General features: G+C 64.0%; 107 protein-coding genes, 2 pseudogenes and 1 riboswitch (1 of these 110 cut by a window edge). Of the genes and pseudogenes, 57 read left to right on the plus strand and 52 right to left on the minus strand.

The window, feature by feature from the left end; genetic code table 11:
- The 3 genes from NR193_RS20945 to NR193_RS20955 form a co-directional block, all read left to right on the plus strand.
- Positions 1 to 367: the 3' portion of a MaoC family dehydratase gene (locus NR193_RS20945; RefSeq protein ID WP_256752667.1), read on the plus strand. It extends 86 nt beyond the left edge of the window; 367 of the gene's 453 nt are visible here — the last part of the coding sequence; the start codon falls outside the window, past its left edge; its stop codon occupies positions 365 to 367.
- Between the two features lie 10 nt (positions 368 to 377).
- Positions 378 to 1634: a nitrate/nitrite transporter gene (locus NR193_RS20950; RefSeq protein ID WP_256752668.1), complete on the plus strand. Its 1257-nt coding sequence runs from the start codon at positions 378 to 380 to the stop codon at positions 1632 to 1634.
- A 217-nt stretch (positions 1635 to 1851) separates the two neighbouring features.
- Positions 1852 to 4191, plus strand: coding sequence for a response regulator (locus NR193_RS20955; RefSeq protein ID WP_256752669.1), 2340 nt, complete (start codon positions 1852 to 1854; stop codon positions 4189 to 4191).
- Between the two features lie 109 nt (positions 4192 to 4300).
- Here the strand turns inward: NR193_RS20955 and NR193_RS20960 are convergent, their stop codons facing one another.
- The 4 genes from NR193_RS20960 to NR193_RS20975 all read right to left on the minus strand — a co-directional run bounded on the left by NR193_RS20960 (position 4301) and on the right by NR193_RS20975 (position 7853).
- Positions 4301 to 5038, minus strand: a complete 738-nt coding sequence (locus NR193_RS20960; RefSeq protein ID WP_256752670.1) for a trans-aconitate 2-methyltransferase — start codon at positions 5036 to 5038, stop codon at positions 4301 to 4303.
- 59 nt (positions 5039 to 5097) lie between these two features.
- The gene (locus NR193_RS20965; protein WP_256752671.1) at positions 5098 to 5952 is read right to left on the minus strand and encodes a lytic transglycosylase domain-containing protein; all 855 of its coding nucleotides are present in this window, start codon (positions 5950 to 5952) and stop codon (positions 5098 to 5100) included.
- A gap of 148 nt (positions 5953 to 6100) precedes the next feature.
- Positions 6101 to 7351, minus strand: coding sequence for a flavodoxin-dependent (E)-4-hydroxy-3-methylbut-2-enyl-diphosphate synthase (gene ispG, locus NR193_RS20970; RefSeq protein ID WP_091578931.1), 1251 nt, complete (start codon positions 7349 to 7351; stop codon positions 6101 to 6103).
- Positions 7352 to 7673: 322 nt separating this feature from the next.
- Positions 7674 to 7853, minus strand: a complete 180-nt coding sequence (locus tag NR193_RS20975; protein ID WP_027023510.1) for a YdcH family protein — start codon at positions 7851 to 7853, stop codon at positions 7674 to 7676.
- Positions 7854 to 8094: 241 nt separating this feature from the next.
- On the opposite strand from NR193_RS20975, the gene NR193_RS20980 reads away from it, so the two are divergent.
- Positions 8095 to 8298: a YdcH family protein gene (locus NR193_RS20980; RefSeq protein WP_091578683.1), complete on the plus strand. Its 204-nt coding sequence runs from the start codon at positions 8095 to 8097 to the stop codon at positions 8296 to 8298.
- A 32-nt stretch (positions 8299 to 8330) separates the two neighbouring features.
- On the opposite strand, the gene NR193_RS20985 is transcribed toward NR193_RS20980, so the two are convergent.
- Positions 8331 to 9119, minus strand: coding sequence for an IclR family transcriptional regulator (locus NR193_RS20985; protein WP_256752672.1), 789 nt, complete (start codon positions 9117 to 9119; stop codon positions 8331 to 8333).
- Between the two features lie 172 nt (positions 9120 to 9291).
- Here NR193_RS20985 and NR193_RS20990 point away from each other — a divergent pair, with 172 nt between their 5' ends.
- From NR193_RS20990 to NR193_RS21055, 14 genes are all read left to right on the plus strand, one after another.
- Positions 9292 to 10122 (plus strand): transporter substrate-binding domain-containing protein, encoded by an 831-nt coding sequence (locus NR193_RS20990; RefSeq protein ID WP_256752673.1) that lies wholly within the window; start codon positions 9292 to 9294, stop codon positions 10120 to 10122.
- Between the two features lie 71 nt (positions 10123 to 10193).
- Positions 10194 to 10859: an amino acid ABC transporter permease gene (locus NR193_RS20995; protein ID WP_091578687.1), complete on the plus strand. Its 666-nt coding sequence runs from the start codon at positions 10194 to 10196 to the stop codon at positions 10857 to 10859.
- Positions 10860 to 11510, plus strand: coding sequence for an amino acid ABC transporter permease (locus tag NR193_RS21000; protein ID WP_256752674.1), 651 nt, complete (start codon positions 10860 to 10862; stop codon positions 11508 to 11510).
- 4 nt (positions 11511 to 11514) lie between these two features.
- Positions 11515 to 12312, plus strand: coding sequence for an amino acid ABC transporter ATP-binding protein (locus tag NR193_RS21005; RefSeq protein WP_256752675.1), 798 nt, complete (start codon positions 11515 to 11517; stop codon positions 12310 to 12312).
- 36 nt (positions 12313 to 12348) lie between these two features.
- Positions 12349 to 12810, plus strand: coding sequence for a RidA family protein (locus NR193_RS21010; protein ID WP_256752676.1), 462 nt, complete (start codon positions 12349 to 12351; stop codon positions 12808 to 12810).
- Between the two features lie 25 nt (positions 12811 to 12835).
- On the plus strand, positions 12836 to 14041 hold the full coding sequence (locus NR193_RS21015) for an aminotransferase class V-fold PLP-dependent enzyme (RefSeq protein ID WP_256752677.1): 1206 nt from the start codon (positions 12836 to 12838) through the stop codon (positions 14039 to 14041).
- A gap of 134 nt (positions 14042 to 14175) precedes the next feature.
- Positions 14176 to 14436 carry a hypothetical protein gene (locus NR193_RS21020; RefSeq protein WP_256752678.1) on the plus strand — a complete coding sequence of 87 codons (261 nt, stop codon included), beginning with the start codon at positions 14176 to 14178 and terminating at the stop codon, positions 14434 to 14436.
- A gap of 46 nt (positions 14437 to 14482) precedes the next feature.
- A complete protein-coding gene (locus NR193_RS21025; protein WP_256752679.1) occupies positions 14483 to 15022 on the plus strand; it encodes a sigma-70 family RNA polymerase sigma factor in 540 nt (179 codons plus the stop codon).
- The gene (locus NR193_RS21030) at positions 15019 to 15921 is read left to right on the plus strand and encodes an anti-sigma factor (protein ID WP_256752680.1); all 903 of its coding nucleotides are present in this window, start codon (positions 15019 to 15021) and stop codon (positions 15919 to 15921) included. Before NR193_RS21025 ends, NR193_RS21030 begins: the two co-directional genes overlap by 4 nt.
- Positions 15922 to 16111: 190 nt before the next feature.
- Positions 16112 to 17101, plus strand: a complete 990-nt coding sequence (locus NR193_RS21035; RefSeq protein WP_256752681.1) for a sugar phosphate isomerase/epimerase — start codon at positions 16112 to 16114, stop codon at positions 17099 to 17101.
- Between the two features lie 13 nt (positions 17102 to 17114).
- Positions 17115 to 17990 carry a MurR/RpiR family transcriptional regulator gene (locus NR193_RS21040; protein ID WP_256752682.1) on the plus strand — a complete coding sequence of 292 codons (876 nt, stop codon included), beginning with the start codon at positions 17115 to 17117 and terminating at the stop codon, positions 17988 to 17990.
- Positions 17987 to 18886 (plus strand): ribokinase, encoded by a 900-nt coding sequence (locus NR193_RS21045; protein WP_256752683.1) that lies wholly within the window; start codon positions 17987 to 17989, stop codon positions 18884 to 18886. Before NR193_RS21040 ends, NR193_RS21045 begins: the two co-directional genes overlap by 4 nt.
- 101 nt (positions 18887 to 18987) lie before the next feature.
- The gene (gene purE / locus NR193_RS21050; RefSeq protein ID WP_256752684.1) at positions 18988 to 19485 is read left to right on the plus strand and encodes a 5-(carboxyamino)imidazole ribonucleotide mutase; all 498 of its coding nucleotides are present in this window, start codon (positions 18988 to 18990) and stop codon (positions 19483 to 19485) included.
- Positions 19482 to 20558 carry a 5-(carboxyamino)imidazole ribonucleotide synthase gene (locus tag NR193_RS21055; protein ID WP_256752685.1) on the plus strand — a complete coding sequence of 359 codons (1077 nt, stop codon included), beginning with the start codon at positions 19482 to 19484 and terminating at the stop codon, positions 20556 to 20558. The genes purE and NR193_RS21055 overlap by 4 nt, the downstream gene beginning before the upstream one ends.
- Before the next feature lie 70 nt (positions 20559 to 20628).
- Here NR193_RS21055 and NR193_RS21060 read toward each other — a convergent pair whose 3' ends face one another.
- On the minus strand, positions 20629 to 21042 hold the full coding sequence (locus NR193_RS21060) for a lysozyme inhibitor LprI family protein (RefSeq protein ID WP_256752686.1): 414 nt from the start codon (positions 21040 to 21042) through the stop codon (positions 20629 to 20631).
- A 241-nt stretch (positions 21043 to 21283) separates the two neighbouring features.
- Here NR193_RS21060 and ykgO point away from each other — a divergent pair, with 241 nt between their 5' ends.
- The 3 genes from ykgO to NR193_RS21075 all read left to right on the plus strand — a co-directional run bounded on the left by ykgO (position 21284) and on the right by NR193_RS21075 (position 23321).
- Positions 21284 to 21409: a type B 50S ribosomal protein L36 gene (ykgO, locus tag NR193_RS21065; RefSeq protein ID WP_006327841.1), complete on the plus strand. Its 126-nt coding sequence runs from the start codon at positions 21284 to 21286 to the stop codon at positions 21407 to 21409.
- Positions 21410 to 21522: 113 nt separating this feature from the next.
- Positions 21523 to 22128: a hypothetical protein gene (locus tag NR193_RS21070; protein WP_256752687.1), complete on the plus strand. Its 606-nt coding sequence runs from the start codon at positions 21523 to 21525 to the stop codon at positions 22126 to 22128.
- A gap of 125 nt (positions 22129 to 22253) precedes the next feature.
- Positions 22254 to 23321, plus strand: a complete 1068-nt coding sequence (locus NR193_RS21075; protein ID WP_256752688.1) for an alpha/beta fold hydrolase — start codon at positions 22254 to 22256, stop codon at positions 23319 to 23321.
- Between the two features lie 24 nt (positions 23322 to 23345).
- On the opposite strand, the gene pyk is transcribed toward NR193_RS21075, so the two are convergent.
- Both pyk and NR193_RS21085 read right to left on the minus strand, forming a co-directional pair.
- A complete protein-coding gene (pyk, locus tag NR193_RS21080) occupies positions 23346 to 24782 on the minus strand; it encodes a pyruvate kinase (RefSeq protein ID WP_256752689.1) in 1437 nt (478 codons plus the stop codon).
- A complete protein-coding gene (locus NR193_RS21085; RefSeq protein WP_375162724.1) occupies positions 24779 to 25267 on the minus strand; it encodes a DUF1036 domain-containing protein in 489 nt (162 codons plus the stop codon). Before NR193_RS21085 ends, pyk begins: the two co-directional genes overlap by 4 nt.
- 245 nt (positions 25268 to 25512) lie before the next feature.
- Between NR193_RS21085 and NR193_RS21090 the strand changes: the two genes are divergently transcribed.
- From NR193_RS21090 to NR193_RS21100, 3 genes are all read left to right on the plus strand, one after another.
- Entirely contained in the window at positions 25513 to 26310 is a 798-nt protein-coding gene (locus NR193_RS21090; RefSeq protein ID WP_091578712.1) for an N-formylglutamate amidohydrolase, read from the plus strand.
- An 11-nt stretch (positions 26311 to 26321) separates the two neighbouring features.
- Positions 26322 to 26630 (plus strand): DUF1244 domain-containing protein, encoded by a 309-nt coding sequence (locus tag NR193_RS21095; RefSeq protein WP_256752690.1) that lies wholly within the window; start codon positions 26322 to 26324, stop codon positions 26628 to 26630.
- A gap of 130 nt (positions 26631 to 26760) precedes the next feature.
- Entirely contained in the window at positions 26761 to 27936 is a 1176-nt protein-coding gene (locus tag NR193_RS21100) for an MFS transporter (RefSeq protein WP_256752691.1), read from the plus strand.
- Here NR193_RS21100 and NR193_RS21105 read toward each other — a convergent pair.
- Entirely contained in the window at positions 27900 to 28808 is a 909-nt protein-coding gene (locus NR193_RS21105; protein WP_256752692.1) for a LysR family transcriptional regulator, read from the minus strand. The two genes, NR193_RS21100 and NR193_RS21105, sit on opposite strands and share 37 nt — an antisense overlap.
- A gap of 95 nt (positions 28809 to 28903) precedes the next feature.
- Between NR193_RS21105 and NR193_RS21110 the strand changes: the two genes are divergently transcribed.
- Entirely contained in the window at positions 28904 to 29863 is a 960-nt protein-coding gene (locus NR193_RS21110; protein ID WP_256752693.1) for an SDR family oxidoreductase, read from the plus strand.
- 22 nt (positions 29864 to 29885) lie between these two features.
- Here NR193_RS21110 and NR193_RS21115 read toward each other — a convergent pair whose 3' ends face one another.
- From NR193_RS21115 to NR193_RS21130, 5 genes and pseudogenes are all read right to left on the minus strand, one after another.
- Entirely contained in the window at positions 29886 to 30044 is a 159-nt protein-coding gene (locus NR193_RS21115; RefSeq protein WP_256752694.1) for a DUF3309 family protein, read from the minus strand.
- A 121-nt stretch (positions 30045 to 30165) separates the two neighbouring features.
- The gene (locus NR193_RS21120; protein ID WP_256752695.1) at positions 30166 to 33339 is read right to left on the minus strand and encodes an efflux RND transporter permease subunit; all 3174 of its coding nucleotides are present in this window, start codon (positions 33337 to 33339) and stop codon (positions 30166 to 30168) included.
- Positions 33340 to 33419: 80 nt separating this feature from the next.
- On the minus strand, positions 33420 to 34595 hold the full coding sequence (locus NR193_RS21125; RefSeq protein WP_256752696.1) for an efflux RND transporter periplasmic adaptor subunit: 1176 nt from the start codon (positions 34593 to 34595) through the stop codon (positions 33420 to 33422).
- Positions 34596 to 35454: 859 nt separating this feature from the next.
- Positions 35455 to 35566 (minus strand): annotated as a pseudogene (locus NR193_RS33625) (patatin-like phospholipase family protein); the annotation flags it as partial.
- Entirely contained in the window at positions 35559 to 36446 is an 888-nt protein-coding gene (locus NR193_RS21130) for a LysR family transcriptional regulator (protein ID WP_256752697.1), read from the minus strand. The gene NR193_RS21130 and the pseudogene NR193_RS33625, both read right to left, overlap by 8 nt.
- A 107-nt stretch (positions 36447 to 36553) precedes the next feature.
- On the opposite strand from NR193_RS21130, the gene NR193_RS21135 reads away from it, so the two are divergent.
- Together NR193_RS21135 and NR193_RS21140 are read left to right on the plus strand one after the other, a co-directional pair.
- Positions 36554 to 37219 carry a peroxiredoxin-like family protein gene (locus tag NR193_RS21135; protein WP_256752698.1) on the plus strand — a complete coding sequence of 222 codons (666 nt, stop codon included), beginning with the start codon at positions 36554 to 36556 and terminating at the stop codon, positions 37217 to 37219.
- 88 nt (positions 37220 to 37307) lie between these two features.
- Complete coding sequence (locus tag NR193_RS21140; protein WP_256752699.1) at positions 37308 to 38540, plus strand: MFS transporter; 1233 nt, start codon at positions 37308 to 37310, stop codon at positions 38538 to 38540.
- A 29-nt stretch (positions 38541 to 38569) separates the two neighbouring features.
- Here NR193_RS21140 and NR193_RS21145 read toward each other — a convergent pair whose 3' ends face one another.
- The 3 genes from NR193_RS21145 to NR193_RS21155 all read right to left on the minus strand — a co-directional run bounded on the left by NR193_RS21145 (position 38570) and on the right by NR193_RS21155 (position 41874).
- On the minus strand, positions 38570 to 39700 hold the full coding sequence (locus tag NR193_RS21145) for a patatin-like phospholipase family protein (RefSeq protein WP_256752700.1): 1131 nt from the start codon (positions 39698 to 39700) through the stop codon (positions 38570 to 38572).
- Between the two features lie 90 nt (positions 39701 to 39790).
- Positions 39791 to 40573 (minus strand): 3-hydroxybutyrate dehydrogenase, encoded by a 783-nt coding sequence (locus NR193_RS21150; RefSeq protein WP_306280342.1) that lies wholly within the window; start codon positions 40571 to 40573, stop codon positions 39791 to 39793.
- Between the two features lie 212 nt (positions 40574 to 40785).
- Positions 40786 to 41874 (minus strand): citrate synthase/methylcitrate synthase, encoded by a 1089-nt coding sequence (locus NR193_RS21155; protein WP_256752701.1) that lies wholly within the window; start codon positions 41872 to 41874, stop codon positions 40786 to 40788.
- Between the two features lie 97 nt (positions 41875 to 41971).
- On the opposite strand from NR193_RS21155, the gene NR193_RS21160 reads away from it, so the two are divergent.
- Positions 41972 to 43111: a citrate synthase gene (locus NR193_RS21160; RefSeq protein ID WP_256752771.1), complete on the plus strand. Its 1140-nt coding sequence runs from the start codon at positions 41972 to 41974 to the stop codon at positions 43109 to 43111.
- Positions 43112 to 43258: 147 nt separating this feature from the next.
- Here the strand turns inward: NR193_RS21160 and phaR are convergent, their stop codons facing one another.
- A complete protein-coding gene (gene phaR / locus NR193_RS21165; RefSeq protein WP_256752702.1) occupies positions 43259 to 43870 on the minus strand; it encodes a polyhydroxyalkanoate synthesis repressor PhaR in 612 nt (203 codons plus the stop codon).
- 304 nt (positions 43871 to 44174) lie between these two features.
- On the opposite strand from phaR, the gene NR193_RS21170 reads away from it, so the two are divergent.
- The 6 genes from NR193_RS21170 to NR193_RS21195 all read left to right on the plus strand — a co-directional run bounded on the left by NR193_RS21170 (position 44175) and on the right by NR193_RS21195 (position 52375).
- Complete coding sequence (locus tag NR193_RS21170; protein ID WP_256752703.1) at positions 44175 to 45359, plus strand: acetyl-CoA C-acetyltransferase; 1185 nt, start codon at positions 44175 to 44177, stop codon at positions 45357 to 45359.
- A gap of 192 nt (positions 45360 to 45551) precedes the next feature.
- Positions 45552 to 46277, plus strand: coding sequence for an acetoacetyl-CoA reductase (phbB, locus tag NR193_RS21175; RefSeq protein ID WP_256752704.1), 726 nt, complete (start codon positions 45552 to 45554; stop codon positions 46275 to 46277).
- A 725-nt stretch (positions 46278 to 47002) separates the two neighbouring features.
- A complete protein-coding gene (locus tag NR193_RS21180; protein WP_256752705.1) occupies positions 47003 to 50434 on the plus strand; it encodes a helicase-related protein in 3432 nt (1143 codons plus the stop codon).
- Positions 50435 to 50449: 15 nt separating this feature from the next.
- Positions 50450 to 50848 carry an RNA-binding S4 domain-containing protein gene (locus NR193_RS21185; RefSeq protein WP_256752706.1) on the plus strand — a complete coding sequence of 133 codons (399 nt, stop codon included), beginning with the start codon at positions 50450 to 50452 and terminating at the stop codon, positions 50846 to 50848.
- A gap of 236 nt (positions 50849 to 51084) precedes the next feature.
- Positions 51085 to 51423, plus strand: a complete 339-nt coding sequence (gene fdxA / locus NR193_RS21190) for a ferredoxin FdxA (RefSeq protein WP_091578737.1) — start codon at positions 51085 to 51087, stop codon at positions 51421 to 51423.
- A gap of 370 nt (positions 51424 to 51793) precedes the next feature.
- Positions 51794 to 52375, plus strand: a complete 582-nt coding sequence (locus tag NR193_RS21195) for a CarD family transcriptional regulator (protein ID WP_006327799.1) — start codon at positions 51794 to 51796, stop codon at positions 52373 to 52375.
- An 87-nt stretch (positions 52376 to 52462) separates the two neighbouring features.
- Here the strand turns inward: NR193_RS21195 and NR193_RS21200 are convergent, their stop codons facing one another.
- The 3 genes from NR193_RS21200 to NR193_RS21210 all read right to left on the minus strand — a co-directional run bounded on the left by NR193_RS21200 (position 52463) and on the right by NR193_RS21210 (position 54838).
- The gene (locus NR193_RS21200; RefSeq protein WP_256752707.1) at positions 52463 to 53236 is read right to left on the minus strand and encodes an amino acid ABC transporter ATP-binding protein; all 774 of its coding nucleotides are present in this window, start codon (positions 53234 to 53236) and stop codon (positions 52463 to 52465) included.
- Positions 53233 to 53913 (minus strand): amino acid ABC transporter permease, encoded by a 681-nt coding sequence (locus NR193_RS21205; RefSeq protein WP_091578741.1) that lies wholly within the window; start codon positions 53911 to 53913, stop codon positions 53233 to 53235. Before NR193_RS21205 ends, NR193_RS21200 begins: the two co-directional genes overlap by 4 nt.
- A gap of 151 nt (positions 53914 to 54064) precedes the next feature.
- Positions 54065 to 54838 carry an amino acid ABC transporter substrate-binding protein gene (locus tag NR193_RS21210; protein WP_256752708.1) on the minus strand — a complete coding sequence of 258 codons (774 nt, stop codon included), beginning with the start codon at positions 54836 to 54838 and terminating at the stop codon, positions 54065 to 54067.
- 327 nt (positions 54839 to 55165) lie between these two features.
- Here NR193_RS21210 and NR193_RS21215 point away from each other — a divergent pair, with 327 nt between their 5' ends.
- On the plus strand, positions 55166 to 56029 hold the full coding sequence (locus NR193_RS21215) for an RNA polymerase factor sigma-32 (RefSeq protein WP_256752709.1): 864 nt from the start codon (positions 55166 to 55168) through the stop codon (positions 56027 to 56029).
- Positions 56030 to 56072: 43 nt separating this feature from the next.
- Here the strand turns inward: NR193_RS21215 and NR193_RS21220 are convergent, their stop codons facing one another.
- From NR193_RS21220 to thiB, 4 genes are all read right to left on the minus strand, one after another.
- Complete coding sequence (locus NR193_RS21220) at positions 56073 to 57542, minus strand: M48 family metalloprotease (RefSeq protein WP_256752710.1); 1470 nt, start codon at positions 57540 to 57542, stop codon at positions 56073 to 56075.
- Positions 57543 to 57801: 259 nt separating this feature from the next.
- Positions 57802 to 58584, minus strand: coding sequence for a thiamine ABC transporter ATP-binding protein (thiQ, locus tag NR193_RS21225; RefSeq protein WP_256752711.1), 783 nt, complete (start codon positions 58582 to 58584; stop codon positions 57802 to 57804).
- Entirely contained in the window at positions 58577 to 60202 is a 1626-nt protein-coding gene (gene thiP, locus NR193_RS21230) for a thiamine/thiamine pyrophosphate ABC transporter permease (protein ID WP_256752712.1), read from the minus strand. The genes thiQ and thiP overlap by 8 nt, the downstream gene beginning before the upstream one ends.
- Before the next feature lie 257 nt (positions 60203 to 60459).
- The gene (thiB, locus tag NR193_RS21235) at positions 60460 to 61458 is read right to left on the minus strand and encodes a thiamine ABC transporter substrate binding subunit (protein ID WP_256752713.1); all 999 of its coding nucleotides are present in this window, start codon (positions 61456 to 61458) and stop codon (positions 60460 to 60462) included.
- A gap of 43 nt (positions 61459 to 61501) precedes the next feature.
- A riboswitch (TPP riboswitch) is annotated at positions 61502 to 61616 on the minus strand.
- Between the two features lie 88 nt (positions 61617 to 61704).
- Here thiB and NR193_RS21240 point away from each other — a divergent pair.
- From NR193_RS21240 to NR193_RS21255, 4 genes are all read left to right on the plus strand, one after another.
- Positions 61705 to 62349, plus strand: coding sequence for a thiamine diphosphokinase (locus NR193_RS21240; RefSeq protein WP_256752714.1), 645 nt, complete (start codon positions 61705 to 61707; stop codon positions 62347 to 62349).
- A 1-nt stretch (position 62350) separates the two neighbouring features.
- A complete protein-coding gene (locus NR193_RS21245; protein ID WP_256752715.1) occupies positions 62351 to 64171 on the plus strand; it encodes an ABC-F family ATP-binding cassette domain-containing protein in 1821 nt (606 codons plus the stop codon).
- Between the two features lie 176 nt (positions 64172 to 64347).
- Positions 64348 to 64590, plus strand: coding sequence for a type II toxin-antitoxin system CcdA family antitoxin (locus NR193_RS21250; protein ID WP_256752716.1), 243 nt, complete (start codon positions 64348 to 64350; stop codon positions 64588 to 64590).
- Complete coding sequence (locus tag NR193_RS21255) at positions 64590 to 64889, plus strand: CcdB family protein (RefSeq protein WP_256752717.1); 300 nt, start codon at positions 64590 to 64592, stop codon at positions 64887 to 64889. The genes NR193_RS21250 and NR193_RS21255 overlap by 1 nt, the downstream gene beginning before the upstream one ends.
- Before the next feature lie 32 nt (positions 64890 to 64921).
- Here the strand turns inward: NR193_RS21255 and NR193_RS21260 are convergent, their stop codons facing one another.
- Positions 64922 to 66592 (minus strand): hypothetical protein, encoded by a 1671-nt coding sequence (locus tag NR193_RS21260; protein WP_256752718.1) that lies wholly within the window; start codon positions 66590 to 66592, stop codon positions 64922 to 64924.
- Between the two features lie 76 nt (positions 66593 to 66668).
- Positions 66669 to 67967: an adenylosuccinate synthase gene (locus NR193_RS21265; RefSeq protein ID WP_256752719.1), complete on the minus strand. Its 1299-nt coding sequence runs from the start codon at positions 67965 to 67967 to the stop codon at positions 66669 to 66671.
- Between the two features lie 213 nt (positions 67968 to 68180).
- On the opposite strand from NR193_RS21265, the gene NR193_RS21270 reads away from it, so the two are divergent.
- Positions 68181 to 69092, plus strand: a complete 912-nt coding sequence (locus NR193_RS21270) for a DMT family transporter (protein WP_256752720.1) — start codon at positions 68181 to 68183, stop codon at positions 69090 to 69092.
- A 53-nt stretch (positions 69093 to 69145) separates the two neighbouring features.
- Here the strand turns inward: NR193_RS21270 and serA are convergent, their stop codons facing one another.
- The 5 genes from serA to glmM form a co-directional block, all read right to left on the minus strand.
- Complete coding sequence (gene serA, locus NR193_RS21275) at positions 69146 to 70747, minus strand: phosphoglycerate dehydrogenase (RefSeq protein ID WP_256752721.1); 1602 nt, start codon at positions 70745 to 70747, stop codon at positions 69146 to 69148.
- A gap of 70 nt (positions 70748 to 70817) precedes the next feature.
- Entirely contained in the window at positions 70818 to 71993 is a 1176-nt protein-coding gene (locus tag NR193_RS21280) for a phosphoserine transaminase (protein WP_256752722.1), read from the minus strand.
- Between the two features lie 200 nt (positions 71994 to 72193).
- The gene (locus NR193_RS21285) at positions 72194 to 72967 is read right to left on the minus strand and encodes an outer membrane protein (RefSeq protein ID WP_256752723.1); all 774 of its coding nucleotides are present in this window, start codon (positions 72965 to 72967) and stop codon (positions 72194 to 72196) included.
- Positions 72968 to 73176: 209 nt separating this feature from the next.
- Positions 73177 to 74022: an outer membrane protein gene (locus NR193_RS21290; RefSeq protein ID WP_256752724.1), complete on the minus strand. Its 846-nt coding sequence runs from the start codon at positions 74020 to 74022 to the stop codon at positions 73177 to 73179.
- Between the two features lie 246 nt (positions 74023 to 74268).
- The gene (glmM, locus tag NR193_RS21295) at positions 74269 to 75621 is read right to left on the minus strand and encodes a phosphoglucosamine mutase (protein WP_256752725.1); all 1353 of its coding nucleotides are present in this window, start codon (positions 75619 to 75621) and stop codon (positions 74269 to 74271) included.
- Positions 75622 to 75989: 368 nt separating this feature from the next.
- Here glmM and NR193_RS21300 point away from each other — a divergent pair, with 368 nt between their 5' ends.
- Both NR193_RS21300 and NR193_RS21305 read left to right on the plus strand, forming a co-directional pair.
- Positions 75990 to 76853, plus strand: coding sequence for a hypothetical protein (locus NR193_RS21300; RefSeq protein ID WP_256752726.1), 864 nt, complete (start codon positions 75990 to 75992; stop codon positions 76851 to 76853).
- Positions 76854 to 77159: 306 nt separating this feature from the next.
- A complete protein-coding gene (locus NR193_RS21305; RefSeq protein WP_256752727.1) occupies positions 77160 to 77618 on the plus strand; it encodes a hypothetical protein in 459 nt (152 codons plus the stop codon).
- Positions 77619 to 77714: 96 nt separating this feature from the next.
- Here the strand turns inward: NR193_RS21305 and ftsH are convergent, their stop codons facing one another.
- The 9 genes from ftsH to ybgC all read right to left on the minus strand — a co-directional run bounded on the left by ftsH (position 77715) and on the right by ybgC (position 87772).
- A complete protein-coding gene (gene ftsH / locus NR193_RS21310) occupies positions 77715 to 79643 on the minus strand; it encodes an ATP-dependent zinc metalloprotease FtsH (protein ID WP_256752728.1) in 1929 nt (642 codons plus the stop codon).
- Positions 79644 to 79767: 124 nt separating this feature from the next.
- Positions 79768 to 81162, minus strand: coding sequence for a tRNA lysidine(34) synthetase TilS (gene tilS, locus NR193_RS21315; protein WP_256752729.1), 1395 nt, complete (start codon positions 81160 to 81162; stop codon positions 79768 to 79770).
- A 58-nt stretch (positions 81163 to 81220) separates the two neighbouring features.
- Complete coding sequence (ybgF, locus tag NR193_RS21320) at positions 81221 to 82324, minus strand: tol-pal system protein YbgF (protein WP_256752730.1); 1104 nt, start codon at positions 82322 to 82324, stop codon at positions 81221 to 81223.
- A 224-nt stretch (positions 82325 to 82548) separates the two neighbouring features.
- Entirely contained in the window at positions 82549 to 83055 is a 507-nt protein-coding gene (gene pal, locus NR193_RS21325; protein WP_256752731.1) for a peptidoglycan-associated lipoprotein Pal, read from the minus strand.
- A 245-nt stretch (positions 83056 to 83300) separates the two neighbouring features.
- Positions 83301 to 84611: a Tol-Pal system beta propeller repeat protein TolB gene (gene tolB, locus NR193_RS21330; protein WP_256752732.1), complete on the minus strand. Its 1311-nt coding sequence runs from the start codon at positions 84609 to 84611 to the stop codon at positions 83301 to 83303.
- Between the two features lie 40 nt (positions 84612 to 84651).
- Positions 84652 to 85806 carry a TonB family protein gene (locus NR193_RS21335; protein WP_256752733.1) on the minus strand — a complete coding sequence of 385 codons (1155 nt, stop codon included), beginning with the start codon at positions 85804 to 85806 and terminating at the stop codon, positions 84652 to 84654.
- A 7-nt stretch (positions 85807 to 85813) separates the two neighbouring features.
- Complete coding sequence (gene tolR, locus NR193_RS21340; protein WP_256752734.1) at positions 85814 to 86266, minus strand: protein TolR; 453 nt, start codon at positions 86264 to 86266, stop codon at positions 85814 to 85816.
- 12 nt (positions 86267 to 86278) lie between these two features.
- Entirely contained in the window at positions 86279 to 86989 is a 711-nt protein-coding gene (gene tolQ / locus NR193_RS21345) for a protein TolQ (RefSeq protein ID WP_091578781.1), read from the minus strand.
- Positions 86990 to 87301: 312 nt separating this feature from the next.
- Entirely contained in the window at positions 87302 to 87772 is a 471-nt protein-coding gene (ybgC, locus tag NR193_RS21350; RefSeq protein WP_256752735.1) for a tol-pal system-associated acyl-CoA thioesterase, read from the minus strand.
- Between the two features lie 56 nt (positions 87773 to 87828).
- Here ybgC and NR193_RS21355 point away from each other — a divergent pair, with 56 nt between their 5' ends.
- On the plus strand, positions 87829 to 89079 hold the full coding sequence (locus NR193_RS21355; protein WP_256752736.1) for a glycoside hydrolase family 5 protein: 1251 nt from the start codon (positions 87829 to 87831) through the stop codon (positions 89077 to 89079).
- Positions 89080 to 89082: 3 nt separating this feature from the next.
- Here the strand turns inward: NR193_RS21355 and NR193_RS21360 are convergent, their stop codons facing one another.
- The 6 genes from NR193_RS21360 to NR193_RS21385 all read right to left on the minus strand — a co-directional run bounded on the left by NR193_RS21360 (position 89083) and on the right by NR193_RS21385 (position 94080).
- The gene (locus NR193_RS21360) at positions 89083 to 89985 is read right to left on the minus strand and encodes a metallophosphoesterase (protein ID WP_256752737.1); all 903 of its coding nucleotides are present in this window, start codon (positions 89983 to 89985) and stop codon (positions 89083 to 89085) included.
- A gap of 222 nt (positions 89986 to 90207) precedes the next feature.
- Positions 90208 to 91245 carry a Holliday junction branch migration DNA helicase RuvB gene (gene ruvB / locus NR193_RS21365; RefSeq protein WP_256752738.1) on the minus strand — a complete coding sequence of 346 codons (1038 nt, stop codon included), beginning with the start codon at positions 91243 to 91245 and terminating at the stop codon, positions 90208 to 90210.
- A gap of 43 nt (positions 91246 to 91288) precedes the next feature.
- Positions 91289 to 91909, minus strand: a complete 621-nt coding sequence (gene ruvA / locus NR193_RS21370) for a Holliday junction branch migration protein RuvA (RefSeq protein WP_256752739.1) — start codon at positions 91907 to 91909, stop codon at positions 91289 to 91291.
- Between the two features lie 13 nt (positions 91910 to 91922).
- A complete protein-coding gene (gene ruvC / locus NR193_RS21375) occupies positions 91923 to 92432 on the minus strand; it encodes a crossover junction endodeoxyribonuclease RuvC (protein ID WP_256752740.1) in 510 nt (169 codons plus the stop codon).
- Between the two features lie 209 nt (positions 92433 to 92641).
- On the minus strand, positions 92642 to 93175 hold the full coding sequence (locus NR193_RS21380) for a DUF1465 family protein (RefSeq protein ID WP_256752741.1): 534 nt from the start codon (positions 93173 to 93175) through the stop codon (positions 92642 to 92644).
- A gap of 524 nt (positions 93176 to 93699) precedes the next feature.
- Positions 93700 to 94080, minus strand: a complete 381-nt coding sequence (locus NR193_RS21385) for a hypothetical protein (RefSeq protein WP_256752742.1) — start codon at positions 94078 to 94080, stop codon at positions 93700 to 93702.
- Between the two features lie 334 nt (positions 94081 to 94414).
- Between NR193_RS21385 and NR193_RS21390 the strand changes: the two genes are divergently transcribed.
- Positions 94415 to 94966 (plus strand): DUF2269 family protein, encoded by a 552-nt coding sequence (locus NR193_RS21390; RefSeq protein WP_256752743.1) that lies wholly within the window; start codon positions 94415 to 94417, stop codon positions 94964 to 94966.
- Positions 94967 to 95009: 43 nt separating this feature from the next.
- Here NR193_RS21390 and NR193_RS21395 read toward each other — a convergent pair whose 3' ends face one another.
- Positions 95010 to 95780 carry a sulfite exporter TauE/SafE family protein gene (locus NR193_RS21395; protein WP_256752744.1) on the minus strand — a complete coding sequence of 257 codons (771 nt, stop codon included), beginning with the start codon at positions 95778 to 95780 and terminating at the stop codon, positions 95010 to 95012.
- 140 nt (positions 95781 to 95920) lie between these two features.
- Positions 95921 to 96400, minus strand: a complete 480-nt coding sequence (locus NR193_RS21400) for an Lrp/AsnC family transcriptional regulator (RefSeq protein WP_256752745.1) — start codon at positions 96398 to 96400, stop codon at positions 95921 to 95923.
- A 132-nt stretch (positions 96401 to 96532) separates the two neighbouring features.
- Between NR193_RS21400 and NR193_RS21405 the strand changes: the two are divergent.
- From NR193_RS21405 to NR193_RS21450, 10 genes and pseudogenes are all read left to right on the plus strand, one after another.
- Positions 96533 to 97433: pseudogene (locus NR193_RS21405) on the plus strand (DMT family transporter).
- 37 nt (positions 97434 to 97470) lie between these two features.
- Positions 97471 to 98112, plus strand: coding sequence for a PH domain-containing protein (locus NR193_RS21410; RefSeq protein WP_256752746.1), 642 nt, complete (start codon positions 97471 to 97473; stop codon positions 98110 to 98112).
- Positions 98113 to 98196: 84 nt separating this feature from the next.
- On the plus strand, positions 98197 to 98844 hold the full coding sequence (locus NR193_RS21415; RefSeq protein WP_256752747.1) for a thiamine phosphate synthase: 648 nt from the start codon (positions 98197 to 98199) through the stop codon (positions 98842 to 98844).
- 46 nt (positions 98845 to 98890) lie between these two features.
- Positions 98891 to 99886 carry a tetratricopeptide repeat protein gene (locus tag NR193_RS21420; RefSeq protein WP_306280375.1) on the plus strand — a complete coding sequence of 332 codons (996 nt, stop codon included), beginning with the start codon at positions 98891 to 98893 and terminating at the stop codon, positions 99884 to 99886.
- Between the two features lie 210 nt (positions 99887 to 100096).
- On the plus strand, positions 100097 to 100663 hold the full coding sequence (efp, locus tag NR193_RS21425) for an elongation factor P (protein WP_091578946.1): 567 nt from the start codon (positions 100097 to 100099) through the stop codon (positions 100661 to 100663).
- 86 nt (positions 100664 to 100749) lie between these two features.
- Positions 100750 to 101550: an inositol monophosphatase family protein gene (locus tag NR193_RS21430; protein WP_256752749.1), complete on the plus strand. Its 801-nt coding sequence runs from the start codon at positions 100750 to 100752 to the stop codon at positions 101548 to 101550.
- Positions 101551 to 101637: 87 nt separating this feature from the next.
- Complete coding sequence (locus NR193_RS21435; RefSeq protein WP_256752750.1) at positions 101638 to 102324, plus strand: hemolysin III family protein; 687 nt, start codon at positions 101638 to 101640, stop codon at positions 102322 to 102324.
- 99 nt (positions 102325 to 102423) lie between these two features.
- Positions 102424 to 103449 (plus strand): MotA/TolQ/ExbB proton channel family protein, encoded by a 1026-nt coding sequence (locus NR193_RS21440; protein WP_256752751.1) that lies wholly within the window; start codon positions 102424 to 102426, stop codon positions 103447 to 103449.
- Position 103450: 1 nt separating this feature from the next.
- A complete protein-coding gene (locus tag NR193_RS21445) occupies positions 103451 to 104482 on the plus strand; it encodes a peptidoglycan -binding protein (protein ID WP_256752752.1) in 1032 nt (343 codons plus the stop codon).
- A 239-nt stretch (positions 104483 to 104721) separates the two neighbouring features.
- Complete coding sequence (locus NR193_RS21450; protein WP_256752753.1) at positions 104722 to 105156, plus strand: hypothetical protein; 435 nt, start codon at positions 104722 to 104724, stop codon at positions 105154 to 105156.
- 159 nt (positions 105157 to 105315) lie between these two features.
- Here the strand turns inward: NR193_RS21450 and NR193_RS21455 are convergent, their stop codons facing one another.
- Positions 105316 to 105669, minus strand: coding sequence for a DUF1304 domain-containing protein (locus tag NR193_RS21455; protein WP_256752754.1), 354 nt, complete (start codon positions 105667 to 105669; stop codon positions 105316 to 105318).
- Between the two features lie 142 nt (positions 105670 to 105811).
- Here NR193_RS21455 and NR193_RS21460 point away from each other — a divergent pair, with 142 nt between their 5' ends.
- The gene (locus NR193_RS21460) at positions 105812 to 107299 is read left to right on the plus strand and encodes a carboxypeptidase M32 (protein WP_256752755.1); all 1488 of its coding nucleotides are present in this window, start codon (positions 105812 to 105814) and stop codon (positions 107297 to 107299) included.
- 35 nt (positions 107300 to 107334) lie between these two features.
- Here NR193_RS21460 and NR193_RS21465 read toward each other — a convergent pair whose 3' ends face one another.
- A complete protein-coding gene (locus tag NR193_RS21465) occupies positions 107335 to 109137 on the minus strand; it encodes an ABC transporter transmembrane domain-containing protein (RefSeq protein WP_256752756.1) in 1803 nt (600 codons plus the stop codon).
- A gap of 204 nt (positions 109138 to 109341) precedes the next feature.
- Between NR193_RS21465 and rpmE the strand changes: the two genes are divergently transcribed.
- Entirely contained in the window at positions 109342 to 109563 is a 222-nt protein-coding gene (gene rpmE, locus NR193_RS21470; RefSeq protein ID WP_006327661.1) for a 50S ribosomal protein L31, read from the plus strand.
- Between the two features lie 141 nt (positions 109564 to 109704).
- Here rpmE and NR193_RS21475 read toward each other — a convergent pair whose 3' ends face one another.
- Positions 109705 to 110334 (minus strand): TetR/AcrR family transcriptional regulator, encoded by a 630-nt coding sequence (locus NR193_RS21475; RefSeq protein WP_256752757.1) that lies wholly within the window; start codon positions 110332 to 110334, stop codon positions 109705 to 109707.
- A gap of 133 nt (positions 110335 to 110467) precedes the next feature.
- Between NR193_RS21475 and NR193_RS21480 the strand changes: the two genes are divergently transcribed.
- Positions 110468 to 110947: a DUF1772 domain-containing protein gene (locus tag NR193_RS21480; RefSeq protein WP_256752758.1), complete on the plus strand. Its 480-nt coding sequence runs from the start codon at positions 110468 to 110470 to the stop codon at positions 110945 to 110947.
- Positions 110948 to 111091 lie beyond the last annotated feature (144 nt).

Here is a 111091-nt window from a genome sequence, read left to right on the forward strand (position 1 = left end):
GCGCCTCGAGGACATCGAGGCCTTCACCGAAATCACCGGCGACCGCAACCCGCTGCACTACGACAAGGCGCTGGCCGAGGCGTCCGTGTTCGGCAAGCTGATCGTCCAGGGCGGCGTCACTTCCGGCATCCTCAATGCAGTGGTGGCCGAGGATCTACCCGGCCCCGGAACCGTGTTTCTCGAAGTCGCCTGGAAATTCGTCAAGGCGGTCGGCGTCGACGAAATGATCACGGGCCGCGTCGAGATCAAGGAGGTGCGGCCCGACAAGCCGATCTGCAAGATCGAGACCTCCGTGCGCAACGAGGCCGGCGATGTCTGCCTGGCCGGCACCGCGACGGTGTTCACCGTGCCGCTGGCTCGCGGCTAAGTCGTTGGTCATGGCGCTCCAGCTGAGTTCTGATATCGCGCCCGAGGCCGTCGTCGTCGAGGATACGCATCGCTGGAGCGTGCTCGGCCTACTCTGCCTCGCCGTGATGCTGTCGCTGACCACCTGGTTTTCAGCGACCGCGATTACGCCCGAGCTGAAGGCGGCGTGGCAGCTCTCGGGCACGATCGAGGCCTGGCTGACCAATGGCGTGCAGATCGGCTTCGTTGTCGGCGCGCTTGTCTCGAGCCTCGTCAACCTGCCTGACGTGGTCCGGCTGAACCGGCTGATGGCGGTCTCCGCCCTGCTTGCCGCCGCCGCCAACGCCTGCCTGCTGTTGCAGCCCGGGCCGATCGGCCTCGTCGCCGCCCGCATTCTCACCGGCGTAGCACTGGCCGGCGTTTATCCGCCGGCGCTAAAGCTGGTCTCGACCTGGTTCATAAGAGGCAGGGGAGCGGCGCTCGGCGCCGTTATAGGTGCGCTGACGCTGGGCTCTTCGCTGCCGCATCTGTTCCGGGCACTCGCCGGTACGCTCGACTGGCAACTGGTGGTCGCAACCGCGAGCGTGACGACCCTCATCGGGGCCGGGATCTTCTGGTTTTTTGCCAGCGAAGGACCGCATCCGTTCGGCAAGGCGGTCTTCGATCCTCGCCAGATCGGCGCGATCGTCCGCGACAGGCCGCTGGTGCTGGTCAACATCGGCTATCTCGGCCACATGTGGGAACTCTATGCCATGTGGGCGTGGCTGCTGGCCTATACCCGCGCGGCCCTCGAGACACAGCAACAGGCCTCCCCTTTCCTGGCGTCGCTGCTCACGTTCTGCGCCATCGCCGCCGGCGTCGGCGGCTGCCTGCTCGGCGGCGTGCTGTCCGACCGCTTCGGCCGCAGTCTGACCACGGCCGCGATGATGATCGTGTCCGGCCTCTGTGCACTGACGATCGGCTTTGTCTTCGACGGACCGCTCTGGCTGTTCGCACTGATCGCGGTCATCTGGGGCATTTCCGTCATCGGTGATTCCGCGCAGTTCTCGGCGGCGGTGACGGAACTTGGCGACCGGCGTTTTGTCGGCACGGCGCTGTCGGTCCAGCTGGGGCTTGGCTTTGCCTTGACCGTTCTGGCGATCTGGCTGCTGCCGCATGTCGCGACCCTTCTTGGCGGCTGGCGCTGGGCGTTCCTGATGCTAGTGCCCGGGCCGCTCGTCGGTGCCACCGCCATGCTCGCCTTGCGGCGCTTGCCCAGTGCAGCGAAGTTGGCTAGCGGCAAGCGGTGACCCCAATCCGCCCTGCCTCGATCAGACAAAGTTTACGGCCAGATTTACGGGCCGCGCGTTAGGGTCCGCTTTTGACGCCCAGGCAATTCAGAGCATCTTGCGTAAGCATCAGCTTCGGCTATCCACCATTGATATGCCGGTTCGCACGAACGAAATTTTAATGTAAATGAAGCGTAATCCCGGCCATTAAAATGTTGCGTATGTGTTGGGGTTGCGCATGCCGGAATATTCGTCCTTCATCCGGTCGGTCCGGATGCGCTATATTTCAGGATTGCTGATCTTCGCGCTGGCCTCGGCCGTCATCATGATTGCGCTCGATCGCGTCAATTCCTTTCGCCATGACATCGACGCGCTGAGCAGCAATCTCGTCGCCTTCACCCGTGATCTGCGCAACGCGACCAGCTTTGCCGAAACGACCGGTACCGCCTGGCGGGCCGAGACACGCGATGCCCTGACCTCATCGGCGCGCGGCCATTCGGAGCGGCTGACCGGCGAAATCGAGACGCTGACCGCGCAGCTTGCAGCGATAAAGCCGCGCCTTTCACGCAAGACCATCAACGAGCTCGAATCCGCTTCCGTCAACGGTGATCTGTTCTGGTCGCCGCGCGACATGGTGCGCAACTTCAACCTGATGTCGATGGCGCAGAAGGTCGATGAATGGAGCTATCGCGAAATCCGCAACCAGAACGACCTGTTTGCCCAGCCCATGCTGGTGCGCGTCCGCACCGCCATGGACGATGAGCGTCATTTGGCTGATGCCTCCAGCGACAGGCTGCTGCTTTGGGCGAGCGGCATCCTGTTCGCAGCCCTTGCCATCGTCGCCTTCTGGATTTTCCGCCCCATGGAATCGGCAATCCGCCGTGCCTTTGCCGAATCCGCCGAATCCCTGTTCAAGGCCGAGGCCGCCGACCGTGCCAAGTCGGAATTCCTCGCCAATATGAGCCACGAAATCCGCACGCCGATGAACGGAGTGCTCGGCATGGCCGAATTGCTGGCCAAGACCGACCTGACCCCGCGCCAGAAGACTTTCACCGAAGTCATCGTCAAATCCGGCAATGCGTTGCTCACCATCATCAACGACATCCTCGATTTCTCGAAGATCAATGCCGGCCAGCTTACCCTCGACCCCGCTCCCTTCCGTCTCGCCGAGGCGGTCGAGGATGTGGCGACGCTGGTATCGGCGCGCGTCGCCGAAAAGAACCTCGAACTGATCGTGCGTGTCGACCCGCGCCTGCCGGCCTATGTCGTCGGCGACGCCGGACGGTTCCGGCAGATCGTCACCAACCTGCTCGGCAATGCGGTGAAGTTCACCGAAAAGGGTCATGTGCTGATCGATGTCGGCGGCGAGATCGTCAAAGATGTCGTCCAGCTCAAGGTCCGCGTCGAGGACACCGGCATCGGCATACCGGCCGAGAAACTGCAGAACGTTTTCGAGAAATTCGCCCAGGTCGACGGTTCATCAACCCGCCGCCACGAAGGCACCGGCCTCGGCCTCGCCATCGCCGCCCGCCTCGTCGATCTGATGGCCGGAAAGATCGGCGTCGAGAGCGAGATTGGTCGCGGCTCCGTGTTCTGGTTCGCCGTGCCGCTGCCCGCGCATCATGCCGCCGCGCGCGATGAAATCGTGCCGGTCGACGTCACCGGCGCGCGCGTGCTGGTCATCGACGACAATCCGGTCAACCGCGAAATCCTGCTCGAACAGCTCCGGAGCTGGAGCTTCGATTGTGCCGCCGCCGAAAGCGGCGCCGTGGGCCTGGCCTTCCTCGATCGCGCCTGCCAGCTGGGAGCCGCTGTCGACTGCGTCATCCTCGACTACCAGATGCCGGGCATGAACGGCGCCGATGTCGCCAGGGCCATTGCCGCCGACAGCCGGCTGTCCTCGATTCCGGTGGTGCTGCTGACCTCGGTCGACCAGGTCGATTTCGGCAAGATGATCCTCGACTTCGGCATTGCCGCGCACCTGACCAAGCCGGCGCGCTCCGCCGTCCTGCTCGGCACCGTCATTTCGGTCGTCCAGAAGGCCCGTTCGCAGGTTGGCAAGGCGCAGTTCGTCCGCGAACCGGTCCCGCCGCTTCCACAGGCGCCACCGCCCGCCTTCACCGTGATCCGCGGCCCTGCAATACGGGCCGCGACGGCACCGGCATCGACAGCCACGCCGAACGGCCCGATCGATATCCTCATTGCCGAGGACAATGACGTGAACCAGCTGGTGTTCGGCCAGATCCTCAATGGACTGGGCCTCAGCTATCGCATCGCCGGCAACGGCCGCACGGCGGTCGAGATGTACCGGGCGCTTCGCCCCAAGTTGATCCTGATGGACATCTCGATGCCGGAGATGAACGGTTACGAGGCGACCCGCGCCATCCGGGCGATCGAAGCCTCGACGGGCACGCACATACCGATCATCGGCGTCACCGCGCATGCGCTGAAGGGTGATCGCGACAAGTGCATCGAGGCTGGCATGGACGACTACCTGCCGAAACCAGTTTCGCCCGACCGCCTCGGCACCAAGATCGGCACCTGGCTCAGCGAGACGGTGGAGGCCAAGACGGCGTAGCGCATGTCGCCCAAAAGTGCGCAACAGGTTTGGGACAACGACTTGCGTAAGAACAGACTTAAAGCGGTCTCTCGATGCGCCTTAAGGTGGTTCCCGCCCGGCCGGTGGATCAGCGCAGCCGGCCGATCGGGATGATTTCCGGCGAGTTGGCGACATAAGGTTCGCCCTGCCAGCCGCCGAGCCATTGCTCCGCGAGCAGACCGGCTTCATCCAGCATTACGGCAAGATCCTCCTTTGTCGGGAAAGCGATCTTCGATTCAGCGCCCAGAACCGATCCGCCGCCTGGAATTTCATAAAAGGTCGAATAGGCGACGACGCCAGTGGCGGCATCGTGTTCCACATCATTCCAGGCCTTGACGGTGCCGAGACGGGGATGCGCCACTTTCCGTTCGGAGCGCTGTGGCGTCCATTCGCGCCATTCCGCGACGGCGGGATTTCGGGTGTCGAAAATGAAGCGTCCGCCCGGAGCAAGATGAATAGCGATGGTGCGCAGCACCGACGCTTGATCGTTCGCTGTCAGGAAAACCTGGAAGGCATGCCCGGTCAGCAGCACCAGATCGAAGCGTCGCCCGAGCCGTACGGTTCGCGCGTCGCCCTCGACCCAATCGACCTTGTCTCCACCAGGCCTGCCGCGCCCGACATCGAGCATCGGCGATGCCGGATCGACGCCGGTGACGCTGCGCCCGTCGCCGAGCGCCGCGGCCAGCTGACCGGTGCCGCAGCCGAGGTCAAGGACCGAGCGGGCGTTGCCGGCGAATCCAAGACAATAATTGAAATCGTCGCCGCCTTCGTTCTCGATATCGTAGAACTGGACGAGATCGGGGTCGCTGTAGAGTCTGTCGGTCATGGCGGGCGCCTATAACCGAAATTCTTGCTGGATGCGACTGCGGGCTTGTTGGTTTGGCCTCACCGGTTGCGCACCACCACGCACGCCCCGCCGACGCTTTGCAGTTTCTGGCAGATGACATTGGCGGCGGCGCGGTCGTCGACACCGATCCTGACCGCGTAGATGCCGCGCCGGCCGATCGGCGTGCGCACCCGGCTGACCACCGGATCATGCCCGCCAAGCAGAGCCGGAAACCGGCCTCTCACCCGCAGCCACTGGCTGATCGCGGCACTGCGGCGGAAGTTGCCGGCCACCTGGATGCCCCACGGTTTTATGTTGATCGAAGCCATCGCCACGGTTTGCGACATGATCACCGGCAGCTTGCGGCAAGCCACGGCAAAATCCGCCTTTGCGTCGAGCGGCTCGACCTTTCCGGCATGGGCCCGGTCGGTGAAGTTGTCGACCGGCTCGCCCATGACGTCGAAAACATAGCTCTCGGTCTCCATCGGCAGGAAGCCGCCGGAGCCCAGCCAGCGCGACACTCGGCTTTCGCCAGCATTGTAGGCGGCGGCCGCCAGGCCGAGATTGCCGTAGCTGGTTTTCATTTCGGCGAGGTATTTCGCCGACGCCGGGATCGCCTGGTTGATGTCGAAGGAATTGGCGAGGCCGCGCATCTTGGCGGTCCCCGGCATGAACTGGGCGATGCCCTCGGCGCCAACCGGACTGACGGCGTCGGGATCGAAACGGCTTTCCTTCCAGATCAGGCGGGCAAAAAAATCCCGCGGCAGGCCGTTCTGGTCGGCATGAGCCTGAATCAGGTTGCAGATCCTGTCGATGAGCCTCTGCCTGGCCGATTGCGGCGGATCGGCCTGGACAGCTGTGGAGCACACCAGCGCGCAAAGCAGAACCGGCGTCGCCCTGAGGAAACGCTGCATCGCGCGCTGAGCCCGTGCCGAAAGTCGCTCCGGCGCGCCACATGATGGTGGCTTCGAGAACCGGAGCGCAGCGGACATTTGGTCCGTGAGCACCGGAAGCGCAGAAGACGCCTTCAGGTGGCCGCCGGAGTAGAGTTTCCGCATGGGCTCATTCGGCCGCGGCCTTGCCGCGACCAAACCGTTGCTCGATATAGTCGGTGACCATTTTCTCGAAATCCGCCGCGATCGATGGCCCGCGCAGCGTCGCCGCCTTCTTGCCGTCGACGAAGACGGGCGCCGTCGGCGTCTCGCCGGTGCCGGGCAACGAAATGCCGATGTCGGCATGCTTGGACTCGCCCGGACCGTTGACGATGCAACCCATCACCGCGACCTTGAGGTTCTCGACGCCGGGATATTTCTCGCGCCACACCGGCATGTTCTTCCTGAGATCGGCCTGGATGTTCTGGGCGAGTTCCTGGAACACGGTGGAGGTCGTGCGGCCGCAACCTGGACAAGCGGCGACGATCGGCACGAACTGCCTGAACCCCATGGTCTGCAGCAGCTCCTGCGACACCTGCACCTCGCGCGTGCGGTCGCCATTCGGCTCCGGCGTCAGCGAGATGCGGATGGTGTCGCCGATGCCTTGCTGCAGCAGAATGCCCATCGCGGCGGACGAAGCCACGATGCCTTTCGACCCCATGCCGGCTTCGGTGAGGCCGAGATGCAGCGCATGGTCGGAGCGGGTGGCGAGCTCGGTATAGACGGCGATCAGGTCCTGCACGCCACTGACCTTGGCCGACAGGATGATTTTCTCGCGGCCAAGGCCGATCTCTTCCGCCATCTCCGCCGACAGGATCGCCGATTGCACGATCGCCTCGCGGGTCACTTCCTGCGCGGTCAGCGGAAAACCCTGCGCCTGGTTGTCGTCCATCAGCCGGGTCAGCAGCTCCTGGTCGAGCGAGCCCCAGTTGACGCCGATGCGCACCGGCTTGTCGTATTTGATCGCCATCTCGACGATCGCCGCGAACTGCCGGTCCTTCTTGTCCTTGAAGCCGACATTGCCGGGGTTGATGCGATATTTGGCCAGCGCCTCGGCGCAGGCCGGATGGTCGGCCAAGAGCTTGTGGCCGATATAATGGAAATCGCCGACCAGCGGCACGTTGATGCCGAGCCGCGCCAGCCTTTCGTGGATGCGCGGCACGGCGGCCGCGCTCTCGTCGCGATCGACGGTGATGCGCACGATCTCGGACCCGGCGCGGTGCAGCGCCGCGACTTGCGCGACCGTCTGGTCGACATCGGCGGTGTCGGTGTTGGTCATCGACTGCACGACGACAGGCGCGCCGCCGCCGACGACCACGCCGCCGACATCGACGCCGACCGACGTGCGGCGAGGGAAGGGAAAGGAAAAATATCCGGTCATGCCGGCAGCCTTTTGTCTCTGGAGCGCTGTGCGCCCACCTGGACGCACAAAATGCGCCCCGGGCCGATGCGCTAAAGTTCGGCATGAGGTGGATGAGCAAAGATGGCTTGTCAATGGCGACAGGTCGCCACTGGCCGCAATTGGCCTGTCGCCGGGGATCAGAAACAATCCGTGGACCTTGCGAGGGCCGAAACGCAAATGGAGCTGAACGGAGGTCCAACTCGGATCGTGGCCAGTGCTGAAAATCAAAAACCACCACACCGGCGGCAGTCGCCGCCGGCAAGAGAGGCCGCGGATGGTGAGCGGCTATGTCAGAAGGGCATCAATGCGTGGTTGGTTGCGCCCTCAGTTTTTCAATCTCGTCCTTGAGTGCCAGCTTGCGTCGCTTGAGATTCACGATTTCGAGGTCGTCCACCGACGGGTGGTTCATCGCGTCATCGATTTCACGTTCGATGTCGCCGTGTTTCCGCTGCAACTCATCAAGATGGGAAGCAAGAGACATGATTGGTTCTCCCTTTCATGGTTTCCTCGATTGCAACCGCCAAAGGCGCGTCCACCGCAGGCTCGCTTCTGTGACGGCACCATGACACTGTGCCACCATCCGACATCGATGTCGAATGCTGCGTGGTAGCATTCCACGACAATGTGAAATGTGATATGGGCTGCGCGCCGGTGGCAGAAGTTGCCGGCCCCGCCCAAATCAGGCCCATTTTTGGGCGCCGCAGACGTGCAGACGGTAGAGAATGTCCGATCAGGAACAGGCCGATATTCGCCTCGAATTTTCCCGGCTGAAGCAGGAACACGCCGATTTCGACGCGGCGATCAACGCGATGATCGCCACGAATTGCGACCCGCTCCAGATCCAGCGCATGAAGAAGAAGAAGCTGGTCCTCAAGGACCGGCTGATGGCGCTGGAAGATAAGATCATTCCCGACATCATCGCGTGAGCGGCAACGCCCGGTCGCTTCTCGCCACTGACCTATCCGCCGATCGAAAGTCTGGCCGCGCGGTCGCGCAGCAGGCCCAGGAGATTGCCGGTCCGTTCCTCTGACGTGTCGATGGGAACCACCAGGCACATCGTCGCCTCAACCCTGCCCGGCGCGGAAAACACCGGAACGGCCAGGCATTTTGTATAGGCATCGACCAGGCCGGATGTGACGCAATAGCCGGTCGCCCGGGCGGTCGCTATATCGGTGATGAAGTCATCCAACAGCAGTCGGCGACCGTCGGGCAGCGTGAGATCGTCTTCCGACACCATGGCCTCGATATCAACCCTTTCCAGGCCCGCCAGCAGCAGCCGGCCCGAGGCGGTCCAGGGCAGCGGTATCTGCAGGCCGGTGGCCGAACTGATACGGAAGGGTCTAGTTCCCGGACTCGAATGGACGATCGTGTAGCGGCCGCTCTGCAGCATGCACAGTTCCGAGGTTTCGCCGGTTTCGCGCGAAAGATGGTCGACCTCCTGACGCCCTCGCCTCAGCAGGTCGTTACCTCGCACATAATCCATTCCATAGAGGTAGAGCTTCTTGCCGAAGTAGACGCGATTGCCGTCGCCAGCCATCTCCAGCAAGCCGGCCTCGACCAGCGAACGCACGACCGTGTAGGTCGTCGAACGGGGTGCATTCACCCCCTTGGCAAGGTCGCCAATGCCGATCGCACGCTGCGTCACGTGAAGAAACTCCAGAATCTCGAGCACCCGGTTGAGGCCCTTTTCACGGGAGCCTCCCGTTCTCTGGCCAACCGAAACTGCCAAGGCACTGCCATCTTGCATTGTCGATTCCTGATGTTAGTATCTGTCTTGTACAGGATACAAACGTCTCTTGTAAGAGACAATCGCTCTGAAGTCCACCGACGCGTGTATTGTCTGTGCATAGGGGAACACAACACGAAAGGAGGTCGCCGTGAACGACACATCCGGAAGACGTGATTTTCTGAAATTGGGAATGGCAGGTCTGGCCACGGCCGGCGTGCTGGCTACCGTCGATGCTCAGAAGGCCGCTGCCCAGGCAGCACCCGACAGCCTGCTGCGCACGGTGCTCGACCGCGGCAAGCTGATCGTCGGCACCGGCAGCACCAACGCGCCCTGGCACTTCGAGAACGACGCTGGCGAACTCGTCGGCATGGACATCACCATGGGACGCATTCTTGCCAAGGGGCTTTTCGACGATCCGACCAAGGTCGAATTCGTCATGCAGGACCCCGCGCAGCGCATTCCGAACGTGACCACCAACAAGGTCGACATCACCATCCAGTTCATGACCATGAGCGCGCAGCGCTCGCAGCTGGTCAATTTTTCCCGGCCTTATTATGTCGAGGGCGTCGCCCTGCTGAGCCTTCCGACCGCCGAGAACAAGACCTTCGACAAGCTGCTCGCGGCGGGCTCGGCAACGCGCGTCTCCATCCTGCAGAATGTCGATGCCGAGGCGCAGGTGCATTCGGTCCTGCCCGAGTGCCAAGTCATGCAGATCGATACCCAGGCCAACGTGCTGCAGGCGCTGGAATCCAAGCGCGTCGACGCCGCCGCCGTCGATCTGTCCACGGTGCGCTGGCTCGCCTCGCGCAATCCGGACAAATACTTCGACGCCGGCAAGAGCTGGCTGAGCATGCTTTATGGCGCGGCACTCCGGCAAGGCGACCTTGACTGGCTGACCTTCGTCAACGCGACCTTCACCATCGCCATGTTCGGTCACGAAAACGCCCTCTACGACGCGGCGTTCAAGGACTATTTCGGGCAGGAGCCGCCAGCGCGCCACCCCGGCTTCCCGGCCATCTGATCTGCAACGGGCGGAAGGGCGTATCCAGCGCCCTTCCGCCTCCCGACGGCCCTCGGCACTGAGGCGGACGCATGGGCTATGCCCTCAATTTCAACCTGATCTGGCGGCATTTCGACAAGCTCTGGGGCGGACTGCTGCTCAGTCTCGAGCTCGCCGTCATCTCCATCGCTATCGGCATCGTCATCGGGCTGGTTCTGGCGGTCTGGTACGTTTCGGCAGGGCGTGTGGTGCGAACGATTATCGCCGCCTATGTGGAATTCATCCGCAACGTGCCGCTGATCCTGCTCGTCTACCTCGTCTTTTACGGCCTGCCGACGGTGGTCGATATCGCCTACAGCGCCCAGACCTCGTTCGTCGCGACGCTGGCGCTCTATAGCGGCGCCTATCTGGTCGAGGTGTTTCGGTCCGGGCTGGAAGCCGTGCCGCGCGGCCAGATCGATGCCGGCAAGGCGATCGGCCTGACACCCTGGCAAAGGTTGCTGCATGTGCGCCTGCCGACGATGCTGCGCATAACGCTGCCTGCGCTTTCCAACACGTTCATCTCGCTTTTCAAGGATACGTCCGTGGCGTCGGTGATTTCGGTGCCCGAACTGACTTACGGCGCCCAGTGGATCAACTTCAACACGTTCCGGATCGTCGAGGTCTATCTCGTGGTAACGGCGATGTACCTGCTCACGGGCTATGCGCTTCTCTATGCGCTGCGGCTTCTCGAACGCTGGTTCAGGGCGGCGCACTAGATGATTGGCCAGATCGCCTATGCCTTGCCTTTCCTCGCCCAGGGTCTTGCCCTGACGCTGTGGGTATCACTGCTGGTCGTGGTGTTCTCGCTGGTCGCCGGCGTGATCATGGGCGTCGGCCTGGTCTATGGTCCCGCCCCGCTGCGTTGGGCGGTGCGCATCTTCAGCGACACCATCCGCGGCATACCGATCCTGGTGCTGATCTTCTTTGTCTATTACGGCCTGCCTGCCGTCGGGCTTCATCTGCCGTCCTTCTGGGCCGCCGTGCTGGCGCTCACCCTGTTCAAGACGGCACAGGTCATCGAATACCTCAGGGGGGCGGTCGGTTCCATTCCGAAGGGGCAATCCGAAGCGGCAATGGCGATCGGACTGACCTTTCGCCAGCGCCTCGCCTACGTCATCTTCCCACAGGCGTTCAGGCGGTTCCTGCCGCCCTGGATCAACGGCGTTACCGATGCGGTCAAGGGCAGCGCGCTGGTGTCATTGCTCGGCATCACCGACCTGATGCAGGCCATTAACCAGGTCATCGGCCGCACCTACGAGGCCATGCCACTCTACATTCTCGGCGCGCTCATCTACTTCGCCGTCAACTACGCGCTCTCGCTCGCCAGCCGGCGGCTCGAGAAGCGCTTCTCCTTCATCCGGGAATAGCACGATGTCCACCAGCTCCAAGAACGACACCCCGGCCCTTCTCGACGTCGTCAATGTTTCCAAGTCCTTCGGCGCCGTCGAAGTGCTGCGCTCGGTCAGCCTGCAGGTGGCGCGCGGCGAAGTGGTGACTGTCATTGGCCCCTCGGGCAGCGGCAAGACCACGCTGCTGCGTTGCGTCAACTTCCTCGAAAGCTACGACAGCGGTTCCATCCGCATCGACGGCAAGGAGGTCGGCTTTCGCGAAACCGGGACCCGGCTGCGCCGCAGCGAACGCGACCTCGCCGCCATGCGCGCCGAGACCGGCATGGTGTTCCAGAGCTTCAACCTCTTTCCGCATCTGACAGCGGCTGGCAACATCATGCTCGGCCTCACCAAGGTGCGCGGCAAGAGCAGCGCGGAAGCGCGCACTATCGCCGAACACTGGCTCGGCCGGGTTGGCCTTGCCCACAAGGCCGACAGCCTTCCCGCCGAACTCTCCGGTGGCCAGCAGCAGCGGGTCGGCATCGCCCGGGCCGTGGCGATGGGACCGAAGATCCTGCTTCTGGACGAGATAACCTCCGCGCTCGACCCCGAGCTGGTCGGCGAGGTGCTCGAGGTCGTGCGCAGCCTGGCCGAGGATGGCATGACGATGGTGATGGTCACGCATGAGATGGCCTTTGCCCGCGATGCTTCGAGCCGCATCGTCTTCATGGCCGACGGCGGCGTCAGTGCGGCCGGCCCACCCGCCGAAATTCTGGCGGCGGACACCGACAATGAGCGCCTCCGCACCTTCCTGGCGCGCTTCCGCGCCTCGCATTTCTGACACCAGACGGCGAAAGCTGTCGCAAGGAGCCTATTCATGACGCCTTACATCCGGCTCGCCGAGTTGGGCCTGACGCTGCCCGAACCGCCGACGCCCATCGCCAACTTCGTCACCCACGCCGAAAGCGGACGGTTGATCTTCCTGTCCGGCCAGGGGCCGCTGCGGGCCGACGGCACGCTCTTCACCGGCAAGGTGGGAGAAGACGTCACGGTCGAGGAGGCCTACGGCCATGCCCGCCTCACCGGCCTCAATCTGCTCGCGGTCATGCATGCGGCCGCTGGCGACCTCGGCCGCATCGTGCGCATCGTCAAGCTGCTCGGCTTCGTCAACGCGATACCGACCTTCAGCGATCATCCGAAGGTGGTCAATGGCTGTTCTGACCTCTTCGCCGACGTCTTCGACAGCATCGGCGGGCATGCACGCTCGGCGATCGGCGTCGGCTCCTTGCCCGGAAACATCACAGTCGAAATCGAGGCGGTCGTCGAGATCGACGCCTGACTTCTCCTCAATGGGATCAACAGAAATGAAAACCACTTCCGCCGGCGGCTCCAACTCGACAATCCGCGAACGGCTCGGTCTTCGCCCGATCATCAACGTCTCCGGCACGATGACCGCGCTCGGCGCGTCGATCATCGTCCCCGAAGCGATCAGCGCCATGGCCGAAATGGCCTCGCAATGGGTGGAGATGGACGATCTGCAGCGTGCGGCAAGCACGGTCGTCGCGCGCCTCACCGGTGGCGAGGCCGGCTTCATCACCGCCTGCTGCGCCAGCGGCATCACCATGGCCATAGCCGGCGCGATGACCGGAACCAACCTGCTCGCCATCGAGCGTCTGCCCGATGACACGGGCGACCTCAAGTCGGAGGTCGTCATCCAGCTTGGCCACATCGTCAATTACGGCGCCCCGATCGATCAGTCGGTACGCGTCGCCGGCGCCAAGGTGATGCCCGCCGGGACGGTCAGCGTGACGCAGGACTATCATGTGCGCGAAGCGATCAACGACCGCACCGCAGCCGGCCTCTACGTCGTCGCCCACCACACCGTGCAGTACGGCATGTTGTCGCTCGAGGAATTCTGCGAGATCTGCCACGCCAAAGACGTTCCGGTGATCGTCGACGCGGCGTCCGAGTATGATCTGCGCGGTTTCCTGGCGCGCGGCGCCGACATCGTCATCTACAGCGGCCACAAATTCCTCTCGGGACCGACCAGCGGCATCGTCACCGGGCGCAAGGACCTTGTACGCGCCGCCTATCTGCAGAACCGCGGCGTCGCGCGTGCCATGAAGGTCGGCAAGGAAAGCATCGCCGGCACCATGGCGGCGCTGGAAGCCTGGGAAAAGCGCGACCATGCCGGCATCCGCCGACGCGAAGAGGCAGCGCTCAATTTGTGGAAGGACGCGCTGCAGGGACTGCCGGGTATCTTTGCGAAGATTATTCCGGACCCGACCGCCAATCCGCTCGACCGCCTGCAGATCTTCGTGTCGCCCGAGAGCCGGTTCACGGCGGCAGGTCTGACCTCGGCCCTCGCGGCGGGTTCGCCACCCATCATCGTGCGCAACCACGAGGTGGAGCGCGGCCATTTCTTCCTCGACCCGTGCAATCTTCACCCCGGCGAGGCGGAGATCGTCGCCGAACGGCTGCGCGCCATTTTGACCGCGAAGGACCGTCCCGCGGACGCGATGAAGCCTGTCCGCAAGGATTCGTCCGGCGCGTTGCGCTGGCCGGACTGAGCATCAAGCGGACTACTGACCTGAAATGACCGATCACGCGACTGTGAACAGGCGAATTTGCACGCGGCGGGAATAAACCAACGCCGTCCCGGGTCTCCTCGACATACGCCACTGCAGGCGTTGAGGAGACCGACATGCCCCATCATTGCGAGGACGACGGCGAACATGGCCGCGGCACCAGCCGTCGTCATGCGCTGAAGGGCATGATCGTCGCCAGTCCTTCCTCCATGGCGCCCTTCGCTGCCACAGCGCCCTTCCCTGCCACAGCGCCCTTCCCTGCCACAGCGCTTGACACCGGTGACACAGATGAATTCACCTTCACCACAGCAGGCGACTTTGCCTGTTTCTGCGGGGTTCGCCCGCACAGGCAGGGCAAGATCACCGTCGCTCCCTGAAGGGGCGTGGCAAATCCTGCCCGGAGTATCGGATCATGGTGCTGCTTTGAGCGAGAAGGCCTTGGCCGAGCGCTTCAATGAAGTGGTGCTGCCGCATCTCGGCGACGCGCTGTCGCTTGCCCGCTGGCTGACCGGCAATGCCGCCGACGCGGAGGATGTCGTGCAGGATGCCTGCATCAAGGCGCATGCCGGCATATCAGGCTATGCCGGCGGCAATGCCCGCGCCTGGCTGCTGACCATCGTGCGCAACACCTCCTACACCTGGATGTCGCGCAACCGGCCGCGCGGCATCATGGCTGTCGGCGACCTCGGCGATCTCGACGACATGGCGGCGGCACACGGCACCAGCCTGCCGGACGAGGACGGCCCGGAGGCGACCCTGATCGCCAGGGCGGATACGGCGGCACTGGAAGCGGCGATCGCGGCACTGCCGCAGCCGTTTCGCGAGACGCTGGTGCTGCGCGACATCAACGGCCTCAGCTACCGCGAAATATCGGCCATGCTTGGTGTGCCGATCGGCACGGTGATGTCCAGGCTGGCACGGGCCCGCGGCCTGCTTGCGTCTGAACTGGGGAGAACGCCATGACCAGCCATGACGACGGACTGCCCAATGATCCCGAAGGCATCACGCTGATGATCCACGCTCTGGTAGATGGCGAACTCGACGCGGCGGCCGCACTTGCAGTGGAGCGGCGCATTGCCGCCGACCCGCGGCTTGCCGACGAACATGCCCGCATCGTCGCCTTGCGGGCGGCGGTTACCCGCTTGCCGCGCCCCGATGTCAGCGATGCCTTTCGCGCCCGCATCGCGGCGATCGGCATGGCGTCCAGGGAACGGCAGGCGCAGGACGAGGAGCAGCGAGGCGCGCCGTCGGCGCTGCCGGGATTGATTGCGGGCGCTGGCGGAGGCCAAAGGCGAGAAGCCGGAACACGGCCCTCTCAGGCGCGGGCGCTGCCAAGGGCGCGTCGCTTCGGCTCGTTCGACTGGCGGGCCATGGCCGCGTCGATCATGATCAGCGCGGTGCTGGCCAGCGGGGCGACGCAATGGGTGATGTTCAACAGCGCGTCCGACGGCTTTGCCGCAGCGGTCGCAAGCGGCCATCGCCGCAGCCTGCTTGCCGCCAGCCCGATCGACATCGTCTCGTCCGACCGCCATACGGTCAAGCCATGGCTCGACGCCCGGATCGGCGTTTCGCCGCCGGCGCCCGACCTTGCGCAGGACGGCTACGCACTGATCGGCGGCCGCGTCGAGGTGATCGCCGATCGGCCGGTGCCGGCACTGGTCTACCGTCACCGCGAGCACCTGATCACGCTGGTCGCCGAACCGCAGCAGGGCGGCAGCACCACCGCGCCGGAAGATCTTTCGTCGGGCGGCTTCTCGATGGTGCATTGGAGCGACGGCGCCTTCTCCTACTGGGCGATCTCCGACATGGAGCGGCCCGAACTCGACGACTTCGTCGCCCGCTTCCGCAAGGCGGCGGTGTAAGCACGGCCCTGCCCGGTTACTGATCGCACCGCCGACTCCAGCCTAAGACGCCGGCTAGGAAATTGCCGGCATGCCTGTGCTTGGCTCAGCGCCGGTCGCAACGGCAGTCTGCGATTGTTCATAGCCTTCAAAATAGAAACTTTACAAATTTTTGTATTTATGTGAAGCTGTAACAGCTGAAGGGTCACCCATGACAGCCAATCGCTTCGCCACGCGCCTGAATTCCTTTGCCTCGCGGCCACAGGCCGAATGGCCCGGCCTCGCCGGCAAGCCGTCGCTCATGCAGATGGCGGCGCGCGCCGCCAAGGTTGCCGGGCTGACCGATCTCGATCTCAATTTCCCTGACCATGTCGGCGAAAACCCCGCCGAAATTGCCCGCAAGCTTGGCGATCTCGGCCTTTCCATCAATGGCTTCGCCATGCGCTACTATTCCAATCCGGCCTTCAAGCTGGGCGCCTTCACCAATCCTGATCCGGCGGTTCGCCGCGAAGCCATCGACATGACCAAGGCCGGCATCGATGCCGTGCGCGAGGCGGGCGCCAGCCTGATGACGCTGTGGCTTGGCCAAGACGGCTTCGACTACGCTTTCCAGGTCGACTATGCGACGCTCTGGCAACACGAAATCGACGGGATTCGTGAAGTTGCGGCACATGACCCCGACTGCCAGATCAGCTTGGAGTACAAACCGAACGAACCGCGATCCTACAGCCTGATGCCGGACGCGGCGACGACCCTCTTGGCGATCCGCGATGTCGGCCTGCCCAATCTCGGCGTCACCCTCGACTTCGCGCATGTGCTCTACGCCGACGAGCAGCCGGCCTTTGCCGCCGCCCTGGTGGCGCGCCACAGCAAGCTGCTCGGCGTGCACCTCAACGACGGCTACGCCAAGCGCGATGACGGCCTGATGGTCGGCGCCGTGCACACGCTGCAGACCATCGAACTGCTCAGGCAGATCCGCCGCGACGGTTACGCCGGTGCCATCTATTTCGACACCTTTCCGGACATGACCGGGCTCGACCCGGTGCATGAGTGCGAAGTCAACATCGCCACCGTCAAGCGCATGCTGCGCGTTGTCGACCGGATCGACAGCGACAACCGCCTGTCTGCCGCCATCAACAGCCAGGACGCCGTGACGTCGCAGGCCATCATCCAGGAAATCATGCTCGGGCCGGACGCGTGACGAGGGGGCGTGGATGACCTTGAGCGGGCTGGACCTGAAAGCGGTAGGACCGCGCATCCGCATGATGATGCCCCATCTCACCCCGCTGGAGGCGAAGGTGGTGGAGACCGTCTTCGGCCGGCGCGGCTTCGACGAGAGCATCCCACTGAAGCAGATCGCCGAGGAATCCGGCGTGTCCGAAGCGATGGTGGTCAAGATTGCCAAGAAGCTCGGCTTCTCCGGCTATCGCGACTTTCGCACCGCCGTCTACGAATACAGTCGCCTGCCGACCGCCGAGATGCACCAGGAACTGTCGTCCGACGACAGCTCGGCCGAGATCGTGCAAAAAGTGTTCCGCACCTCGATACAGGCTCTGGAAGAGACGCTCGCCATCCTCGATATCGAGGATTTCGACCGCGCCGCCGAACTGCTTTTCCGTGCGAAGAATCGTGACTTCTACGGCGTCGGCGGTTCGGCGCAGATCGCGCGCGACGTCTCGCACAAATTCCTGCGCATCGGCATCCGCGCATCGGTCTACGATGACTCGCACATGATGCTGATGTCGGCCTCGCTGCTCGGCGCGGACGACATTGCCGTCGGCTTCTCGCATTCGGGCAACACGTCGGCCGTCATCGACGCCATTCAGTTGGCCCGCAAGAACGGTGCCCGCACGCTGGCCATCACCAATTACGACAACTCGCCGCTGGCCCAGATCGCCGACATCGTGCTGTGTTCGACCGCGCAGGGCTCGCCATTGATGGGCGAGAACGCTGCGGCGCGCATCGCCCAGCTCAACATCCTCGACGCGCTGTTCGTGGCGGTGGCGCAGCGCGACTACCAGGCGGCGGAGCGCAATCTCGGCCGCACCATGTCGGCGGTGACATCGAAACGAAAAGACCGGGGCTCATGACGCTGCCAACGACGCCGCTGGTCACCGTGTTCGGCAGCCTGCATTACGACATCATGGTCGATGCCCCCGACCGACCGCGCAAGGGCGAGACGGTGACTGGCCATGCCTGGCACCCGAAATGCGGCGGCAAGGGCGGCAACCAGGCCGTCTCGGCGGCGCGGGCCGGCGTAAGCGCGGCGATGATCGGCGCCGTCGGCGACGATGATTTCGGGCGGGCATTGCTGGCCAATCTCGATCGCGCCGGCGTCGACCGCCGCTTCGTGCGGGTGGCTTCGGGTACCGGCTCCGGCATGAGCGTGGCGATCTTCGACGCAGGCGGCGACTATGGCGCGGTGATCGTTTCGGGCAGCAATCTCACGCTCGGCGAGGCTGACGTCACGGCCGCTTCCGATGTGGTTGCACGCACAGCGGTGCTGCTGCTGCAGAACGAGGTGCCGGAGGCCGCGAACATTGCGGCCGCACGCGCGGTGAAGGCAAAGGGTGGCCGCGTCGTGTTCAACGCCGCACCCGCCCGCAAACTCTCCGACGACTTTCTCGCGCTGGTCGACATCCTCGTCGTCAATGCCATCGAGGCGGAATTCCTGGCCGGCGTGGCGGTGGTCGAGACGCTCGACGGCGCCGCGCAAGCGGCGCGGCGGCTCGTCGATCTCTGCCCGGTCGCGATCGTCACGGCGGGTGGCGAAGGCGTCGCCTGCTGCGAACGGACCGGCGCGGCCTTCGCGCTGCCAGCCGTCCCGGTCAAGCTTGTCAGCACGCATGGCGCGGGCGATGAATTCGTCGGCGCGCTGGCCGCAGGGCTCGCCGGTGGAGACGCCATGCGGGTGGCGGTGACCGCCGCCAACGCCGCTTCGGCCCTGCTGGTCTCGACACCCGAGGCCGAGCGTCAAGGCATCTAATGGGCTGGTTTCCATCTGCCGGACAGCGGCAATGCCCGCCTATCCTTGCCGTCGCTGCCAAATTCCGCTAAGGCGCGCCTTTGTCGCCGGGGAGCACGGACTTGGACGATCAACGCGCCGACGTCGCCATCATCATGGGCAGCCAATCCGACTGGGCGACCATGCGCCACGCCGCCGAAACCCTGGAGGCGCTGGGCATCCCGCACAGGCGGCTGATCGTCTCCGCGCATCGCACGCCCGACCGGCTCTATGATTTCGCCAAGGGCGCCAAGGCTGCCGGCTACCAGGTGATCATCGCCGGTGCCGGCGGTGCCGCGCATCTGCCCGGCATGACGGCGGCGATGACGCCACTGCCGGTGTTCGGCGTGCCGGTGGAATCGAAGGCGCTCTCCGGCCAGGATTCACTGCTGTCCATCGTTCAGATGCCGGCCGGCATTCCGGTTGGAACGCTGGCCATCGGCAAGGCCGGCGCGACCAACGCGGCACTTCTCGCCGCCGCCGTGCTGGCGCTCCACGACGACAAGCTTGCCGCGCGCCTGGATGCCTGGCGCGCCGCGCAGACCGCCAAGGTCGCCACCGAACCGACGGATACGCCGTGAGCCTGCCCGCCGGATCGACCATCGGCATCATAGGCGGCGGCCAGCTCGGCCGCATGCTGGCGATATCAGCCGCCCGCCTCGGCTACCGCACGGTGGTGCTCGAGCCGCAACCGGATTGCCCGGCGGCACAGGTCGCCAACCGGCAGATAACGGCTGCCTATGACGACCCGGCGGCACTTGCCGAACTGGCGGCGGCGAGCTCCGTCATCACCTACGAATTCGAGAACGTACCGGTCGCGGCCGCCAGCGCGCTTGCGGACAAGGCTTCGGTCTATCCGCCGGCGCGAGCGCTGGAAGTGGCGCAGGATCGCGTCACCGAGAAGACGTTCCTCAATGGCATCGGCATTGCCACCGCCGATTTCCGCCCAGTCGACAATGACGACGATCTGACCGCGGCACTGAAGGCATTTGGCGGCAGCGGCATCCTCAAGACACGGCGCATGGGCTATGACGGCAAGGGCCAGCGCGTCTTCCGCAACATGGAAGCGGGCGGCTTTGCCGGCACCTGCGAGGCGATGGGCAATGTGCCGCTGATTCTTGAGAGCTTCGTGCCCTTCGAGCGCGAGATTTCGGTGATCGCGGCGCGTGGGCTGGACGGCGCCGTCGCCAGCTACGATCCGGCCGAGAATGTCCATCGTAACGGCATTCTCCACACATCGACCTTGCCGGCCGGCATAAAACCCGAGACGGCGGCGGCGGCCCGGACGGCGGCGGCCAGGATACTGTCGGCGCTGGACTATGTCGGCGTCATCGGCGTCGAGTTCTTCGTGCTCGCCGACGGCTCGCTGCTGGCCAACGAGATCGCGCCGCGCGTGCACAATTCCGGCCACTGGACGGAGGCCGCCTGCATCGTCTCGCAGTTCGAGCAGCACGTCCGTGCCGTCGCCGGCCTGCCGCTGGGAGATCCCCGGCGTCATTCCGATTGCGTGATGGAGAACCTGATCGGCGATGACGTGCTGCGCGTTGCCGAGCTGCTCGCCGAGCCCGATCTGATGCTGCATCTCTACGGCAAGGCCGAGGCGCGACCAGGCCGCAAGATGGGCCATTTCACCCGGATCAGCCGCCGCCATTAGGCATTTCCAAGAAAAGCGTGAAGCGGTTTTCCATCCGGAATTGCGTCAGAGCAAGAGAGAGGCCGGCAACCTACTGGACGTCGTCCTCGTCGGGGCTGGCGCAACTCGCATCGCCTTCCTGGCAGTTGGCCGCTGCGGCAAGCTGCTTGATACGGTCGTTGGTCAGCCTGGTCAGGCATTGCGAGACCTCCATCGCATGGATCGAGCCACCGCTGCTGGCCGCGGTGGAGTGCGCGCACTCGGCGTCGCGGAAACTGATCCATGCGCGTTGCGCCACCTGCAGCAACTTCTTGTCATCGGCATCATCGGAGCTGATCAGATCCTGATAGGCCTGGTTGAGCTTGGCGTCGGCTGCCTGATAATCCTCGGCGGCGCAGATGTTCATCATCTGCTGGCTGTCGTCGCCGCGGTCGCACTCCTGGGCACGGGCAGCCCAAGCTCCCGCCAGCAGGACAAGGCAGGCAGACAGGAAAATTCGGCGCATAATCACCCCCAAATCACGTCACGGCGGCCGCATCATCCCAGCCGGGCTCTGGCCACGCAATGCCGCAGGGCATCGATGGCGGAATTTGATGACAGGGATGGTTCACACCCGCCTATGGAGCATGCTTGCGGTTGACACGGACAAGGCTCCTCGTTTATGAGCCACCCACAGTTCAAAGGCGCGTCTTCTGGCGCGCCTTAAAATTTCGACCCGGACCGGGTCCACACCGACAGGCAAGACCATGAAGATCAAGAATTCGCTCAAGGCGCTGAAGGCGCGTCATCGCGACAACCAGCTGGTTCGCCGCAAGGGCCGCGTCTACATCATCAACAAGACCGCCCCGCGCTACAAGGCACGCCAGGGCTGAGTTTTCGGCCGGAGGCTTGTTGCCTCCGCCCACTGATGCTTGTCGCCGGCCCCGCCGGTCGTTTCACGCCAAATTCAGTTTGACGTTCCGCCGTCCGGGACTAGAGTCCGGCGATGCGGATTCTTTTTGCATTTTTCACAAGCCTGCTTCTATCCGGCGCCATTTGCTTGCCGGCACGGTCGGATGACGCGGTCGCGCCGCAGGCCGCCCCCGACGCGCCACCAGTGGCAACGACGAAGCAAGCCCGTCTCGATCAACTGTTCAGCGACTTGAAGCGCGAGCGCAACGAAAAGGCGGCCGAGCGCATTGCCGGCAACATCTGGAGCGAATGGTTCCAGTCCGGCAGCGCCTCGATCGACCTGATGATGCAATGGTCGCAGAAGGCCATAGAGAACCAGAAGTTCGACGTCGCGCTCGATTTCCTCGATCAGGTGGTGACCTTGCAGCCGACCTACGCCGAAGGCTGGAACCGGCGCGCCACCGTGCATTTCATGATGAAGAACTACGGCAAGTCGATGTCCGACATCGACCATACGCTGCAGCTCGAGCCGCGCCATTTCGGCGCGCTGTCCGGCCTGGCGCAGATCATGGCGCTGACCGGCCACAAGCAATCGGCGCTCGAGGCCTGGCAGAAGGTGCTGGCCATCTATCCGATGCTGCGCAGCGCCCAGGACCAGGTCGCCACGCTTTCGGAGGAGCTCGCCGGCGAAGGCATTTGATTGCGCTAAGGGCATAGGAAGCAGGGATTGGGCAGTAGGTGCAGATCGCACTACGGAACACACACGCCCTACTGCCTACTGCATTACTCCAGAACTTATCCCCCTCCACCCCCGTATCTCCCCGCATGAACCTGATCTACGCCCTGCTCGCCTTCCTGATGGCGCTTGTCTTCGGCCTCGTCGGCGTCACCCGCGCCGGCTCCTGGCTGATCGAGCGACGCAATCCGCCGATCGGCGAATTTGCCGACATCGGTGGCGCGCGCATCCACTATGTCCATGTTCCGGCGCCTGCCAATGCGGACCTGCCGCCGATCGTCTTCGTCCATGGCGCCAGCGCCAATCTCAGGGATCAGATGCTGCCGCTGCGGCCACTGCTCGAAGGCCGCGCCGAAATGCTGTTCTTCGACCGGCCGGGTTTTGGCTGGTCGGAGCGCGGCCAGGGCAACAACGAGGATCCGTCGGCCCAGGCCAACACCATCGCCGCGCTGATGGACCGTCTCGGCATCAAGAAGGCTGTCATCGTCGGCCATTCCTTCGGCGGCGCGGTGACCACGGCCCTTGGCCGTGAGCATCCCGACAAGACGCTTGGGCTGGTCTTCCTGGCGCCGGCGACCCATCCCTGGCCGGGCGGCGCTACCTCCTGGTACTACGACCTGACGACCATTCCGGTCCTCGGCTGGTTGTTTTCCGAGACGCTGGCCTATCCGGCCGGAGCGCTGCGGATGGCGGATGCCACGACCTGCGTCTTCTCACCCAACAAGGCGCCGGAGAATTATCTCGCCGCCGCGTCGATCCCGCTGGTGCTGCGGCCGTCGGCCTTCCGCGACAACGCCACTGATGTCGCCGGGCTCTATCGCTATGCTCTTGGCGCCGCACCGCACTACACCGAGATCAAGGCGCCAACGGTGGTCATCTCTGGCGACCGCGACAAGGTCGTCTATGCGCATATCCATTCGATCGGCCTCGAGCGCGATATTTCAGGCGCCGAGCTCGTCTGGGTGCATAATCTTGGCCACAAGCCGGACTGGATTGCGCCCGACCTCGTCGTCGGCGCCATCGAGAGGGTCGCCGGCAAGACAGTTGATCTGCGGGCAATGGCGAAGGCCGTCGAGGCGAGGATCGCCAACGACGCCTATGATGACGGCAAATGCGCCGACATCAAAGTGCCCGAAGCCGAGCTCGCGCCGACCTGAGCGGCCACACCGGTGGCGCCTAAACTACCGGCTCCTCTGCCCATCCGATCCGACATAGGCGATGCGCAGCATGTTGGTCGAACCCGGCGTCCTCAGCGGCACGCCGGCGGTGATGATGACGCGGTCGCCCGGCTTGCCGAACTCTTCTTCCAGGGCAATGCGGCAGGCACGATCGACCATGTCGTCGAGATCGATGGCATCGGGCGACACGACGCAATGAGTACCCCACAACAGCGACAGTCGACGCGCCGTGTTGACGATCGGCGACAGCGCGATGATCGGCACTTGCGGCCGCTCGCGGGCGGCGCGCAGGCCGGTGTTGCCGGACGCCGTGTAGGTGATGATCGCCGCCAGTTTAAGCGTCTCGGCGATTTCGCGGGCAGCCAGCGAAATGGCGTCTGCGCCGGTCGCTTCCGGCTCGGAGCGCTGCGCGTTGATGATGCCGGCATAGGTCGGGTCGGTTTCGACCTTGGTGGCAATGCGGTTCATCATCGCCACCGCCTCGACCGGGTAGGCACCCGCCGCCGATTCCGCCGACAGCATGATGGCGTCGGCGCCTTCGAAGACGGCGATCGAGACGTCGGAGACCTCGGCGCGGGTCGGCACCGCCGCGGTGATCATCGATTCCAGCATCTGCGTGGCAACCACCACCGGCTTGCCGGCACGGCGCGCGGCGCGCGTGATCTGCTTCTGGATGCCGGGCACGGCCTCGAGTGGCATCTCGACACCAAGATCGCCACGGGCGACCATTAGCGCGTCGGATAGTTCGATAATCTCGGCCAGCCGTGCAACAGCCTGCGGCTTCTCGATCTTGGCCATGATCAGCGCCCGGCCGCGCGCGATCTTGCGCGCTTCGGCCAGATCTTCAGGCCGCTGCACGAACGACAGCGCCACCCAGTCGACGCCGGTGGCGAGCACTGCATCGAGGTCCTTGCGGTCCTTCTCGGTCAGCGCGCCGACCGGCAGGTCGGTGTCGGGCAGGCTGACACCCTTCTTGTCGGAGATCGTGGTGCCGGCAATGACGGTGCAGACGATCGACTTGCCGTCGCTTTTCACCGCCTTCAGCTCGAGCTTGCCGTCGTCGATCAGCAGGCGGTGGCCGGGCTCGACCGAGCTCAGGATTTCCGGATGCGGCAGATACACCCTGGTCGATGTGCCTGGCTCGGGATTGTCGTCGAGCGTGAAGGTCTGGCCGACGGTCAGCACTTCCTTGCCATTGGCGAACTTGCCGACGCGCAGCTTGGGTCCTTGCAGGTCGGCCAGGATGCCGATCGGCCGGCCAACCGCTTCCTCTACGGCGCGGATGCGCCCGACCAGCGTGCGCATCAGCTCGTGGTCGGTGTGGCTCATGTTGATGCGGAACACATCGGCGCCCGCTTCGAACAGCTTCTTCAGCATCTCCTCCGAAGAAGAGGCCGGACCGATGGTGGCGAGGATCTTGACCTTGCGGCTGCGTCTCATTGACTGTTTGTTCCCGGGGCGGCTGGAGCGCCTCCCGTTGCGGGCTCATCGGTCAGCTGGACCATCCAGCTTGCCTGTTCGCCCGTGTCATATTCCTGGAATCCGGCGCGCTGGAAGCCCCGGGCGACGCAGTCGGTTACGCCGGCGATCTTGAACTCTTTTTCAGCCACGCACATGTTGATCGGGCCGTCCCAGCGTCCGCCGCGCTCGGCGTCTTCTGCATACAGATAGTAAAACCTTGATGACAGCGGCCCTTCGATCAGCGTCTTGCAGCTCGATCCTTCGATGTGCCACCAGCCCTCGGTGATCCAGCCGGCCTTGGCGCGGTAGCCGATGCCGACACCGACGAGATTCTGCGTGGCGTTGCAGACGCGGAAATCGGCGCGGGCTGGCGAGGCCACGGCCATTGCCGACAGGCCCACGGCGAGCGTCAGGAGCGGCATGGCGAAGGCAAAGCGCCTGCACTGCCCGCCGGCGGAACTCATCCCGAAACCCCTCAAGAACCACATCAGCATCTCTCTGCGCCCCTTTTCGGAAAAGTCCGGGCGCATGTCAACGCGCCGTTTTGTCCAATTCCAATCGATTTAGAAAGGCTCCGGCGCACAATTCGCCGACTTCTGCCAGATTTCCCGGGAAACCTTGGCCAAACAACGGCATTGCGCGAGCGTCGTCTTCGTGGAATGACGATAGCACCCTCCCCGGAAGCCAGCGAACAGACCATTTCCCGCCAATGACCCGATCCACAGTTTTCGCGCCTTTCGACATTGTCGAGGGCGACCGCAAGCGGGGCATCGTGCTTCTGGCCGATCATGCCCGCCGCGACCTGCCCGACGACTATGGCAGCCTCGGCTTGCCGGCGGCGGAATTCGACCGCCACATCGCCTATGACATCGGTGTCGAGACGGTGACGCGCGAACTGGCCTCGCTGCTCGGCGTGCCGGCGGTGCTCGCCAATTTTTCGCGGCTGCTGATCGATCCCAACCGTGGCGAGGACGATCCGACGCTCATACGTCAGCTTTATGACGGCACCGTCGTACCCGGGAATTACCCTCTTGCCCCTGAAGAACGCGAGAGACGGCTCGACAGTTTCTACCGGCCCTATCACGATGCGGTCGGCGCCATGATCGCCTCGGTCGCGCAGGCTTCCGCCAAGGCGCCGTTCATCTTCTCGGTGCATTCCTTCACTCCGGTCATGCAAGGGATCCAGCGTCCCTGGCATGTCGGCATCCTGTGGGACCGCGACGAGCGGGTGGCGCGACCACTGATCGACATGCTGGCCGAAGACAAGACCCTTATCGTTGGCGACAATGAACCCTATGACGGCGCGTTACGTGGCGACACCATGTTCCGGCATGCCATCGTCAACGGCTTTGCCCATGCGCTGATCGAGATCCGCCAGGACCTGATCGCCAGCGGCAAGGACGCGCTTGCATGGGCCGATCGCCTGGCACCTATCGTTGACGCGATCGACCGCCGCCCCGATATACATGTCGTGAAGATGTTCGGCTCACGTACCGGGCCGATATGACGGAGGTTTCGATGACCGAACTCAGCGACGAGCAGCAACGAGATTTCGAGGCTGCCGCCTTCCGCCGGCTGGTCGAGCATCTGCGCGAACGCAACGACGTGCAGAACATCGACCTGATGAACCTTGCCGGCTTCTGCCGCAACTGCCTGTCGAACTGGTATCGCGAGGCAGCCAATGCCGAGGGCGTAGACCTCACCAAGGACCAGTCGCGCGAGATCGTCTACGGCATGCCCTATGCCGAATGGCAGGCGCTCAACCAGACCGAGGCCTCCGACGCCAAGAAGGCCGAATTCGAGGCAAGGCGGCCCAAGGACCACTAAGTCAACCGTCGGTGCCCTCGATCGTTTCAACATTGTGTTTGGCCCAAAAACTTTCGGAAACGAGTGCTTGACTGCAAATTGAATCGATCTAATTTGCCGCGCGAAGCCATTTTCTGACCGGATTCGCCCGATGAACGCATCACACGCCATGCAGGCTGCCATTCGCGGACGATGGGCCGTCGCGGCTATTTTCCTCGCAAACGGTTTCCTGACCGGCAGCTGGGCGCCGCAGATCCCGGTGTTCCTGACCCGGCTGGACATATCGAAGTTCACGCTTGGCCTGCTGATCCTGCTGTTCGGCGCCGGCGCCGTCACCGCCATGACCTGGTGCGGCCACCTGATCTCCAAACATGGCTCGCGCAGCGTGCTGCGCTGGTTCGGGCTGTGCGGCAGCCTCGGCCTGCTGGTCGTGGCGCTGGCACCCAACGTGCCGCTGGCGGCCATCGCCATGTTCATCTTCGGCGGCTCGATCGGTGGCATGGATGTAGCCATGAATGCCAATGCGGTGGTGGTGGAACGGCGCCTCTCCCGCGCCATCATGTCGTCCTCGCACGGCTTCTGGAGCCTCGGCGGTTTCGCCGGCGGCGCCCTTGGCGGCTTCGCCATCCAGACCTACGGCCATCTCGCCCATGCCGCGGTGGTGACGGTGCTCGCCTTCGCGGTGATCGCCGCCGCTGTCGGCCATCTGATCGCGGAGGGCAGGCCGCAGGCGGCCGAGCACCATAAATTCGCGTTGCCGGCAAACCCGCTGGTCTACCTCGTCGGCCTGATGGCGCTGCTGACGATGATCTCCGAAGGCGCCGTGCTCGACTGGGCGGCGCTGTATCTGCGGCAGGAACTCGGCGCCGACCTCGCCATTGCCGGCCTTGCCTATGCCGCCTTTTCCGGTGTCATGGCGATCATGCGTTTCTTCGGCGACGGCGTGCGCAACCGATTCGGCGCGGTCATGACCCTGCGCGGCTCGGCGGTCGTCGCGGCGGCCGGCATGCTGATCGCCGGCCTGTCGCCCTCGCCCTGGCTTGCCATCGCGGCCTTTGCCCTGTGCGGCTTCGGCATCGCCAACATGGTGCCGATCATCTTCTCTGCCGGCGGCAACCAGGAAGGCATGTCGTCGGGCACCGGCATGAGCGTGGTCACCACCATGGGCTATTCCGGCATATTGGTGGCACCGTCGGCGATTGGCTTCGTTGCCGAGCATTCAAGCTTCGGTCCGATCTTCATTGCCATGTCGGGGCTGCTGATCGTCGTGTTGCTGATGGCCGGGCTCGCTCACCGCGCCGAGTTCGCCGCAGCACCCGCCGAATAGCGCTTCAGTTCCTCATGGAGAAAATCCGCGACGCGACGGATGCGCACGCTGGTGCGCACATCGCGATGCATGGCCAGCCACACCGGAAGCACCGGTAGCGGCAGGCCAGGCAGCAGCTTCTCCACCAGAGGATCACGATCGGCCAGCGGCTCCTGGCCAAGACCAATGCCGTTTCCCGCCCGCACCGCTTCCCACAAGACGATCTGGTTATCGGTCCGGAAACGGAAACTGCCACGGCTGACGGGGATGCCAAACTGGTTAAATCCCCTGATGATCTCGTCGCTGCGGTCGAAGCCGATCAGGGCGTGGCTGGCGAGGTCGCCGGGGCTCAGTGGACGACCAGCCCGATCGAGATAGGAAGTGGCGGCGCAGACACAGAGTGGGATGTCACCGACCTTGCGCGCCACCAGCTCATTCTGCGCCGGCTTGACCATGCGGACGGCGATGTCGGCATCGCGCCGCAGCAGGTTCTCGACCTGGTTCGAGGCAACGATCTCGACCTCGATGCCGGGCTCCTCGATGCCGAGCCGCGCCGTCATCTCCGGCAGCACATAGGCCGCCACCACCTCGCTGGCGGCAATGCGCACCGTGCCTTCGATCGCCTCGACAGAGCCAAGCGCCAGCAGCGAAAACGCACTCGCCTGTTCGCTGACCGCCTTGCCGCGCTCGAACAGCGTGCTGCCTGCCTCCGTCAGCGAATAGCCGCGCCGCCCGCGCCGGAACAGCGTAACGCCGAGCGCCTGCTCGAGTTCGCCGATGTGTCGTCCGAGCGTCGGCTGGCTCGCCGACAGTTTTCGCGCGGCCGCCGACAGGCTGCCGGTTTCCGCCACGGTGACGAAGCTCTTGATCAGGTTCCAGTCGATGTCATCCATTCATTTCTGAATATCAACTTCTCATTCGTAGTCAATTTCCATTCGTACATGGAGCAATCATATTCGGGTTGCAAACACCAACACGGAGACCAGAAATGACCAAGATCGCAATCCTCGGTGCCAATGGCCGCCTCGGCCGCGTCGTCGCCAGGGCTTTCATCGACGCCGGCTATGATGTCCGCGCCATCACCCGCAGCGGCAAGGTGCCGGCCGAACTCAAGGGCGCCACCGCCGTTGCCGGCGACGCGCTCGACCGTGAGGCACTGATCCGGGCCACCCAAGGCGTCGACATCATCTTCAACGGCCTCAACCCGATCTACACCGACTGGGGCAAATGCCTGCCGATGGCCGAGAACGTGATGGCCGCCTGCCATGCGAACGGCGCGCTGCATCTCTTCCCGGGCACCGTCTACAATTACGGCTCGCCGATGCCGGCGATAATCACCGAGGACACACCGTTCCGGCCGACGACCGAGAAGGGTCGCATCCGCACCGCCATGGAAGCACTGTTTCGCCGCGAGGCCGATGCCGGCCGTGTCCGCACCATCATTCTCCGGGCCGGCGATTTCTTCGGCGGCACCGGCAGCGGATCATGGTTCGACCTGGTCGTCGCCGCCAAGATCGGCAAGGGCATCTACACCGCGCCCGGCCCGGCCGATCTGGTGCATGAATGGGCCTATCTGCCGGACTTCGCCGTAGGCTTCGTAGCGCTGGCCAGGAATCTCGACAAGCTCGGCTTCTATGAAGCGCTCAACTTTCCGGGCCACGCGGTCACCGACCTTCAGATCAAGGCCGCCGCCGAGAAGGCAGTTGGCCGGCCGCTCAAGATGACCTCGATGCCCTGGTGGGTGCTGCGTGCCGGCAGCCCGTTCGTGGCGATGTGGCGCGAAATCGTCTCGATGTCCTATCTTCGCTTCGAACCGCACCAGCTGACGTCGACGCGGCTTGCCGGCATCATCGGCGAAATCCCGCATACGCCGCTGGACCAGGCGGTCGCCGAGGCGCTCGAGGATATCGGCATCGCCACCGTGAACGGCACATCAAAGGCTGCCTGAACGGAAGACTGAGGGCGGCAGCTCAGAGCCGTCCCATCAAAAGCAACACCAGGAGCACCACCAGCATCACGCCGACAATGCCTGACGGCCCGTAACCCCAGGAGCGCGAATGCGGCCAGGCCGGCACCGCGCCGATGAGGACAAGGATCAGGACGATGATGATGATGGTGGTGATCGGCATGAGAAATTCCCCGCATTTGACGTTCTGCTACGGCGCAATGCTGGGCATTGCTCCAGGGGACAATGCAAAAGGCCGCCCGGTTGTTCCGGGCGGCCTTTGCGTCAGGAATTCGCAGACAGGTTTATTCGGCCGCCTTTGGAAAGGCGATCGCCGGCTCGTCGCCCACGTCTGGGCTCGGCGTGTCGGTCGACGAAACTGTTCCCTTGCCGCGCCGGAATAGCCGGCGGAAAAACGCGTAGAAGCGGCTGTTCTTGCTGCGTGTGAAGATCATCAGCATCGACGGCGTCACCACCAGCGTCAGCAGGGTGGCGAAGGACAGGCCGAAGACGATAGCCGAGGACAGCGAAATCCACCATTGCGTCGACGGCGCGTTGATCGTCGTCTCGTGGTGGAAGATCTCGAGGCCGAGACCAAAGGCGATCGGCAACACGCCAAGGATCGCCGACACCGCCGTCAGCACCACCGGGCGGGCGCGTTCCCTGCAGGTCTGCAGCACCGCGTCCATCTTGTCCCAGCCTTCTTCGCGCAGCCGGTCATAGGTGTCGATCAGCACGATGTTGTTGTTCACCACGACGCCGGCCAGCGCGATGACACCGATGCCCGACATGACGATGCCGAATGCCTCTCCGGTCAAAAGCAGTCCCAGGAACACGCCGATCGTCGCCATGACCACGCAGGACAGCACCATCAGCACGCTGGTGAACTTGTTGAACTGCATCAGGAGCACGAGGAAGATCAGGAAGATCGCCGCCCCGAAGGCCTTGCCGAGGAAGGCGCTGGCTTCGGCGCTGTCCTCGTTCGAGCCGGCCAGCTTCCAGCGGATGCCGCTGCCGAGATTCATGTCGGCGACAGCCTGGGTGACTTCCTGCTGCACGGCGGCGACCTGGGCCCCGGCGGCAACGTTGGCCTGCACCACCACGGTGCGCGCGCCGTCTATGCGGTTGAGGATGCCGACGCTCGGTTTCGCCTCGCGGACGACGAAGTTCGAGATCGGCACCGAGCCTTGCGCGGTCTGCACCCTGAGCTCATCGAGCGTCGACAGCGTGCGCCGGTCCTCCGGCAGGCGCAGCCGGATGTCGACCGCCTTGTCGGCGCCGGCCGGCCGATATTCGCTGAGCTTCAGACCGTTGGTGACAAGCTGCACGACCGTTCCAACCGAGGTCGGGCTGATGCCGTATTGGGCTGCCTTGGCGCGGTCGACCTCGAGCGCCCAGTCGACGCCGGGTGGCGGCAGGCCATCGGAAATGTCGATGACGCCGGGCACCTTGGCAATACGCGCCGCGACGGCGCGGGCCTTCTCGTCCAACCCTTTGGGGTCGACGGCCGAAAGCCTGATCTGGATCGGCTTGCCGGTCGGCGGGCCGGCCTCCGGCACGCGCACCTCGACATCGACGCCGGGAATGCCGGCCATGACGCCGCGCAGATCGCTCAAGATCTGGTTGGCCGATTTGCGCTCACGCCAGTCGATGAATTCGTACTGGATGACGCCGACCACGTCCTCCGGAACGTCCTGGCCGCCGCCTTGCGTCTTGCCGACGCGCGTATAGACCGATTTGATGCCGGGCCAGCCGAGCAGCCGGTTTTCAGCGATCTTCGTCGCGGTATCCATTTCGGCCAGCGAAAGGTTGCCGCGGGCGTGCACGTAGAGCAGGCCGTAGTCGGGTTCGACACTGGGGAAGAACTCGACACCCGCGCCATATTTGGAATAGGCAAAGCCGACGCCGAACAGCAGCGCAACGGTCAGCAAGACCACGGTGATCGGGAAGCGTACCGCCTGCTTGACGATGGCCATGTACCAGCCGTCGCGATTGTCATCCTCGTGGTGCTGCGGCGCCTTGGCGAAGATCGCCCCCAGCGTCGGCGCGAACACCAGAGCATAGAGCATCGAGGCCGACAGCGTGACGATCAGCGTGATCGGCATGTATTTCATGAAGTCGCCGATGATGCCCGGCCAGAACAGCAACGGCGAGAAGGCGGCGATGCGCGTCATCGTCGCCGCGATGACCGGACCGGCCATGCGCTTGGCGGCAAGCGCGAACGCGTCCGCCTTCGGCATGCCCTCGCTCATCCGCCGTTCGGCGAACTCGGTGACGATGATGGCGTCGTCGACCAGCATGCCGACCGCCAGGATGAGGCTGAACAGCACGATCATGTTGATCGTGTAGCCCATCATCGCCAAGAGCAGGATGCCGATCAGGAACGATGACGGAATGGCGAGGCCAATAAGCAGCGAGGCACGGCCGGACAGCGCATAGAGGATGACGATGAACACCAGGATCACGGCGATCATCACATGGTTCTGCAGGTCGCCGAGCAGCTGGTTGACGAAGACCGACTTGTCCTGGGTATAGGTGACGTTCATGCCTTGCGGCATGGCCTTGACGAAGGCGTCGGACACTGCCCGCACCTTGGTCAAAGTGTCGATCAGATTGGCGCCGATGCGCTTCTTGACTTCGATGGCGATGGCCGGCTTGCCGTTGAGACGGGTGATCGTCTCGGCATCGGCGAAGGTCGAGCGGATCGTCGCGATGTCCTTGGCCTGCACCACGGCATTGGGACCGGCGACCACGGGCAGCGCCGCCACATCCTCGGGCGTCTCGATCAGCGACGGCACCTTGACCGCGTATTTGCCCTGCGAGCCCTCGATGTTGCCGGCGGCGACCAGGCTGTTGGAAGCGCCGACGGCGCCGATCAGCTGGTCGAGCTGCAGCCCGTAGGAAGACAGTTTCATCGGATCGATGACGACTTCGACGAGATCGTCACGAGAGCCCTGCAGCGAACCTTCGAGAACGCCGGGCACCTCCTCGATGCGGTCGCGCAACTCGCGCGCCGCGGCGGTCAGTACACGCTCGGGCAATTCGCCCGACAGGGTGACGACGAGCACCGGAAATTCGGAAATGTTGACCTCGGTGACAACAGGCTCCTCGGCCGCCTGCGGCAGGTCGGCCTTGCCGTCCTGCACCTTGCTGCGTGTATCCTGCAGCGCCGTCGCCAGGTTGGTCTGCGGCTGGAACTCGACCAGCACATAGCCGCCGCCCTGGAAGGCGGCCGAGCGCATCTCCTTGAGGCCCTTCAGGCTCTTCAGCTTGCTTTCCATCGGCCGCAGCAGGAGGCGCTCCGAATCCTCCGGCGAAATGCCTTGATAGATCAGGCTGACATACATCATCGGAATCGGAACGTCCGGTTCTGCTTCCTTCGGCGTCGACTGATAGGCGACCCAGCCAGCGAGCAGAAGGAAGACCAGCACCGAGATGGTCAGGCGGGCATTGTTGATTGCGAGTCTGACGATATCCATGGCTAATGCCCGTTCTTGAATTTCAGGAGCTGCGTGGCAGCCGATTGTCCCCGCCCAGGGCTTTTCCGGCGCAAATCGCGCTACTGCGTCCCGGCGGTCGCTTCGCCCAACAGCTTCTGGATGGTCGCCTGGTCAGCCTCGACCGGCTTGACCTCATCGCCTTCCTTCACCAGTTCCTGGCCGGCGACGATGATGCGCGTGTCGGCCGGAATGCCGCCGAGCACGAGGCCGGTCGGCGTGTCGTCGACCAGATCGATCGGGAAGAACACAACCTTGTTGGCCTTGTCGACGGCACGGATGCCGAGATCGCCCTTGTCGCCGAGCGTCACCACCGAGCGCGGCAGCATGATGGCGTCGGTCGGCAGCGCGCTGAGCGCGATTTCCGCCGTCATGCCGGCTGGCACGGAGCCATCGGCATTGGGGATCGCGACCTCGACGCGGAAGGTCCGGGTCGCCGACGATGCGTCGCGGCTGATGTAGCGCACGGTGCCCTCGACGGTCTGGCCGCTGACCAGCCTTACGCTGGCCTTGTCGCCGATCTTGAGGTAGCCGAGATCACGCTCGCTGACTTCGCCGCGGGCAATCACCGGGTCGAGCTTGAGGATGGTTGCCACCTCGCTGCCCTGCATGATGGAACTGCCAAGTTCCACCGGCACCCGGTCGATGACGCCGTCGAAAGGCGCCTTCACCTCGTTGCGATCAAGTTCGGCCTGGGCCGTCTCCAGCATGGACTGGGCCGCGGTCAGGTTGGAGCGGGCGGTGTCGAGTTGCAGCTTGGGCAGGTTGCCAGTCTTGGCCAACCGCTCGGAAGCGTCGAGCTCGGCCTGACGCTGCACCAGCAATTGCCTGGCATTGTCGACCGTCGAGATCTTGTCCTCGGCGGCCAGCATCAGCACCAGATCGCCAGTCTTGACGTGCTGGCCCTGCTTGACCGGCAGCTTGTCGATGACACCGGCAACGCGTGTCGCCAGCACAGCCCGCTTGTCGGCTTCGGTCAGCCCGGAAATACGGATGGCGCGCGCATAGGTGCGGCGCGGCGGCGTCACCACCGCGACGGTGCGCAGCGGAGCCTTTGGCTCGGCTTCCGCCGTCTTCGGCTTGCTCGCGTCCGGCGCCTTGCCCTGCTCGGCTTCGGCTGCCTTGGCCTTGTTCGCCGCTACGCTGCCGACGGACGAAAACTCGCCTGTCGCCATCCAGGCCGCGAAACCAATGAGCACAACAACGGCTGCAAGCTTGTGAAACCTGATTCTCGGCATCGTCATTTTTCCACTGCGGGTTCGGCCAGCGTCCTCGTAACGCGGGCGCGTGGCCGATATGGGTGCGCGCCAGGCCGTGTTCAATTTGCCGTGATCGGCGAAGCGCGCTTTTACATCAAAGTTGCACCGCAATATAGTCTGAAAGTTGCAAGACCATTACATGGCCGGACAAGATACGCCTGCCGCCATCCGGTCTGCCGGTCGCTTGGTGGGTGGTTGTCGTTGCGCCAGGGAACGGTTCCCGATCGGTCCTTGTGCCAGCTTCGAACGACTGGCCTTTCCACGGCCGATATGCAGCTCGACATCGGCCGACACAAAACCGCCGATGCGCCGGATTTCTTGATCTGGATGCGGATTTCGACCAGGAATTCATCGCGCCGGACAAACGTCGGGCAACGAGAAATGCCCGCCCTCTGCACCGATCTGTCCAAGCAATCCATTGAAATTGAAAGACAAATCGTGGAACGCCAAACTCGGGCCTGATTGCCGAAGCCCGACCGGCCAGCGTCGAGCCAAACATTGCAGGCGCGAACGCGAGAGGCGCCCTGATGCACTAGATCAGCGCAGCCTGGGGTTCGCGACATGACGGGAAGCAAGAACACCGCCCATATCCCGTGCCATTCGGAGCGGCTGCGCCGACCGTCACGCCAGGTCGTTTCTGGCCCGCCCCGTGCAGTTGGGGGCAGCGCCGCCGAAAACAGCATGGCAGCAGGCGTCAGGATGATGAGGCGATCTTCACACGCGGCGGTTGTCGGCTTGCCGGCGCCGGCGAGCGCCGGCGCTCCTCAGGCCTGCCGGCGAGCGGCCTCCGGATTCTTGCGAATCGCCAGGAATTCCTTTCACCCGCCGGCCGGGTGCTGCGATGCATGCGGATGTCACGGTAATTCGCCATGCGGCAAACGGCCAGCGGCGATCGGCTCCTTGACGAAGGCGATCGAGCGGAAGTCGCGCAGCAGCCCGGCGTTACGAGTCCAACGATTTGCTCAGCCAGTCTGCAAATCCCCTGGCCCGCTTGCTAGGCTGGCGACCGGCCGGAAACAAGGCGTGGATCGGTATGGCAGGCAGCGGAAATTCCGGCAGCAGCCGACAAAGACGGCCATCCCTGAGTTCGGCGTCGAACATCCAGCCCGATCCGAACGCTACGCCAAGGCCCGCCAAAACGCATGCGGTGACACCGGCCGAGCTCGTGACCCGGATGCGTGGATTTTCCGGTAGGACAAAGTTCGCCTCCGGATTGATCGGACCTTGAAAGGTCGCGCCGGAACTGTCGGAAGGGCCGAAAATGACATGGTGCCGGGCGAGGTCGGCAGGACTGACTGGCAAGCCATGGCGGGCGATATAATCCGGCGCCGCGACGAGCAACCTCGGCGTCTGCCCGATCCGGCGTGCCATCAGGCTTGAATTGTCCAGCATGCCCAGCCTGATTGCGACATCGGCGCCCTCCTCGACGAGGCTGCGCCGGCGATCGTCCATCATCAGCTCGACAGAGAGGTTTGGATGCTCGGCCAGCAGGACGGGCAGGCGAGGAATGAGCGCGCGCATGGCGAAAGTGACCGACAGCTCGACGCGCAGCAGTCCGCGCAGTTCCTCGTTGCCGGCAGCTGTGTCGGCTGCCGCCCCGAGCTCGGCGAGCAGCGGCCGAATCTGCTCGAGGTAAACTTGCCCCGCCTCGGTCAGTCCGACCTTTCGGCTGGTGCGAACGAGGAGGCGGGCACTGATGCGCGCCTCCAGATCGTTGAGGATCCGAGACACCGAAGGTTGCGACAGGCCGATTTCGCGAGCGACCTGCGAAAGGTTGCCCCGTTCCGCCACGCGCACGAACACTTCCAGTTCCTGAAGCCTGTCAGCCATTCATTTTCCGAATGATTACTATCCTTTCCGGCAAGCTACCCCTCTTGTTCGAAATAGGCGAGGACGTTTCTGCCGCTGCCAGAGCGGCGAACAACCGGAGTAGTCCCATGTCGCTTCAAGACAAGCTTGATGCCTTCAAAGCTGACTTTGAAGGCAAGAAGGCCCCCAAACAGGCGGTCGAGATCATGCATCGCGCGACCGCCGAACTCATCGCTTCGGGTCAGGCTGATCACGCCCTGAAGGTTGGTGCGGTCGCACCGAGCTTCACACTGGCGGAGGCTGACGACGGCCCCCTATCCTCGACCGACCTGCTGGCTCGGGGCCCGCTGGTGCTCAGCTTCTATCGCGGTGTTTGGTGTCCCTATTGCAACATTGAACTCGAAGCCTTGCAGGAGGCTTCGGCCGCCATCCGTGCCACGGGGGCGGAGCTGGTCGCTATTTCCCCGCAATCCCTGGTGAATGGCCGCAAGGCCAAACACGAAAAGCAGGTCACTTTCCCAATGTTGAGCGACCCGAACGGCGAAGTCGCCAACGCCTTCGGCCTCCGCTTCCGCCTGCCTGACGATCTGATCGCACTGTACAAGAGCTTCGGCGTCGACCTAGCGGTGGTGAACGACGACCCTTCATGGACGTTGCCGATGCCGGCGCGGTTCGTGGTCGCCCCGGACGGTGTCATTGTCTATGCCGAGGTCAGCCCGGACTACACCCGCAGACCCGACCCCACCGATCTGCTTCCCGTCCTCGAGCAGCTGAAGAGTTCCGTCGCCGCGTGAACGTCCGATGGCGTGGGCGTCCGTCTCGACGCCGGCGGCCCGCCCCTGCTTGGGGTTTGTTCTCTCAAGCTCGTCGGAGGTTGACCCAGTGACCGCAGTAAAACCCGTGGACTTCGTTGCGGACCGGCGCTGGTGGATCCTTGCCTTGATCAGCGCCAGCGCCTTCCTGGCCATGACCACGTGGTTCTCGGCCACGGCGATCACACCACAGTTGACAGAAGTTTGGCACTTGTCTCCAGTGCAGGGCGCCTGGATTACCGGTGCCGTTCAGATCGGCTTCGCTGTCGGCGCACTTGCGTCGAGCATTAGCGGTCTGCTCGACGTGATTTCGCTGCGCAAGGTGATTGGGGTTAGCGCCATGATCGCTGCCGCTGCGAATCTCTGTCTGCTCTTCGCGCCATCCGTGGGCGTTCTGCTGCTTGCCCGCTTTGCCACGGGCGTGGCGCTTGCGGGAGTCTATCCGCCGGCGCTCAAACTCGTCTCGACCTGGTTCAGCCGAGAAAGAGGAACAGCACTCGGCGTCCTGCTTGCTGCGTTGACGCTCGGATCCGCGTTTCCCCACCTGCTGTCCGCGCTCGCGGCCAGCCTCGCCTGGCAGGCGGTCGTCATAGCGACCTCGACAGCGGCGCTGGCGGGTGGCGTCCTGATCGTGGGCCTCGGCACCGAAGGGCCCTATCCGTTCAGAAAATCGACTTTCGATCCGCGCCACATCGGAGCAGTCCTGCAAAACCGCCCGCTCGCGCTCGCCAATCTCGGCTATCTGGGGCACATGTGGGAACTCTACGCCATGTGGGGCTGGATGCTGACCTATGTCAGCGCGGGAAGCCCCGGCCTGGGCATGGGTGGCGCGAAAGCCGCGTCATTGCTGACATTCATAGTCGTGGCGTTGGGCGGGATCGGCTCGATCCTGGGCGGCGTTCTAGCGGATCGCATCGGCCGGACGGCGACCGCCGCCCTGATGATGGCGCTGTCTGGATGCTGTGCGTTGACGATCGGCTTTGCCTTCGACGGACCGCTTTGGCTGTTCGTCGCCGTGGCCGCGCTCTGGGGAATGACCGTGATCGGCGATTCCGCGCAGTTTTCGGCCATGGCAACGGAATTGAGCGATCCGCGCTATGTCGGTACGGCTCTGTCACTGCAACTCAGTATCGGCATCGCGCTTACCTTTGTCTCAATCCACCTGACCTCTTTCCTGGCGGAGAACATCGGCTGGCGTTGGAGTTTTCTGGTCCTCGCGCCCGGCCCGCTGCTTGGCGTGGTCGCAATGATGATACTGCGGCGTCAGCCGGCAGCGAAAAAAATAGCGCATGGGTTGAGGTAGAAATACCTCCGCCAATTTCAGTGCCCGCCTCAGGCCTGCCGGCGAACCGCCTCCGGATTCTTGCGAATGGCCAGGAATTCCTTCACCCGCCGGCCGGGTGCGGGACCATGCACTGGCTTGAAGCCGTCATCGAGTTCGCCGGAAAGGTCGAGTGTCGGGCGATTGCCGACGGCGTCGTAGTTCTCCTCCAGCCAGTCGCTGGCGGCGGTGCGGCCGAGATCGCGCAGATAGGCCAGGAACGCCCATTCGGCATTGACCTTCGACGATGCCGACAAATCCTTGAACGCCTCGTCGGCATCGATGCGATGCATGCGGATGTCGCGGTATTCGCCGTGCGGCAGACGGCCAGCGGCGATCAACTCCTTGACGAAGGCGATCGAGCGGAATTCGCGCAGCAGCCCGGCGTTGAAGGTGATCTCGTCGATGCGGTTCTGGATTTCGTTGGCGCTCCGTGGCGTTCCTTCCCGCACCACCGGGTTGATCTGCACCAGGAGCACGTCCTCGGTCGCTGCCGTCTTGAAGAACGGGAACAACGCCGGATTGCCGCCATAGCCGCCGTCCCAATAGGGCACGCCCTTGATCTCGACGGCGCGGAACAATTGCGGCAGGCAGGCCGAAGCCATCACCGTATCGAGATCGATCTCGCCATCGGAAAAGACACGCAACTGCCCGGTTTCGACATTGGTGGCGGAGATGAACAATTCCATCGACTTGCAGGCGCGCACATTGGCGAAATCGATCTCCTGCTGAACCACGTCGCGCAGCGGATTGAGGCCGAGCGGGTTGGCGACATAGGGCGAGAACACCCGCGACATGGTGTCGAAGAAGGCATAGCCCGGTGTATTCTCGATCGACCAGTTGCCCCAGGCGACATCCCACGGCATGCGCTGCACCGGGCTGAACCGGCCCTTCGCGGCCACCGCGCGCCAGAAATCGTCGAGCTTTTGCCGCGTCCCGTCGACCCCGCCGCGCACGAAACCATCGGCCAGCGCCACCGCGTTCATCGCGCCGGCGCTGGTGCCGGACACCGCTGATATCTCCAGCCTGCCATCCTCCAGCAGCCGGTCGAGCACGCCCCAGGAAAAGGCGCCGTGCGAGCCGCCACCCTGAAGCGCGATGTTGATTTTCTTCTTCTCCTCCGCCTTGCCGTTCTTCGTCATGGCGTCGTCCTTGATCTGTCGAGCTGGTTTGTTTCGGGTTTGTCGATTCTGTTTGGCCGGCCCTGTGGGTAGCTGGGAAAATGTCCGGGCTTACGCGGCCGTCCAGCCGCCATCGATCGAGAGATGCGTGCCGTTGACCTGCGCCGCCGCGTCCGAGCACAGGAACACCGCTGCCGCCGCGATCTGCTCGACCGTGACGAATTCCTTGGTCGGTTGCTTGTCCAGCATGACCTCGCGAATGACTGTCTCGCGATCCATCTTGTTGGCTTTCATCTGGTCGGGGATCTGCGCCTCGACCAACGGCGTCAGCACGTAGCCCGGGCAGATGGCGTTGCAGGTGATCTTTTCACGCGCGACTTCGAGCGCGACGGTCTTGGTCAACCCCATGATGCCATGCTTGGCCGAGACGTAGGCCGATTTGAACGGCGAAGCGACCAGGCCGTGCGCCGAGGCGATGTTGACGATCCGGCCGCCGCCGGCCTTCCTCATGAGCGGGATCGCGGCTGCGATGGTGTGGAAGGCCGACGACAGGTTGATGGCGATAATGGCGTCCCATTTCTCGATCGGGAACTCTTCCACCGGCGCGACATGCTGGATGCCCGCATTGTTGACGAGAATATCGACCGAACCGAATGTCTCGGCCGCCTTGGCGACAAGCGCCCGGCATTCGGCCGGTTTCGACATGTCGGCCTTGATGTAGGCGGTCTTCACCTTGTGCTGTTTGGCGATCGCATCGGCGATGGCGTGGTCGGCGGTCGTGTCGGAGAAGGAGTTGACGACGACATCATGGCCTTCGGCCGCCAGCGCCTGGGCAATTGCCAGGCCAATGCCCGATGTGGAGCCGGTGACGACGGCGGTTTTTCTGATGGCCAAGGGCGGAATCCTCTGGTTGCGGCAAGAACAGGTCTATGTTGCACTGCAACATATATGCCTTGATCGGCGCAAGAACAGCGGTTCCGTTGCGAGAGGGCATGAAATTTTCGTCATGCGAAGAGGCTGCCCGGCGCCGCGAAAGACGGCCCAGCAACAATACGCGCGCCGAATCCCGGTCGACTCACCCCCGCGAGAGGGTGGGTAACATGGCCTCAGGCGACGAGGTCCGGCACCGGCCCGACATAGCGCGACTGCGGACGGATGAGCCGTCCGGTCGTCTGCTGCTCGCGTGCATGGGCGATCCAGCCGGCGACACGCCCGGCGGCGAAGACGTTGCTGAACGCTTGCCTGGGGAAGCCGGCGGCCTCCAGCAGCAGCGCGGTGTAGAATTCGACATTGGTCTGCAGCGAGCGCGACGGCTTGGCGACGCGCAGCACATCGAGCGCTGCTTGCTCCACCCTTTCCGCGAAGGCCAGTCGGCGACCGGTTTCACCCTCGCTGCCGAGTTTGCGTACCACCGCCTTCAGCACGTCGGCGCGCGGGTCGCGCACCCGGTAGATACGGTGGCCGAACCCCATGATGCGCTCGCCATGCGCGATCTCGTGGCGCAGCCAGCCGGCAGCGTCACCATGCGCCTCGATTGCATCCAGCATCTCGATGACTGGGCCCGGCGCGCCGCCATGCAGCGGGCCCTTGAGCGCGCCGAGACCCGCCAATACCGCCGAAGTCAGGCCCGCCTTGGTCGAGGCGACGACGCGGGTCGCAAAGGTCGAGGCGTTGAGGCCGTGGTCGCAGACAGTCACCAGATAGGTATCGAGCGCCTTCGCCAGCGCTGGCGAGGCGACGGTGCCGTTGAGCATCCTCAACATATCGCCGGCATGGTCGGCCGCCTTGTCCGGCGCGAAGGGCGTCTCGCCGCGCAGCAGTCGCAGCAAGGCCGGCGTCAGCACCGCTGGCGCCGCGATCAGCCGCAAGGCGTCGGCCAAGGTCTCGCCGTCCGGCAGGAAGGCGATGCCGGCGCGCATCGCGCTGTAGACATCGAGCGACGCCAGCAGGGGCAGCGAGGGCAAATGCCGCTCGAACACCTCGACGCGCGCCTGGCCGATCCTCTGCGCCAGTTCCGCATCGCCGGGAAGGTCTTCGAAGAAACCGTCCAGCAACAGCCGAACCACCTGAACATAGTTCCAGCGGCCGGCCAGTTCCGGCAGCGAATGACCGCGGATGGTCAGATGGCCGCCAAGACCGTCGACATCGGAAAGGACGGTTTCCGCCGCCACCACGTCATCGAGCCCATTTGCCATGGCCTGTCTCCTTGAACCGTTTCCGCATCGCAGATAAGGGTAGTCAACATGGTCATCAATCTTGATCAATAGAATCAACGTATCGGAGGATTCGACCCTGTCGGAGTGGCTGTCCCGGGAAGAAGCGCTTGAACGCCTCAAGGTGCGGGCACAGACGCTCTATGCCTATGTCAGTCGTGGCCGCATCGGCATGCGGCCCGACCGCGCCGATCCGCGCCGCAGCCAGTATCGAGCCGACGATATCGCCGCTCTGGCGACCCGCCGCGCACGCGGACGCAGTCCGTCGGCCATCGCCGAAAGCGCCATCGCCTGGGGCGAGCCGTCAATCGCCACCTCGATCTCGACCGTTTTGCACGGTCGCCTCATCTATCGCGGTCGGGATGCCGTCGCGCTCTCCGGGCACGCCACGCTGGAGGAAGCCACCGCTGTCCTGTGGGGGCTGTCGGAGCCAGCGGTTTTCGCGCCGCCGTCGCCCGGCGCGCCGCATCGGGGCGGCAGGGCGGCCGCCTTCGCGCAGCTTGCCTTGGCTGCTGCCGAGGGGCGCCCATCGCTCGGGCGCGGCGCCACCTCGCTGCATGCCGATGCCGCGCAGGCAGTCGGCGTTCTGGCCAGCGCCCTCGGCGCGCCCGCGGGACCGGATCCGGTCCATCGGCGGTTGGCGCAAGGCTGGTCAGTGGATGCCGGCGGCGCGGAAGCGATCCGCCGCACGCTTGTCCTGCTCGCCGACCACGAGCTGAACGCGTCGACTTTCGCCGCTCGTGTCGCCGCTTCCACCGGCGCGCCGCTGGCCGCTTGCCTGCTCGCGGGGCTCGCGACGCTATCGGGCCCGCGCCATGGCGGCGCCGGCGAAGCGGTGATGCAATTGGCCGAGGACGCGGCGCGGCATGGCGCCGACGCGGCGATCCGGCGCTGGCTCAGTCACGACCGGCCGCTGCCGGGCTTCGGCCATCCGCTCTATCCGGACGGCGATCCCCGGGCCGTCGCCCTGCTGGCGGCCATCGATACCGACGAGACACTGCGATCCCTGGAAAACGCCGCCTTTGTCGCGACCGGCGCACGCCCCAACATCGACCTTGCCCTGGCCGCGCTGACGCGCGGCCTTGGCTTGCCGAGCGATGCGCCGTTCCGCCTGTTCGCGCTCGGACGCAGTGTCGGCTGGGCAGCGCACACGGTCGAACAGATAACCGGCGGAGGCGCCATCAGACCGCGCGGCCGTTATGTGGGACCGCTGCCCTGATACAGGCCGCCTAAAAATGCGCAGCGCGGTTTTGTGACACCGACATGCATAAAACGCGCGTCGGCTGAACCCGTTTCAGCCCCGCGCGCTTAAGGCTCGCGGCAATCCGATGCGCCTCTGCCTATTGGATCTTTCGATCCGGACGTCTCACGACATGGTGTCGAGCTTGCGCTGCATGGCCGCGATCTGGTCCTTCAGTTCCTGAAGGTCATCGGGCTTTTCAGGCGTTTCCTTCCTGGCCGGCTCGGGCGTTGGCGCGGCGGCAGGGCCGGGACCCACTGGCGGGAACGGCGTGAACAGACGCATGGCATTCTGAAACATTTCCATGTTGCGGCGCGTCTGCTCTTCCAGCGCCTTGATCGGCGTGGTGATTTTCATCATGTCCAGCGGCGACTTGCCGAGCGCGCCCTTCATCTGCTCGCGAAACCGTTCCTGCTCCTTGGAGAAGGCCAGCATGGACTGTTCGAGGAAGCTCGGCACGATCATCTGCATCTGGTCGCCATAGTAGGCGATCAACTGGCGCAGGAACGGGATCGGCAGCATGTTCTGCCCATCCTTGTTCTCCAGCTCGAAGATGATCTGGGTCAGCACCGGATGCGTGATGTCGTCACCGGTCTTGGCGTCCTGGACGGTGAATTCCTCGCCCTTCTTGACCATCTCGGCGAGGTCCTCGAGCGTCACATAGGTGCTGGTGCCGGTGTTGTAGAGGCGGCGATTGGCATATTTCTTGATGATGATCGGATCGTCTTTCGCGGCCATCTGCATCCTCCCCGGGACACCGGCGCGCGCTGAGTAAGCCGCCGGTAACGATTGTGCCTTTTTTGAGGATATGCGCAAAAGCCTCATAATTCCAAGCAGTTTGTGCAGTGCGGGATCATATAATGCTGCATAGCAGGCAAAATATGCTGCGCAGCAATGCAGGGACCGCCGCCGTGGCAACATGCGGCCTGGTTGCGGCGCATGGGCGCCATGCCCATTTCAGGTTTGACTTGGATCATGGAAAGGGCAAGAAAAGTCCCCAACAATGCCCAAAAACACGACAGCTCGAAGTCTGGAGAAGAAAATGTCCTCTGCCAATTCCATCGTTGTCGCCAGTGCCGCACGCACGGCCGTCGGCTCCTTCAACGGTGCCTTCGCCGCTACCCCGGCGCATGAACTCGGTGCTGTCGTCATCAGGGAACTCTTGTCGCGTGCCGGTGTCGAAGCCGCCGAGGTCGACGAGGTCATCCTCGGTCAGGTGCTGACCGCCGCCCAGGGGCAGAACCCGGCCCGCCAGGCTTCGATCATTGCCGGCCTGCCCAAGGAAACCACCGCTTGGGGCCTCAACCAGGTTTGCGGCTCGGGCCTGCGCGCCATTGCGCTCGGCATGCAGCAGATCGCCACCGGCGACGCCAAGGTGATCATCGCCGGCGGCCAGGAATCGATGTCGCTGTCGCCGCACGCGGAACACCTGCGCGCCGGCGTCAAGATGGGCGACTACAAGATGATCGACACCATGATCAAGGACGGGCTGTGGGATGCCTTCAACGGCTATCACATGGGCAACACCGCCGAAAACGTCGCCCGCCAGTTCCAGATCACCCGCGACGACCAGGACCAGTTCGCGCTGGCCTCCCAGAACAAGGCCGAGGCCGCGCAGAAGGCCGGCAAGTTCAAGGACGAGATCGTCGCCTTCACCATCAAGGGCAAGAAGGGCGACACCATCGTCGACCAGGACGAATACATCCGCCACGGCGCCACGATCGACGCCATGACCAAATTGAAGCCGGCTTTCGACAAGGACGGCACGGTGACCGCCGCAAACGCTTCCGGCATCAATGACGGCGCCGCCGGCGCGCTGCTGATGACCGAGGCGGAAGCCGCAAGGCGCGGCATCACGCCGCTGGCGCGCATCGTCTCCTGGGCGACCGCCGGCGTCGATCCGGCGATCATGGGCACCGGTCCCATTCCGGCTTCGCGCAAGGCATTGGAAAAGGCCGGCTGGTCGGTCGGCGATCTCGACCTGGTCGAGGCCAACGAGGCTTTTGCCGCCCAGGCCTGCGCCGTCAACAAGGACATGGGGTGGGACCCTTCGATCGTCAACGTCAATGGCGGCGCTATCGCCATCGGACATCCGATCGGCGCTTCGGGTGCGCGCATCTTCAACACGCTGGTCCATGAACTGCGGCGTCGCGGCGCCAAGAAAGGCCTCGCCACGCTCTGCATCGGCGGCGGCATGGGCGTCGCCATGTGCGTGGAGGCGCTCTGACGAGATCACTGAACGGGTGGCGATGCATGTCACCCAAAAAGTGCGCAACGGTTTCGGGAAGACGACATGAATGAAAACAGACAGCTAAAGCGCGCCGCCTGAAGTCAATTCAGGCGACGCGCTTTGGCCGCCCGGTCCATATCCAGTGCCTGCCAAGCCCGACAACAGGGCGATATCAAAAAGGGGAAACGCATGAGCAAGGTTGCAATCGTCACGGGCGGGTCGCGCGGCATTGGCGCGGCGATCTCGATCGCATTGAAGAACGCCGGCTATTCGGTTGCCGCCAACTACGCCGGCAACGACGACGCGGCGGCGAAATTCAAGGCCGAGACCGGCATTCCGGTCTACAAATGGTCGGTCGCCGACTACGACGCCTGTGCCGCCGGCATCAAGAAGGTCGAGGCCGATCTCGGCCCAATCTCGGTGCTGGTCAACAATGCCGGCATCACCCGCGATGCCATGTTCCACAAGATCACACGCGAACAGTGGAAAGAGGTCATCGACACCAACCTGTCGGGTGTCTTCAACATGACGCATCCGCTGTGGAGCGGCATGCGCGACCGCAAGTTCGGCCGCGTCATCACCATCTCGTCGATCAACGGCCAGAAGGGCCAGGCCGGCCAGGTCAACTATTCCGCTGCCAAGGCCGGCGACATCGGCTTTTCGAAGGCGCTTGCACAGGAAGGCGCCCGCGCCGGCATCACCGTCAATGTCATCTGCCCCGGCTACATCGCCACCGAGATGGTCAAGGCAATTGACGAGAAGGTGCTCAACGAGCGCATCATCCCGCAGATCCCGGTCGGCCGCCTCGGCGAGCCGGAAGAAATTGCGCGCTGCGTCGTCTTCCTCGCTTCCGACGATGCCGGCTTCATCACCGGCTCGACCATCACGGCCAATGGCGGCCAGTACTTCGCCTGAGACCCGGACAACGGCTCCATACAGGCAATCGCTCTGCGACGAGCGGACCGGGAAACCGGTCCGTTCTTTTAAGGCGGCCCGGCTGCCGCGAAGGCCTCGCTGCGGTGCGATGATCCAATCCGGCACGGAAAGGTTAACGGCGGCGGCACGTCCTGTGCGAAACCCGTGCGCAAACCTGTTGATTGTCGGTGGATAACCTGTTCACAACACAAGATATTGAGGTGAACAAAGCAGGAATATTCCGCGATCGCTGATTCGTCGCCGATTCGTTCCGGCTTTGAGCGGAACGTTAACGATAGTGACCGGAATCGCCTGCCGGATCCTTAACGCGGATTAAGAAAGATCAACAATTTCATAAACTTGGACGAGGCGCACCAGAACATTGCAGTCGTTCACCGGCAAAAGTTAACGACGAGGCTCGCCTTGCATGAAACGGGCCAGTTCGGCGATTCAGCATGTGGTGAGACTCGCGGTTGCAAAATCCACATGTAGCCGTGAACAAAACCTGAATCTGGGTGAGTCACTGATTCGTCGCCGATTCGTTCCAGACTCGTTCCAACTGTTAATCCGCGCCCGACTGAGCGCTTGACACGACCGCCTTCGAACCCTCACCGGAACATTCCGCTTTCGCTTCGCGCGCGAAATCCCTATGTGTCGGCTGTCATACGCGCCACTCGAGGCACGCTCCCGACAACGAGAGGCCAGAAAGCCTTATTTCCAGGTCGATGAACATCCAGCCGAAACACACTGAGCCGCTGATCTTGTCGGGCCGCGACGTGACCGCCGTGCTTGGGCCGACCAACACCGGCAAGACCCATCTCGCCATCGAGCGCATGGTGGCGCACGAGAGCGGCATCATCGGCTTGCCGCTCAGGCTGCTCGCGCGGGAAGTTTACGCACGCGTCTGCGAGAAGGTCGGCGCCCACAAGGTCGCACTGATCACCGGCGAGGAAAAGATCCAGCCGGCCGGCGCCAGATATTCGGTCTGTACCGTCGAGGCGATGCCGCGCGAGACCGACGCCGCCTTCGTCGCCATCGACGAGGTGCAGCTCGCCGGCGACCTAGAGCGCGGCCACATCTTCACCGACCGCATCCTGCACCTGCGTGGCCGCCAGGAAACGCTGCTGCTGGGTGCGGCCACCATGCAGGGCATCCTCCAGCGCCTGCTGAAGGGCGTCTCGGTGGTGACGCGGCCTAGGCTGTCGCACCTCGCCTATGCCGGCTCGAAGAAGCTGACGCGGCTGCCGCGCCGCACGGCGATCGTCGCCTTCTCCGCCGACGAAGTCTACGCCATCGCCGAGCTGATCCGCCGTCAGCAAGGGGGTGCTGCCGTCGTGCTCGGCGCGCTCAGCCCGCGCACCCGCAACGCGCAGGTGGCGCTGTTCCAATCCGGCGATGTCGACTATCTCATCGCCACCGACGCCATCGGCATGGGCCTCAACCTCGATCTCGACCACGTCGCCTTCGCCCAGAACCGCAAGTTCGACGGCTTCCAATACCGAAACCTGTCTGCGGCCGAGCTCGGCCAGATCGCCGGGCGCGCCGGCCGGCATCTGCGCGACGGTACCTTTGGCGTCACCGGCCAGGTCGATCCATTGGACGAGGATCTGATCAAGAAGATCGAAGGCCATGATTTCGACCCGGTGAAAGTACTGCAGTGGCGGACCGCGCATTTCGACTTCGCCAGCCTCGATGCGTTGAAGCGCTCGATCGAGACCAACGCCCCGGTCGAAGGCCTGACCCGCGCGCTGCCGGCGGTGGATGCCCAGGCGCTTGAATATCTGTCGCGCGACGAAGACATCCGCGCGCTCGCCACCGATGCCAAACGCGTGGCGCTGCTGTGGGAAGCCTGTGCCTTGCCCGACTACCGCAAGATCGCGCCGGCCCAGCATGCCGACCTCATCGCCTCCATCTATATGGACCTCGCCCGGCATGGCCATGTCGACGAGAATTACATGGCCGAGCAGGTGCGCCGCGCCGACACCACCGAGGGCGACATCGACACGCTGTCGCATCGCATCGCCCAGATCCGCACCTGGACATTCGTGTCGAACCGGCCCGGCTGGCTGGCCGATCAGGCACACTGGCAGGAAAAGACGCGCGAAATCGAAGACAGATTGTCGGATGCGCTGCATGAGCGGTTGACGAAACGCTTCGTAGACCGCAGGACTTCCGTCCTCATGCGGCGCCTTAGAGAAAATACCATGCCCGAAGCCGAAATAAGCCCAACCGGAACCGTCCTCGTCGAAGGTCATCATGTCGGCGAGTTGCAAGGGTTCCGCTTCACCGCCGACCAGAGTGCCGGCGGCGAGGACGCCAAGGCGGTGCGCACCGCCGCCCAGAAGGCGCTGGCAGCCGAATTCGAGGCACGCGCGGAACGCTTTGGCGCCTGCGCCAATGGCGATATCGCGCTCGGCTCGGATGGCACGCTGCGCTGGATCGGCGCGCCGATCGGTACGCTTGTCGCCGGCGAAGACGCGCTGAAGCCCCGCCTGGTGCTGCTGGCCGACGAACAACTGACCGGCCCGGCGCGCGACAAGGTCGCGGCGCGTGCCGAGCGTTTCGTCAATTTCCAGATCGAAACGCTGCTGAAGCCGCTGGTCGACCTGAAGAACGCCGACCAGATTTCCGGCATAGGCCGTGGCATTGCTTTCCAGCTTGTCGAGAATTTCGGCCTCATCAACCGCCGCGACATCGCCGAGGAGATGAAGTCGCTCGACCAGGAAGGCCGTGCCGCACTTCGCCGGCTTGGCGTGCGCTTCGGCGCCTACCATGTCTTCGTGCCGGCGCTGATCAAGCCGGCACCGGCCGGACTGGTGACATTGCTGTGGGCGCTGAAGAATGACGGCAAGGACAAGCCCGGCTTTGGCGACGTTGTCCATGCGCTCGCTTCCGGCCGCACCTCTGTGGTCATCGACCCGACCTTCGACAAGACGTTCTACAAGCTCGCCGGCTACCGCAATCTCGGCCGCCGCGCCGTGCGCATCGACATTCTGGAACGGCTGGCGGACCTGATCCGGCCGGCGACCAACTGGAAACCTGGTCTTGGCCAGCGGCCGGACGGTGCCTATGACGGCCAGTCCTTCATGGTGACGCCACCGATGATGTCGATCCTCGGCGCCACCGCCGACGACATGGAAGAAATCCTGAAAGGCCTCGGCTATCGCGCCGAGCCGAAGCCGCCGGCCGAAGTGAAGGCCCGGCTCGAAGCGCAGGACAATGCCGCACGCGAGGCGGCGGCGGCGAAGCTGGCGGCGGAAGAGGCCGCCCGCGCGGAGCAGGCCAGGGCAGCGCAAGACGCGGCGGCGCATGCCGCCGCCGAAACGCCAGCCGAAGGTTCAGAGCCGGCATCGGACGCCGCGGACGGTTCAGAAACGGCAACCGAAATTGTCGCCGAGATCACCGCGGCCGCTGCGGTGGAACCTGCCGTGGAAGAACCTGCTTTGGAAGAGCAGGCGGGCGCTCCGGTCGCAACCGTGCAAGACGAGGCACCTGCAGCCTTGGCGCCCGAAACCGCCGAACCCGCGCCGGTCGAACCGCCGGCAGAGCCCGAGGCCGCCGAGATTGAAGCCGCACCGGCGGCAGAAGCCGCACCGGCCGGGCTGGCGTCGGATACCGCGCCTGCGACGGACGCGGCTGAACCTGCGGTGGCGGAGGCCACGGACGGCGAACCGGTGCCAGAAGCGGAAGCGCCAAAGCCCATCCTGTTGTGGCGTCAGGGCCGTTTCGATCAGCGGCCGCGCCATCGCGAAGACAACCGCAGGAACAATCGCCCGCGCAACGGACAAGCCGCGCGCGGCCGAAGCGATGCCCCGGCCGATGCCGGCGGCGCGCCGGCGGCAGCCACGCCTGGAGAGCGTCCTGCCCATGAAGGCCGGCGCGATGGCGCCGGCAAGCCGCGCTTCGACCGCTCGAAGTTCAAACCCAAGCCGCAGGGCGAAGGCGAACAGCGGCGTGAAGGGCGGCCGCAAGGCGAGCGTCCCGACCGCCGCGATGGCCGGCCCGATTGGAAGGGCGGCAGGCCGGAAGGCAAGGGTGGTCCGCAAGGCGGAAAGCCCGCCTTCCAGCCGAAGCCGCGCGAGGAGCGCCCGGTGCGCTTCGATCCGGACTCGCCCTTTGCCAAGCTCGCCGCGTTGCGCGACCAGCTGAAGAAGTAGGCTCGGCTCGCTTCGATGGTTGCCCCGACCGCCGCGAGAGACCGCCAGCGCATCGACAAATGGCTGTTCTTCTCGCGCGCCGTGAAATCGCGCTCGCTGGCGGCGAAGCTGGTTGTCGCCGGCCGCGTGCGCATCAATCGCGACAAAGCAGCGCAGGCCTCCGATCTGGTCAAGCCTGGCGACGTCCTGACCATCACGCTCGAGCGGCGCATCTTCATCTGGAAGGTGCTTGGCGCCGGTGCGCGGCGCGGCCCTGCCGAGGAAGCCCGCACCCTCTACGAGGACATGTCGCCACCGCCGGCGCAAAAGGGTGAGACCATTCCCGACGCGCTTCCGGCACTGCGCGAGGCCGGTAGCGGCCGCCCGACCAAGAAGGAACGCCGCCAGACCGACCACTTGCTCGGCGACGACTGATGCATGCCGGCCCATGGCGCGCAGCGTTTTTGGGCCAACGACATGCCCAAAACAAAACCCGGACCCGGCAAACTAGACCCTCTGCCGGACATGTCGGGCCTCGGCCGCGCCGGCCGTCTGGAATTTCATTCCGAAAACCCTGGCGCCACTGGCGACCGCCGCCCTTGCAAGCGGCGGGCAAAGGCGTTACCTGACGGAAAAAGCCCAACAAAAATGGGACGTCCCGGAGCCGACCGATGACCTATGTCGTGACCGACAATTGCATCAAATGCAAATATATGGACTGCATCGAAGTCTGTCCGGTCGACTGTTTCTACGAAGGCGAGAACATGCTCGTCATCCATCCTGACGAGTGCATCGACTGCGGCGTCTGCGAGCCGGAATGTCCGGCCGATGCGATCAAGCCCGACACCGAGCCCGGCCTCGACAAATGGCTGCAGATCAACACCGAATATGCCGAGAAATGGCCTAACATCACCGCCAAGAAGGAACCGCCGGCCGACGCCAAATCGTTCGACGGCGAGGCCGGCAAGTTCGAGAAATACTTCTCGGCCGAGCCCGGCGAAGGCGATTGACAATACCGCCGTAAAGAGCGGTATTACGCAGCGTAACAGGGACGACACATTGACCGCCTTGACAGGCGGCGATTGCGTGTGGCCTTCGCTTATGCAGCAAAACCTTGATTCTTCCGACTTTTTGTGCTACATCAGCAAAACATGCCGGTGACACAACGTCGATTGATGGCGCAGACGCCCCAAATCACTGAAAGGTGAAAATCCCATTCCGGACCAGAGCGATCTGGGCCAGGCGGTCGCAATCTCTGCGGTTTGCCGGTCCCGGCTTTTCCGGTGGGTTCGTCTGTTGTGCGGCTAACGATCGGTTTCCCCGATCGCGCGAGTTCGGGCCGGCAGGACGCCGGCGCCACAACAAGGAGTTCAGGGCGTAATGGCAACGATCACCCCGCAGAAGAAGTCCACCGCTGCGCGTCACGGTTTCAAGACCGGCGAGTACATCGTCTATCCGGCGCATGGCGTCGGCCAGATCGTCTCGATCGACGAGCAGGAAGTTGCTGGACACAAGCTGGAACTGTTTGTCATCGACTTCCAGAAGGACAAGATGCGCCTGAAGGTACCGGTCGCCAAGGCGACCTCCATCGGCATGCGCAAGCTGTCGGAAGAGGATTATGTCGAGCGCGCGCTGAAGGTCGTGCAGGGCCGCGCCCGCGTCAAGCGCACCATGTGGTCGCGCCGCGCTCAGGAATATGATGCGAAGATCAATTCCGGCGACCTGATCTCGATCTCGGAAGTTGTGCGCGACCTCTACCGCGCCGACAACCAGCCGGAGCAGTCCTATTCCGAACGCCAGCTTTACGAGGCGGCGCTCGACCGCATGGCCCGCGAGATCGCGGCCGTCAACCGCATGTCGGAAACCGAAGCCGTGCGCCTGATCGAGGTCAACCTCAACAAGGGCCCCAAGCGCGGCGCCAAGGCCGACAATGAGGAAGCCGAGCAGGAAGAAGCTGCCTGAGCTTTTCCGCATTTTCCGCCATTGAGTTCATGAAAAACCCGGCCTCGCGCCGGGTTTTTTTTGGGAAGACGAGGGTGAAGGCCGCGCCTATGCCGCGCCGCCACCTTCCTTCTCCGCCTCCTGCTTCAGCGTCGCGATGAAACGCCTGGTGCGCTGGTGCTCGGGATTGCCGAACAGCACGGCGGCCGGCCCCTTCTCGACGATGACGCCGGCATCGAGAAATACCACTTCCTGCGCGATCTTGGAGGCGAGGCGCAGATCGTGCGTCGCCATCACCATGGTCGTCCCTTCGCCGGCAAGCTTGCCAAGCACGTCGACCACCTCTTGCGCCAGCTCCGGGTCGAGTGCCGAGGTCGGCTCGTCGCACAGCAGCACTTTCGGCGATGGCGCCAGCGCCCGGGCGATCGCCACGCGTTGCTGCTGGCCGCCCGACAGCGTCGCCGGCCAGGCGTCGGCCTTGTGCGCCATGCCGACCTTTTCCAGCAGGGCGAGCGCCCGCTCGCGTGCTCTCTCGGGTGGCCATTTCAGCACCGTCACCAGCCCTTCCATGACATTCTCGATCGCGGTGCGATGCGGGAACAGCTGGAAGTTCTGGAACACCATGCCGGTCTGCAGGCGCAGACGCTGGATGTCCTTTGCCGGGACCTTGCCACCGGGACGGAATTCAAGCATCTCGTCGCCGATGCGCACCGTGCCCGAGGTCGGTATCTCCAGCAGGTTGATGCAGCGCAGCAGCGTGCTCTTGCCGCCGCCCGAAGGGCCAACCAGCGCGGTGACGCTGCCTTCGGCGATGGTGACCGTCACGCCCTTCAGCACGAGGTTGTCGCCGAAGCGTTTTTCGATGTTGGTGAGGCCGATCATGAGCGCGCCTCCAGGAAGCCGCCATAGCGGTTGAGCCGCGTTTCCAGCCGCGTCTGCAAGGCCGACAGCACCGAGCTCAGCGCCAGGTAGAGGATCGCCGCCTCGACATAGAGGATCAGCGGCTCATAGGTGGTGGCAACGATGCGCTGCGCCGCCTGGAACATTTCCGGCACGGTGATGGCGGCGGCCAGCGACGTGTCCTTGACCAGCGAGATGAAGGTGTTGGAGAGCGGCGGCACTGCGACCCGGCCGGCCTGCGGCAGGATGGTGCGCCGCATCGCCTGGCTCCAGGTCATGCCGATCGAATAGGCGGCTTCCCACTGGCCCTTTGGCACCGAGCCGATGGCGGCGCGAATGATTTCGGACGTGTAGGCGCCGATGTTGAGCGTGAAGCCGATCAACGCCGCCGGAAAGGCGTCGAGCAGGATGCCGACCGATGGCAGGCCGTAGAAGATCAGGAACAGCTGCACCAGGAGCGGCGTGCCGCGGAAGATCCAGACATAGAAGCGCACAAGCGCGACCAGCGGCTTCGGGCCGAACAGCCGGGCAAGCGCCGCGCCCAGGCCGACAGTCAGGCCAAGCACGAAAGACAGCAGTGTCAACGGCACGGTGAAGATCAGCGCCGCCCACAAAAGCGAAGGCAGCGACTCCAGCATCAGTTGCAGCCAGTGCGGCACGAAAAGCCCCTCCTTGCGATTGCCGTTCCAGGCGAGACGGCTTCATCGAAGCGCGAACACACGCCATATCACGCCAAAGGCGGCGGGCCGTCAAAAGACGGTCCGCCGCCAGGTATCCTTGCATGGGCCGGCAACCGGCCCGCCTCATGAATTACTTCGAGACGTCCTGGCCGAAATAGGTGTCGGCGATCTTCTTGTAGGTGCCGTCGGCCTTGATGTCGGCCAGCGCCTTGTTGATGGCGGCGACCAGATCCGGATCGCCCTTGCGCACGATGACGCCGGAATAGTCGGCGTTTTCTTCCTGCGCGGCGATCTTCACATTGGCGTCCGGCTTGTGCTTCTTGAAGTCGAGGAACGACAGGCTGTCATTGATGGTGGCGTCGGCGCGGCCGGTCAAAAGCAGCTGGATCGACTGGTCGAACCCATCGGTGCCGACGAGCTCGGCGCCGTTCGTCTCGGCCAGCTTGCCGAAGTTCGAGGTCAGCGACTGCGCCGACTTCTTGCCCTTGAGATCGGCGAAGGTCTTGATGTCGGTGTTTTCGCCGCGCACGATCAGCACCGCCTTGGAGGCGATATAGGGATCGGAGAAGTCATACTTGGCCTTGCGCGCCTCGGTGATGCCGACTTCGTTGATGACGGCGTCATAGCGATTGGCGTCGAGGCCGGCTATCAGCCCGTCCCACTTGCCTTCGAGGAACTCCACCTTGACGCCGAGCTTCTCGCCGATCGCCTTGGCGATCTCGACGTCGAAGCCGACCAGCGCGCCGGCTGCATCATGATAGGTGAACGGTGCATAGGTGCCTTCCGTGCCGACCTTGATGACCCCAGCCTGCTTGATCTGGTCGAGATTGGCGCCGGCATGGCCAGCGGTGACAGCCAGAACCTGCAGCGTTCCGGCGACGATGAGCGACTTGAGCCATTTCATTTTTCTGTGATCCCGTCCTTGGCCTGATATCCGGCATGTTGTGAGCGCTGGAAGCTGACAGATGAAAGGCGAAAAAATAAGGAACAGGATTTCAAAAACAATGGGTTCCTGAAACCAGATTCTCCAGATGGCCTTTTCCAGCGGCGATTGACGTCCTTGTCGGTCAGCGCCGACGCCTCTCAGGCACCACGATCCGCCTGGCAACAGCCACGGAACCATTCCCGCGCATGACACGTTCTGGGTTTGTAGGGCACGACGCCGCCATTTCAACTGGCGCCTGGCCAAACTTGCAAAGTCATCCGCATCGCCAGAGCCAGGGAGCGCCTCATGATGGAAGACACAGCAGGACGGATCATGGTCCGCGCGGCAATGAAGGCGCCCTATCTCGAACGTGACGAGGAGCATCGGCTCGCATTGCGCTGGAAGGAGGACAACGACCAGAACGCGCTGCACAGCATCACCGTTGCCCATATGCGGCTGGTCATTTCCATGGCTTCCAAATTCCGCCACTACGGTCTGCCGCTCGGCGATCTCATCCAGGAGGGTCATGTCGGGCTGCTTGAGGCGGCGGCCCGCTTCGAGCCGGAGCGCGAAGTGCGGTTCTCGACCTATGCGACCTGGTGGATTCGCGCCTCGATGCAGGACTACATCCTGCGCAACTGGTCGATCGTGCGCGGCGGTACCAGCTCGGCGCAGAAGGCGCTGTTCTTCAATCTGCGGCGCTTGCGTGCCCGGCTGGCGAATGGTGCCGAACCGCTGTCCAATGCGACGCTCTACCGGGAAGTGTCGGTCGCGCTCGGCGTCTCCGAAGCCGATGTCGCCATGATGGATTCACGGCTGTCGGCGCCCGACTCCTCGCTCAACATGCCGCTGGCCGATGATGCGGGTGCCACCGAGCGCATGGATTTCCTGGTCTCGGACGATCCGCTGCCCGACGAGGTCGCCGGCGACACGATCGATGTCGAGCGCCGTTTGGTCTGGCTGAAAGCAGCGCTTGGCGCGCTCAACGCACGCGAACTGAGGATCATCGAGGAGCGTCGGCTGAGGGACGAGGGCGCGACGCTCGAGGCACTCGGCGAGACGCTCGGCATTTCCAAGGAGCGCGTCCGCCAGATCGAGGCCCGCGCCATGGAAAAGCTCAAGATCGCTCTGGTGAAGCAGAACCCTGAATTTCTCGCGACAGCCGCTTGAAGCCGTAGGGCGCATCAGGCGCCCGGCGGCTTGCAACGACCGCTTACTTGTCCGTGACGATCTTGACCTTGTCACCGGCAGAAACCGCGGCGCCCGGTGACAGCGCATTGAGCACGCGGAACAGGTCGAGCTTGCGGTCGACGCCGACCATCTGGGCCGAAAGCGAACCCATGGTCTGCCCGGGCTGGACCGTGACGACGCGGATATGCAGCGGCTTCAGCGCCGCCTTTTCGGCTGCACTGAGGATACGGAAAGAGCCGCTCACCGAACGCGCCACCGGCTCCAGCGAGGTGCTGGCCGAGGGTGCTGCCGTCAGCAGCCGGTAGACCTGGCCGCCGGCGCGGATCACCGCGATGTCGAACTGCCAGCCCTCGGCGCCGGCATGCGCGGTCGCCGCCTCGTTGCCGTTGATCGTTTCCTGCCTGACGCTGCTGTCGTCGAGACCGGCCACCCAGCCGCTGCGGATATAGTCGGTCAGCGCGCGGTTCTTGTCGATCGAGACGCCATCAAAGCGGATCGCGATGTCGCCCGGCCCGGTTGCCGTCACCGCGGCCGCCGAATTGTCGATGATGAAGCCCTCGGGTACCGAGAAGGACACGCCGAGGCCCGGATGCAGGAAGGTCTCGCCGCGCACATAACCTTCTTCGGGCGTGTCGCCATAAAGCAGTCCGTCTATGCCGGCGAGGAAGGAATCGCGGTCGCGCGTGCCGACGCCGGGCGCGCCGAACTGGCGGGCATGGCGCTGCGCCAGATCAATGCGCTGCGGCGTGTTGGGATGCGTCGCCAGGAAGTCGAGGCTGGCATCGGTGGCACCGCTGATCGAGCGGAAGTCGGTATAGGCCGACATCGACTGCAGGAAGCGGCCCGCGGCAAAAGGATCGTAACCGGCTTCGCCGATCGACTTGATGCCGATGGCGTCGGCCTCCAGTTCCTGGTTGCGCGAGAACTGCGCGAGTCTCAGCTTGCCGCGGATCAGCGCCGCCTTGGCGGTCGGGCTGTCACCGAGCACGTCCGAGACGACCTTGGTCGCGAGGCCTTCCTCGGCCTCCAACTGCTGGCGCTGCAGGCCGTGGTTGGCGGTGACGTGGCCCATCTCATGCGCGATGACCGCCGCAAGCTCGGCCGAATCATTGGCCAGCGCCAGCAGGCCACGGGTGATGTAGAGATAGCCGCCAGGCAGCGCGAAGGCGTTGACGTTGGGCGAATTCAGGATGGTGATGCGATAGGTCTGCGTCGGATTGGCCGACACCACGGTCAAGTTGCCGACCACCTTGGCGACCATGCGCTCGAGCTTGGGGTCGGAATATTCGCCGCCATAGGTGGCCAGGATGCGCGGATGCTGCGCCTTGGCCAGTTCGGCGAGCTTGTTGTTGGCGCCGACATTGTCGACGGTGATCGGCTTGTCGGACGGCTGGAAGCCGGATTCCTGGACTTCCGGAGGCGTGAACATCTGGCAGCTTGCCAGCGCCACGGCAAGGCCGGCCAGCGCCAGAAAGCGCGCCAGCGGATTCATTCGTAGTCTGTCAACGCCGATCGCCAGAACGGCTTCCTTTCGGGTCCCGGCGCATGACCACGAAAATCGGGGGCGATCTTCGGAACGTGCCATGCGCAAAAAACAAACTGCTACAGCATCCGTCGTGCGTCCTTCCGGACGGGCGGCGGATGCTGTAGGCAAATCACGGCCTGTGCCGGACCAGTAGGGCGGACCTAGCCACACTACCCCAGTCATGGCAAGCAAGCGCCACATCGCCTGAACCCGGTTTGGCCGTAAATTATGTCCGCTTCCGGGCAATATCTCGTGATACCGCATCACCGGCACTTGCACCGACATAGCGCCGGAACACATCCGGACCAGACCCGGCAAAGAAATCTTCCGCCTTGCCGGCAGCTGCGACCACGCCATTGTCCAGGAACACCACGTGCTGACCGATTCGACGGGCATCTTCGGGCTGGTGCGTGACGAACAGCACCGTCATGCCGCGTTCGGCGTGAACAGCGGCGATGAGGTCGAGCATGTCATCGCGCAGGGCCGGCCCGAGCGAAGCGAAGGGTTCGTCAAGCAGGAGCACCGGACGATCGCGCACCAGCACGCGAGCCAGTGCGACGCGCTGGCGTTCACCCCCGGAGAGTTCGCGCGGCAGGCGTCCTTCCTTGCCGGCGAGTCCGGTACGCTCCAGCGCCTCGGCGATGGCGGTCTGATCAGCCTCGGTCAACCGCAGTGACGGCGAACGGCCGAGCCCGACATTCTGTTCCACGGAAAGATGGGCGAAAAGGTTGTTTTCCTGGAACACCATCGACACCGGCCGCGCCGAAGGCGGCTCGGCGCTGACATCGGCGCCGCCGATCAGCACGCGGCCGGACAGCGGCATCTCGAACCCGGCGATCAGATTGAGCAGCGTCGACTTGCCGGAACCGCTCGGCCCCATGATGGCGGTGACTTTCGCCGCCGTGAAATCGACATCGAAGACGAGCGGCGCTTCGCCATAGCTGAACGACACCTTGTCCAGCCGCACCGAAGCGCCCTTTTCAAGCCTGCTAGCCGCCCCGTCAGGCATCCCGGTTCTTCTCCCTTCCCAGCCAGTGCGCCGCCATGATCAATGCGAGGCAGACGAGGCCGAGCAGCAGCGCCAGGCCAGCGGCGTCCTCGGTGCGGTAGCTGCCCATGCGCGCCAGGAGAAGGTAGGGCAATGTCTGCACGGAATCACTGCCGAACAGCGCGATGACGCCGAGATCGCCGAGCGACAGCGCCATGGCAAAAGCGAAAGCAGTCGCAAGCGGCCGCCGCAGCGACGGCCAGTCGACCAGCATGAGCCGGTTCCAGCCCGCAATGCCGAGCTGTTCACAGAGCCGCTCGTGGCGCTCGCTCGCCGCATCATAGGCGGGACGGACAGCGCGCAGCGCGAACGGCATTGCCATCACGGCGTTGACGCTGACGACCATGGCCGGGGCGATGGCGAAGACAGCGCCGACATGACGCAGCAACAGGAACCAGCCGGCGCCGATGACGATCGGCGGCACGACGAGGACAAAACCGGCGCCGGTATCGGTGGCATGTTCGAGCAGTGTCCTTGCGCCGGCGCGGCGAGCGAGCGCCAGCGCCCGGCGTGCCATGGTCAGCGCCAGCGACAGCATCACCGAAAGCAGTGCCGACAGGAAGGCGAGAACCACACTGGTCAGCGTCGCCTGTCGCACGGCGGCCTCACCGGCCAGCCGGCCGAGATCGGCGCCGAGCCCGGCCATCACCGTCGCCGCCATCGGTCCGACAACGAACACCAGCGCAAGCACGATCAGCACGACGTTCAGCGAGGTCTCGGTCCCGCTGACGGAAAGATAGCGGCGCGGCGCGACCGGCAGGCTGGTGTCGCCGACGGCATTGGCGCCGAGCCGCGTCAGCGCCAGCGCCACGACAAAGGTCAACGCGATCTGCAGCAGCGTTAGCGTAACGGCCCGCGCGGGATCGAAATCGAAGCGCAGCGCCTGATAGATGCCGACCTCGAGTGTCGTCGCGGCCGGTCCGCCGCCGAGCGTCAGCACGATCGTGAACGATGTGATGCAGAGCATGAAGACAAGCCCGGCGACCCCTGGCAGGGATGCGCGCAGCGTCGGCCATTCGATCAGCCGGTACGCCGGCCGGGCTCCCATGCCGAGCTGGCTCGCCAGCCGCCATTGGTCGGCCGGTATGGTCTGCAGCGCTTCGAGGAACAGCCTTGCCGCCAGCGGCAGGTTGAAGAAGACATGCGCGACGAGAATGCCTGACAGGCCATAGATGCCCGGCCAGCTTCCACCACCAATCATCGTGAGCACGCCGGCGAAATAGCCGGCGCGGCCATAGAGGGCGAGGATGCCGAGGGCGGCGACGATGGCCGGCAGCGCCAATGGCACGGCGAAAAGCTGCAGGATGAAAGCGCGGCCGAGGAAACGTGGATGCCGCGACAGGGCGCGCGCCACGAACAGTGCCGGGCCGACGGAAAGCAGCGTCGAAAGTGCCGCCTGCCACAGCGTGAAGCGCACGACGCGCAGCAGATAGGGATCGAAGGCTGCCCATGCACCGGAAAAGTCATGGGCGCCTTCGAAAAGCAGGCCGGCAAACGCGCCGCCGATCAGCAGCGCGATCGCGGCAAGCGCGACAATGCCGGCGCTGATGCGGGGGTCAGACGGATGGCGCGTATGCATGTCGCGCTACCCAACACCGCAACGGGGTGCTGATCGAAGTAAATTCTTGGCTCGGGTCGAGTTCCCGCCCCCCCCCTCTGTCCTTCCGGACATCTCCCCCGCAAGGGGGGAGATTGCGCGTTCCACCGCCCGGGCCAATCTACAAAGTGGCAGGAATAAGCGAGGCGAAAGAGCTGCCAATCTCCCTCCTTGCGGGGGAGATGGCCGGCAGGCCAGAGGGGGGTGGCTTGGCATAAACATCCGACGAGGTTTGAACCCTATTTGCTCATCACCGCCAGCCATTCATCGACCCACACCTTGCGATTGGCCGCGACCTCCTCCGGGCTGAACAGCAAGGTCTTGGTCGGCTTGACCAGTTTGTCGAAGGCCGGGTTGAGCGGCTTGTCGGTCTTGCCGGCCGGGAACATCCAGTTGGTCTCGGGGATGGCATCCTGGAACTTCGGTCCGGTCATAAAGGTCATGAACTTTTCCGCCAGCGGGTTCTTCGCGCCTGTCGTGGTGATGCCGGCGACCTCGATCTGCAGATACTCGCCCTCCTCGAAGGACGCCGCCTGGTAGCGCTCGGTATTCTCGGCGACCATGTGGTAGGCCGGCGAGGTGGTGTAGGACAGCACCATCGGCGCCTCGCCCTTGGTGAACAGGCCATAGGCTTCGCTCCAGCCCGGCGTCACGGTCAGCACCTTCGCCTTGAGCTTGGCCCAGGCTTCCGGCGCCTTGTCGCCATAGACCGACTTCACCCACAACAGCAGGCCGAGGCCCGGCGTCGAGGTGCGCGGATCCTGGATGACGATCTTGTCGTCGGCGCTGCCCTCGACCAGGTCCTTGAGGCTCTTGGGCGGTGTCTTCAGCTTCTCGGTGTCGTAGACGACGGCGAAGTAACCGTAGTCAAAGGGGACAAAAGTGTCGTCGCTCCAGCCGCCCGGCACATTGATATCCGCCACCGCGCCATGCGGCGCGAACAGGCCGGTGGCCTTTGCGTCGGCGGTGAGATTGGTATCGAGCCCAAGCACGATGTCGGCCTTGGTCGATGCCCCTTCCAGCTTGACGCGGTTGAGCAGCGCCACGCCATCTGCGACCGAGACGAAGTCCACATCGCAGCCGCATTCGGCTTCGAATTCCTTCTTCACCACCGGACCGGGCCCCCAGTCGGCGGTGAAGCTCTCATAGGTGTAGATGGTGAGCTTGTCCTTGGCCAAGGCCGGCCCGGACAGGACAACGGCCATTGCTGAGACAAGAGAATATAAAAGCGTGCGCATCGGCGCCTCCTTCGTTCGAATTGAAAGGAATTGAGGCGTCGGACTGTCCGAAACGTCTAATCCCTCCGCCGGTACAAACCGGATCAGGTTCAGCGGGTTGGCGAGACTGCCTCTCAGCCGGTCCGCGAAGATCGCGTCCGGCACCCCGTTAGAGCGTTTCGACACATAGGCCCGGTCGACGAACCGCGCAAGTGGGAGTCTGCCGGCCTTCCGTTTCCGTTGCCGGGCTGGTAAGGGCCACAAGATATGAGCACATTCACCATCCTGCTTGGCGGCGATCTCATCCGCACGCCCCGGCTCGACCGCCAGGTCGAAGGCTCGCGCGTGATCGCCGCCGACGCCGGCATCGGCCATGCGCGGCTGCTCGGCCTTGTCCCGGAACTGTGGGTGGGTGATTTCGATTCGGTGCCGGCCAATCTGCCGGATGACCTCGCCGCGGTGCCCCGCCGGACCTTTCCGGCCGAGAAGGACAAGACCGATGGCGAACTGGCCATCGCCGCCGCGTTCGAACGCGGCGCGACCAGCCTGGTGCTCGCCGGCGCTTTCGGCGGCAAGCGCGCCGACCACGCCTTCCTGCATATGGCGCTTGGCCTGCGGCTGGCCGAAGCCGGGACCAAGGTGCTTCTGACCAGCGGCGCCCAGGAAGCCGTCCCACTGCTGCACGGAACGGCTGGCTTCGACTATGCCGACGGCACGCTGTTTTCGGTGCTCGGCCTTTCCGAGCTTGCCGGCCTGACCGTCACTGGCGCCAAATGGCCGCTGAACCACGTGAAGGTGGCGTTCGGCTCGTCGCTGACCATTTCCAACGAGGTCGAGGGCCGCCTCGGAATCGCCCTGGACCATGGCCGCGCGATGCTGCTCGCTCACCCCTATCCATTACCCGAAAGCTGATATGGCCCCGCCCCTTCTCAATCTCGACGGGATAAAACTGACCTTCGGCGGCACGCCGCTGCTCGATGGGGCCGCCTTGACGGCTTCGGCCGGTGACAAGATCGCGCTGGTCGGCCGCAACGGTTCCGGCAAGTCGACGCTGCTGAAGATCGCCGCCGGCCTGATCGAGCCGCAGGACGGCGAGGTTTTCCGCCAGCCTTCGGCGACCGTCCGCTATTTGCCGCAGATGCCTGACATGGAGGGTTTCCAGACGGTCCGCGCCTATGTCGAGGCGGGGCTTGGCCCTGCCGACGATCCCTACCGCGCCAGCTATTTGATGGAGCATCTTGGCCTCTCGGGCGAGGAGCGGCCGAACGATCTTTCCGGCGGCGAGGCCAGGCGCGCGGCCCTTGCCCGCGTCATGGCGCCGGAGCCCGACATTCTCCTGCTCGATGAGCCGACCAACCATCTCGACCTGTCGGTCATCGAATGGCTGGAAGAAGAGCTCGTCCGCACCTCCTCGGCACTCGTCGTCATCTCGCACGACCGCCGCTTCCTCGAGCGCGTATCGCGCGCCACCATCTGGCTCGATCGCGGCCAGACCCGCAGGCTGGACAAAGGTTTTGGCCATTTCGAGGAATGGCGCGATCTCGTGCTGGAAGAGGAAGAGCGCGAGCAGCACAAGCTCGGCCGCCAGATCGTGCGCGAAGAACACTGGCTGCGCTATGGCGTGACGGCGCGGCGCAAGCGCAACATGCGACGGCTCGGCGAACTGCAGACCATGCGCCAGCGCTTCCGCGGCCATCGCGGCGCCGAAGGTTCGGCCACCATGGTGGCGAGCGACGCCGCCGAGTCCGGCAAGCTGGTGATCGAGGCCAAGAACATCGAGAAGAGTTTTGGCGACCTCACCGTGGTCAAGGGGTTTTCGACCCGCATCCAGCGCGGCGATCGCGTCGGTCTGGTCGGGCCGAACGGCGCCGGCAAGACGACGCTGCTGAAGATGCTGACCGGCGAGATGAAGCCCGATGCAGGTTCCATCCGGCTCGGCACCAATCTGGAGATCGCCACGCTCGACCAGAAGCGCGAGGCGGTCGACCCGCAGGAAACGCTGGCGCAGTATCTCACCGACGGGCGCGGCGAGAACCTCGTCATCAATGGCGAACAGCGCCACGTCGTTTCCTACATGAAGGATTTCCTGTTCAAGCCGGAGCAGGCCCGCACCCCGGTGCGCGAGCTTTCCGGCGGCGAACGGGCGCGCCTGTTGCTGGCACGCGTACTGGCACGGCCGGCAAACCTTCTGGTGCTCGATGAGCCGACCAACGATCTCGACATGGAGACACTGGAACTCCTGCAGGAACTGGTCGCCGGTTTTGCCGGCACGGTCATCCTGGTCAGCCATGACCGCGATTTCCTCGACCGCACCGTCACCAGCATCATCGCGCCTGACGGTGGCGGCCGCTGGGTCGAATATGCCGGCGGCTATTCCGACATGCTGGCGCAGCGCGGCGGCACCAGGCTCGACGACCGCAAGGCGCGCGCCAGGGCCGAGGCCGGCGATGCGCCGGCGGCGGGCAAGAGCGAGGCGGCCGCCCCAAAGGGACCGGCGAAGAAACTGTCGTTCAAGCAGAAATTCGCGCTGGAATCGCTGCCCAAGAAAATCGAGGCGGTGACCGCTTCGATCTCGCGACTGGAAAACAACATCGCCGATCCGGCCTATTACGAGCGCGATCCGGCCTCGTTCCAGAAGACCATCGCCGCCCTCGACAAGGAGCGCGCGACGCTGGCTGCGCTGGAGGAGGAATGGCTGGAACTGGAGATGCTGCGGGAAGAGATGGAGGGGTGAGGAGCGTTCGGCCGCTGGCCGACCGATCGACGACGATTTGTCGATTGAAACGACGAACGGTGAAAGCCCGATTCGCCTGAACGGCTGGGAGCCATAGCGGAGGGTCGATAGGCCGTCGTCACTTGCCTGCGCGTATTTATGCGCATACATTATGCGCATAAAAGAAGGCTATCTCCATGCTTCAACCGGCGCCAAAACCTCAGCGAAGGTCCGTCAACACGTCCATCGACTCTCAACTGATCGAAGACGCCAAAGCATTGGGCATCAACATCTCCCGCGCCGCCGAGGCGGGTATCGCGAAAGCGATTGCAGCGGAGAAGACGCGTCGATGGCAAGAAGAGAACAAGGAAGCGATTAAAAGCTCCAACGCCTATGTCAAGCGCAACGGACTGCCATTGGCCAAACACCGGCTGTTTTGATGGCACGCTACGATCTCTATCGGAATACCGAAGGCAGCGGTTATCTTCTCGACGTTCAGTCCGACCTTCTTGAAGGGCTGAGCACGAGGGTCGTCATTCCGTTGATGCCGCCCAACATAGCCCCGGTTCCGGGTCGCCGGTTAAACCCGACCTTCGCTATCGATGGCAAAGACCATGTGATGGTCACACAATTCATGTCAGCCTTGATGGCCGCTGAGTTGCCGGATGCCGAGGGAAATCTTTCCCTGCATCACGACGACATCGTCGCCGCGCTCGACATGTTGTTTCAGGGCTTCTGAACGACGGCGACAGCGGAGCGAAACGCCCGCCGTCAGCCCGCCGTCTTCGCCTGCCAGGCCTTGATCGCCTCGTCGAACACCTTCTCGCCGGGAATGCCCTTTTCCATGGTCAGCAGCGCCCGCCGTCCGGTCTTGTAGACGACCGGCACGTCGATCCAGTCCTGGCCACGCAGCAAGGTCAGATTGGCGTCCTCATCGGCCTTGGTGTCATTGAGCGCGACGAGGAAGAAGCCGTCGGCGATCTTGGCTGGAATGCCGATCAGCGGGCTGCCGGCATCCTGTTCGGAGCTTTTCATGGCGACGCGCAGGATGTTGTCGACGCCGCCGCCCTCGAAGCCGTCGGGCGTCAGGAAGATCATCTCGATGATATGGCTGGCCGGCAGGGTCTGGTCGGTGTTGCGGCGGATGGTCATGCGCAACTGGATGTCCTTGCCGGGAATGGTTGCCTCTGCGCGGATCGCCGGTTCCGGCGGCAGGTCACCGCCGGGCGATTCCTGCACCAGCGACCACACGATATTGCCCGGCTCCGCCGACCCCTGGGCGGTGCTGGTGCGCTCCTCGTAGAAGATCGCCTTCTGGCCGACCGGCAGCGCGGCTTGCGCCGGCGCGGCCGCCGGCGCCGTTGGCGTGGCACCCGCCGGCGCTGGTGGGGCGGCGGCATCGGCCGGCGCCGCCGGTGCGGCTCCGTTGGCAGGCGGTGTCGCAGGTGCGGTGCCCACTGCCGGCGGCGGCGTCGCAGCCGGTGCGGCAGCGGCTGGCGCGCCGGCTGCCGGTGCGGGAACCGCCGGTGGGGGTGCGGCAGGCGCGTTCGTCGCCGACGGCGGCGTGGTCAGCGCGGCAACCGATTCGCCCTCGCCTATGCCGCTCTGTCCAGCGGCCGGGCCGGGGTCGACTTCACTGCCCTGCGGTGTCAGCCGTTGGGTGAACTTCGTGCCTTCGGCTTCGGTGCCGCCCGCCGCGGGCGCCGGAGTGGCGGCGTCGGTCGCCGGTTTGGCCGGCGCCGGTTTGACCGGTTCGGTCTTCACGACCTTGGTACCGTCAAGCCCCAGCATCTTGCCGAAGGCATCCTTGTTGAGCCAGATGCCGTAGCCACCGCCGGCAACGACCAGCAAGACGGCGACGGCCGCTATCAGCCCGCCATAGCTGCGCTTGCGTTCGGCGGGGCGCAGGCGCTGGAAAGTGTCCGACACCGGCTCTTCGTTGCTGGCAAAGACGTCGACCTCGTCGTCATCCGCGTCACCGTCCATCCCCGCAAGGGTCGCGTCGGCGCGGGAAGGCACGGAAGGCGCCGGCGTCGGCTTTGGCCAGCTTGGCTCGACCTTGGCTGCGGGCGGCGGCGCTGGACGGTAAGGCTCCGGTTTGGCGGCAGGAGGCGCCGGCCACGCAGGCTCCGCCTTCGCCGGCTGGCGCGTGTGGCTCGGCTGGTTCTTGTTGCGGTCGATGGAGGAAAAGATGTGTTCCAGCTCGGCGAGCGGATCCGTCTCCGGCACGCTCTTGGCATAGTCCCGCTCGACACTCACGATGGCGTCTTCCAGCGAGCGCTTCTGCGTGGTTATGGCTTCGGGGGCCAGAGGCGGCGAATATTCCGCAAGCTTCTTCGCCAGCATGGTACGAACGCTGCCATAGATGCGCGTACGCTTTTCGGGCGTCTCGTCGCCATGCTTGTCGAGCGCCTTTTTCAGAATAGCAACGAAATCTGCCATGCTTCAGTCGACCTGTATTTTGCTCCCGGGCCGGCCCCCGCAAATCGGCCGCGATGCCCCGGAAAGGCTTCAGAAACTAGTCTTGAAACGGATCGGTCACAAGTATCGTGTCGTCCCGTTCCGGGCTGGTGGAAAGGAGCGCGACCGGCGCGCCGATCAGCTCCTCGATGTAACGGACATACTTGACGGCCTGGGCCGGCAGATCGTTCCAGCTGCGCGCGCCGGCGGTGGTGCCTTTCCAGCCCTCCAGCGTCTCGTAGACCGGTTCGACACGCGCCTGCGCGCCCTGGCTGGCCGGCAGATAGTCGATCATCTCGCCGTCGAGGCGGTAGCCGGTGCAGACCTTGATCTCGTCCAGCCCGTCGAGTACGTCGAGCTTGGTCAGCGCGATGCCCTTGATGCCGTTGACGGCGACCGCCTGGCGCACCAGCACCGCGTCGAACCAGCCGCAGCGGCGCTTGCGGCCGGTGACGACGCCGAATTCGTGGCCGCGCGTGCCGAGGAACTCGCCGATCTCATTCTTCTGCTCGGTCGGAAACGGACCTTCGCCGACGCGTGTCGTGTAGGCCTTGGTGATGCCGAGCACATAGCCGATGGCGCCCGGGCCGACGCCGGAGCCGGCGGCCGCCTGGCCAGCGACCGTGTTGGATGAAGTGACAAAGGGATAGGTGCCGTGGTCGATATCGAGCAGCGTGCCTTGCGCGCCCTCGAACAAGATGCGCTCGCCGGCGCGGCGCTTGTCGTCGAGGATTTTCCAGACGCGGTCCATATAGGGCAGGATCTCGGCCGCGACCGAGGTCAGCTCATCCATGATCGCGTCATGCGTGACTTCGGCATGGCCGAGCCCACGGCGCAGCGCATTGTGGTGCGTCAGCAGCCTGTCGACCTTTACGGGAAGCGTTTCCAAATCCGCCAGATCCATCACCCGAACCGCGCGCCGGCCCACCTTGTCCTCGTAGGCGGGACCGATGCCGCGGCGGGTCGTGCCAATCTTCGTTCCGGAATTGGAGGCGGCGTCCTCGCGGAATCCGTCCAGTTCCCGGTGCAGGGACAGGATAAGCGCTGTGTTTTCGGCTATTTTCAGGCGATCCGGCGTCACCTCGACACCTTGTGCCTTGAGCTTCGCCACTTCGGCGACGAAAGCGTGCGGGTCGAAGACGACGCCATTGCCGATGATGGACAGCTTGCCCTGGCGCACGACGCCCGATGGCAACAGCGACAGCTTGTAGACCTTGCCGTCGACGACCAGCGTGTGGCCGGCATTGTGACCGCCCTGGAAACGCACCACGACATCGGCACGCTCCGACAGCCAGTCGACGATCTTGCCCTTGCCTTCGTCGCCCCACTGCGAGCCGACGACCACCACATTGGCCATGTTTCTTTTCCCTTGAGACGCCGCCAAGCGGCTTGAATATGGTTCGAAACGACAGGCCTCTATAACGTCAAGGCCTCACGAGCGCGACCTTTCTTTGCCGCCGAAAATGCCCTGAGGCACAACAATTTTCGGCTTTGACATCATTTACTTGGGTGAACGGGGGCAATAGGCCGGCAAACACCGCAGTTCACCTCCGGCGGCCGGAATCCCGCGATGCATCGAAGCGCCTACATATTCCTGCTGTTGACCACCTTGCTGTGGGGCGGCAATTCGGTGGCCGGCAAGCTGGCGGTCGATCACGTCTCGCCGATGACGCTCGTCTTCCTGCGCTGGGTGCTGGCGGTGCTGATCATGCTGCCGATCGGCTTTCAGACGATACGGAAGGACTGGCCGGTGGTGCGCAAGCACTGGGTCGTCCTGGCCGCGCTTGGCGCCAGCGGCTTCACCTTGTTCAACACCATTTTCTACACGGCGCTCAACTACACGACGGCGATCAACGTCTCGATCGAGCAGGCGGCGATGCCGATCCTGATCATCATCGCCAATTTCGTCTTCTTCCGCTTGCGCGTGAACTGGGCGCAGATCGCCGGCGTCGTGCTGACCATCGCCGGCGTGATCCTGACCGCCTGCCACGGCGATCCGCGCCGGCTGCTGACGCTGGAACTCAATTTCGGCGACGCCATCATGCTGGTCGCCGTGCTTCTCTACAGCGGCTATTCGGTCGGGTTGCGGTTGAAGCCGGTGATGCACTGGCAGAGCCTGATGCTGGCCATGTCGGTCGCCGCGCTCATCACCTCGCTGCCCTTCTTCCTGTGGGAGATCGCCGCCGGCAAGGTCATTGTGCCCGACGCGCGCGGCTGGACAGTCATCGTCTATACCGCGATCGGCGCCTCGGTCATCTCGCAGATCTTCTACATCAGGGGCAACGAACTGATCGGCGCCAACCGCGCCGGCCTGTTCATCAATCTGGTGCCGATCTTCGGCACGCTGCTTTCCGTGCTGATCGTCGGCGAGACGTTCCAGCTCTATCAGGCATTGGCGCTGGTGCTCGTGCTGGGCGGCATCGGGCTTGCCGAACACAGCGGCCGGAAGATGGCGCACCTGGCATCGGCCAGAACACGCTGAACACCAAAAGGCGCGGACCACGCCGCGCCTTTCGATCCTTCATGGCAGTCCGGTCACATCGCGTTGACGTCGAACTGCAGCCGCTTGGCCGAGTCGATCGACTTGTGCGCCTTGACCTGCTCCAGCACATTCTCCGGGAACGGTGCGTCGAGATAGAGCAGCGCGATGGCGTCGCCGCCCGGCCGGTTGCGGCCAAGCTGGAAGTTGGCGATGTTGACACCGTTCTCACCGCAGACCGTGCCTAGCAGGCCGATGATGCCGGGGGCGTCGGCATTGGTCGTGTAGAGCATGTGCTGGCCAACCTCGGCGTCGAGATTGATGCCCTTGATCTGGATGAAGCGCGGCTTGCCATCCGAGAAGCAGGTGCCGGCGATCGAGCGCGTCATATGCTCGGTCGTGACGGTCAGCTTGATGTAGCCGTCGAACACGCCCGACTTGTCGCGCTTGACCTCGGCGACGATGATGCCGCGTTCCTTCACCATGATCGGCGCCGACACCATGTTGACGTCGGAGACCTGCGGCCGGATCAGCCCGGCAAGGGCGGCGCTGATCAGCGCGCGCGTGTTCATCGTCGCGGTCGAGCCGTCGAACAGGATCTCCACCTCCTTGATCGGATCTTCGGTGACCTGGCCGACAAAGGCGCCGAGCACTTCGGCGAGCTTGACGAACGGTTTGAGCCGCGGCGCTTCCTCGGCGGTGATCGACGGCATGTTGATGGCGTTGGAGACAGCGCCCTTGATCAGATAGTCCGCCATCTGCTCGGCGACCTGCAGCGCGACATTTTCTTGCGCCTCGGCGGTCGAGGCGCCGAGATGCGGCGTCGCCACCACATTTTCCATGCCGAACAATTCATTGTTCTCGGCCGGTTCGACCTCGAACACGTCGATGCCGGCGCCCGCCACCTTGCCGCTCTTCAATGCCGCGACCAGATCGGCCTCGACGATCAGTCCGCCACGGGCACAATTGATGATGCGCACGCCGTTCTTCATCTTGGCGATTGCCGCGGCGTCGATGATGTTGCGCGTCTTGTCGGTCAGCGGCGTGTGCAGCGTGATGAAGTCCGCGCGGGCAAAGAGCTCCTCCAGTTCGACCTTGTCGACACCGAGCTCCTCGGCGCGCTTGTCCGACAGGAACGGGTCGAAGGCGATGACGTGCATCTTCAGGCCGACGCCGCGCGTCGCGACGATCGAGCCGATGTTGCCGCAGCCGATGACGCCCAGCGTCTTGCCGGTGATCTCGACGCCCATGAAGCGGTTCTTCTCCCACTTGCCGGCATGGGTCGAGGCGTTGGCTTCCGGGATCTGGCGGGCGAGCGCGAAGATCATTGCGACCGCGTGTTCGGCGGTGGTGATCGAATTGCCGAAGGGCGTGTTCATGACGATGATACCCTTGCGGCTCGCGGCCGGGATATCGACATTGTCGACGCCGATGCCGGCGCGGCCGATGACCTTGAGCCTGGTGGCTGCATTGATCAGCTTCTCGGTGACTTTCGTCGCCGAGCGGATGGCGAGGCCATCATACTGGCCAATCACTTCGAGCAGCTTTTCCTTGTCCTTGCCGAGATCGGGCAGGTAGTCGACCTCGACGCCGCGATCCTTGAAGATCTGCACGGCGGTGGGAGAGAGTTTATCCGAGACGAGAACGCGGGGCGCCATGGCGACCTCCTTCAAAAATGGGATTTGATCCGTTAGGGGATCGGCGGCCCGAAGGCCGCCGCGAATGATCTCAGGCCGCCGCTTTCAGCGATGCCTTCTGCGCGGCAAAGGCCCAGTCGAGCCAGGGCAGCAGTGCTTCGAGATCCGACGTTTCGACCGTCGCGCCACACCAGATGCGCAGGCCTGGCGGCGCATCGCGGTAGGCGCCGATGTCGTAGGCGACACCTTCCTTGTCGAGCACCGACACCAGACCCTTGGCGAAAGCCGCCTGTCCGTCGGCGTCGAGCGCCGCCACATCCGGATCGGTGAAGGACAGGCAGACGGAGGTGTTCGACCGCGTCGCCGGCTCGACGGCGAGATGACCGAGCCATGAGGACTTGCCGACAAAGCCATCGAGGACGGCCGCATTGGCATCCGCCCTGGCGACCAGCGCGTCGAGGCCGCCGATCGACTTCGCCCAGTGCAGCGCGTCGATATAATCCTCGACGCATAGCATCGACGGCGTGTTGATGGTTTCGCCCTTGAAGATGCCTTCGATCAGTTTGCCACCCGAGGTCAGGCGGAAGATCTTCGGCAGCGGCCAGGCCGGCTTGTAGTTCTCCAGCCGCTCGACGGCTCGCGGCGACAGGATCAGCATGCCATGCGCGCCCTCGCCGCCCAGCACTTTCTGCCAGGAGAACGTGACGACGTCGAGTTTGCTGAAATCAAGTCTTTGTGCGAACGCCGCCGAGGTGGCGTCGCAGATCGTCAGTCCCTTGCGGTCCGCCGGGATGAAGTCACCGTTTGGAACGCGCACGCCGGAGGTGGTGCCGTTCCAGGTGAAGACCACGTCGCGGTCGAAATCGATCTTGGCCAGGTCGGGCAATCGGCCGTAGCCGGCTTCGATCTTGCGGACATCGGCGAGTTTCAGCTGCTTGACCACATCGGTGACCCAGCCGGAGCCAAAGCTCTCCCAGGCGACCATGTCCACACCGCGCTCGCCGAGCAGCGACCACAGCGCCATCTCGACCGCGCCGGTGTCCGATGCCGGCACGATGCCGATGCGGTAGTCCGCCGGAACTTGAAGGATTTCCCGCGTCAGCGCGATCGCCTGCTCGAGCTTGGTCTTGCCGATCTTGGCGCGGTGGGAACGGCCGAGCGCGGCGGCTTTCAGCGCCTCGACCGACCAGCCGGGGCGTTTTGCGCAGGGACCTGAGGAAAAATTGGGGTTTGCCGGACGGAGTCCGGGCTTCGTATGCGTCGTCATCGTGGTCTATCCTTCCAGATAGTGGCCCCTCGTTGGGGAGGGGTGGCCCACGGACGGCGATATTCGTTCAGGCCTCGGGCGTCAAGAGGAAAGTTTTTGTCGCTGGCAGGATACCGGCGATCCGTGATCAGGATGTCGCGGCTTCAAATGCAAACGGCGGACCGAGAGATCCGCCGTCAAGGTTCTTGGTTGGGGCCAGCCTACCAGAGATCGTAGCGCAGTCCGAGCTTGACCTGATGATTGCTGATACCCTTCTTGACCGGGAAGGAGGTCAGGCTTTCGGCCGTCACATACTCCGCGCTCGGGGCGGAAAAATACTGATAGCCCAGGTCGACCGAAACATTCTTGGAAACCTGGTAGGCAAGGCCCGCATTCAACGTATAGGCGAGGGAATACTGCGTCTTGCTGTCATTCAGCGTGAAATCGTTGGCGGGGGTGGCCTCGTCGGCATAGCTGGCGGAGAGGGAGCGTTTGCTCACGACGACGCCCACACCCGCACCGACATACGGTGTGATTCCAACATAGGTGCCAAGGTCAACATAGCCATTGAGTATGCCTGAGAACGCATAGTTTTTCAGGTTTCCCGATCCCACGATCGACGTTCCAGCCGGTGCGGTCGCAGTATCGTCATAGCCGAAGCTGGCCTTGTTACCCGGCAAATAGCCGAAGTTAAGATCGGCGCGGAGGTAATCGTTGAAATGATATCCGAAGCCGACGCTCGCAAAAACTGCGTCTTCGCTCTCGCTGAAGTTTTCATTGTTGATCGCCGACGGGAAGGTGAAATCCCCATTCTTGAAGCTTTTCTGCACCAGATAGGAGACATCGCCGCGCAGATACCACCCGGAGCCGACCTCGACCGGCACATAGTCTGGCGCCTGGTCGACATAGATCGGCGGATCATAGTCAGCAGCGAGCGCGGGCGTCAGCGGCATGAGGCCGAGTGCGGTAAGCGCCATACGCGATGTGAATTTCATGGTCCCCGACTCCCGAATTTGGCGCAGCCCGCAATCAGGACAGCAGCCATCGTTTCAAGAGCCATTGTTAACCATAGTGGTTAAGTGCCGGTTAAGGATAACAGAGCGTTAGCAAATTGATTTCGAACAGAACTCCGCTTGAAAAAGCCCAAACGAAAACCGCCCGGCTGGTGCCGGGCGGTCGACGAATTCCTGGATATTCGAAGCGACTACTTGGTGTAGACCGGCTCCGGCTCGGGCACATAGGGTTCCGGCGGCGGAGCGCAGTCCGACCTGCCGAACTGGTAGCGCAGGCCACCGCGCACTTCGTGCACGTTGATGCCATCGTCATAGCCGGGACCGACATTGCTGACGGAGTCGTAGTCGAACATCTTCCCGCCGTTTATGTGGCTATAGCGGTAGCCGACATCGAGCTTGACGCGGTCGGTCAGACAGTAGGACGCGCCGGCCATCAGGGCGTAGGCAAAGCGCCAGCCCTTGCCGCCGCGATGGAAGAAGTCACCATCGCTATCGCTGTTGTGCAACGTATCCCATTTCACCCAGGCGCCGCCGATGCCGGCGCCGACGTAAGGCGTCACCCCATGCCAGGTGCCGATGTCGACATAGGCGTTGGCAAGCAACAGCAAGGCCGAATAGGAAGACGTGTCGGTCGAAGTACAGGGGGTCTGTGCCACTCCGCAGAAACCGTTGGTCGAGCCACGGAAATCCGAATTGCTCAGCCAGTCGGCTGTGAGGTCGGTGCGGAAGTGCTGGTTGATCTGGTAACCGACACCGGCGCCGGCCGAGAAGGCACTTTTCAGTGTGCCCGTCGCGAAGGTGCCGGTACTTGGCGGCGTGCCGTAGGTGATGTAGTCGGCGCCGCCGAACTTCGACCAGTGATAGTCGATGTCGCCGCGAATGTACCAGCCGCCATACTCCTGAGCCGGCTGCTCGTAGACCGCCTGCGGCGGAGCCTCTTCGACCACCGGCGGCTCCGCTAGATCGGCTGCGAACACCGGTCCCCCCACGCCCGCGAACAGCGCGGCGAACAAGGCCCTTCTTGCTGTATTGAACATGCTGTCACCCCTGAGAAGTTCGGAACGGCGATCGTCCGAAATGCGATTGGCTTTCAGTCGTGGATAATGAATTGCAAAGGTTAAAAGGCGTTTAACCCTGTTGCTTAACCACGAATCTCTGCAATTCGAGGAATTCGGGCATTATTCTCGAGGCACGGGATTGACCGCCGGCCAATAAAAAAGCCCGCCGGATGGCGGGCTTGGAACAGGTGAAGTGCCGCGGCGCGATGCCGTCCCCGATGAGGATCAGGCGGCGCTGCGTGTTTCCGAAAGGATGTCGACGATTTCGTTGACGACGGCCTCGACCAGTTGCGGATCATCGCCCTCGGCCATGACGCGGATCAGCGGCTCGGTGCCGGATGGCCGGATGACCAGGCGCCCGGCCTTGCCGAGGCGGTGACGGGCGTCTTCAATGGCTGCCTTGACCGGCGCTTCCTCGAGCGGCTTGCCGCCGGAAATACGGACGTTCTTCAGCAGCTGCGGCACCGGCTCGAATTTCTTCGACAGCTCGCTGACCGGCCGTCCCTGCCGCTTGATGCAGGCCAGCACCTGCAGCGCCGAAACGAGGCCGTCGCCGGTGGTCGAGAAATCCGACAGCACGATATGGCCCGACTGCTCGCCGCCGACGTTCAGCCCGTGCGCGCGCATATGCTCCACGACATAGCGGTCACCGACCTTGGTGCGATGCAATTGCAGGTTCATGTCGCCAAGGAACCGTTCGAGCCCGAGGTTGGACATGACAGTCGAGACGACGCCGCCACCGGCAAGCCGCCCGCTCTGCTGCCAGGATTCGGCGATCAGCGCCATGATCTGGTCGCCATCGACGATCGCGCCGTTCTCGTCGACGATGACGACACGGTCGGCATCGCCATCGAGCGCGATGCCGATATCGGCGCGCACCTCGTGCACTTTCTTCTGCAGGCCGGCGGGATGGGTCGACCCGCACTCCTTGTTGATGTTGAAGCCGTTGGGTTCGACATTGATGGCGACCACTTCGGCGCCGAGTTCCCACAGCGCCTCGGGCGCCACCTTGTAGGCCGCGCCATTGGCGCAATCGACAACGATCCTGAGGCCCGAAAGCGACATCGAGCGCGGCAAGGTGCGCTTGGCAAACTCGATATAGCGGTCATGGACGCCGTCGACGCGCTTGGCGCGGCCGAGCCCGTCGGAATCGGCGAGCGACAGTTCGATATCCTTGTCGAGCATGCCCTCGATGCGCTCCTCGATCTCGTCGGAGAGCTTGTAGCCGTCTGGGCCGAACAGTTTGATGCCGTTGTCGTAGTAGGGGTTGTGCGAGGCCGAGATCATGACGCCGATGTCGGCGCGCAGCGAGCGCACCAGCATGGCGACCGCCGGCGTCGGGATCGGGCCGAGCAGGAACACGTCCATGCCCGCGGCGCACAAGCCCGACACCATCGCGTTCTCGATCATGTAGCCGGAAAGCCTGGTATCCTTGCCAAGCACGACGCGGTGACGATGGCTGCCGCGCTGGAACGAAAGGCCGGCGGCCATGCCCACCCGCATGGCGATTTCGGCGGTCATGGGAAACTTGTTGGCGCGCCCGCGAATACCGTCCGTGCCGAAGTAATTTCCTGCCATGCTAACCAGTTTCCTCGACAGTTCTTCCCCGGCACGTCATGCCACAATTGGCCAGGGCGCTATGATCACATTGTGTGATTATATGTTACCAATCCTTAGAAAATCATTGTTGTGCACTGCACACAATATGGCCTCGGTCCAACATGCTGGGACTGCGACAGTGCAGTATACCAGTTATGCGAGCCTTTCAGCGCAGATGCACCTGGAAAATCTTGTCCGAAAGCCGGCAACGGCCAACAATTTCATCACCTTATGGAGAGGAGCCGGCTTTCGGCGATATATACGCAACTTGGCATCTGGCGCAACCGATCGTTGAGCGTTATTGATTTGCCGGGACGTATCATGGGCTGCTGCAACGGAGAAACGCTATGCTCATCCACCGACTTGCCACTCTGACCGGCCTCGCCGTCGTTACGTTGTTCCTGGCTGCGCCAGCCAACGCGCTGACGATGGCCGAGTGCAGCACGAAGTACAACGCCGCCAAGGACGCGGGGACACTCGCCGGGGCGACGTGGAACCAGTTCCGCAAGGCTCAGTGCGGCACCGACGCCGCGGCCACCACCGACACCAAGGCGGCAGACACCAAGAAGACAACAGACACCAAGAAGGCGGCTGAAACGAAGCCGGCCAAGACGACCAAGGCGGCCACCGCCGCGGCGACCGAAAGCAAGGCCAAGGGCCTGACGGCGAAGGAATGCAGCGCCAAGTACCAGGCGGCAAAGGCTGCTGGTACGCTGAACGGCATGAAGTGGAACGACTTCCGCAAGGCCGAATGCGCCGCCGGCGCGTCCGCCGCCGCTGACACCAAGCCGGCAACCACCAAGGCCGCGGCGGCTCCCGCCGACAATGGCGGCAAGGGTCTGACCATGGCCGAATGCAGCACCAAGTACCAGGCGGCCAAGACGGCGAATACGCTGAAGGGCATGAAGTGGAACGACTTCCGCAAGGCCGAATGCGGCGCCAGCGCATCCGATGACGACACCGTGCCTGCGCCCAGCGAGGCAAATTACACCAAAGAGCCGGCAAAGCCGACGACGGTTGCCCCCAAGGGTGTCACTTTCCCGTCTGCGATCTCGGCGAAATATGCCAGCGAGACCCCCGGAAAGGGCCGCATGCATACTTGCCTCGACCAGTACTATGCCCTCAAGGACGCAAACGCGCTTGGCGGCCTTAAGTGGATCCAGAAGGGCGGCGGCTTCTACAGCCTGTGCAATGCCAAGCTCAAGAGCTGAGCCACGCATGGTATTCCCCCAGATCGATGAGGCATGAGCCGGTTGAGATCGAATTGAAGTAGACGGAAAATCTGGCAAGGACCGGCAAAGGCCCGCGATGCATCTGCTTCGCGGGCCTTTTGTTGCGCGCGACGACGCCCGCGGCCTTGCCCACATCTGCATATCGCGGGAGCTGTCGGCATCATCAATTCGCCCACACTGCCCACCGCCGGGCTTGTCGGTGGCTCCCAAAGATTTTAATTGAACATACCAGGAACAAACAGTATACAAAAAAGGCACTAACTTGTTATCAACCAGGAGGAACTTATGCTCAATTTGAAATTGGCGGTATTGGCTGCGACGGCATTGGTTGCTTGGAGCGTCGGCCCTGCAAGCGCACTGACGATGAAGGAATGCGGCGAAACCTATCGGACAGCCAAGGATGGCGGCACTCTGAACGGCATGGACTGGGCCGCTTTCCGCAAGGAGAAATGCGCGACGTCCGCTGTGGAGAGTGTCAGCGCGGATGCCGTCAAAACCGCGCCGCAGCCGAAAAAGGAAACCGGCGCGGCGGTCGCCCCCACTTTAGCGCCGACGGGCGTGACATTCCCGACCACACTCGCGGCCGAGTTCAAGACAGAAAAGCCCGCGAAGGCGCGGATGAAAACCTGCCTCCAGGGTTACCACGGCAACAAAGAGGCGGGTACGTTGAACGGCCTTCGCTGGATACAGAAGGGCGGCGGCTATTACAGCCTGTGCAATGCGCGGCTGAAAGCTGAATCATAAAATCGAATACGGCGGATAAAGCGGTTCACCGTTTTTCGCGCATACGTTGGGCCGTGATCCCCGGGCTTGTCCCGAGGATCTGCTGTCCGCCTTGGGTTAGCCCTGCGGCTGCGGTTCCATGCCGCCTTCGGGCTCTGGCCCTTTCTTGCGGCGACCGCCGGACTTCGGCACGGCCGAGCCACGGCTGGGCGGCGTATCGTCGCCCAGGTCGCGGGAGGGCTTGTGGCCGGCGATCAGCTGTTTGATCTCTTCGCCGGACAAGGTCTCATATTCGAGCAGCCCCTGTGCCAGCGCGATCCATTCCTTCTTCTTCTTGGTCAGGATGGCCTTCGCCGTCGAATAGGCCTCGTCGATCAGGCGGCGCACTTCGGCATCGATGATCTGCGCCGTCTCTTCCGAGACATTCTGCGTACGCGCGACCGAATGGCCGAGGAACACTTCTTCCTGGTTGTCCCCATAGGCGACATGGCCGAGCTTGTCGGAAAAGCCCCAGCGCGTGACCATGGCGCGCGCCAGCTTGGTCGCCTGCTCGATGTCCGAGGAGGCGCCGGAGGTGATGTTCTCCTTGCCGAACTTGAACTCCTCGGCAACGCGGCCGCCCATCATGATGGCGAGGCGCGAGATCATGTATTTGTAGCTCATCGAATAGCGGTCGCCTTCCGGCAACTGCATGACCATGCCGAGCGCCCGGCCGCGCGGAATGATGGTAGCCTTGTGCAGCGGATCGGCTGACGGAACGTTGAGCGCGAGGATGGCGTGACCTGCCTCGTGATAGGCGGTGAGCTCCTTCTCGGCCTGGGTCATGGCCGAGGAGCGGCGCTCGGCGCCCATCATGATCTTGTCCTTGGCGTCCTCGAACTCCGCCATGGTAACGAGGCGCTTGTTGCGCCGCGCGGCCATCAGTGCGGATTCGTTGACGAGGTTCATCAGATCGGCACCGGAAAACCCGGGCGTGCCACGGGCGACAACCTTGAGGTCGACATTCGGCGCCAGCGGCACGTTGCGCACATGCACCTTGAGGATCTTCTCGCGGCCGACGATGTCGGGGTTCGGCACCACCACCTGGCGGTCGAAACGGCCCGGGCGCAGCAGCGCCGGGTCGAGCACGTCGGGCCGGTTGGTGGCGGCGATCAGGATGATGCTCTCGTTAGATTCGAAGCCGTCCATCTCGACCAGCAGCTGGTTCAGCGTCTGCTCGCGTTCATCATTGCCGCCGCCGAGGCCCGCGCCGCGATGGCGGCCGACCGCGTCGATTTCGTCGATGAAGATGATGCAGGGCGCATTCTTCTTGGCCTGATCGAACATGTCGCGGACGCGGCTGGCGCCGACGCCGACGAACATCTCGACGAAGTCCGAGCCGGAAATGGTGAAGAACGGCACATTGGCTTCGCCGGCAACCGAGCGGGCGAGCAGCGTCTTGCCGGTTCCCGGAGGGCCGACGAGCAGCACGCCACGAGGAATCTTGCCGCCGAGCCGCTGGAACTTCTGCGGATCGCGCAGGAACTCGACGATCTCTTCGAGGTCTTCCTTGGCTTCATCGACGCCGGCGACGTCCTGGAAGGTGACGCGGCCATGCGCCTCGGTCAGAAGCTTGGCCTTCGACTTGCCGAAGCCCATGGCGCGTCCCGAGCCGGATTGCATCTGGCGCATGAAGAATATCCAGACGCCAAGGATGAGGATCATCGGCAGCCACGAGATCAGATAGCCGAACAGCGAATTGGAACCGTCGGTTTCAGGCCGCGCATTGATGGTGACGTTCTTGTCCTGCAACCGCGAGACCAGCGACGGATCGCCCGGCGAATAGGTCTGGAAACCGCTGGCATTGTCCGTGTAGGAACCGGTGATGCGAGCGCCCGCAATGGTCACCGTCTTGACACGGCCCGCCGCGACATCCTGCAGGAACTGCGAATAAGGCACATCGCTCGAAGCCCCACGCGTCTGCGGCGTCTGGAACAGATTGAACAGGGCAATGAGCAGGACCGCTATGATCGCCCAGAGCGCGAGGTTGCGATAGTTCGGATTCATCAATTGTCCCGTTGGCGTCCGCGGGGCGGACACGCGTCATGAGAGGAAACTTGGGCCTAACATAGGGAGAGCGCCTCCCCTTGCCAAGCAGAACAGCACGTCTGGGTTAAGCTTTCGCCCATCATCAACCGGCACTGTGGCCGCTGAAAGGCGGGGCGGGAAGCGGCGGCGCGCCGATCAGCCCGGCAACGGCCCGCGCCGGTGCCAGATCGAAGGACGGCAGGAACCGTGCAAAAGGCGCCACGACCGGCCGGACCTCGACCTCCGTGAGCCCCCGGCCATCCCCCGACAAACCAGGGCTTTCACCGGGTCGCCACAAGGCCGGCTCGGCGGCGAACGCGGCGCGCATCAGGCTTGGCGGGGTTTCGCCTTCGCCAACGGCCAGCCGCCTGGCGGCTGCCGCCCCGAACGGTGCGATCAACAATGCGCCGCTTCCGTCGTTCAATGTGATGCGGCGGCGGCCATCCCAGACGACGTTGGCGGTGGCTGCGGCGGCGGCCGGCAAGCCGCGTGCCTCGCGCCGCATGAAGAGGCCGGCGCGCCGGTGGTCGACCACCGTCCGCGACAATGTGGCGCAAAGAAATCCGGCCTTCAGCCGGTCGAACAGTGCCTCGCCGCGGGTCTGATCCGGCAGGAAGGCAACCCCGCCGGTCGTCGCCAGCAGAATGCGCAACGCATAGATGGCGGCCCGGTCCTCGCCGGCCTTCAGCAAGCTCGGGTCGAGGCGGACGAGCCCGGCCGCCGGCTGGGTCGCGAGATCGCGGATCAAGTCCGCGGCGTCGAGACCAAGCTGCGTGCGCGCGCTGCCTTCACGCGCGGCCAGCGCCAGGGCGTCGTCGATGCGCCGCGCACCGTTCCCATCCGCGAGCGCTGCCCGCATGCGCGGCCGCTCGAAAGCCTCGTTGGCATTGGTCGGATCGTCGGCCCAGCCAACGCGTCGACGCCGCAGGACATCGCGCAGTGCCGCACGCCGGACCCCGAGAAACGGCCGCACGATCCAGGTGCGCCAGTCATACAGGGTGGCCGGCGCCATGCCGGCAAGCCCCCGGCCCGCCGTGTCGGCATGGCCTCGGCCCTCGTCGCGGGCCAGCCCTTCCTCGCGTGCTTGCCGCATCAGCACCGTTTCCGCCTGGTCGTCGGCGGTATGGCCGGTCAGGATCAGGCCGATGCCTTCCGTCTGCGCGGCCTCGGCCAGCAGCCGGTAGCGTGCTTCCCGCGCCGCGGCGGGCAGTCCGGCCGACGGCTTGCGTCCCGACCATGTCAGGATGCGATGCGGAATTGCATATGTGGCGCACAGCCTCGACACCGCCTGCGCTTCCGCTGCCGAACCAGGTCGCAGATCGTGGTCGATCGTCACCGCCAGCAGCTTCGTTGCCGGGGCGACACGATCGAGATGTTGTTTGAGAAGAAGGAGCAGGGCGGTCGAGTCGCTGCCGCCGGACACGGCCGCGACGGCGCCGCAGGTAAAATCGATATGCGAAAAAAGCTTGGTCGAAAGATCAGGCTCGATGTCGAGCATCAACGCATGTCACCCAAAAGTGGTCCCGGTTCTGGGACTGCGACATGCGGGCGAAAATTTAGCACGCAGCCAGAGCCTTCTCCTGCTTGACGCGCTCCTTGAGCGCACCGGAAATATCGGGATAGCGTTTGCCGATCTCGCTGAAGGTGGCGCAGGCCACATCATGCTGCTTGAGGCCGACCAGCGATACGCCGAGCTTCAGCAACATGTCGGGAGCCTTCTTGGCCTTCGGGTAGTCCTTGCTGGCGGCGAGGAAGGTCTCGGCCGCGTCGCGGTATTTCTGCTGGCCAAGCAGCGATTCGCCCAGCCAGTAATGCGCATCGGCCGCCTTCGCATCCCGGGGGAAGCGGGCGATATGGTCGCGAAAGCCCTGCTCGGCGGTGCTGTAATCGCCAGACAGGATGAACTGATAGGAGTTGCGGTACAGTTCTTCGGGATCGTTGGTGGAGGGCAGTGCCGCGACCACCGTGCCGTCGGACTTGCCGGCCTTGGCCGGGGCGCTGGTGGCCGGGGCGGTGTCTTGCGCCGCCGCCGCCTGGGTGTTGCCGCCGGCATCAATCACATTGCCATTCTTGTCGACGGTGATGCTGCCGAAGGTCTTTTCCGGCGCTCCCGTGCCGGGAATAACCTTGCCGGGGTCGCCATCGGGTGATTCGACGATGACGTCCTCGACCGTCTTGCCGCCTGTGGACTGATTACCGTCGGGCGCGGTGCCGGCATCGGCCGGCGCCTGGGTTGCCGGAGCCGCCGCCACGTCGGTGTTGGTATCGGTGGCGGCGTCCGATTTCTTCTGAGCCGGAGGCTGTCCGCCCTGCGCGCCGCCCTGTGAGCCGCCTTCAAGCTGCTGGAAGCGGAACTCATTGTCTTCCTGCTGCTTGCGGATCTGCTCCTGCATCTGCAGGACCTGGAAATTGAGTTCCTCGATCTTGCCGTTCATCTGCCGCAGCTGTTCTTCGAGCGCGGTGACGCCGGTGCCGCTCTGCTGAGCCAGCTGCACCTGATCCGGCTGCTTCTTTTCGCCAAAAATGCCGGGCAACTCGATCGTCGGCAGGTGAAAGGAAAAGCCGCTGTCGGTTGATTGCCCTGTGCCGCTTGCCAGTGCGGTGACGCCTGATAGGAGCAGCAGCGCAAGCGTGCCGCTCAGAACCGATCTCAAATGCATGTGCCTCTCGCCGTGAATCGTTAGCCTGTTCGCGCTTCCAATCAAAGTGGGACCGGCCAAGCGCCCTCGGCTCATAGCAGGACCCGAGACTTCGGCCAAATTTTGTTTCGGGCGGCCAGATACGAAAAAGGCGGCCCGAAGGCCGCCTTTCGCATGGTTATGTTGCATTTTTGCCGCTACCCCGCCGCGCGTTCTCTTGACGCGCCGGCAGGCTTCGCGATGCCTCAGGAACCGGCGCCGCTGAGCGTGGTGACCGCGCGGCGGTTCTGCGACCAGCAGGAGATGTCGTCGCAGACCGCGACCGGACGCTCCTTGCCGTAGGAAATGGTCTTGAGGCGGCTGGCCGACACACCCTTGGCGACGAGGAAGTCGCGGGTAGCGGCGGCGCGGCGGGCGCCAAGCGCCAGATTGTATTCGCGCGTGCCGCGTTCGTCGGCATGGCCTTCGATGACGATGGCATACTGCTTGTACTGGTTCAGCCACTGCGCCTGGCGCGAAAGCGTCGTCTGTGCGTCGGCACGGATCGAGGTCGAGTCCGTATCGAAGAAGATGCGGTCGCCGATGTTGACGGTGAAGTCCTGCGCCGATCCGGGCGTTGCCGCGCCAGCGCCGTTGAGGCCAAGATCAGCGGCGCTGTTCGGCGTCTTCTTCGAGGCGCAACCGGTGATGGCGAGCATCGCCACCAGTGCGATCATGACCGGGTTTCTGGTAAGTGCTGCGATACGGCCCATGCCGCCTCTCCTTCGTATTTCGAGTGATTTCGTTGATCACCCAGTAACCACGTTTGGGTTAACCGGCATTCAAGAAACACGGTTAAATTTTGGTTTAGGCTGGTCAGGCTGCCCGTCCGCAACCTCTTGGTCCGGGGCCACAGTTGGCGCGGACCCTAGGCGGAAATGCGGCCAAAAGGCGACCAATGCATGGAAAAGGGGCCAAAACGGCCCCTTTCCTGCATGTGTGGCAATTCAGCCGAAACCTATTCCAGCAACGGCGACCATGCCGGGTCCGAAGCGAAGTTCGCCGTCGGGATCGATTGCTCGTTGCGGCCGGTGAGATCGACCGAAACCAGTTTGGGACCGCCGGCGGAATCACGGAAGAACATCAGCACCCGGCCGTTCGGCGCCCAGGTCGGCCCTTCCTGCTGGAAGCCCGAGGACAGGATACGCTCGCCCGAGCCATCGGTCTTCATGACACCGATCTGGAATTCGCCACCGGTCTGCTTGGTGAAGGCGATGAGATCGCCGCGCGGCGACCACACCGGCGTCGAATAGACGCCGTCGCCGAAGGAGATGCGGGTCTGGCCCGAGCCGTCGGCGCCCATCACGTAGATCTGCGCGCGGCCGCCCCGGTCGGAGGTGAACACCACCTTGCTGCCGTCGGGCGAATAGGACGGCGACGTGTCGATGGCGATCGAGTTGGTCAGCCGCGTCGTCGAGCGGCTTCTGAGGTCCATGGCGAAGATGTTGGAATTGCCGTCGTCGCGCAGCAGGCTCATGATCACCTTTTGGCCGTCGGGCGAGAAACGCGGCGCAAAGGTCATGCCCGGGAAATTGCCGACCAGCTCACGCTGGCCGGTCTCGATCTGCAGCAGGTAGACCCGCGGCTGGCCGCTCTCATAGGACATGTAGGTAATTTCCTGCCGGTTCGGCGAGAAGCGCGGCGTCAGCACGATCGACTTGCCGTCCGAGAGATAGCGGACATTGGCCCCGTCCTGGTCCATGATGGCAAGGCGCTTCTTGCGCGCGTTCTTGGCCCCGGATTCGTCGATGAAGACGACGCGGGTGTCGAAATAGCCCTTCTCGCCGGTCAGCCGTTCGTAGATGGCGTCGGCGATGATGTGGGCGACGCGCCGCTGGTTGGCGTCGTTGGCGAAGAACTGCTCGCCGGCCATCTGCTGGCCGGCAAAGGTGTCCCACAGCCGGTACTGGGCGCGGATACGGCCGTCCGCTTCCTTGCTGACGCTGCCGGTGACCAGCGCCTGGGCGTTGATGACCTTCCAGTCTTCGAAACGCGGTGCCGCATCCGGATTGGTGATCTTTTCGATGAAGGCGCTCTTGTCGATCGGCGCGAACAGACCCGAGCGCTTGAGGTCAGCGGTGACGATCTGGGAAATCTGGGCGCCAAGCGCATCGCCACCCTGGAAATCCGTGATAGCGATCGGCAGCGGCTCGACATTGCCCTTGTTGACGTTGAGTTCGACGAGCGCCCATGCCGGCATGGGAACCACTGCCGTGATGCCCAGCGCCATCGCTGCAATCGTCAGGAGCGGCTTGAGGAAAGATCTCATATCTTCTCGCTTCTCTTCATTGGCTGTTTGGACGCCAGGCCTAGAGGCCGAGCATTTCCCTTGGATCAAAGGTGACCCGGATGTCGGACCAGATGTCTTGTTTGCCGGCGGGAACCTGCAGGCCGGCCATGTCGCATTTCTGAACCGCGCGCACCGCGCTTTCATCGAACTGCCGGTTGCCGCTCGATTTTTCGACGGACGGGCGGCCGTCAAGCTTGCCGGAGGTGTTCAGATTGAAGCGGACCACGACGATGAAATTCTCCGAGCCCTCCAGACCGGCCGGCAGTGTCCAGCAACCACCCAATTGACTTTCCAAGGCGCCCTGCTCCGATTTCGAAAGCTTCTGGCCCTGATCCTTGTCCCCGCCGAGCGAAGACTGCTGGGTCGAGCGCTTGGCGCCGCCGCCGGACGGCTTCTGCTTGTCCAGCAGAGCCGAAATCTCGTCGGCGTTGAACTGCTTGTCGTCCGACTTGGGCTTGGATGACGCTTCCTTGACCGGCTTGTCGGCATCCTTGCGCTCCGGCGCCTTGGCGCTTTCGGCCTGTGCCGGCTGCGGCTTCGGCCGCGCTTCCGGCGCGGGCGCCGAGTTCGGCAGTTGTGTCTCTTCGGTCGGCGGATCCTTGGCTATCGCCTCGGCGACGGCGTCCGGCTTGACCTCGGGCGTCGGGTCGATCGCGGCGGTCTTGTCCTGCGGCGGGGTCGGCGCCGGCTTGGCCGGTGTCGGCTTGGGGTCCGCCTGCTTGACCGGCTCGGGCTTGACCTCTTCCTTGGGCGTCGGCGCCGGCGCCACTTCCGTCGCCGGAATGGGCTTGGGCTTCTCCTGCGGCTTCGGCACGTCCTCGGGCTTCGGCTTCTCGACCGGTGTCGGCGCCGGCGGCGGAGCCGACGTCATGTCGACGGGCTTCGGTTTGGCCTCGGGCGTTATCGGCTTTTCGGTGTCGACCGTGTTCTCACCGACCTTCTGTGCGTCCGGCACGATGTCCGGGCGCTGGGTCGGCAGAGGGGCCGGCTTTTCATGCATCACGGCCTTCTTGTCACCCTGCAACGTCTGCGCGACGGCCTCCATCGGCACGATGTCGACCGAGACCGACTCGACGTCGGCGGTCGGAAGCGCAGCCGGTGCCGACAGCGTGAGCAGGCCGAAGGCCAGCGCCGCCGCATGCAAGATCACCGATGTGGTGAGGCCGGTCCTCATTTTTCGTCTACTGATCCTGTTCCTGCAGTGAAACCAGGCCGATATTCTTGTAGCCAGCGGCCGAAATGCGGGCCATCACCTTCATCGCCGTGCCATAGTCAGTGGACTTGTCGCCACGGATGAAGATGCGCTCTTCATAGCCGGTCTTCGAGATGGCCTGCAGCTTCGCCACCAGCTCCTCGATCGGAATTTCGGTTTCCTGGAGAAATATCTGGCCAGCAGCGTTGATCGAAACGGTGATCGGCTGCGTGTCGGCGTTCATTGCCTTGGCCTGCGTGTCCGGCAGGTCGATCGGTACGCCGACCGTCAACATTGGCGCCGCGACCATGAAGATGATCAGCAGAACCAGCATCACGTCGACCATCGGCGTGACGTTGATTTCCGACATCAATGCATGGTGACGGCCGCGCCGCCTGTGGCCGCGCCCGCCGCGTCCTCCCATGCCTACGGACATACCCATCTTTCGTGCTCCTCAGGCCTTAGGCGCGACTTTTTCATCGATTTGGCGCGAGAGTATGGCGGAGAACTCGTCGGAGAACCCTTCCATGCGCACCGCGATCTTGCTCGCGTCGGACGACAGTTTGTTGTAGGCGATGACGGCCGGGATGGCGGCGAGCAGGCCGATGGCCGTCGCCAGCAACGCTTCGGCAATGCCGGGCGCGACCACCGCGAGGCTGGTGTTCTTGGACCCTGCGATCGCCTGGAACGAGGTCATGATACCGATGACGGTGCCGAACAGGCCGATGAAGGGTGCCGCCGAGCCGGTGGTGGCGAGGAAGCCGAGGCGCCCCTCCAGCTTTTCCATTTCGCGGGTCAGCGCCAGGTCCATCGCCTTGTCGATGCGGGTCTGCAGCCCGAGCGGCGTTTTCGCGCCCTTCTCGAAGCTCTTCTTCCACTCGCGCATCGCGGCCACGAAAATGGCGCCCATGCCGGTGGTCTTGCGGTCGGCAAGCGTCCGATAAAGCTCCTCCAGCGACTGCCCCGACCAGAACACCTGCTCGAAACGGTTGAGCGCCAGCCGCATGCGGGCATAGGAGACGAGCTTGTCGACAATGATCGCCCAGGTCCAGACCGAGGCGCACAGCAAGCCGATCATGACCAGCTTGACCACCCAGCTGGCCTGCATGAACAGCGCCCAAATCGACAATTGCGCGCCCGGTTCGGCGAGTGCGATATTTTCCATGGTAACGTCCTTAAGATTTTCCGGGCAAAGCTGGCGGCTGGCCCATGGGCATCCCTTGTGGTCGGTTCGCACGAAGCTACCGGAACAACCCCAAACTGCGCCGTCTGCGGCCTTTTCGGGGCAAATATTGGTGAAAGGAAGGCGCTGAATCCCGCCAATCTTCACCAATCTCTTCATGAACCGTTATGGTTAAGGATGGGTTAGTGAATAAGGCGCGGCGCATTGCCGCGCCCCGTCAGTCACCGAACCGGCCTGTGTCAACTCATCCGCCGTTCAAAAGTGGGTTGGGATTCAGGTCGGACCGGCTGAATATCAGCCCACCTTGGGCATGAAGGCTGCCACCCATTCCTTGGGAAAGCGCCTCGGCCGGCCATTCTCGCCGATGATCGCCGCTTCGACCCTTGCCTCGACCAGCACCTCGTCGCCGCGTTTGAGCTGCTGCGCCATGAAGATGCGCGCGCCGGAAATGTCCTCGGTGCGGGTATCGATGGTCAGGATGTCGTCGATGCGGGCGGGGCCGCGAAAATCTATCTCCATGCGACGCACCACCCAGACGATCTTCTCGCCATGCTTGCCGTCGGCAAGCTCGGTATGATGCACGCCGGTCAGCCTGAGATAGTCGGAGCGGCCGCGTTCGAAGAATTCGAGATAGCGTGCGTGGTAGACGACGCCGGAGAAATCGGTGTCGGCGTAATAGACCCGCGCCATCAGCCGGTGGCCGAACTCCGTCAGCGCGCCGGAAAGCCCTGCCAGCAATGTCGCCGATTCACCATGATCGCCCATTGCGCTTCCTTTTTCAGCCCCGACGAGGCACCTGTTCCCGCGAGACACCGCATCGGATGGCACTGTTGACGGCGATGATCAAGACCTTGATGGCGGCGCTGTCCGTGCTGTTGGCTCTGGCGCTGCCGGGCCAGGCGGCAACCTTCTCGATGAAGCGCGGCCTCAACCTCGACCAGTGGACGACCTGGCCGGGCGAGGATCGATGGGGCGATGCCAAGGCCATCCTGCCCTATCCGGAGTGGCGCAAATTCCTCAAGGACGACGATCTCGAGGCGCTGAAGGACGCCGGCTTCGATTTCCTGCGCATGCCGGTCGACCCGTCGCCGTTCCTCTCCGCCCAGACCGTGGCCTTGCGTGACGACCTCTATGCCAGCGTGCTGGACTCGGTGCGCATGATCAACCGCGCCGGCTTGAAGGTGATCGTCGACATGCATCTGATTCCGGCCGGCGGCAGCCGCAAGATCGGCATGGCGCAGGTGATGGACGACCCGCAAACCTTCGACCTCTATGTCGACGTGGTGCGCAGGATGGCGCGCACGCTGGCCGGCGAAGATCCCAGCCAGGTCGCCTTCGAACCGATGAACGAGCCGATCGTCGACTGCGACAGCGACGGCACCAGCCTGTGGCCGGACCGTCAGCGCAAACTGTTCGCGGCGGCGCGCTCCTCGGCCACGAAACTGACCCTGGTGCTGACCGGCGCCTGCTACTCCGCCGCGAGTTCTCTGGAAAAGATCGACCCGAAGGCGATCCCCGACGACAACGTCATCTGGACGTTCCATTCCTACGATCCGTTCCTGCTCACCCATCAGGGCGCCACCTGGGCCGGTGATTTCATCCCCTATGTGACCGGCCTGCCCTATCCGCTGACCGCGGTGCCGCAGGCACAGCTCGATGTGACGCTCGACACCATCCGCGCCAGGATCAAAGCCGAGGCGCCGTGGACACGGCAGAGCGGCCTGCTTGCCTATCTCGACGAGCAGGTCGCCAGCATGGACAGCCCCGACAAGCTGCTTGGCCTGATGGACGCGCCGTTCAAGAAGGTCGAGGCGTGGGCGAAGACCAACGGCATCAGCCCGGAAAACATCACGCTCGGCGAGTTCGGCATGATCCGCCAGGAATATGGCAATGCCTATGTGATGCCGGCCGAGTACCGGGCTGCCTATGTCAAGGATATGATCGCGCGCGCCGAAGCGCACGGCTTCTCCTGGTCGGTGTGGAGCTATGGCGGCGCGTTCGGCATCGTCGACGCCTTCAACGGCGACAAGGCCGAGCCGGACGTGATGGACGTGATCCGCGCGCTCCATTGACCTTCAGGCCGAACCAAGGTCGATCGACAGGATTTCAGGGCGAACACCGAAGCGCAGCGGCAATATGCTGAAGCCGAGCCCGCCCGAGACGATCAGGTTGCGGTCATTCTCGACGACATGGCCGTAAGCATAGCGATTGCCGAAACGCGACGGCACCACGGGCGAATAGCCGAACAGCCGCACCTGCCCGCCATGGGTATGACCCGACAGGGTCAACGAAACCCGCCAAGGCACCTTGGGAAAAATATCAGGCTCGTGGGCGAGCAGGATGACAGGCGAGGTATCGCTGACCCTGGCCAGCGTGCCGTCGAGATCGTCCAGCCCCCTGAAGCCGGTGCGGTCCTTGGTCGGCCGCAGGGCCAACTGGTCGGCAAGGCCGGCGATCCAGAAACCATGTCCGTCCTTTTCCAGCCGCACGACATCGTTTTCCAGGACTGGGATGCCGACTTTCTCCAAGGCCTTGCGCGCTATGGTCGGGCCGGCTCCCACCCGCTGCGCGAAGCCATCGTTCCACCAGTCGTGATTGCCAAGGATCGACAGCACGCCGAGCGGCGCCTTGAGGCCCGACAGCGCGGCCGCCCATTGCGACGGGGTCACCTGATCCGTCACCAGGCGCATGCCGGCAATATAATCGCCAAGCAGCACGATCAGATCCGGCTGCAACGCGTTCGCATCGTCGACAAGCGAAGCGATCCTCTCCGGCGTCATCCATGGCCGGCAGGCATGGATGTCGGCAAGCGCGACGATGCGCAGCTTCGAACCCGCCGGCCAATGCGGTGGCGTCAACGCATAGCGCTTCACATGCGTCAACAGCATCGGCTCGATGCCGACCGCATAGGCGCCGAACGTGGCGGCGCTCAGGAAGGACCCGCCGAGGAAGCGCAGGAACCCGCGTCTGGTTATCATTGCATGGCTCCGGCACTCGGGATCTCGGCGGCGTGCCGCAAGCCTGCGATAAAATCCATGATTGCGCCGGCAAGTCGACGAGGCTGAGGAGATTTTGCGCAGGACGGTCACGGATGCTTGATCGCCGCCCTGAAGCAGGCCGCCAAAAAAGGGACCCCGGTTTCGAGACAACGGCATGCAAAAAAGGCGAAGCGTGAACCTGTGCCCGATCGCTCGGGGTTACTATTCTTCCTGGAACAGGTTGATCTGCTGCTGCGCCAGATCCTTCGGCGCATCGAGCCCGAGATGCCGCCAGGCATTGGCCGTCAGCATGCGGCCGCGCGGCGTGCGCTGGATGAAACCCTGCTGGATCAGGTAGGGCTCGATGATATCCTCGATGGCGTCGCGCGGCTCGGACAGCCCGGCGGCGATCGTCTCGATGCCGACCGGCCCGCCGCCGAAATTGCGGGCGATCATCGACAGGTAGCGGCGGTCGAGTGCGTCGAGGCCGAGCGCATCGACCTCCAGCCGGGTCAAGGCCTCGTCGGCGATCTGGCGGTTGACATGGCCATCACCGGCAACGGACGCGAAATCGCGCACGCGGCGCAGCAGCCGGCCGGCAATGCGTGGCGTGCCGCGCGCGCGCCGCGCGATCTCCAGAGCGCCATCGTCGCCGAGCGGCATTTGCAGGATGCGGGCGCCGCGCCGCACGATCTGCTCCAGCTCCTCGACCGAATAGAAATTGAGCCGCACCGGAATGCCGAAACGGTCGCGCAGCGGATTGGTCAGCAGGCCGAGCCGCGTGGTGGCGGCGACGAGTGTGAAGCGGGCCAGGTCGATCTTGACCGAACGCGCCGCCGGTCCCTCGCCGATGATCAGGTCGAGCTGGAAATCCTCCATCGCAGGATAGAGGATTTCCTCCACCGCCGGGCTCAGCCGATGGATCTCGTCGATGAACAGCACGTCGCCCTCTTCGAGATTGGTGAGCAGTGCGGCGAGATCGCCGGCCTTGGCGATGACCGGGCCGGAGGTCGAACGGAAATTGACGCCGAGCTCCCGCGCCATGATCTGCGCCAGCGTCGTCTTGCCGAGACCGGGTGGTCCGACGAACAGCACATGGTCGAGCGCCTCGTTGCGGCCCTTGGCGGCCTCGATGAACACTTTGAGATTGGCCCGCACCGCCGCCTGGCCGACGAAATCGTCGAGCGTCTGCGGCCGCAAGGTCTGCTCGGCATCCTCGCCGCGTTTTTCGGGCGCAATCAGGCGGGGCGACAGGCTCATGCTGCCTTCCTTGCACATGGCAGGGAACCGGACAAGCCAGCTCTCACCGCGCCAGTTCCTTCAGCCCGAAGCGGATCAGCCTCGGCGCATCGGCATCCTCGCCCGCGGTCTTCAGCGCCGCCGCCACCGCATTGGCCGCGGTGTCGCGCGAATAGCCGAGATTGACCAGGGCCGACACGGCATCGGTGATCGGCGCCGATGCGACGCCTTCGCCGAGCTCCTGCTTCAGGCCGATCGTGCCCGAGGCAGAGCCTGCATAGGCCGGTGCCTTGTTCTTCAACTCGGTGACGATGCGCTCGGCCACCTTCTTGCCGACGCCGGGCGCACGCGAAACCATGGCAATATCACGCAGTGCAATGGCATTGGCGAGATCCGCCGGCGCCAGCGTCGACAGGATGGCCAGCGCCACCTTGGCGCCGACACCTTGCACATTGCTCATCAGCAACCGGAACCACTCGCGCTCCAGCTGCGACTGGAAGCCATAGAGGCGCAGCATGTCCTCGCGCACATAGGTCTCGATGAACAGCACCACCGCTTCGCCGGGCGCCGGCAGCGCCGCCAGCGTGCGTGCCGAGCAATAGGCGACATAGCCGACGCCGTGGATATCGACGAGGCAATGGTCCTCGTCGATCTCGTCCAGCGTGCCCTTGAGCTTGCCGATCATGCTTGATGACCCCTCACGCCAGCATTGCCATCCGGTAGGCCACGCTCTGCCGGTGATGCGCATGGCAGATGGCGATGGCCAGCGCATCGGCGGCGTGCTCGGTATCGAAAGTGGCCTTCGGCAACAGCACTTTCACCATCATGTGGATCTGCTTCTTGTCGCCGTGGCCGACGCCAATCACCGCCTTCTTGACGGCGTTGGGAGCATATTCGGCAACAACAAGGCCGGCTCGCGCCGGCACCAGCATGGCTATGCCGCGCGCCTGGCCGAGCTTCAGCGTCGCCACCGCGTCCTTGTTGACGAAGGTCTGCTCGACCGCCGCTTCGTGCGGCATCGCGCTGTGCAGGATCTCGGCGAGCCCGTCATGCAGCTGGCACAGCCGCGTCGCCAGCGCCGCCTTGTCGTCGGAGCGCACGGTGCCGGAGGCGACGAAGCGCAATGAATTGCCGAGGCTCTCGACGATGCCCCAGCCGGTGCGCCTGAGCCCCGGATCAATACCGATGATGCGAATCGCTTCCCCCATCCGCCAACTTTACCTCCGGCGGACAGCGATGCCAGCGAAATGTGAACAAACCAGAAACAACAATGCTCGCGACAGCCGCGCGAGTGCGCTCTGGCGAGACAGATGGATGGTTTTTCGAGAATGGAGCGGGAGCGTATTGTGTCCGTGGGCACCGGATGCCCGGAAACCCGCGTCAGGCGTCCGTCAGAGCAGAGTTGTCATGCAGGCTATCAGCCGCGGGCGAAAGCCGTGTTCAGCAGGCTGATCTGGTCGGAAACCGGGTTGGGGCGGCGAGCCATCGGTTGCATGTCGACCAGGGCGCCATCGCCATAGATCTCCTCGTCCATGCGGCGTACCAGTGCCTGCAGGCGAAGCGAACGGTTGACGAGGTCGAGGAAATCCTTGGGCAGTTCGGCCCAGCCGGCGGCTTCGTCATGGGCTGAAGCGGTGTCGAGACGAACCTTGGACTTTTCGGAAGCAACCTGATCGCGGGTCATCTCGCCGGAATTCGCCGCGCGCTGCAAAAGCAGCCAGGACGCAACCTGCATCAGCCTGGTGGTCAGCCGCATCGATTCGGCCGCATAGAGCGTGGCCGCCAGCCTGGACAGTTTCTTCGCTTCGGCCCGGCCCTTGCCGTCGAGATATTCGGCCGCCTGCTCGACCAGGCCCATGCCTTCCTGATAGAGCGGCTTGAAGGATTGCGAGAAAACCCGGCGCTCCGCCAATTTGACGGTTTTCGCACTGCCCTTCGAAGGCTCGTTCATTGCTACGCCCCTGCACTTGCAACCGGCCGATTCGGCTTATTGCCGATACCCCCGGCACCCTGATGAGTGAAGCTTGAAAATGCGCTTCGTCACCGGTGAAGGCAAGCACATGTTTAACAGAAGGTTAACGGCGATCCGATGCCGGACGCCCCTGGAACGCGGACAAAAAAAGAGCCGCGGATAAGGCGGCTCTCAGGAGTTTAACAGGGAGGCGTCAAACAAAGTGGCTCCAACCACTCGGTAAGAATCCAGATCACTGGATGAACATAGTAAACACCTGTAAAGCTTAATGGAGCCTTAACCGCGCAATTGTTTTTTGACCGAACCCCGCCGTTCTGTGCCGTAACAGCACAGAACCGGACCCTGTTTCAGGTTCAGAACCTGTTTCGAACGCCGCTCTGGCGAGTCATATGATGCGGTTTCGAGAACCGGAGCGCAGCGGACATTCGGGTCCGTGAGCCCCGGAAACGCAGAAAACGCCATCAGCCGGCTGCCAGAGTGGAGTTTCCAAACAGGGTCTCGGTTCAGGCCTTCTTCCAGACCGCCGGCAAGGCGATGACGGCAAACAGCAGCATGGCCGCGTAGAAGCCCATCGAAGAGGCCGCCACCAGCGGTTCGATCGCGGCATTGCCCGCGAGCAGGAAATACAGGCCGATCAACAGGCCGATGCCGCTGATTGCGGTCAGCCAGAAATGGATGACGGCGAGCGTCTTTTGCCCGACCGCCGGAAACAGATGGTAGAAAAAGGCGAATACCGCCGACATCAGCCATCCGGCGACCATCGTGTGAGCGTGGGTCGGCATCTGGCCATGATCATGGCTGATCGCCATGTGCAGGCCGAGCGCCATTCCGCACAGCGCATAGATGACGGCCAGCGTGAAGAAATTTCGTGCTACCCCTTGCATAATGTTCCCCCGAATTGCCTTTTCCCGTCTGCGGGAATGGGTTGATCGTCAGGCGATTGTTTTCGCCGCCGGGCTCCCGGCATCGGCGCACTAGCATCGGCAATGTTTCCGGACGATGTCGCGCCAACCCCTCCCGACACTTCATGTATTGGCAGAAAACCATGCAGCCCGTTCGCTATCCCAGCGGCTCGGTTCCGGCGGCGAGGAGCTGAAACAGAGCCGGCTTTTTCGCGACATCGTTCCGAAACAGGCACGACGCTAAACGCCCGCTCCTCTGACGGCAGGTGCAAATCGTGCCCCGCCGCAACCCATAGAACACCCCCAGGAGCAACCCATGGATTGGTATTCCATCGTCAAATTCCTCCACGTCGTCTCGGCCATTCTGTGGGTCGGGGGCGGTTTCGTGCTGTTCCTCCTCGGTGTGCTTGCCGAGCGCGCGGGCAATATCGAGGAAAAGTTGCAGGCGATGCGCGCCAGCGGGCAGCTGGGCGGCAGGTTCTTCGCGCCGATGTCGATGCTGACGCTGATCTTCGGCCTCATCATGTGCGGCTTCTGGGTCGGCTTCTCCGATCTGTGGATCGTCATCGGTCTCGTCGGCTACGCGACAACCTTTTCGATCGGCATGTTCATCTTCAAGCCGACCGGCGAACGCATGGGCGCGATGATCGCCAAGGAGGGCATCACGCCCGAGGTCCTTGCCATCGGCCAGCGCATGATGAGCGCGGCGCGCTTCGACTATGCGGTGATGCTGGTGATCATCGCCGACATGGTGCTCAAGCCGACCGCGCATGATATCGGCATCCTCGCCGGCATGGTGCTGGTGGTCATGGTGGGCGCCATGCTGGCCTTCGGCGGCAACCGTCGCCTCGTGCCGAGCGCCGCCTGACACTGCCGTAATGGCAGGGGCGGCTGTGCAGCCGCCTCACCTGCTACATCAGGCCGGCGATACCATCCCACACAAGCTTCACCGCCACGACCGCCACGGTCGCGTAGGTGAAGGGATAGAAGGTTTCCGGCCGCATCCGCCGCACCAGCCACGCTCCGGCGATGGTCGACAACGGCGCCAGCGGCATCAGCACCGCCGACGCCGTCAGGTTGGCGGTGTCGAACTGGCCGAGCGCGAAATAGGGCACCAGCTTCAGCGCATTGGTAGCGGCAAAGAAGATCGCGGCGGTGCCCGACAGCACTTTGGGGTCGAGCCGGATCGGCAAGGCATAGACCTGGAAGGGCGGGCCGCCGACATGGGCGACGAAGCTGGTGAAGCCGGCCACGGTACCCCAGACGGCGGCGGCCGCGCGGTTGGGAGCGACCGCATGGTCGACGCCATGACGAAACTGCAGATAGAGCCAGCGCAGGACGAAGATGATGGCGACGGCGCCGACGATCAACCGTACCGCCTCCTCGGTGACGAGTGCGGCCGTCAGCCAGCCGAGGCCGATGCCGATGACGGCACCCGGCATCATGTCGACCAGCATCTTGCGATCGTAGACACCCCACCATGTCCATACCGACACGATGTCCATCAGGCACAGGATCGGCAGCAGGATGGCCGCCGCCTGCACCGGCGGCATGGTCAGCGCCATCAGCGGCACGCCGACAAAACCGACAGCGCCGCCAAAGCCGCCCTTGGACAGGCCGACCAGAATGACCGCCGGTATGGCGGCCGCGTAGAACCACGGATCGAGAAGCAGGCCTGACATGGGGAGGGTTGGGCTGGAGGGAGGGCGCGTCGACGCTTGATAGCCCAGAATTCTGCACTGGGCGACAGCAAATATGTGCACAGCAGCAGCGTCGTGGTTGCGAAGGCTCGCTCGGCAGCCGGGGACAGCGTTCTGCCGGCTCAGGATGCCGTCAAAACCCCTGTCCGGTCACGCGATGAAGCAGCACCGAGCGGTGGCGGGCGCCGCCGGATCGGCTGCGCCTTGATGATGGCGGTGCTTGTCTCGGCCTTGTCGGCGATGCGGTCGAGGATCCCGTCGAGGTCACCGATCGAGCGCACGAACAGCCTTGCGACAAAGCAGTCGTCGCCCGTCACCTTGTCGCATTCGCCGAACTCCGGGATCTCCTCGATCAGCTTCTGGACGATATGCAGCTTGCCCGGCAGGGGCCGGATGCGCACGATCGCCTGCAAGGTATAACCGAGCGCCAGCGGATCGATCTCGACGGTGAATGCCCGGATGACGCCGCGCTCCTCGAGCCGGCGAAGCCGTTCCGAAACGCTTGGTGACGACAGCCCGACTTGGGCAGCCAGTTCCTTCAAGGAGGTTCGCGCATCCTTGACCAGGATTTCGAGCAAGCGTCGGTCGAGATCGTCCAGCATTTTACATTTCTCACAATTCTGGAGACAACACCTAATATAATTAGGCAATGTAGCCATACCACCTCTCCTATCGGATGGAAAGCTGCGGCACCCCATGAGATCATACAGGCTCAACGGGTTCGGAGGTTTGTTGTGAACGATACAGTGCGCGGCACGATCGAAATGTCGGCCGCAATGGCGATCCTGGGAACGATCGGATGGTTCGTCGTCCTGTCCGGCCAGCCGATCATGGATGTGGTGTTCTGGCGTTGCGCCTTCGGCGCGCTGACGTTGCTCATCATCTGCGCCGGCCTCGGCTTGCTGCGCCGGCTATCGCTGCGTGTCATCGGCCTCGCCGCGCTCGGCGGCGTCGCCATCGTCATCAACTGGCTCCTGCTTTTCAGTGCGTTTTCGCGCGCGTCCATCTCGATCGCCACCGCCGTCTACAACACGCAGCCCTTCATGCTGGTCGGCTTCGGCGCGCTCTTCTTCGCCGAGCGGCTGACCCTGACGAAGCTGACATGGCTCGCCATCGCCTTTGCCGGCATGGTGTTGATCGTGCAGGCCGCTCCTGACGCCGGCGATGTCGGCACGAACTACTTCGCCGGCATCGTCATGGCGCTGGGCGCGGCCTTCTTCTGGGCCGTCGCCGCCATCGTCACCAAGAAGCTCAAGGGCACGCCGCCGCACCTGATCGCGCTCATCCAGGTCTGTGTCGGCGTCGTCATGCTGGCCCTTCGCCAATCTTTCGCATCTTCCCGCCGACCCGTGGAGCTGGGCCATGCTGGCGACGCTCGGCATCGTCCACACCGGGCTGATGTACATCCTGATGTATGGCGCCATCCAGAAGCTGCCGACGCATCTGCAGGGCTCGCTGTCCTTCATCTATCCCGTCGTCGCCATCCTGGTCGATGTCACCGCCTTCGGCCATCGGCTGCATCTGAGCCAGATCGTCGGCGCCGCCGCCATCCTGATCGCCGCCGCCGGCATGAATCTCGGCTGGACGCTGTGGAAGTCGAAAACGCCGGCGCAAAGTCTTCAAGCCAGCAGATAGGGTGCTGCCGATTTGCAACGCAAGCAGGACTCATGCAATGAACGCCCAGGCGCATGCGATGGGTGGTGGCGTGGACGTCGGGACCTTTCAGAAACGGCTGTTGCCCCACGAACGCATCTTGTGGAGCGGTCTTCCCGCGCAGGGCGTATTGTTCACCGGTCGCGACATGTTTCTCATTCCGTTCAGTCTGCTCTGGTGCGGGTTTGCAATTTTCTGGACTTATATGGCGACAAGGCAAGGTGCGCCGCTTTTCTTCGATGTATGGGGCGGGATGTTCATCTGCATCGGGCTGTTCTTTGTCTTTGGCAGGTTTGCGCTCGACGCCTGGTTGAGACGACGTATCTCTTACGCGGTCACGGACAAGCGCATTCTCATCATGCGCGCCGCCCCTTTCTCCAGTTTCACATCGATCGATCTGGAGCGTCTCCCCGATATCCAGCTGACCGGCGAGGGAGCAAGACGTGGCAATCTGCGTTTCGGGGCAGCTTCATCCCTCTTCGGAAATCCCGGGATGGGCGGTTGGTCCCAGTATCGCTATCAAGGTTTTGGCGGCTGGGCTCCGGCTCTTGACCCGGTTCCGCAATTTCTGGGCATCGAGGATCCGTCGAAAGTGTTCGACATCGTAACGAGAGCCAGCAACGCCCTTCGTTCCGATCGCCGGTCGTCGCCCGGCAGCTAGCGCCTGTTCAATCCCCGCACTTTGCTCTATGCCGCAATCCAACCATCTTCGCCCGGCATAGGCGAAACCCGGGATCGAAGAACCATGAATGACGCCACGCCCCCCAATCGCTGCCGCATCGTGCTGATCGCGCCGCCCGGTGTGCCGGCGGCCCGTATCGCGACCGCATTCGACGGTGGCGACGTCGCCTCGCTGATCCTGCCCGAGAACGGCATGGACGAAGCCTCCTTCCAGGCCTTTGCCGAACAGGTTGTGCCGGCCGCGCAGGCCGCGGGCGTGGCCGTCATCATCGCCGGCGACACCCGCATCGCGGGGCGTGTCCAGGCCGATGGCATCCATGTCGAAGTTTCCAAGGCCGAACTCGCCGAGACGATCGAGCATTTCCAGGAAAAGATGATGGTCGGTGCCGGCGGCGCCAAGAAGCGCGACGACGCACTGGAACTCGGCGAGACACGTCCTGACTACATCTTCTTCGGCCGCTTCGGCTACGACAACAAGCCGGACCCGCATCCGCGCAACCTGTCGCTGGGTGAATGGTGGGCGCAGATGATCCAGATCCCTTGCATCGTGATGGCGGGGTCCGATCTTGCTTCCGTCGAAACCGTGGCCGCGACCGGCGCCGAGTTCGTCGCGCTGTCGAGCGCGGTGTTCGCCGACGGCGTCGACCCGAAAACAGCAGTTGCTCAAGCCAACGCGCTGCTCGACGAAACCGCGCCGCGTTTCGAGGATTGACGTGGCTCTGGCGAGGCTTCCCTTTCAGGCCCTGCTTGCGGCGGTCATGATCCAGGCCGCCGCCGCCGAAACGATTCCCTTGCCGCAGCCCAAGCCGGACCTCGGCGTGCACACCGACAAACCGATCGACAAGCCGCTGCCGCAGCCCGCCACCACGACCGAGCCGGCGCCGCTGCCGTCGGCCGACGCCATCAATCCTGACCGCTTCGGGGCCAAGCCGGCGGACGCCGCCTATGGCGCCTTCCAGCGCGGTCTTTACAAGACGGCCTACAACCTCGCGCTGATCCGCGCCCAAAACGGCGATCCGGCGGCGCAGACGCTGGTGGCCGAGATCCTGTCGCGCGGGCTGGGTGTGCCGCTGAACAGCGCGGAAGCGGCCAAATGGTATGCGCTTGCCGCCGAGCAGGGCGTGCCGGAATCGCAGTTTCAGTATGCGCTGATGCTGCTCGACGGCCGCTACGTCAAGAAGGACGAGAAGGGCGCCTATGCGTTGATGCAGGCCGCCGCCGAAGCGGGCAACCGGCTGGCGCAGTTCAATTTCGCGCAGATGCTGGTCCAGCAGGACCCCGGCGACGCCGGCATCGCCAAGGCGGTTTCCTACTATGAGCGCGCCGCCGCGACCGGCCTCGCCGATGCCCAGTATGCGATGTCGCAGATCTATGCCAATGGCGTCGGCGGCAAGCCGCGCGACGATGCACAGGCCCGGCGCCTGCTGGCGCAGGCCGCGCGACAGAACTACGACACCGCGCAGATCGATCTTTCCGCCTGGATGATCGAGGGCCGCGGTGGCGCGCGCGACCTGAAATCCGCCTTCGGCTGGATGAAGCAAGCGGCGGAGGGCGGCAATATCGCCGCCCAGAATCGCCTTGCCAAACTCTACATGCAAGGCATCGGCACCGATCCGGACCTTGTCCTTGCCGGCGCCTGGTACATCGTCGCCCGCCGCGCCGGTCTCATCGATCCGCAGATGGACGATTTCCTGCAGGGGCTGAGCGACGACGAGACCAAGCAGGCATTGCAGAAGGCGAACCGCCTGCCCTGACGGCGGTTCTCACTGCCACCGTGCGTGATCAGGACAACCCTGCCGAAAGGCTTCGACTGATCCCAAAGCTTGACCTCTCCAGCCTGGCATCGACCTGGCGCTCCCTTGCCTCTTCTGGCGATTTGTGGTCTTGGGGGCCCGAAATCGCTTTCCCAGCGAACATCCCATACCAACGGCTTGGCCGTTGGCAGCATCCCGGATCACCGCATCATGGCCAAGATCAATGGCAACGAAATCCGTCCCGGCTTCGTCATCGAACACGATGGCGGCCTCTGGGTGGCGGTCAGGACCAACACCGTCAAGCCTGGCAAGGGCGGCGCCTATAACCAGGTCGAGTTGAAGAACCTGATCAACGGCACCAAGCTCAACGAGCGCTTCCGCTCGGCCGAAACGGTCGAGCAGATCAGGCTCGACCTGAAGGATTTTTCCTTCCTCTACGCGCAGGAAGACGCGCTGGTGTTCATGGACACCCAGAGCTACGAGCAGCTCGAACTGAACAAGGACTTCGTCGGCGATCGTGCCGCCTTCCTGCAGGACGGCATGATGGTGACGGTTCAGCTCTACGAGGACCGGCCGATCGGCATTTCCCTGCCTGACTACGTGACGCTGACCATCACCGAGGCGGACCCGGTAGTGAAGGGCCAGACGGCGGCCTCATCCTACAAGCCGGCGGTGTTGGAGAACGGCATCCGCGTGCTCGTGCCGCCATTCATCGGCGCCGGCGAGCGCATCATCGTCGACACCAACGAAATCACTTACGTACGCCGCGCCGACTGATGCGTGTCGCCCACGAGTGGCCCCGGATTTGGGTCACCGACATGCATCGAGACAGAGTTTAAAGCGCAGCAGCAGGAAGAGGCACGATGGCACGCTCCGCACTTCTCAACGTCATGGTTCAGGCCGCCATGAAGGCCGGCCGGTCGCTGTCGCGCGACTTCGGCGAAGTGCAGAACCTGCAGGTCTCGATGAAGGGCCCTGGCGACTATGTCAGCCAGGCCGACCGCAAGGCCGAGGATATCGTCTTTGCCGAACTGTCGAAGGCGCGGCCGGGCTATTCCTTCCTGATGGAGGAGCGCGGCGCGGTGGAAGGCGATGACGGCCAGCACCGCTGGATCGTCGACCCGCTCGACGGCACGACCAATTTCCTGCACGGCATTCCGCTCTTTGCCGTCTCGATCGCCTTGGAACGCCAGGGCCAGATCGTCGCCGGCGTCATCTACAATCCGGCCATGGACGAGCTCTACACCGCCGAACGCGGCGGCGGCGCCTTCATGAACGACCGCCGCCTGCGGGTCGCTGGCCGCATCAAGCTGGTCGACACGGTCATTGGCTGCGGCATGCCGCATCTGGGACGCGGCCACCACGGCAATTTCCTTGTCGAATTGCGCAACGTCATGGCCGAGGTCTCCGGCGTCCGCCGCCTCGGCTCCGCCTCGCTCGATCTTGCCTATGTCGCCGCCGGCCGCATGGATGGCTTCTGGGAAACCGGCCTGTCGGCCTGGGACATCGCCGCCGGCCTTCTGCTGATCCGCGAAGCGGGCGGTTTCGTTTCGGACATGGATGGCGGACAGGACATGCTCGACAATGGCTCGGTGGTCGCCGGCAACGAGGTCATACAGCGCGCGTTGCTCAAGGTCGTGAAGAAGCCGTTCACGCCGCGCTGAAGCGCCGCAGTCGTAAAACCGCCAACAAGACTTGAAATACTGCCTGCCGACCGCCCAGATTGGGGTACGGCGCAGGAACCCGGCAGTGTGAAAGACGTCAAGCCCCACCCCGACATCCCGTTCATCGGACGCTGGCACTATTCGCGCGCCGAGATGATCGCCGACGGTATCGTCCATGCCGTCGGTATCGTATTGGCGATAGCGGCCGGTTCGGCACTGCTGGCGCTGGCGGCCTTTCGTGTCGGCCCGGGCGAATACATCGCCGCCGCCTTCTATGTGGTTTCGCTGCTCACCGTGCTGTCGGTGTCGCTGACCTACAATCTATGGCCGGTATCATCGCCCAAGAAATGGGTCCTGCGGCGCTTCGATCACGCCGCGATCTATCTGCTGATCGCCGGAACCTATACGCCTTTCCTGGCCCAGCTCGACGGCTCGCCGCTGGCAGGCTGGATGATTGTCCTCGTCTGGTGCGCCGCGGCGCTGGGTATCACCATCAAGGTGTTCTTTCCCGGCCGGTTCGACCGGCTGGCCATCGTCTTCTATCTCGCCATCGGCTGGAGCGGCATCATCCTGGCAAAGCCGATTGTCCAGACGCTGCCGACGACATCGATCGCGCTCATCGTCGCTGGCGGCATCGTCTATTCCTGCGGCGTCATCTTCTTCGCCTGGAAGGGGCTGCGCTTCCACAATGCGCTGTGGCACGGCTTCGTCGTCACCGGCGCCGGCCTGCATCTGGCCGCCATGGTCGATTGCCTGGTCATCAACCGCTTCTGACCCGGCGGGCAATATTGCCAAGCGCCATTCAATTTGGTCACAATTCCGTTTAGAGTCGCGTTCAACCTGATCGGCGGCGGCATCGGAAACGGGGCACGGATGGCTTTTCTCAAATCCTTCGGCGTGGGCAGACGTTCTGATGTCCTGATCTACGACCCGCATAAACTGTCGAGTCCGCAGGTCTTCCTGCTGACCATGGTGATCTTCCTGGCCATCGTGGCGTTCATTGCCGCAATCCTGACCCGCCAGATCTCGACGGCCTTCGGCAGCAATCCCGGTCTCAACGGCCTGATCGTCGGCGTGCTGGGGGTCGGCATCCTGCTGGCCTTTGGCCAGGTCGGGCGGCTGTTTCGCGAAGTGCGCTGGGTCAACTCCTTCCGCGCCGGCTCGGAAACCACCGAACCGGTGCTGCTGGCGCCGATGAAGGCGATGCTCAGCCGCTCGTCGTCGATGGCTTTTTCGACCAGTTCGATGCGCACCATGCTCGATTCCATCGCCACGCGCCTGGATGAAAGCCGCGACACCTCGCGCTATCTCGTCGGCCTGCTGGTGTTCCTCGGCCTGCTCGGCACCTTCTGGGGCCTCTTGAACACCATCGGCTCGATCCGCGAGACCATCGAATCGCTCGACCCGGGCACGGGTGACGCCGCCGCGGTGCTCGATTCGCTCAAGCAAGGGCTCTCCGCGCCGCTGGCCGGCATGGGCACCGCCTTCTCGTCTTCGCTGTTTGGCCTGTCCGGCTCGCTGGTGCTCGGTTTTCTCGACCTGCAGGCCGGCCGCGCCCAGACGCGTTTCTACACCGAGCTCGAGAACTGGTTGTCCTCGGTCACCGACCTGTCGTCCGACATCGTCGTTTCCGACCCGGCCAAGACCGAATCCTCGGATGAGATCCGCGTGCTGTCCGAACGGTTGCGCAGCATGCAGGAGAACGGCGGCGGATCCAACCCGCGCGTCGCCACCGCCATGGCCAATCTCGCCGACGGCATTTCCGGCCTGGTCAAGAACATGCGCTCGGAACAGCAGATCATGCGCGACTGGGTCGAGGCCCAGTCCGACGAGCAGAAGGCGATGCGCAACACGCTGGAAAAGATCGCCGACGCCCTGAAGAAGCCCGGGGTGCACTGACGTGGCGCTCGCCAGGGGCCGGCGCACCGATCGCCGCATCGACTATTGGCCGGGCTTCGTCGACGCGCTGTCGACGCTGCTGCTGGCCATCATGTTCCTGCTCACGGTCTTCGTGCTGGCGCAATTCCTGCTCGGCCGCGAAATCTCTGGCAAGGATACCGCGCTCTCGCGTCTCAATTCGCAGATCAACGAACTGACCCAGCTTCTGGCGCTGGAGCGCTCGACGGCGCAGGACAAGGATGATTCGCTGGCCAATCTGCAGGCATCGCTGTCGGCGGCCGAAGCCGAGAAGAGCCGCCTCGAACAATTGCTGGCGCAAGGTGCGGGCGCCGGCGACGCCGCCAACCAGCGCGCGGCGGAGCTGGGTGGCGAACTCGACAACCAGCGCCAGATCAGTCAGCAGGCGCTGAGCCAGGTCGAGATCCTCAACCAGCAGATCGCGGCACTGCGCAAGCAGATCGGCGCGCTCGAGGATGCACTCAATGTGTCCGAAACGCGCGACCGCGATTCCAACACCAAGATCGCCGATCTCGGCCGCCGCCTGAACGTGGCGCTTGCGCAACGCGTGCAGGAACTGAACCGCTACCGCTCCGACTTCTTCGGGCGCTTGCGCGAAATCCTCGCCGACCGCGAGAACATCCGCATCGTCGGCGACCGCTTCGTCTTCCAGTCGGAAGTGCTGTTCCCCACCGGCTCCGAAGAGATCAACGATGCCGGCAAGGTCGAGATGAAGAAACTCGCCGACGCGATCATTCAGTTGCAGAAGGAAATTCCCCCGGAGATCAACTGGGTGCTGCGCGTCGACGGCCATACCGACAACAAGCCGCTCTCCGGCACCGGCCGCTACCGCGACAACTGGGAGCTGTCGACGGCGCGTTCGACCTCGGTGGTGAAGTTCCTGATCGAGAACGGCGTCCCGGCCAACCGGTTGGTCGCCGCCGGCTTCGGCGAGTTCCAGCCGCTCGACCCGGCCGACACCGAAGAGGCTCGCAACAAGAACCGCCGTATTGAGCTGAAGCTCACCGAACGGTGATCCCGCATCACGCGAATTTGTTCGCCGGCTCAACGCTAGGGCGCAGCCGTGGACCGGCAAGGCCTGAAAAGATTATCTTTTTTTAATTACACATCGTGCCGGTGCGGTCCTAGCTTCCCGCTCGGGCCGAGAACCGCCGGCGATGAATCCTCCCATCGTGACGCGACGGAACCGGACGGCCCGCGGCCGGAAGGCTGTCGGAACAACCGCCACCTTCCTCTTCAAGAGGAGACGCGACGATGCGCTCTTTTACTCCCAGGACCTCGCTCAGAACTGCAACATTCACGGCGTTCCTCATCGCCGTTCCGCTTGCCGGCGCCCATGCGGCGGGCCATCACAAAGGCGCTCTCGACGAGACCGCACCGACCGACTTTACCGGCCCTCGCGTCGAAGGTCTCATCGAACAGGTTCAGGGCGTCCATCAGGGCATAGTCGACGCCAGGCAGGCCAACACCATTACGCCGGCGGTGGCGCAACGCCTGGAAATGCGCACGGCCCGCATCAGTCAGGCGGCCGAGAAGATCGCGGCATCGGATCACGGCAGGATACCGGCCGCGCAGTATCATGACCTGCTGCGCCGGCTCGACAATGTCGACCAACGGCTGATGGTCGACACCGGCAGCGGCTTCATGATCGGCGATGGTTCCGACGGCGGAAACTACCCGAACGGCTGAGACCGGCTATCCCAGCGCGCGCATTGTTGCCAATCGCGGGCCTGCGGCACTTCGATATCGCGCATGATCCGAGCGAAATCGGTTCCGATTTCGGTCCATGCACCAGAAAGGGACCGCCTGGCGCCTTCGGGACCCCAATCCCGCGGGCGTCCTTTTTCCCTATCGGCCGAGCCAGACCGCGATCAGGGCAAGCACCGCCGGCACGGTCTGGATGAACAGGATCTTGCGACCAACCGTCGCCGCGCCATAGAGGCCGGCAATGGCCACGCACGACAGGAAGAAAACCTTGACCTGGAAACCACCCGCGCCAAGGGTGAGCCCCCAGATCAGGCCGGCGGCGAGGAAGCCGTTGTAGAGCCCCTGGTTGGCAGCGAGCACCTTCGAAGCGCTGGCGAATTCCGGCGTCAGATTGAATGCCTTGTGTCCGCTCGGCGTGTCCCACAGCACCATCTCGAGATAGACGATGTAGACATGGATCAAGGCCACCAGCCCGACCAGGATGTTGCCGATCATCTTGTTCCCCCTTCATGTGTCGCCGGCAGCATTTCACGCGCGGCCTCACCTGCGCAAGATGCATCCGCCGCACAGGGCCGCAGGGTTGCAAACGTCTTTGCGTTGGTATCTTTTCGCGCCGTCCCCAATCACGGAAGCCGCCATGTCCTTTCAAAAACTCGATGACCTCGGCCACAAACTCGAAGCGCTCGAGCATGCGCTGGCCATCCTCGGCGCCGATGAAGCGACCCATATGGCCGTCGGCGGCGGCGAGAAGCGCGCCGAGGCGATGGCAGCACTTGCCGGCATGTATCACACCAGGGCGACGGCGCCGGAAATCGCCGACTGGATCACCGCAGCCGAAGGCGAGACGCTCGGCGAAGAGCAACGGGCGGCTCTCGCCGAATTGCGGCGGCAATACACCAACCTCACCTGCCTGCCGGTCGAGTTCGTCGAACGGCAGACGACGGCGCGCATGCGTTGCGAGCAATTGTGGCGCGACTTGCGCGCCAAGAACGATTGGGCCGGCTTCCAGCCGGCGCTCGAGGGCGTGGTGGCACTGGTGCGCGAAGAGGCGGCTCTGCGCTCCGACGTGCTGGGCCTCGCCCCCTACGATGCGCTGATGGAGCAATTCGACCCCGGCAACCGCACCGCGGACATCACCCCGGTCTTCGCCGACCTGAAAGCCTTCCTCAAGGGATTCGTACCGGAGGCACTGGCGATCCAGGAGGCGCGGTTGCGCAAGCACCCGCTGAAGCCGCTTTCGGGGACCTATGCGATCGACCGGCAGCGCGAGCTCGGCCTTGCCATGATGGCGGCGGTCGGCTTCGATCTGACACACGGTTCGCTGTCCGTATCGCACCACCCTTTCTGCGGCGGCGTGCCGAGCGACGTGCGCATCACCACCCGCTACAAGACCTCCGACTTCCTGTCGGCGCTGATGGGCGTGCTGCACGAGACCGGCCATGCGCTATACGAACAGAACCTGCCCAAGGCATGGTCGCACTGGCCGCTCGGCAAGGCGCGCGGTATGGCCGTGCATGAAAGCCAGAGCCTGTTCGTCGAAAAGCAGGTCGGCCGCAACCCTGCCTTCTGGCGCTGGGCGCTGCCGGTGGTTGAAAGGCATCTCGGCGAATCCTGGTCGCTCGACGAGATCCTGCCGCATGTGCATCGCGTCGAACGCGGCCTGATCCGTGTCGACGCCGACGAGGTGACCTATCCGCTGCATGTCATCCTGCGTTACGAGCTGGAGCAGGAGCTCGTCTCGGGCAGGCTGGAGGTGGCTGACCTGCCCGAAGCCTGGGACGCCAAGATGCGCGACTATCTCGGGCTCTCCACCATCGACAATCCCGCCGACGGACCGATGCAGGACGTGCATTGGCCGGGTGCCGCCTTCGGCTACTTCCCCTCCTACACGCTGGGCGCGATGATGGCGGCCCAGCAATGGGCGGCGCTGACGAGGGACCATCCGTCCGCTGATGGCGATCTCGCCAGGGGAGAATTCGAGGCGATCAACGCCTGGCGGCGCGACAGGATCTGGTCGCAAGGCTCGCGCTGGTCGACGCCGGACCTGCTCGAACGCGCCACCGGCGAAAAGCTGAACGCCGTGTATTTCACCGATCATCTGCGCAAACGGTATGGAACCGCGTGAGGCTATGGGTGGAACCGCCAGGCCACAGCGCCTGCCTACTCCGCGGCCCCCCTGAAGGCGCTTGCACCGGTTTCGAACTGCAGCTTGGCCAGCCGCGCGTAGATGCCGCCCTTGGCGACGAGGCTCTTGTGCGTGCCTTCCTCGACAATGCTGCCGCCGTCCATGACCAGGATCCTGTCGGCTTTCAGCACTGTTGCCAGGCGGTGCGCGATGACGATGGTGGTGCGGCCCTGCATCAGCCGCTCCAGCGCCATCTGCACCAGCGTCTCGCTTTCGGCGTCGAGTGCCGAAGTCGCCTCGTCGAGCAGCAGGATCGGTGCATCGCGCAGGATGGCGCGGGCGATTGCCACCCGCTGGCGCTGGCCGCCGGACAGCGTCACGCCGCGCTCGCCGACCTGGCTGTCGTAGCCTTTTTCAAGCTTGAGGATGAACTCGTCGGCCAGCGCATCCTTGGCCGCCGCCTCAATCTCGGCTTCGCTGGCCCCCGGCCTGCCGAAGCCAATATTGTCACGCGCGCTCGCCGCGAAGATGGTGACGTCCTGCGGCACGATGGCGATCCGTTGCCTGATGGCGATGGGATCGGCCTCGCGCACGTCGACACCGTCGATCACGATCCTGCCGGTTTCGGGATCGTAGAAGCGCAGGATCAGTGAAAACACCGTGCTCTTGCCGGCCCCCGAAGGACCGACGATCGCCACCGTCTCGCCGGGCTTGACCTGAAAGCTCAGGCCGTGGACGGCGGCGCGGTCGGGCCTGGCCGGATACGAGAACGACACGTCGTCGAAACTGATCGCGCCTCTCGCCTTCGCCGGCAGTGACTGCGGAACGGCCGGCGCCAGGATCGCCGGCTTCTCGGCCAGGATCTCGGTCAGCCGCTCGGCGGCACCTGCTGCTTGCGCAAGCTCGCCCCACACCTCCGACAGAGCGCCGAGCGCGCCGGCGGCGAACACCGAATAGAGCAGGAACTGGCCGAGCGTGCCCGGCGACAGCGTGCCTTCGAGCACGTCGCGCGAGCCGAACCAAAGTACCGCCACGACAGAGGAAAAGATCATGAAGATGGCGAAGAAGGTGAGGAACGAGCGGGCAAAGATCGAGGCCCGCGCCGCGTCGAAAGCGGCCTCCACGGCGGACGAAAAGCGGCCGGTGACCAGTCTTTCATTGGTGAAGGCCTGCAGCGTGCGCACCGCGCCGATCTGCTCGCTGGCATAGGCTGTCGCATTGGCCAGAGTGTCCTGCGCCAGCCGTGATTTGCGCCGCACCGAGCGGCCGAAGGCGACCAGCGGCAACACGATGACCGGGATCGCGGCGATGACCAGGCCCGACAGCTTCGGGCTGGTGAAGACCATCATCGCCACGGCGCCAAGGCCGAGGATGACGTTGCGCAGCGCCACCGAAGCGGTGGCACCCACAGCCGACTTGATCTGCGTCGTGTCGGCGGCGAGCCGCGACACGATCTCTCCCGACTGCGCGGTGTCGAAGAAGGATGGCGACAGGGTCGTCACATGGCTGAACACGTCGCTGCGGATGTCGGCGACAACGCGCTCGCCGAGCGTGATGACGAAATAGTAACGGCAGGCCGACGCAGCCGCCAGCACAGCGGCCATCACCACCAGCATGCCGAAATATTCGGCGATGAAGCTGGAATCCGACGCCGAAAAGCCGTGGTCGATCATCCGCCGCACCGCCAGCGGCAAGGCCAGCGTCGTCGCCGCCGCGACGGCCAGCGAGATGACCGCGCCGATGACCATTTTCCGGTAGCGGCCGAGATAGGGAAACAGGCGCCTGAGCGGCTTGAGCGAGCGCCGGCGCTCGTCTGCATCGCCACTGATATCCGCCATGACCGTTTCCTCTGGCCCCTTTTGCATTGCGCCACCAATATGCGCCTGCCGCGGCCTTGTGATTCAATTCCGGCTGATGTATAGGCTCGCCGACCGTTTTAGAAGCCGTGGCTCCTCAATAGCTGCGGCTTCGAGTTTTAAAAAGGGGCGCATCGACGCAGGCTCTATGCCCGTCAGCAGCGCCAGCAAGCCAGGAACCGAACCATGAAGACCGACATCCATCCCGACTACCACACCATCAAGGTCGTCATGACCGACGGCACCGAATACATGACCCGTTCGACCTGGGGCAAGGAAGGCGATACGATGAACCTCGATATCGACCCGACCACCCACCCGGCCTGGACCGGCGGCCAGCAGACCTTGCTCGACCGCGGCGGCCGCCTGTCCAAGTTCAAGAAGCGCTTCGAAGGTTTCGGCCTCTAAGCGCATGTCGCCCAAAAGTGCGAAGCGGTTTTGGGATAACGACTTGCACAAAGTGAGAACCTGAGCCGTTCCGGCCTTGTCGCAGATCAAAAACCCGCCCTCGAGGCGGGTTTTTTGTTGCCGCCAAGGGCTCGGCTTTCCCTACTCGGCCAGCAGTTCCCGCAGCGCCATGCGCTTGTAGGCGGCGACCAGCCTGTCGCCCTCTTGCCGCTCGACCGAGATCGCCAGCCGCATGGCGGCCTCGCCCATTTGCCAGATGAGAAACGCCGTGGTTTCCAGCGCCACCGGATCGGCCGCCGGCCGCAGCCGCTTCAGCACCGCGGTGAGGAATCCGGCATTGGTCCGGCTGTCGGCAAGTTCGAGCTGGCGCAGCGCCTTGTCGGCCTGCGTGCCGGACCAGATATCGCGCATCACCGGCTCGGCCAGGAACAGCCGGTAGTAGATATCGACCAGCTCCGAAAATGCTTGGCCTAGGCCCTCCGCGTCGCGGACGCCGGCAAGTGCCGCTGAGATACAGGCCTGGCCCTCGGTGGTGTAGCGTTCGGCAAGCGCCCAGATGATCGCCCGCTTGTCGGGAAAGAACTGGTAGAGCGAACCGATCGACACCCCTGCCCGTTCCGCCACTTCACCCATGCGCACGGCATCGCTGCCCTGCTCGGCGATCAGCGCCGAAGCGGCGGCCAGCATGCGCTCGACCCGTTCGCGGCTGCGCTGCTGGCTCGGCGCCCGGCGCGGCGAAGCGATCTGCTCGTTGGCCGGTATGCCTTCCATCACTGTCTCCAACAAACGCGCTCATCATCCGGAAAACGGCTTGACGGCACAAATACGAGGGTTTATCACGTTTTGCAAATGTGAGGATTGCTCATATTTAGAGGCGCGGGAACCTGAAACCGGAGCAACTGACATGATCACGAAACTTCTCCCCACCCTGACCTTCTTCGCCGCGATCGGCGCGGGCGTCGTCGGCGGCGTGTTCTTCGCATTCTCCAATTTCGTCATGCCGGCGCTCGCCCGCCTGCCGGCGGCGGGCGGCATCGCGGCGATGAATTCGATCAACATCACCGTAATCACGCCTACCTTCATGACCGCGCTGTTCGGCACCGGGCTGATCTGCCTCGTGCTCATCGCCGGCGCTATCCTCGGCTGGAGCCAGCCGGGTTCGTTCTGGCTGCTCGCCGGCGCCCTGATCTATCTCGTCGGCAACCCGATCGTGACCATGGTCTTCAACGTGCCGCTCAACGATGCGCTGGCCGCCGTCGATCCGGCCAGCAGCAATGGCGCCCCTGTCTGGACCACCTATCTCAGGGATTGGGTCATGTGGAACCACGTCCGAGCCGTCACTGCCATCGTGGCTCTTGGCTGCTTCATCTTCGCATGGCGGTGAGCATCGCCATCATAGCCAAAACCCCGTTCTCTCACGCTTGAAAGGTGTGTTGAGATTCAGGTCAGGCCGAGTCGAAAACGGCGATTTCCGAGAACCGGAGCGGAGCGTACTTAAAGTACGTGAGCACCGGAAGCGCAGGAAAAC

It is taken from the genome of Mesorhizobium sp. Mes31 (genome assembly GCF_024519675.1).
Taxonomy (GTDB): Bacteria; Pseudomonadota; Alphaproteobacteria; order Rhizobiales; family Rhizobiaceae; genus Mesorhizobium.

Coding starts and splice junctions, on each gene's coding strand:
- NR193_RS20950 (WP_256752668.1), top strand. CDS start 378: ATGGCGCTCCAGCTGAGTTCTGATATCGCGCCCGAGGCCGTCGTCGTC.
- NR193_RS20955 (WP_256752669.1), top strand. CDS start 1,852: ATGCCGGAATATTCGTCCTTCATCCGGTCGGTCCGGATGCGCTATATT.
- NR193_RS20960 (WP_256752670.1), bottom strand. CDS start 5,038: ATGACCGACAGACTCTACAGCGACCCCGATCTCGTCCAGTTCTACGAT.
- NR193_RS20965 (WP_256752671.1), bottom strand. CDS start 5,952: ATGCAGCGTTTCCTCAGGGCGACGCCGGTTCTGCTTTGCGCGCTGGTG.
- ispG (WP_091578931.1), bottom strand. CDS start 7,351: ATGACCGGATATTTTTCCTTTCCCTTCCCTCGCCGCACGTCGGTCGGC.
- NR193_RS20975 (WP_027023510.1), bottom strand. CDS start 7,853: ATGTCTCTTGCTTCCCATCTTGATGAGTTGCAGCGGAAACACGGCGAC.
- NR193_RS20980 (WP_091578683.1), top strand. CDS start 8,095: ATGTCCGATCAGGAACAGGCCGATATTCGCCTCGAATTTTCCCGGCTG.
- NR193_RS20985 (WP_256752672.1), bottom strand. CDS start 9,119: ATGCAAGATGGCAGTGCCTTGGCAGTTTCGGTTGGCCAGAGAACGGGA.
- NR193_RS20990 (WP_256752673.1), top strand. CDS start 9,292: ATGGCAGGTCTGGCCACGGCCGGCGTGCTGGCTACCGTCGATGCTCAG.
- NR193_RS20995 (WP_091578687.1), top strand. CDS start 10,194: ATGGGCTATGCCCTCAATTTCAACCTGATCTGGCGGCATTTCGACAAG.
- NR193_RS21000 (WP_256752674.1), top strand. CDS start 10,860: ATGATTGGCCAGATCGCCTATGCCTTGCCTTTCCTCGCCCAGGGTCTT.
- NR193_RS21005 (WP_256752675.1), top strand. CDS start 11,515: ATGTCCACCAGCTCCAAGAACGACACCCCGGCCCTTCTCGACGTCGTC.
- NR193_RS21010 (WP_256752676.1), top strand. CDS start 12,349: ATGACGCCTTACATCCGGCTCGCCGAGTTGGGCCTGACGCTGCCCGAA.
- NR193_RS21015 (WP_256752677.1), top strand. CDS start 12,836: ATGAAAACCACTTCCGCCGGCGGCTCCAACTCGACAATCCGCGAACGG.
- NR193_RS21020 (WP_256752678.1), top strand. CDS start 14,176: ATGCCCCATCATTGCGAGGACGACGGCGAACATGGCCGCGGCACCAGC.
- NR193_RS21030 (WP_256752680.1), top strand. CDS start 15,019: ATGACCAGCCATGACGACGGACTGCCCAATGATCCCGAAGGCATCACG.
- NR193_RS21035 (WP_256752681.1), top strand. CDS start 16,112: ATGACAGCCAATCGCTTCGCCACGCGCCTGAATTCCTTTGCCTCGCGG.
- NR193_RS21040 (WP_256752682.1), top strand. CDS start 17,115: ATGACCTTGAGCGGGCTGGACCTGAAAGCGGTAGGACCGCGCATCCGC.
- NR193_RS21045 (WP_256752683.1), top strand. CDS start 17,987: ATGACGCTGCCAACGACGCCGCTGGTCACCGTGTTCGGCAGCCTGCAT.
- NR193_RS21060 (WP_256752686.1), bottom strand. CDS start 21,042: ATGCGCCGAATTTTCCTGTCTGCCTGCCTTGTCCTGCTGGCGGGAGCT.
- ykgO (WP_006327841.1), top strand. CDS start 21,284: ATGAAGATCAAGAATTCGCTCAAGGCGCTGAAGGCGCGTCATCGCGAC.
- NR193_RS21070 (WP_256752687.1), top strand. CDS start 21,523: ATGCGGATTCTTTTTGCATTTTTCACAAGCCTGCTTCTATCCGGCGCC.
- NR193_RS21075 (WP_256752688.1), top strand. CDS start 22,254: ATGAACCTGATCTACGCCCTGCTCGCCTTCCTGATGGCGCTTGTCTTC.
- pyk (WP_256752689.1), bottom strand. CDS start 24,782: ATGAGACGCAGCCGCAAGGTCAAGATCCTCGCCACCATCGGTCCGGCC.
- NR193_RS21085 (WP_375162724.1), bottom strand. CDS start 25,267: ATGAGTTCCGCCGGCGGGCAGTGCAGGCGCTTTGCCTTCGCCATGCCG.
- NR193_RS21090 (WP_091578712.1), top strand. CDS start 25,513: ATGACCCGATCCACAGTTTTCGCGCCTTTCGACATTGTCGAGGGCGAC.
- NR193_RS21095 (WP_256752690.1), top strand. CDS start 26,322: ATGACCGAACTCAGCGACGAGCAGCAACGAGATTTCGAGGCTGCCGCC.
- NR193_RS21100 (WP_256752691.1), top strand. CDS start 26,761: ATGAACGCATCACACGCCATGCAGGCTGCCATTCGCGGACGATGGGCC.
- NR193_RS21105 (WP_256752692.1), bottom strand. CDS start 28,808: ATGGATGACATCGACTGGAACCTGATCAAGAGCTTCGTCACCGTGGCG.
- NR193_RS21110 (WP_256752693.1), top strand. CDS start 28,904: ATGACCAAGATCGCAATCCTCGGTGCCAATGGCCGCCTCGGCCGCGTC.
- NR193_RS21115 (WP_256752694.1), bottom strand. CDS start 30,044: ATGCCGATCACCACCATCATCATCATCGTCCTGATCCTTGTCCTCATC.
- NR193_RS21120 (WP_256752695.1), bottom strand. CDS start 33,339: ATGGATATCGTCAGACTCGCAATCAACAATGCCCGCCTGACCATCTCG.
- NR193_RS21125 (WP_256752696.1), bottom strand. CDS start 34,595: ATGCCGAGAATCAGGTTTCACAAGCTTGCAGCCGTTGTTGTGCTCATT.
- NR193_RS21130 (WP_256752697.1), bottom strand. CDS start 36,446: ATGGCTGACAGGCTTCAGGAACTGGAAGTGTTCGTGCGCGTGGCGGAA.
- NR193_RS21135 (WP_256752698.1), top strand. CDS start 36,554: ATGTCGCTTCAAGACAAGCTTGATGCCTTCAAAGCTGACTTTGAAGGC.
- NR193_RS21145 (WP_256752700.1), bottom strand. CDS start 39,700: ATGACGAAGAACGGCAAGGCGGAGGAGAAGAAGAAAATCAACATCGCG.
- NR193_RS21155 (WP_256752701.1), bottom strand. CDS start 41,874: ATGGCAAATGGGCTCGATGACGTGGTGGCGGCGGAAACCGTCCTTTCC.
- phaR (WP_256752702.1), bottom strand. CDS start 43,870: ATGGCCGCGAAAGACGATCCGATCATCATCAAGAAATATGCCAATCGC.
- NR193_RS21170 (WP_256752703.1), top strand. CDS start 44,175: ATGTCCTCTGCCAATTCCATCGTTGTCGCCAGTGCCGCACGCACGGCC.
- phbB (WP_256752704.1), top strand. CDS start 45,552: ATGAGCAAGGTTGCAATCGTCACGGGCGGGTCGCGCGGCATTGGCGCG.
- NR193_RS21180 (WP_256752705.1), top strand. CDS start 47,003: ATGAACATCCAGCCGAAACACACTGAGCCGCTGATCTTGTCGGGCCGC.
- NR193_RS21185 (WP_256752706.1), top strand. CDS start 50,450: ATGGTTGCCCCGACCGCCGCGAGAGACCGCCAGCGCATCGACAAATGG.
- fdxA (WP_091578737.1), top strand. CDS start 51,085: ATGACCTATGTCGTGACCGACAATTGCATCAAATGCAAATATATGGAC.
- NR193_RS21195 (WP_006327799.1), top strand. CDS start 51,794: ATGGCAACGATCACCCCGCAGAAGAAGTCCACCGCTGCGCGTCACGGT.
- NR193_RS21200 (WP_256752707.1), bottom strand. CDS start 53,236: ATGATCGGCCTCACCAACATCGAAAAACGCTTCGGCGACAACCTCGTG.
- NR193_RS21210 (WP_256752708.1), bottom strand. CDS start 54,838: ATGAAATGGCTCAAGTCGCTCATCGTCGCCGGAACGCTGCAGGTTCTG.
- NR193_RS21215 (WP_256752709.1), top strand. CDS start 55,166: ATGATGGAAGACACAGCAGGACGGATCATGGTCCGCGCGGCAATGAAG.
- NR193_RS21220 (WP_256752710.1), bottom strand. CDS start 57,542: ATGAATCCGCTGGCGCGCTTTCTGGCGCTGGCCGGCCTTGCCGTGGCG.
- thiQ (WP_256752711.1), bottom strand. CDS start 58,584: ATGCCTGACGGGGCGGCTAGCAGGCTTGAAAAGGGCGCTTCGGTGCGG.
- thiP (WP_256752712.1), bottom strand. CDS start 60,202: ATGCATACGCGCCATCCGTCTGACCCCCGCATCAGCGCCGGCATTGTC.
- thiB (WP_256752713.1), bottom strand. CDS start 61,458: ATGCGCACGCTTTTATATTCTCTTGTCTCAGCAATGGCCGTTGTCCTG.
- NR193_RS21240 (WP_256752714.1), top strand. CDS start 61,705: ATGAGCACATTCACCATCCTGCTTGGCGGCGATCTCATCCGCACGCCC.
- NR193_RS21245 (WP_256752715.1), top strand. CDS start 62,351: ATGGCCCCGCCCCTTCTCAATCTCGACGGGATAAAACTGACCTTCGGC.
- NR193_RS21250 (WP_256752716.1), top strand. CDS start 64,348: ATGCTTCAACCGGCGCCAAAACCTCAGCGAAGGTCCGTCAACACGTCC.
- NR193_RS21255 (WP_256752717.1), top strand. CDS start 64,590: ATGGCACGCTACGATCTCTATCGGAATACCGAAGGCAGCGGTTATCTT.
- NR193_RS21260 (WP_256752718.1), bottom strand. CDS start 66,592: ATGGCAGATTTCGTTGCTATTCTGAAAAAGGCGCTCGACAAGCATGGC.
- NR193_RS21265 (WP_256752719.1), bottom strand. CDS start 67,967: ATGGCCAATGTGGTGGTCGTCGGCTCGCAGTGGGGCGACGAAGGCAAG.
- NR193_RS21270 (WP_256752720.1), top strand. CDS start 68,181: ATGCATCGAAGCGCCTACATATTCCTGCTGTTGACCACCTTGCTGTGG.
- serA (WP_256752721.1), bottom strand. CDS start 70,747: ATGGCGCCCCGCGTTCTCGTCTCGGATAAACTCTCTCCCACCGCCGTG.
- NR193_RS21280 (WP_256752722.1), bottom strand. CDS start 71,993: ATGACGACGCATACGAAGCCCGGACTCCGTCCGGCAAACCCCAATTTT.
- NR193_RS21285 (WP_256752723.1), bottom strand. CDS start 72,967: ATGAAATTCACATCGCGTATGGCGCTTACCGCACTCGGCCTCATGCCG.
- NR193_RS21290 (WP_256752724.1), bottom strand. CDS start 74,022: ATGTTCAATACAGCAAGAAGGGCCTTGTTCGCCGCGCTGTTCGCGGGC.
- glmM (WP_256752725.1), bottom strand. CDS start 75,621: ATGGCAGGAAATTACTTCGGCACGGACGGTATTCGCGGGCGCGCCAAC.
- NR193_RS21300 (WP_256752726.1), top strand. CDS start 75,990: ATGCTCATCCACCGACTTGCCACTCTGACCGGCCTCGCCGTCGTTACG.
- NR193_RS21305 (WP_256752727.1), top strand. CDS start 77,160: ATGCTCAATTTGAAATTGGCGGTATTGGCTGCGACGGCATTGGTTGCT.
- ftsH (WP_256752728.1), bottom strand. CDS start 79,643: ATGAATCCGAACTATCGCAACCTCGCGCTCTGGGCGATCATAGCGGTC.
- tilS (WP_256752729.1), bottom strand. CDS start 81,162: ATGCTCGACATCGAGCCTGATCTTTCGACCAAGCTTTTTTCGCATATC.
- ybgF (WP_256752730.1), bottom strand. CDS start 82,324: ATGCATTTGAGATCGGTTCTGAGCGGCACGCTTGCGCTGCTGCTCCTA.
- pal (WP_256752731.1), bottom strand. CDS start 83,055: ATGGGCCGTATCGCAGCACTTACCAGAAACCCGGTCATGATCGCACTG.
- tolB (WP_256752732.1), bottom strand. CDS start 84,611: ATGAGATCTTTCCTCAAGCCGCTCCTGACGATTGCAGCGATGGCGCTG.
- NR193_RS21335 (WP_256752733.1), bottom strand. CDS start 85,806: ATGAGGACCGGCCTCACCACATCGGTGATCTTGCATGCGGCGGCGCTG.
- tolR (WP_256752734.1), bottom strand. CDS start 86,266: ATGGGTATGTCCGTAGGCATGGGAGGACGCGGCGGGCGCGGCCACAGG.
- tolQ (WP_091578781.1), bottom strand. CDS start 86,989: ATGGAAAATATCGCACTCGCCGAACCGGGCGCGCAATTGTCGATTTGG.
- ybgC (WP_256752735.1), bottom strand. CDS start 87,772: ATGGGCGATCATGGTGAATCGGCGACATTGCTGGCAGGGCTTTCCGGC.
- NR193_RS21355 (WP_256752736.1), top strand. CDS start 87,829: ATGGCACTGTTGACGGCGATGATCAAGACCTTGATGGCGGCGCTGTCC.
- NR193_RS21360 (WP_256752737.1), bottom strand. CDS start 89,985: ATGATAACCAGACGCGGGTTCCTGCGCTTCCTCGGCGGGTCCTTCCTG.
- ruvB (WP_256752738.1), bottom strand. CDS start 91,245: ATGAGCCTGTCGCCCCGCCTGATTGCGCCCGAAAAACGCGGCGAGGAT.
- ruvA (WP_256752739.1), bottom strand. CDS start 91,909: ATGATCGGCAAGCTCAAGGGCACGCTGGACGAGATCGACGAGGACCAT.
- ruvC (WP_256752740.1), bottom strand. CDS start 92,432: ATGGGGGAAGCGATTCGCATCATCGGTATTGATCCGGGGCTCAGGCGC.
- NR193_RS21380 (WP_256752741.1), bottom strand. CDS start 93,175: ATGAACGAGCCTTCGAAGGGCAGTGCGAAAACCGTCAAATTGGCGGAG.
- NR193_RS21385 (WP_256752742.1), bottom strand. CDS start 94,080: ATGCAAGGGGTAGCACGAAATTTCTTCACGCTGGCCGTCATCTATGCG.
- NR193_RS21390 (WP_256752743.1), top strand. CDS start 94,415: ATGGATTGGTATTCCATCGTCAAATTCCTCCACGTCGTCTCGGCCATT.
- NR193_RS21395 (WP_256752744.1), bottom strand. CDS start 95,780: ATGTCAGGCCTGCTTCTCGATCCGTGGTTCTACGCGGCCGCCATACCG.
- NR193_RS21400 (WP_256752745.1), bottom strand. CDS start 96,400: ATGCTGGACGATCTCGACCGACGCTTGCTCGAAATCCTGGTCAAGGAT.
- NR193_RS21410 (WP_256752746.1), top strand. CDS start 97,471: ATGAACGCCCAGGCGCATGCGATGGGTGGTGGCGTGGACGTCGGGACC.
- NR193_RS21415 (WP_256752747.1), top strand. CDS start 98,197: ATGAATGACGCCACGCCCCCCAATCGCTGCCGCATCGTGCTGATCGCG.
- NR193_RS21420 (WP_306280375.1), top strand. CDS start 98,891: ATGATCCAGGCCGCCGCCGCCGAAACGATTCCCTTGCCGCAGCCCAAG.
- efp (WP_091578946.1), top strand. CDS start 100,097: ATGGCCAAGATCAATGGCAACGAAATCCGTCCCGGCTTCGTCATCGAA.
- NR193_RS21430 (WP_256752749.1), top strand. CDS start 100,750: ATGGCACGCTCCGCACTTCTCAACGTCATGGTTCAGGCCGCCATGAAG.
- NR193_RS21440 (WP_256752751.1), top strand. CDS start 102,424: ATGGCTTTTCTCAAATCCTTCGGCGTGGGCAGACGTTCTGATGTCCTG.
- NR193_RS21450 (WP_256752753.1), top strand. CDS start 104,722: ATGCGCTCTTTTACTCCCAGGACCTCGCTCAGAACTGCAACATTCACG.
- NR193_RS21455 (WP_256752754.1), bottom strand. CDS start 105,669: ATGATCGGCAACATCCTGGTCGGGCTGGTGGCCTTGATCCATGTCTAC.
- NR193_RS21460 (WP_256752755.1), top strand. CDS start 105,812: ATGTCCTTTCAAAAACTCGATGACCTCGGCCACAAACTCGAAGCGCTC.
- NR193_RS21465 (WP_256752756.1), bottom strand. CDS start 109,137: ATGGCGGATATCAGTGGCGATGCAGACGAGCGCCGGCGCTCGCTCAAG.
- rpmE (WP_006327661.1), top strand. CDS start 109,342: ATGAAGACCGACATCCATCCCGACTACCACACCATCAAGGTCGTCATG.
- NR193_RS21475 (WP_256752757.1), bottom strand. CDS start 110,334: ATGGAAGGCATACCGGCCAACGAGCAGATCGCTTCGCCGCGCCGGGCG.
- NR193_RS21480 (WP_256752758.1), top strand. CDS start 110,468: ATGATCACGAAACTTCTCCCCACCCTGACCTTCTTCGCCGCGATCGGC.